The following is a 113361-nucleotide window of genomic DNA, read 5'->3' as shown; positions in this document are numbered from 1 at the left end:
CAAGACCGGCGAAAAGACCGGCATCCTCTTTGGTCGCGAGCGCTATGGTCTGACCAATGAGGAGGTGGCGCTCGCCGACGAGATCGTCACGTTTCCGGTCAACCCGGCTTTCGCGTCGCTGAACATCGCCCAGGCGGTGCTGCTGATGTCCTATGAATGGATGAAATCCGGCATCGATGATCTCGCGGAAACCGTCTTCCTGCCGATCGAGCAGCGTCCGTCCACCAAGGAACAGGTAATCGGCCTGTTCGAACATCTGGAAGAGGCGCTGGATTCCCGCAATTATTTCCATCCGCCCGCGAAAAAGCCCAGAATGGTCGACAACCTGCGCGCTGTCATCTCGCGGCGGGGGTTTACGGAACAGGAGATCAGCGTGTTCCGGGGCGTCATCAACTCGCTCGATCGCTTTCCCCGCGGATGGTCGAAAAAGACCGGGCCGAAGCCTGAAGGGGTATCTGGGGAGACGACGGGGAATGACGCAGAAGAATGACCTGAAGCCGGTGCTGATGTTCGATTCGGGCATCGGCGGCCTGACCGTGCTGCGCGAGGCGCGTGTGCTGATGCCGGAACGCGGCTTCATCTACATCGCCGACGACGCAGGGTTCCCCTATGGCGGCTGGGAAGAACCGGCGCTGAGGGAACGTATCCTCACCCTCTTCGAAAAGCTCCTAAAGGACTACGATCCGGAAATCTGCGTCATCGCTTGCAACACCGCCTTCACGCTGGCCGGTGCCGATCTTCGCGAAAAATTTCCGTTCATGACCTTCGTCGGCACCGTGCCGGCCATCAAGCCCGCCGCCGAGCGCACCCGCTCCGGCCTTGTTTCGGTTCTGGCGACCCCCGGCACCGTGAAACGCGCCTATACCCGCGACCTCATCCAGTCCTTCGCCACCCAATGTCACGTCCGTCTGGTCGGCTCGGAAAACCTCGCCCGCATGGCTGAAGCCTATATCCGTGGCGAGACGATTTCCGATGAAGCCATCATGGCAGAGGTCGCGCCGTGCTTCATCGACCGGGACAGCAAGAAGACCGACATCATCGTGCTGGCCTGTACGCATTATCCCTTCATGGCCAACGTCTTCCGCCGGTTGGCCCCTTGGCCGGTCGACTGGCTCGACCCGGCCGAGGCCATTGCCCGCCAGGCGCGTCGCAAGGTGCCGCTGGTCGAAGGCGCCGAACATCCCGACAATTACGACTTCGCCGTCTTCACCTCCGGCAACCCGGATTTCGCCACCCGGCGGCTGATGCAGGGTTTCGGGCTCAGCACCCGGTAGCAGGTTCGCCTGTTGCATTTATGCCATATGGCGCGCTTCTGAATGCAATTTTTGGATGTGGGCTTGCCCGGTGGCCGAAATGATGGCACCTTTCCGGCATCCGCAAATCGAAAGAAGGAGGCGTATCATGACCATTGCTCTTGCATCTATGCGCCTCACCGGCGGATCGATCGTGGCGACCTTCGTCACGCGAATGCGCACCGTACGAGTGTGTGTTTCCCGAGGCTGAAAGGCCTTTGATCCAAGCCTTTTGGCCATTCTCACAGTTTGATCTGAACTGATTGCCGTACTGTCTGCGTCGTCATCGCCGCAGCCGTCCGGCCCCTCTCGAAATCATGGAAAGGACTTGGCTGCCTTCGGCGCCAGGGCGGAAAACCCATGCGCGAACTGCAATTTATAATTGCGGACGACCTGCCGTCCGTGCTCGATAAACTTTACCGGCAATACGGCCTCTGGAAGATGCTGCGTGCGCTGGCAGTGGCCGGCTGGCGCCATTGGCGCTCCTATCGCTCCAGTCGTGTCTTTATCGCCAACAATCTGGAGGATCTGCCGGACCGGATGCTCCACGACATCGGCCTCGGCCGTCGCCCGAAACGGCCCGGCTTGCCCTCGGCGCCCCAATGGGAGCGCTGGCGGTGATGGCGGGTATCGGTTTGCGACGTTTGAACATCGAGGATATGCCGGCAGCGGCAATCGTGCATCGAACATCCTTCGACGCACGATTGCCTTGGCTTGCCGGCCTGCACACAGCTGAAGAGGACCGCGGCTACTGGAGCGGTCCTCTTTTCAAGAGCTGCGAGATCTGGGGCGCTGAACGCAACGGAAAGCTTCTCGGCGTCATCGCCTTCCGGCAAGGCTGGATCGATCAGCTCTACATCCTGCCCGAAGCCCAGGGGCAGGGGATCGGCTCCGCATTGCTTGAAGTCGCCAAGGCCGCCCATCCCGAACTCCGCCTGTGGACCTTCAAGTGCAACACCGAGGCACGCCGCTTTTATGAAGCCCGCGGTTTCAAGGCGATCGAGGAAACGGATGGCTCGGGCAACGAGGAGAAGGAGCCTGATGTGTTATATGGATGGGTGGGGTGACCAACAGATCGGCCAACACCATCAAGGAAGGACGCATCCTATGATGAAATCTCCCCCGCATCCCGGTGAACTGCTTCGCGAAGATGTGCTGGCTCCGCTGGAATTGTCCGTTACGGAAGCTGCTGAACGGCTCGGCATGTCGCGTGTCGCGCTTTCCCGTGTTTTGAATGGGCGTGCGGCCATCAGTCCGGATCTTGCCGTCCGGCTGGAGCGGGCAGGGGTCAACACGGCCCGGGCCTGGCTTTCCATGCAGGCGAATTACGATCTTGCGCAGGCGATGAAACGGGAACAGCCGCCTGTCCGTCCGCTCAGCACCAAGGCCGCGTGATCTTCTAAAACACCGCTTGCCAACTCAAAAAATCGGTGGCTTGCTCGCTTCCTCATTGGAGGAATTTCGCATGTCGCTTGAACACTGGCTTGCTTTCGTCGCCGCTTCGTCCGTCCTGCTTGCCATTCCCGGACCGACCATTCTGCTCGTGATTTCGTATGCGCTGAGCCATGGCCGCAAGGTAGCCTCGGCGACGGTGGCCGGCGTGGCGCTTGGCGATTTCACGGCGATGACCGCTTCGATGCTCGGCCTCGGTGCTCTACTGGCGACGTCTGCGGCGCTCTTTACGGTTCTGAAATGGGTCGGTGCCGCCTACCTCATCTATCTCGGCATCAAGCTCTGGCGCGCGCCGGTGTCGGAACGGGCCGCGGATGTCGATGAAGCGGAAACGGTCGTCATCAAGCCTTTCCGTGTTTTCCTGCATACCTATGCGGTGACGGCGCTGAACCCGAAAAGCATCGTCTTTTTCGTCGCCTTCCTGCCGCAGTTCCTGGATCTGTCGCAGCCGCTGTTCTTCCAGATGATGGTGTTCGAAGTGACGTTCCTTGTGCTCGCCACGCTGAACGCCTCGCTTTACGGCCTGCTGGCCTCCATGGCGCGCAACACGATCCGCAAGCCGAAAGTACAGCGCATCGTCAACCGCACCGGCGGCTCGCTGATGATCGGTGCCGGCCTGCTGTCGCTCACCTTCAAGCGGGCAGCCGCCTGAGCTTCAGCATGAGTTTAAGGCCTGATTCTTTGGGAGGAGAAAATCATGCTGACCGGACGCTGCCATTGTGGTGAGACGACATTCGAAGTCGATGGCGAGATGCCGCAGGCGCTGACCCGCTGCACCTGTACTTTCTGCTCCCGCCGTGGCCACCTGTTTGCCTATTACGAACCGGCTCAGGTTCGGGTGACGGCCGAGCCTGCCAGCGATCGGATCTATCGCTGGCAATCGAAAATGGTGGCCCACCATTTCTGCGGCACCTGCGGCTGCGCGACCTATAGCGACAGCCCGGATTTCCAGATGGATGGAACATGGGATGGCGAGACCCGCAAGTTTGCCATCAACGCCCGCCTGTTCGACGATTTCGATGCCGAGGCGCATCCGCACACGGTCATCGATGGCCGGAACCTCTGGTAGGAGTGGATCATGAACGAAGTCACCCTGCTTGCCTTCGCAGCCGTTGCCCTTATCGGCATCGCGACTCCGGGGCCGACCGTGCTTCTGGCGCTGACCAATGGCTCGCGTTACGGCCTAAAGCGCGCCTTGCCGGGCATGGTCGGCGCCGTGCTGTCGGATTTCGTGCTGATCGGTGCCGTGGCTCTCGGGCTCGGTGCATTGCTGGCCGCTTCGGAATTCTGGTTCTCGGTGGTCAAATGGCTGGGTGCCGGTTACCTCGCCTTTCTCGGCATCATGATGCTGCGCTCCAAGGGCTCGCTTGAGGTGAGCGAGGCTGTGGCAGGGGCGAGCTCGTCGGTTGCGATCTTCCTGAAAAGCTTCCTCGTCGCCGTGACCAACCCCAAGGGTTATCTGTTCTTCTCGGCCTTCCTGCCGCAGTTCATCACCCCGGATCTGCCGCAGGCGCCGCAATATGTCATGCTCGCCCTGGTCTTTGCGGCGATCGATTTCATGGTGATGTTTGCCTATGCGCTGCTCGGTTCGCGGGCGATGCACCTTTTGAAGAGGCGGGGCGCGCTGTGGCTCGATCGCATCTGTGGCGGTGCACTTCTGGCACTCGCGGGCTCGCTGGCCTTCTATCGCCGTGCGGCGAACTAGCTGTGCTAGAATAGCCTGTGAATTTTCGTCCTTGCCCGGCGCGCCGAATCCCTTTCTCTGTTATGGGTGAAAGCTTGTGACGTTTGGCGGCATCGCGTGCCGGGCAAAAAGTCACCGTCAAGAGACGGCATACGAGGTAAGGCATTGCAGGTCGGCATCGATATGGGAATTGTGTCCGGCGGGGACCCGGCCAAGCTCGATATCGAGGAGCTTCTGGCCACCCGTCTGCTCGTCCAGGGCAATTCCGGCTCGGGTAAATCGCATCTTCTGAGGCGCCTGTTGGAACAGTCGGCGCCCTGGGTGCAGCAGGTCGTCATCGATCCGGAAGGCGATTTCGTCACTTTGGCCGACCGGTTCGGCCATGTCGTGGTGGATGGTGAGCGCACAGAAGCCGAACTTGCCGGCATCGCCAACCGTATCCGCAAGAACCGCGTCTCCTGCGTATTGACGCTCGAAGGCCTCGATCTCGAAGAGCAGATGCGCGCCGCCGCCGCCTTCCTGAACGGCCTGTTCGATGCCGATCGCGAGTTCTGGTATCCGGTTCTGGTCGTTGTTGACGAAGCGCAGATGTTTGCGCCCTCCGTTGGCGGGGACGTTTCCGAAGACGCCAGAAAAATGTCGCTCGGGGCGATGACCAACCTGATGTGCCGCGGCCGTAAGCGCGGTCTGGCCGGTGTCATCGCCACCCAGCGCCTGGCAAAGCTTGCCAAGAACGTTGCGGCCGAAGCCTCGAACTTCCTGATGGGCCGCACCTTTCTCGATATCGACATGGCCCGCGCCGCCGACCTTTTGGGCATGGATCGTCGCCAGGCGGAAATGTTCCGGGATCTGAAGCGCGGCAATTTCGTAGCGCTTGGCCCAGCCCTGTCGCGCCGTCCGCTGCCAATCGTCATCGGCACAGTCGAGACATCGGCCCGCTCGTCGAGCCCCAAGCTGATGCCGCTGCCGGATGCGCCACAGGATGTCGAAGACCTGATCTTTACACCGGACCCGGAAGAGTTTGCCCGGCCGCTGGTTGCCCGCCGCGCGACACCTGCGCCGCGTCCCACCACCGATATTCTTGCCGAACTGTCGCGCTCCATGCCGGCCGCTGCACCCGTACAGCAGGAGCCGCGTGTAGCGCAGGTCGAGATGGCCGCTGAAGAACGCGAAGAGCGGCTTGCCGCGGTCCTGTCGGAAATCCTCGACGATCCGCAATCCGGCTACCGAACGGATGCCGTGCTTTACCAGGATTTTCTGGTACGTGCCCGCATGCGCCGGCTGACCGGTCCGCCCATGTCGCTGTCGGAATTCCGCCGCCGCACGGCGATCGCCCGTTCAGGCGTCGATGCCGATACCGCCGCGGGCGAAACCTGGGCGACGGCCTTGTCGCTGTCGGTCAATGTCTCCGACGATCTGCAGGGCGTTTTCCTGCTGATGGCAAAGGCGGCGATCGGCGGAGAGGCATGCCCTTCCGACGCGCGAATCGCCCGCGCATACGGCACCCATTCGGCCCGCCGCGCGCGTCGCCTTCTCGGTTATTTCGAAGAGCAGGGTTTGATCGTCGTTCATGCGGATTTCTCCGGCAAGCGTATCGTCGCCTTCCCGGATCTGCAGGCGGAAACCGCACCGGGAAGTGCCGATGCGCCGGATGAGGGCGAGCAGCGGGCCGCTGCGGAATAGCAGCCCGTTACTTCCAGTCGTTTTTCACTGCCGGCCGTTTACTGAATATGGAAATGCGCTTCCACAGCGGCGGCGATGAAGGCGCGTCGGGCCTCGTTCGCATCGCCTCTGCCGTGCAGTGCCGCATCGCAGACCTGTTCGGCGTGATGATGCTGGCTGCCGTGGTAGGCCGGCCAGAACCGGTCCAGGGTCGCTTTTGCTTCACGGATCGTCTTGACCGTTCGGACCACGCCGGTCTCCGGGTTCTCGATCCTGATCGGGGATTTCCAGGTTTTTGCACGCATGGCACGTTACCTCCTGTTATGAAGATGGTGTTGCTGCCGCGGCAGTCAAAACAACCTCCAAACAGCCTCACCGAAAGGTTAAGGCGCCGAATGTCGGATAGGGGCACCCTCCGCTGTTGACATTTCCATGACACCCACATAAACACCCCGCCAGCACCGGGTGGCAACGCCCGGTGTTTCATTTAACATGTCCCGTGGTTCTCTCCGATCGCATTCGTGAGAAGCCTGTCAGAACTTCTAAATCGAAGTTCAGAGGAGGGCGTGTTTCCTTGATCCGGTCTGGCAACAGGCCGGTGTAACCTGTTGAAGGAAATACGATGAGCAAGCGCGCATCATCCAAGTACAAGATCGATCGCCGTATGGGCGAAAACATCTGGGGTCGTCCGAAGTCCCCGGTGAACCGTCGCGAATACGGCCCGGGCCAGCACGGTCAGCGCCGCAAGGGCAAGCTTTCCGACTTCGGCGTGCAGCTGCGCGCCAAGCAGAAGCTCAAGGGTTACTACGGCGACCTGCGCGAAAAGCAGTTCCGCGCCACCTACGACGAAGCAAACCGTCGCAAGGGTGACACCTCGGAGAACCTGATCGGCCTGCTCGAGTCGCGTCTCGACGCGATCGTCTACCGCGCCAAGTTCGTCCCGACGGTCTTCGCTGCCCGCCAGTTCGTCAACCACGGCCACGTCACGGTCAACGGCGTTCGCGTCAACATCGGTTCCTACCGCTGCAAGGCCGGCGACGTTATCGAAGTTCGCCAGAAGTCGAAGCAGCTGGTCACGGTTCTGGAATCCGTATCGCTCGCTGAGCGTGACGTTCCGGACTATATCGAAGTCGACCACAACAAGATGGTTGCCACCTTCGCCCGCGTTCCGGGCCTGACCGACGTTCCTTACGCCGTCGTCATGGAACCGCAGCTGGTCGTCGAATTCTATTCGCGTTAATGAGCGGCCCTTCGGGGCGTTCATCGGAAATCAAGAAGCCGCGTCTTTGGACGCGGCTTTTTTGATTTGAGCGATGTAGATTGAACCGCATTGTTTTCTGCGGTGAATAGCTGCAGGGCCGATTCTAGATTCAGCCTTTCGATGCAGCTATATGCGACGGATCTGTCCATGTGCATTTGAAGCCGTTTTGCTTCAGCATGTTGACGATCTGTTCCGAACCATTCGAAAGGCCGCGCTCACGGAGTTCCGTAAAGTGAACTTCCACGAATAGAGCGCGCAGGTTCGATGCGCGAAGCATCTTTTCCATGCCTAAAATTACCTCAACCTCATATCCTTCGACATCGATTTTCACGACATTCGGGACAAGGATGTTCGTTAGGCCATCGGCACGCCTAACTTCGACCTTTTCGATTTTCGTGTCTGAAAGGTCGGCTCGTTGAAAAAGGCTGTCCACGACGCTGTTTTCGGAAACGAAGAAATCCATGATCCCTTCGCGGTCCGAGAGCGCCTTGCTTTCGATGGTCACATTCAATGTTTCGGAAAATCTGCTTCGAAGATTCTCGGCCGAGCGAGGTGACGGCTCGAAGGCGATGACGGTGCCAGTCGAGCCGACGGCGTCCGCAAACTTTTCCGTGTAATATCCAACATTTGCGCCAATATCCCACACGATATCGCCGGGGCGAATTTCGCCCATCAGCGCTGTATCAAACTTGTCTTCGTAAGCTTTTCCGGAAATCTTTCGGTAGAAGCGAACGGCCGGCCTCAATATTCCGAGCGCGCTTAAAGCGGATCTTACATTGATAAGAATTGGATTTGAATAATTGAGCACGCGACATTCTCCCCGATGAACACATTCTCGTGGTGAAAGGTTGCCCGTTAAATTTAGAAACGCAAACCAAATATTTCGATATAGTAAAATTCGCAGGGATATGATGCGTTGATACGTCTTGCGATGATTTATTCGATGACGTGCTTGCGAGGGCAAGCGTCGTTTTTAGTATGACTATTAAATAAGCGCCAAGTAATTGGCGCCGCTGTGTATTTTTAATAACACGGCGGCGCCTGTCACTGTAATCGGAATCTCGTAGCCGCTTTATTTGGAGGCGGCTTTTTTCTCTTCGCTTGCGGCGACCGCAGCGGGGGCAACGGCGGCGGCTTCCTGCTGTACGTCGAGTGGATGTGGCTCGCTGACGCCCTTGGGCGCTTCGCCCATGCGGTTCCAGGCGTCGAGGCCGGCGATCTTGTAGGCTTCGGCGAGCGTCGGATAGTTGAACGTGTTCTCGACGAAATATTCGACGGTGCCCTTGAGGTTCAGCACGGCCTGGCCGATGTGGACGAGCTCGGTCGCACCTTCGCCGACGATATGGACGCCGAGCAGGCGACGGGTCTTCAAGGAGAAGATCAGCTTCAGCAGGCCGGTATCGAGGCCCATGATGTGGCCTCGCGAGGTCTCGCGGAAACGGGCGATGCCGCACTCGTAAGGAATGTTGCGCTCCTTCATTTCCTCTTCGGTCAGGCCGCAGGTGGAGATTTCCGGCACGGCATAGATGCCGTAGGGGAAATATTTCTGCGGTTCGCCGGCGATCGCGCCGACCGCGACGCGGGCGGCGATGCGTCCCTGTTCCATCGAGGTCGAAGCGAGGCTTGGGAAGCCGACGACGTCGCCGGCCGCGAAAATGCCTTTCACGGACGTCTCGAAGGTTTCCGGATTGACCTTCAGGCGGCCGCGATTATCGGCCTCGAGGCCGGCTGCGGCGAGGTTCAGCTGGTCCGTCGCGCCCATGCGGCCGGCAGCGAAGAGAACCATGTCGGTGACGATCTTGCGGCCGGAATCGACGGTGACGGAGACCTTGCCGTCCGGCAGGCGTTCGACCTTGTCGGCCTTCTGGCCGAGCAGCAGCTTCATGTTGCGGTCGCGCAGCTGGTAGGTGAAGTCCTCGACGATTTCCTTGTCGATGAAATCGAGCATGGTCGGCTTCGGATCGATGACGGTAACGGCCGTATCGAGCGCAGAGAAGATCGTCGCATATTCGATGCCGATGACGCCTGCGCCGATGACGACCATGGAGCGCGGCAGTTGTTCGATGTCGAGCAGTTCGTCGCTGTCGAGCACCGTCTTGCCGTCGAACGGCATATAGTCCGGGCGGAAGGGCTTGGTGCCGACCGCAAGCAGGATCGACGAACCCTGGACATGCATGATCTCGCCGTCATCCTTCTGGATCGCCATCGTATCGACGGTCACGAAGCTCGCCTTGCCGCGGATATGCTGCACGCGGTTACGGGCGAACTGGTGCTCCAGTACCTCGACCTCATGGTCGAGCGTGATCAGCAGACGGCGGCGCAGGTCCTCTGCGCTGATCTCCTGCTTGACGCGGTAGGCGCGTCCGTAAAAGCCGCGCTCGCGCCAGCCGGAAAGGTTCAGCGCGGTTTCGCGCAGCGTCTTGGAGGGGATAGTGCCGGTGTGGACGGAAACACCGCCGACCCGCTTGCCCTGTTCGACGACCAGCACTTTTTTCCCGAGTTTGGCTGCCTGGATGGCGGCGCGACGCCCTGCCGGGCCGCTGCCGACGACGATGAGATCATACTGGTTCATGGGTGCCCCACTCAGGAAAATGTTCGGAAAGACTGGAGGCCGCCGCGATGCGGCAGCATTCAACGAATCCCTTTGTAGCCATTTATTCTAAAGGTTTGATTGCGACACGTCCAAGCCTCGATTTCGGTCGTGCTGCATCAATTTTGTGCAGTGCAAAATCTGCCGAAAAAATAACTTGACCTTGGTTTGTAAATGCAATCCATTGGGACCAATTAATAATTGGTACACGAAATGGTGCAGGGGAACGAGGCGGAAAGCCACGACAATTCGAACTATGCGCTGGACCGTCTGAGGGAGCTCATGCGGGCAGGAGAGTTCGGGGCGGAAGGGCGTCTGCCGACAGAGCGCGCGTTGACCGACCTTCTCGGCATCAGCCGCCGCGCGGTGCGCCGCGCGCTTGAAGTTCTGGAAGCCGAAGGGCTGATCTGGCGACGCCAAGGGTCGGGGACGTTCATTGGCGAGCGGCCGAGCGATCTGCATCCTCATCTGGATTCGATCGTTGCCGGTACGGATTTCATGGAAATCATGGAAGTGCGCCTGCGCATCGAGCCTCAGCTTGCCCAGCTTGCCGCTATGCGTGCCAAGCCGGCCGATGTCGAGCGTATGCGCGAGATCGCGGTAAAGATCATCGAAAGCGGCGATGCGGATGCGCGCGAACTCTGGGACGGTGCGTTACACCGGCTGATCGCCCAAAGTGCAGGCAACCAGCTTTTCCTGTCGATTTTCGACGTCATCAACCGCGTTCGTCAGGACGAGGCCTGGCGGGCGATCCGCGAACGGGCCCGCTCGAACGGCGAGGCGGTAAAAATGTCTTTCACGCAGCACACCGGCATTATCGAAGCCATTGCTGCCCATGATCCGGCTCGTGCCGGGGAGGCGATGCGCGAGCATCTCCTGATGCTGCAGGAGCGTCTGATCAGGGTGACCTCGATGGAGGCGTCCGACCTGGGCTCGTTCAGCGAGGCAAGCTGAAGAACCCGAACTGCCGATTACCGCGGCTCTGCCGCCACCACCAGAAGCCGGAAAACCGGCCGGGAACATAAGAGTACCCATCGTGACAACAGGTACCAGAGAACCAAAAGAGAGAGGAAGATCACAATGAAACGACTTACCAAGCTCAGCACCGCGCTGCTTGCCGGTGCCCTGTTCGCCTTTCCGGCGCTCGCCGTCGACCTGCGCATCGGCCTGCAGGAAGATGCCGACGTGCTCGACCCGGCGCAGTCCCGTACCTTCGTCGGCCGCATCGTCTACACGGCGCTGTGCGACAAGCTGGTTGACGTCTCGCCGGACCTGAAACTCGTTCCGCAGCTGGCGACCGAGTGGAAATGGTCTGCCGACGGCAAGGAACTCGTCATGAAGATCCGCGACGGCGTGAAATTCCATGACGGCACCACGATGGACGCCGCCGCTGTTGTCGCGACGATCGAGCGCAACATGACGCTGCCGGAATCGCGCCGCAAGAGCGAGCTCGCCTCCGTTGCCAAGGTCGAGGCGACCGGTCCGCTGGAAGTCAAGTTCACGCTGAAGGCTGCCGACGCCTCGCTGCTGGCGCAGCTTTCCGACCGCGCCGGCATGATCGTTTCGCCGACCGCCGCCAAGGCTCTCGGCGCCAATTTTGGTTCCAAGCCGGTCTGCGCCGGCCCGTTCAAGTTCGTCGAGCGTGTCCAGCAGGACCGTATCGTGCTCGAAAAGTTCGCCGATTACTGGGACAAGGCCAAGATCCTCGTCGACAAGGTCATCTACCTGCCGATCCCGGATACGACCGTTCGTCTTGCCAACCTGCGTTCCGGTGATCTCGACTTCATCGAGCGTGTCGCCCCGACCGATGTCGGCGCCGTCAAGGGTGACTCCAACCTGAAATACGACGCCACCGTCAATATCGGCTACATGGCGCTTTACGCTAATATCGGCAACGGCCCGAAGGCCGACAACCCGTTCGGTAAGGACAAGCGCCTGCGCCAGGCCTTCTCGCTGTCGCTCGATCGTGACGCCCTGAACCAGGTCGTCTTCGAAGGTACCGCCGTCGGCGGCAACCAGTCCTTCCCGCCGAACAGCCCGTGGTTCAACAAGTCCATTCCGGTTCCGGCCCGTGACGTTGCCAAGGCGAAGGCCTTGATGAAGGAAGCCGGCTATCCGACCTTCGATCTCGAAATCCAGCATGCCAACAGCCCGGTCGTCATCCAGATGATGCAGATCATCCAGTCGATGGCTGCGGAAGCGGGAATCAACGTCAAGCTGAAGGCTACCGAATTCGCGACGCTGCTCGACGAGCAGACCCGCGGCAACTACCAGTTCAGCCGTTCCGACTGGTCCGGCCGTGTCGACCCCGATGGCAACATCCACCAGTTCATCACCTGCAAGGGCGGCATCAACGACACCAAGTACTGCAACGCCGAAGTCGACAAGCTGCTCAACGAAGCACGCGCCTCGACCGACGATGCAGTCCGCAAGCAGAAATACGACGCGGCAGCCGTCATCCTCAACGAGGACCTGCCGATCATCTATCTCGGCCACCAGTCGTGGATCTGGGCTTACAAGAAGAGCGTCACGGGCTTTGTGCCGAATCCTGACGGCATGATCCGCCTCCAGGGCGTCAAGAAGGGTTGAGTTCATCGCATCGGCCGGAAATCCAGTTGGATTTCTGGAAACGCGATGCGTGCTTCAACAATTGAAGCGCCGCATGGAAGTGGAGATCCATGCGGCACTTTTCCCACGCACCTCTTGCATCGTCGGACGGTCGGACGCAGTCTCCGGAAGCGATGATCGCATAGAACCCATCAATGAGAGCTTTTGCGTAGGAGCCTTTCAGGCTTTCGGGATACGCGGCGCTCCGTGAGACATAAGGGGCGGTATTATGCCTGTTTATATCGGAAAGCGTCTGCTGGTCGCGATCCCGACCTTGCTGATCATATCCATTTTCGTTTTTTCATTGCAGAAGCTTCTCCCCGGCGATCCCATCCTGGCCATGGCCGGCGAAGAGCGCGATCCGGCGGTGATCGAATTCCTGCGCGACAAATATCGCCTCAACGATCCCGTCATCATGCAGTATTTCTACTGGCTCGGCGGCGTGCTGACCGGCGATTTCGGCATTTCGCTGCGCACCAATCAACCGGTTCTCGAACTGATCATGGAAAAGCTGCCGGTGACGATCCAGCTCGCCACCATGGCGATGTTCTTCGCGATGATCATCGGTATCCCGATCGGCATCATCGCCGCGGTCAAGAAGAACACTTTCGTCGATTACCTCGCCAATATCCTGGCGCTGTCCGGCCTTTCGATCCCGAACTTCTGGCTCGGTATCATGCTGATTCTATTAATTTCGGTGCAGCTCGGCTGGCTGCCGGCCTCCGGTTATGAATCGATCTTCGTCGATCCGGTACGTTCGTTGCAGACCATGATCATGCCAGCCTTCGTTCTCGGCAATGCATTGGCCGCCACCCTGATGCGCCATACGCGCTCGGCCATGGTCGGCGTGATGAGCGCCGATTACATCCGCACCGCCCGCGCCAAGGGCCTTTCGCCCAAGGAAGTCATCCTCAGCCACAGTTTCCGCAACGCACTTCTGCCGGTCGTGACGCTTTCGGCGCTGCTGTTCGGCGAACTGCTCGCCGGTGCCGTCTTGACCGAACAGATCTTCACCATTCCAGGTTTCGGCAAGCTCATCGTCGATGCCGTCTTCAACCGCGACTATGCGGTGGTCCAAGGCGTCGTACTGTGCACGGCGGTCGGCTTCATCCTGATGAACCTCATTGCCGACATTCTTTATGTCATCTTGAATCCCCGCCTGAGGGCAACGCTATGACCACGATCGATCAAGCTCCTGCCGTCGTTGCCCCGAAGAAGGAAAAGAGCCGCGCCTGGCGCAAGATGAAGCGCAACAAGTCGGCGCTGGTCGGCTGCGGCATCGTCTTCTTCTTTGCAATCCTGGCAATCGCCGCACCGCTATTGCCCATCCCCGATCCGATCGCCACCAGTTGGACGGCAATCCGCAAGGCGCCGTCCGCAGCCCACTGGCTCGGGACCGACGACCTCGGCCGCGATATCCTCTCGCGGATGATCTGGGGCGCGCAGGCCTCGCTGATGGCCGGTGTCTTCTCCGTAGTGATCGCCGTCGGCATCGGCGTACCGTTTGGCCTCGTTTCCGGTTATTTCGGCGGCTGGGTGGACATGGTGATCTCGCGTATCACCGAGGCGCTGCTTGCCATGCCCTTCCTGATCATGGCGATCGCGCTCGCGGCCTTTCTCGGACCGAGCCTGACCAATGCGATGATCGCCATCGGCCTGTCCGCCATGCCGATCTTCGTGCGCCTGACCCGCGGTCAGGTTCTGGCGGTGAAGACCGAAGACTATGTCGAGGGCGCGCGCTCCGTCGGCCTCAACCACTTCGAGATCATGACCCGCTACATCCTGCCGAACGTGTTTGCGCCGATCATCGTCCAGGCAACGCTGACGATCGCCACCGCCATCATCGCCGAAGCCAGCCTTTCGTTCCTCGGCCTCGGCCAGCAGCCGCCATCGCCGTCCTGGGGCTCGATGCTGAACGTCGCCAAGAACTTTCTCACCCAGGCGCCCTGGATGGCGATGTGGCCGGGTATCGCCATCTTCCTCGTCGTCATCGGTTTCAACATGCTGGGCGACGGCCTGCGCGACGCGCTGGATCCCCGCGAGGCCTAAGCGCGCGACGCGTAATTTTTACAAGGAATTTCGAGAATGACCGAATTCACTACAAGGCCCGAAATTTTAGGCACGTTCGGGGTCGTCACCTCCACCCACTGGATCGCGTCCTCCGTCGGCATGGCGATCCTCGAAAAAGGCGGCAACGCCTTCGACGCGGCGGTTGCCACCGGATTCGTGCTGCAGATCGTCGAGCCGCATCTCTGCGGTCCCGGCGGCGACATGCCGGCCGTCTTCTATTCGGCGAAGACGGGCAAGGTCGAAGTCATCTGCGCCCAAGGACCGGCTCCGGCCGGCGCGACGATCGAGCACTACACGTCCGAGGGCCTGAAGCTGATCCCCGGAGACGGTCTGCTCTCGACCGTCATTCCCGGCGCTTTCGACGGCTGGATGCTGATGTTGCGCGACTACGGCACGATGAGCGTCCGCGACGTTCTTGAGCCGGCTATCTATTATGCCGAGCAGGGCCATCCGGTTCTGGCCCGCGTTTCCGCCACCATCAAGGGGCTGACAAGCTTCTTCGAAAAGGAGTGGCCGACGTCCCACGCCACATGGCTGCCGGGCGGTTCGGCCCCCGAGGCGCAGAGCAATTTCAAGAACCCGGTTCTCGCCGAAACCTGGAAGCGCGTGATCACAGAGTCCGAGGCGAAGAGCGGCCGCGAAAACCAGATCGAAGCGGCGCGCGACGCCTTCTATCGCGGCTTTATCGCCGAGGCGATCGACAAATACGTCTCGACCACCGCCGTGATGGATGCCAGCGGCGTCAAGCACAAGGGCGTTCTGACCGCCGACGACATGGCCAACTGGAAAGCCGTCGTCGAAGCGCCGCAGACCTACGACTACCATGACTGGACCGTCGCCAAGACGCCGGCCTGGGGGCAGGGACCTGTCCTGCTGCAATCGCTGGCGCTGTTGAAGGGCTTCGACCTCGCCGCCATGGACCCGTCCGGCCCGGACTTCGTCCACACCGTTGTCGAAGCCATGAAGCTCGCCTTCGCCGACCGCGAAGTTTATTACGGCGACCCGGATTTCGCACAGATCCCGACCGAATACCTTCTGTCGGAAGGTTATAATTCCGAACGCCGCAAGCTGATCGGCAAGGAAGCATCGCTGGAGCTGCGCCCCGGCCGCGTGCCCGGCTATGACCACCAGTTCGACGCGACCATGGCGATGCTGGCCGAAATGAGCGGCAAGGGCACGGTTTATGAACCGACCATGTCGCATCTCTCCGAAAAGCGCGGCGACACCGTGCATATCGACGTCATCGACCGCTGGGGCAACATGGTCTCGACCACGCCGTCCGGCGGCTGGCTGCAATCCTCTCCAATCATCCCGGGCCTCGGTTTCGCGCTGAATTCGCGTGCCCAGATGTTCTGGCTGAAACCCGGCCTGCCGACCTCGCTCGCCCCCGGCAAACGCCCGCGCACTACGCTCACCCCGTCGCTCGCGCTGCATCAGGGCCGGCCGACGCTGGTGTTCGGTACACCCGGCGGCGACCAGCAGGACCAGTGGCAATTGCCCTTCTTCCTGCGTTACGTCCACCACAAGCCGAACCTGCAGGCGGCAATCGACATGCCGCTCTTCCACACCTCGCATTTCCCCGGTTCCTTCTACCCGCGCACCAGCTCGCCGGGCGAGATCATGGTTGAAAGCAATATCGGTGCGAGCGCGCTCGATGAGCTGCGCAGCCGCGGCCACAAGGTCACCGTCGCCGATCCGTGGAGCGTCGGCCGCCTGACGGCCGCGCGGCGCGATGCGGACGGATTGCTGCGTGCGGCGGCAACGCCGCGCCTGATGCAAGCCTATGCGGTAGGGAGATAGCCCATGACCTGGTCGATCGTCGCACGTGACCCTGAAACAGGACATTTCGGCATCGCCGTCGCCAGCCGCTTCTTCGCGGTCGGCGCCGCCGTGCCGCATATCAAGGGCAGGGTTGGCGCTGTCGCCACCCAGGCCTTCGTCAGCCCGCTTTACGGCACCGATGGCCTGAAGCTGCTGGAAGAAGGCAAGTCGCCGGAAGAGATCATCGAAACGCTGACCGCCCGCGATGATGGCCGCCGTCAGCGCCAGTTCCACCTGATCGACACCAGTGGCCGCAACGTCGCCTATACCGGCGAAATCTGCGTCGATTGGGCCGGTCATCTGGTGGATGACAACGTCTCCGTTGCCGGCAACATGCTGGCCGGCCCGCAGGTGATTACCGAGACGCTCCGCGTCTACAGGGAACGGACCGCGGCCGGTGCGCCGCTCGCTGAACGCCTGCTCGATGCCATGGATGCCGGCGAGGCGGCCGGCGGCGACAAGCGCGGCAAGCAGTCCGCAGCCATGGTCCTCTACCGCGATCAGGACTACCCCTGGCTGCGTATCAATGCCGACGACCACACCGATCCGCTCGCCGAATTGCGCCGGCTTTACGCGGTGGCCGGCGAACGCTTCCTGCATGTCGCCGAGACCATGCCGACCCGCGAGAACCCGCACGGCATGATCGACCGCCGCGTCATCGACCAGACGATCGCAGCACTCGAAGCCGCCCGCGAAGCGGAAGGCAGGCTATCCGCCTCCTTCGCCACGCCCTGGAAACCCATGTGAGGAACGCCGAAATGAGCCAAGCACCCGTCCTTTCGGTCAAGAACCTCACCACCTCCTTCCTCGTCGACGGCGAATGGAAAAGCGTCGTGCGCGACGTTTCCTTCGACGTCTTCCCAGGCGAAACCGTCGCGATCGTCGGCGAATCCGGTTCCGGCAAATCCGTCACCTCGCTCTCCTGCATGCGCCTTCTGGCGCCGGGCTCGAGCCGCATCGAGGGCAAGATCCTGCTGAACGGCCGCGACCTGCTGGCGCTTTCCGAAAAGGAAATGCGCGCCGTGCGCGGCAACGAAGAGTCGATGATCTTCCAGGAGCCGATGACGTCGCTCAATCCGATCTTCACCATCGGCCGGCAGATTTCCGAGGTGCTGACGCGCCACAAGGGCCTGTCGAAACAGGAAGCGCGCGCCGAAACCGTACGCCTCCTCGAAAAGGTCCGCATCCCTAACGCCGGCGCGCGTTTCGATGATTACCCGCACCAGTTCTCCGGCGGCATGCGCCAGCGCGTCATGATCGCCATGGCGCTCGCCTCTAAGCCGAAGCTGCTCATCGCAGACGAACCGACGACCGCGCTCGACGTCACCATCCAGGGACAGATTCTTGACCTGATCAAGGTCCTTCAGGAAGAGGAGGGCATGTCGGTCCTTTTCATCACCCATGACATGGGCGTCGTCGCCGAAATCGCCGACCGCACCATCGTTATGTATCGCGGCGAGGCGGTGGAAAGCGGCCCGACGGAAGAGATCTTCCATCACGGCAAGCATCCCTATACACGCGCACTCCTTTCTGCCGTTCCCAAACTCGGCTCGATGCAGGACCGCAAATGGCCGACCCGCTTTGCCGTGGTCGACATGAAGACCGGCGAAGCGCCCGAACCGCAGGAAGTCGCGGGCACCGTCGCCAGCGGCAAGACGCCCGTCCTGTCGGTGAAGAACCTCGTGACCCGGTTCGCGGTGCGCTCCGGCCTGTTCTCGCGCCAGACCGGCTCGGTGCATGCGGTGGAAAACATCTCCTTCGATCTGCATCAGGGCGAAACCCTGTCACTGGTTGGCGAGTCCGGCTGCGGCAAGTCCACGACCGGCCGTTCGATCATGCGGCTGATCGAACCGACCGGCGGCGAAGTGGCGCTCGACGGGTACGACGTGCTGAAGCTCGACTCCGTCGGCCTGCGCAACATGCGCAAGTCCGTCCAGATGATTTTCCAGGATCCGTTCTCGTCGCTCAACCCGCGCATGACGGTGGGCGCGGCAATTTCCGAACCCTTCATCAAGCACAAGCTTGGCTCGGCCAAGGACGCCAAGGAAAAGACCGCCGATCTGCTGCGCAAGGTCGGCCTGTCCCCGGACATGGCGCGGCGTTACCCGCACGAATTCTCCGGCGGCCAGCGTCAGCGTATCGCCATCGCCCGCGCCCTGTCTCTGAACCCGAAGGTGATCGTCGCCGACGAAAGCGTCTCGGCGCTTGACGTGTCGATCAAGGCGCAGGTCTGCAACCTGCTTTTAGACCTGCAGGAAAGCCTGAACCTCGCGTTCCTTTTCATCAGCCACGACATGGCGGTGGTCGAACGCGTCAGCCATCGCGTCGCCGTCATGTATCTCGGCGAAATCGTCGAAATCGGCCCCCGCGCGGCGGTCTTCGACAATCCGCAGCATGCCTATACGAAGAAGCTGATGGCGGCGGTGCCGGTGCCGGATCCTGCCCGTCGCGGCATCCGCCGCGGCATTTCCAACGACGAACTGAAGAGCCCCGTACGCCCAATGGGCTTCGTGCCGCCGAAGCGGGAATATCGCGAGGTGTCGGAGGGGCATTTGGTGCAGGTAGGGTGATGCCGCTAAGACGGGGGGCAGGTTAAAGTCTACATATCGTTCATTGGAAGGGGGCTACGGTAACAACCCCTTTAGTCCAAAATCTTGTCTATCCGAGCTTTGTACCGGCGACATGTGGACCCAACGCTCACATTGTAGACTCGGACCGCTTCTACTGCGTTTTCAAGTTTCGAGCCGATGAACTCAAATGTATTCACCGGCACAACTGGGGCCGAAAGCGCTTCTCCAATAGCAGATCGGACTTCTGCGATACTCCACGGGCCTGGAAACACGAAGATTTTCTCAAAGTCATCCCAAATATCAGCGTTGTAGGTGGTTGAAAGCTTGCCAAGAAGGTCGTTGAAGGCAGATGAATAGCGTTCATCATCCCTCGAACTAACCGCACTTTCCACGAGTTGAATATGTTCGTTGCAGTAATAGCACTGTACCGCGACGGCTTCCGCAATCTCATACTTTAGGTCTACTTGAAGTCGGACATTCTCTCGATGGTGCTTGTCTGCTCTTGATATTTGGCGGGAAATAAAAACTATAGTAAGGACAGCGGCGGGAACCGCCGCCCAGCTTCCTGTTGCGCTTATCCATTCTCGGGTACACTGTTCGTCGGCCGCTCCTGTACAAGCTATTTTGTTGGCGAACATGAAGGCAACTAATGCAGTTGTCGCTAAAAGGCCGACGATAACCGCAACAATCCAGCCCATCCAATAGCCCCAGTCGTCGTCCAAGTTCCTCAAATCAACCTCAACCCCTTGAAGCTCACATGCCCATCTTTCCCGATGATGATGTGGTCATGCACCGTGATCCCGAGTGATTTTGCGGTATCGACGATCGTCTTCGTCATGTCGATATCGGCGCGCGAGGGTGTCGGATCACCGCTCGGGTGATTGTGCACGAGGATGATCGCGGTGGATGAAAGTTCCAGCGCGCGGCGCACCACTTCGCGTGGATAGACCGGCGTGTGGTCCACCGTGCCGTGACCCTGTACTTCGTCGGCGATCAGCGCATTGCGTTTGTCGAGGAAGAGGATGCGGAACTGTTCGCGGGTCTCATAGGCCATCACCGCGTTGCAATAATCGATCACCGACGACCAGGATGACAGGACCTGCTTGTTGCGGATTTCGCTTTTCAGCATCCGCTGCCCGGCTGTGCCGATCAGTTTGAGATCGAGCGCGACGGATTCGCCGACGCCCTTTATCTCCTGCAACAGGCCGATCGGGGCACCGAAGACGCCGGCCAGCGTGCCGAAGCGTTCCAGAAGCGCTTTGGCGAGCGGCTTGGTATCCCGCTGCGGGATGGACCGGAAAAGCAGCATTTCGAGAATTTCGTAATCGGCCAGAGACGTGTCGCCATGTTCGCGATATTTGGCGCGCACCCTGTCGCGATGGCCGTGATAATGGGCGGCGGCTTCTTGTTTGGCGGGCGCCATCGCCTTCTTCGCAGGCTTCGGTTTCGAGAATGTTTCAGCAAAGAAGCCACGTTCGTCCTCGATGAAGGACGGCTGGTCGTCCAGGGGCGGGGCTGGACGTTTGGTCATGTTACCTCGAAAGCGGAGGGATGCCGGGACGGTCTAGCCCGGCGGGCGACAGTGTGAAGATCTCGCAACCGGTGGCGGTAACGCCGACCGCATGTTCGTATTGCGCCGAAAGCGAGCGGTCGCGGGTCACGGCAGTCCAGCCGTCGGACAGAACCTTCACATGCGGCTTGCCGAGATTGATCATCGGCTCGATGGTGAAGATCATGCCTTCCTTGATTTCCGGGCCTTCGTCGGCGCGGCCGTAATGCAGGATGTTCGGTGAATCATGGAACAACCGGCCGACGCCATGGCCGCAGAAATCGCGCACCACGGAGCAGCGCTCGGCCTCCGCATAGGTCTGGATCGCTTCGCCGATCGCGCCGGTGCGGGCGCCGGGTTTTACCGCTGCAATGCCGCGCAGCAGGCATTCGTAAGTGACTTCCATCAGCCGTTCGGCAGCGCGCTTCACTTGGCCCACCGGATACATGCGGCTCGAATCCCCATGCCAGCCATCGAGGATGAAGGTGACGTCGATATTGACGATATCGCCGTCGCGCAGCGGCTTGTCATCCGGCATGCCGTGGCACACAACATGGTTGATCGAGGTGCAGACGGAATATTTGTAACCGCGATAGTTCAGCGTCGCGGGAAGCGCGCCGTGATCCATGCCGAATTCGAAAACGAAGCGATCGATCGCGCTGGTGGTGATGCCCGGTTGCACGATCGAAGCGAGCTCATCCAGGCAACGTGCCGTCAACAGGCAGGCCTTGCGCATGCCGGCGAAGTCCTCGCCCGTGTTGTAGAGCCGGATCGCGCCGGTGTTCTTCATGGGGGCGGAAACCGCCTCGATGTAATTGACCATGGTTCTTCTCTCGCAATTTCTCCGTTCATAAAGCAGCAAGGCCCGGTTCGTCCATGCCTTTGCTGGGGATGTGAAGGGAAATCACGAAGTTGCCAACGGTTCCGCAAGTGCCGGCCCGTCAGCGCACGGCCTGCTGCAGGAACCGGCTCTGCGCCATCAGCATGATCGTCGCGGTGGATGAGGCCACGGTCAGCACCAAGATCAGCAATGCCATCCCATAATTGCCGGTCTCGACATAACGGTTATCGACGAAGAAGGGCGAGGCGGGCGTGGTGAACAGGTTGAAGAAGATGATGTGGACGCAGAATATGCCCGGAGACAGCCGGCCGAGCTGCGCGGCAAGCGGATGCGAAAGCGCAAGCCGCTTGAAGGTGAGAAACACCGCAACCGAAAAGAACAGGGTGCCGAGCAGGAAATCCTGCGGAGCGAAGAAGCGGCTCGTGCCGAGCCGCGAGATCGCATAGGCCTCCACAAGCTGCAGAGCGATACCGATGAGAAGCGCCGGAACCAGGAGCCGCATCCGCACATCGATCCGCGCGTAACGGATATAGGCTCCGAGCGCGAAATAGGGGAAACCGAAGAACAGTCCGTTGCGGGTTCCGATGCCGATCGGCGCAGTATCCGGCCCGGCAAGCACGCTCCACGGGCCGAGCACGAGGCCGGCCAGATAGGCAGCCGCCGCCAGCGGCAACAGCACGCGGAACCCGAACCGCCGCAGCACCGTGAAGATCACCACGGTGACGACGAGATGCGGCAGGAACCAGAGGTGATAGGCGGGGCCGGCCGAATAATAGAGAAGGTCATAGACCAGCTTGATCGACGTTGTCGGATAGTCGGCGGTGTGAAGCACAAAGAGGTTGATCGCGTTGTAGATGATCTCCCAGAACCCGAACATCACCAGCAGGCGGCGGGCACGAGGAACGATGCGGCCGATTTCGGCAGCACCCGGACGCTCGAAGAAATAGCCGCTCATCATGAAGAACACCGGCACCGCGAAACGGGTCAGGTGGTCGATGATCGAGAATGCCGTGATGTCCTTCACCGGTGACGTGATGACATGCAGCGTCGCGACCGCCAGGAACGAGACGATCCGCAGCGAATCCATCGAGGCATCGCGTCCCTCGATGCTTCGGGTGACGGCCGGCGTCAGTCTATGATCGGCTACAAATTCGGCCACTTATGGTGAACTCCGTACTAATCACCACCACCCGGCTGTCACAATACGCTCCACCTGATGCCTGCGCCATTCACCAACCCGTGCAGTTGGGGCAAGGGTTGCCGGCGGGTTAACGGAAACGTTCGAATTTGAATGAATTCGGAGAACGTCAGCCCAGGATCGGAACCAGTCCTGCGGGCTCGATGGCCATAGGCGACACCCGGCAACGCACCGCATAAGCCTCGACACCGCGGGCCTTGGCGCGTTCGAAGGCCAGGGCATAAAGCGGGTCGAGATCGGTGCAGATGCGGAAACTCTCGCAGTCATGTCGCTGGATGAGATAAATCATCACCGCTCGGTGACCGGCTTCCGCCATGTCGCCGAGTTCCTCCAGGTGCTTTGCGCCGCGCTTGGTGACCGTATCGGGAAACTCAGCCAGCTTCGGTTCGCGGCTGAAATGGACGTTCTTCACTTCTACATAAGCGTTCGGCAGGCCTTTGCCTGAAAGTAGAAAATCGATACGGGAGTTTCGGCCGTATTTCTGTTCGCGCTGGATGACCGGGTAGTTGGCAAGGCTCGGGATCAGCCCGGCGCGGATCGCTTCCTCCGCCAGCCGGTTCGGCAGACCGGTATTGATGCCGATCGTCTCGTCGCCGACTTCGATCATCTCGAACATGTGGCGGTACTTGCGGGTCGGGCTGTCGTGTTCCGAAACCCAGATTTTCGAACCCGGCGTGGTAAGCCCGCGCATAGAACCGGTATTCGGGCAGGAACCGGTAAACGGCGTGCCGTCGGGTAGCACGGCATCGAACAGGAAACGCTTGTAGCGCTGCACTAACGTGGCGGAAATAAGCGGCGGATCGAAACGCATTATCGGGTCAGACGCGTTCCAGCACGTAGGTGCCAGGTGCATCGGCAATGGCGTTCAGCGCCGAACCGCCGGGCTTGCGAGGCGGCACCTCTTCGCCGTCTTTGGCCTTGATCCATTCGTGCCAATGCGGCCACCAGGAGCCCTTGGTCTCCTCGGCCTTGTCCATCCAGTCCTCATATTCGCCCTGCGTCTTGCCGCCGGTCCAGAACTGGTACTTCATCTTGTCGGGCGGATTGACGACGCCGGCGATATGTCCCGAGCCGGTGACCACGAAATCCACCGGCCCACCGAACATGGACGAACCCATGAACACGGATTTCGGCGGGGCGATATGATCCTCGCGGGTTGCGAGATTGTAGACCGGGATCTTGATGTCCTTCAGCGCCACGACCTTGTCGCCAAGCTTCATCTCGCCCTTGGAGAGCGTGTTATTGAGATAGCAGTTGCGCAGATAGAAGGCGTGGTTGGCGGCAGCCATGCGGGTCGAGTCGGAATTCCAGTAGAGCAGGTCGAAGGGCAGGGGCTCCTGACCCTTGAGGTAGTTGTTGACCACGTAAGGCCAGATCAGTTCAGAGGCGCGCAGCATGTTGAAGGCGGTCGCCATCTTCGACCCGTCGAGATAACCGACGGTGTCCATCTGCTTCTCGATCGCGCCGAGCTGTTCTTCGTCGACAAAGACCTTGAGATCGCCCGCATGGGTGAAATCCACCTGCGTCGTCAGGAAGGTGACGGAGGCGATACGGTCATTCTTCGCCTTGGCGTGATAGGCGAGCGTTGCGGCCAGCAGCGTGCCGCCGACGCAATAACCGATCGCATTGACCTGTTTTTCGCCGGTCGCTTTCTCGACGGTTTCCAGCGCGAAATCGATGCCTTCGCGCATGTAGGATTCCCAGTCCTTCTTCGCATGCCGCTCGTCCGGGTTCACCCAGGAGATGACGAAGACCGTATGGCCCTGATCAACGCACCACTTGATGAAGCTTTTCTGCGGATTGAGGTCGAGAATGTAGAACTTGTTGATCCAGGGCGGGCAGATCAAAAGCGGCCGCTTCAGCACCGTCTTGGTGGTCGGCTCGTATTGGATGATCTCGCAGACCTCGCTCTGGGCAATCACCTTGCCCGGCGTCAGTGCCATGTTGCGACCGATGGCGAACTTACTGGCATCGGTATGGCGCAGGCGCAGGTCGCCGCGGCCGGCGGCGATATCCTCGGCCAGCATCTTCATGCCGGCGACGAAATTCGCGCCGTTGCTCGCCACCATCTCGCGATAGACTTCCGGATTGGTGACCGCGAAATTGGCCGGAGAAAGCGCCGCCGTCACCTGCTTCACATAGAAGGCGGCCTTGTGCCGTGTATGCTCGTCGAGACCATCAGCCTCGGTGACCAGCTTGTCGGCCCAGGAAGCGGTGACCTGATAGACCTGGCGCAGAAAGGCAAAGAACGGGTTCTTCACCCAGTCCTCATCGGAGAATCGCTTGTCCTTCGGCAGGTTGTCGAGTTCGGGAATGGGCGGCTGCGCACCGAACTGGTTGCCGCCGAACTGGCCCGCACCAAACTGGCTGAGTGACCGTGTCCAGATTCCCATATAGCTGGAGAACAGCAGGGTCTGCGCCTCGAGCGTCCGCTTCGGGTCGGAAATCCAGTATTCCGTCACCTTGGAAAGCGTCTTGACGAGATCGGTCAGCGGATTGGCGACCGAATCGGGGACTTCGCCGCGTTCGCGCGGCCCAAGCCATTCGGATGCCGCTCTGCCGAGGTTTTCCGCCGCACGGGCGAAGTTCATGGCAAGCGCCTGCGGATCCTTGACCATATAGGCCTCGACCGATTTGGGATCGAAGCCCGGGAACTCCTGGCCCGAACCAACTTTATCCTCGGTCTTTTCCGCCACGCGTGGCCTCCCCACTGGTTGTCGGTTGTTTTCGTTTGTACATTGTCCCAGAAAGCGAATACAAGTCCAGCGGCTGGCGCTTTCCGGCGGAACCAGCAGACGCGATAACTGGGTTATGGAAATGGAAAAACTGAGGCACGCAACTTTCGGCACACCGATTTTGGTCGGTCTGGTTGTTTTGCCTCTTCTGTCGGGCTGCAACAGCCAGAGCTTTGCGCTCGACGACGGCATTCCGAACACCCCGCCGCCGGCTGTCATCGTGCAGTCGAAGACCGCACCTGCGCCGGGCCCGTTGACCGTCAGGAATACCGGTACCTATCCGACCTTCGATCCGACGCTGACGGCCGCTGCCGAGCAGATCGAGGACGACGATTATCACAAGGCCGAGCCGCGTCTCGCAGCGCTGGCCAAAGCCCGCCGCTCCGGCTCCATCTCGGAAGCCGAATACAATCGCCGCGTCGCGGAATACCGCAAGCTTGCTGCCCAGCACGGCAGCGATGCGCTGGCCAATATCGCCAAGTAATTTTTGGGTTCGCGGGCGTTGTCGATCACGCCAACGGTCGCCCAAATAGGGCTTGCGTTTCACATCGTTTGGCCGCAAAGCACAAATCGCCTAAGATGCGCCATTATGCGTCGTGGTGACGCTTCGCATCGTCATTGAGGAGAGCCCGAGGGAGCTATGGAAGAGTTTCATAAAGTCCGGCGTCTGCCGCCCTACGTTTTCGAACAGGTCAACCGTTTGAAAGCAAGCGCGCGAGCGGGTGGCGCCGACATTATCGATCTCGGCATGGGCAATCCCGATCTCCCGACGCCGAAAGCGATCGTCGACAAGCTCTGCGAAGTGGTCCAGGACCCGCGCACGCACCGTTATTCGTCTTCCAAGGGCATTCCGGGCCTTCGTCGCGCCCAGGCCGCCTATTACGCCCGCCGTTTCGGCGTGAAGCTCAATCCCGATACCCAGGTCGTCGCGACCTTGGGTTCGAAGGAAGGCTTCGCCAACATGGCGCAGGCGATCACCGCGCCGGGCGACGTGATTCTTTGCCCGAACCCGACCTATCCGATCCATGCCTTCGGGTTCCTGATGGCTGGCGGCGTGATCCGCTCGCTGTCAGTCGAGCCGGATGAAAGCTTCTTCGGCCCGCTGGAGCGCGCCGTGAAGCATTCGATCCCGAAGCCGCTGGCGCTGATCATCAACTACCCGTCCAATCCGACGGCCTTTGTCGCGACGCTCGACTTCTACAAGGACGTCATCGCGTTCGCCAAGAAGCACGACATCATCGTGTTGTCGGATCTGGCCTATTCGGAAATCTACTTCAACGACGAACCGCCACCGTCCGTCCTGCAGGTTCCGGGCGCGATCGATGTCACCGTCGAATTCACCTCGATGTCGAAGACCTTCTCCATGCCCGGTTGGCGCATGGGCTTTGCCGTCGGCAACGAGCGCCTGATCTCGGCTTTGACCCGTGTGAAGTCCTACCTCGATTACGGCGCTTTCACGCCGATACAGGTGGCGGCGACCCATGCGCTGAACGGCGACGGCTCCGACATCGCGGAAGTCCGCAATGTCTACAAGCGTCGCCGCGACGTGATGGTCGACAGCTTCGGTAAGGCCGGTTTCGACGTGCCGCCTCCGGCCGCCACCATGTTCGCCTGGGCGAAGATCCCGGAAAAGTTCCGCCATCTCGGCTCGCTGGAATTCTCCAAGCTGCTCGTCGAAAAGGCGGACGTCGCCGTGGCGCCGGGTATCGGTTTCGGCGAAATGGGCGACGATTACGTCCGTCTGGCGCTGGTCGAGAACGAGCATCGCATCCGTCAGGCGGCGCGCAACATCAAGAAGTTCCTGTCGACGGCCGACGAGACGATGCACAACGTCATCTCGCTCAATACGCGCCGCTGATCACTGATCCCAAGCACCCGGCGGCCCCTTCTGGGCCGCCATCTCCCAAGCAAGCAGGAAAAATCACCATGGCAGATGCCCTTAAGGTCGGCATTGCGGGTCTCGGCACCGTGGGTGCCTCGCTCGTCCGGATCATTCAGAACCGTGCGAACGAACTGGCCACCACATGCGGTCGCGCGATCGAGATCACGGCCGTCACGGCCCGCGACAAGAGCCGCGACCGAGGCATCGATCTTTCCAGCATCACCTGGTTCGATACGCCGGAAAAGCTTGCTGCCGAAGCCGATATCGACGTCTTCGTCGAGCTGATCGGCAGTTCCGAAGGCGCTGCCGCAAACTCGGTTCGTGCTGCGCTCGCGCGCGGTCTCCATGTGGTGACTGCCAACAAGGCGCTGCTTGCCGCGCATGGTGTCGAACTCGCAAAGGTCGCCGAAGAAAAAGGCGCGCTCCTTAATTTCGAGGCAGCGGTCGCCGGCGGCATCCCGGTCATCAAGGCACTTCGCGAGTCACTTACCGGTAACACCGTATCGCGCGTCTACGGCATCATGAACGGCACCTGCAACTACATCCTGACCCGGATGGAGAAGGAAGGCCTGTCGTTTGCCGATTGCCTGAAGGAAGCGCAGCGCCTCGGTTATGCTGAAGCCGATCCGGCGTTCGACATCGGAGGCAATGATACGGCTCACAAGCTGGCCATCCTGACGACGCTTGCCTTCGGCACGCAGATTGCCGCCGACGAGATCTATCTCGAAGGCATCACCAATATCTCGATCGAGGACATCCATGCGGCCTCCGATCTCGGTTACCGCATCAAGCTGCTCGGCGTCGCGCAAAAGACCGACAGCGGCATCGAACAGCGCGTCCACCCGACCATGGTGCCCTACAATACCGTCATCGCGCAGGTCGATGGCGTCACCAACGCGGTCGCGATCGAATCCGACATTCTCGGCGAGCTGCTGATGGTTGGCCCCGGTGCCGGCGGCAATGCGACGGCTTCTTCGGTGCTTGGCGACATCGCCGACATCGCCAAGAGCCAGCCGGGAGCCCAGCGCGTTCCGGTCCTCGGCACCCCGGCCCTGGCGCTCGCACCGTATAAGCGCGCCCAGATGCAGAGCCACGAAGGCGGCTACTTCATCCGCCTGACGGTTGCCGACCGCGCCGGCGTATTTGCGAGCGTTGCAACCCATATGGCCGAGAACGCCATTTCGCTGGAATCGATCGTCCAGCGCCCGAAGCCGGATGCGGAAGATACGTCAAAGACGATCATCCTGGTGACGCATGCGACCGCCGAACATTCGGTGCGCAAAGCCGTCGATGCCATCAAGGGCGAGACCTATCTGGTCGGAGAGCCTCAGGTCATCCGTATCGAGCGCCCGAAGGCATTTTGATCCTTCGGCAAACAACCAAAAAAAGTCGGCTTTTGCCGGCTTTTTTTCTGGACATTTTCTTGGACTGTCAAAAAAATTTTAAGAACTGCTCGCTTGCGACTGTTCCAAGACAGGAAACCTGCGTACATTCGATTCATGTAGTCACACCGGCGAGGAGGCGCTTGCGTGATGATAATGAATTCTGGAAAAAAGCCTTTCAGGCTTGAATTGGGTCATGGCAGCGGCAAGCCCATGTCCGCCGATCTTGTACAGGCAAATGATGGTGCGGCCGGCGACGATTTTGAAGGTGGCCGTAACTGGTCGTTCATGATCGTGCTTTTTGCTGTCTTTGCCGGCGTCAGCAGTTCGGCCGTCTGGTCGCTTCTCTGAGCCGCAATTTTAAAGCCGCCTGCCGTGCCTGCAAAGAATCACAGTGGGCATCGCTGGAGCTGATTCCGCTTTGCCCGCGGATGGGCTAAAAGCGGAGGTATGAACACGTTCACCTCCGCGATCTCCACAACCACCCAGCCGGTCGATCCGGTGCCGCGTGCGTTTCTCGGCGTCGAAAAATCGGCGGGTGATCAACGGTGGATATCGCGCCTTGATCAGGCGGCGCAGAATCGCGCTCTGGCGATCACCCAAATCCACGCCATTCCCGAACTCGTCGCCCGCGTGCTTGCCGGCCGCGGCGTGACGCTCGACGATGCGCCTGCATTTCTCGATCCGACCATCCGTTCCCTCATGCCCGAACCCTATTCGCTGACGGACTGCGAAAAGGCGGTGAACCGGATCGCCGAGGCGATTGCCAAACGGCAGAAGGTGGCAATCTTCGGTGACTACGATGTGGACGGGGCAGCCTCATCGGCGCTTCTCTACCGCTTCCTCCGCCATTTCGACGTCGAGGCCGAGATTTACATCCCCGATCGCATTTTCGAAGGTTACGGCCCCAATCCCACGGCGATCCGTCAGCTGATCACCAATGGCGCCGGGCTGATCGTCACCGTCGATTGCGGCTCGACCAGCTTCGATGCGCTTGCTGCAGCCACGGAAGAGGGTTGCGACGTGGTCGTCATCGACCACCATCAGCTCGGCCAGGAATTGCCGCCCTGCCACGCGCTGGTCAACCCGAACCGGGAAGACGATCTGTCGGGGCAGGGGCATCTCTGCGCTGCAGGCGTCGTCTTCATGGTTCTGGTCGCTGCCGCGCGCCACATGCGCAAGATCGGCGATCCGCGCGCCAAATCGCTCGACCTGCTCGCCTGGCTCGATATCGTGGCGCTGGCGACCGTCTGCGACGTCGTCCCGCTAAAGGGCCTGAACCGCGCCTATGTGGTCAAGGGCCTGCTCGCTGCGCGCCACATGGGCAATGCCGGGCTGGCCGCACTGTTCCGCAAGGCTGGCCTCGGCGGTCCCGTGACCCCTTATCATTTCGGCTTCCTGATCGGCCCGCGCATCAATGCGGGCGGGCGCATAGGCGACGCGGCGCTCGGCAGCCGGCTTCTGACGATCGAGGATACGATCGAGGCAGAAGAGATCGCGGCGCGGCTGGATGATCTGAACAAGGAACGCCAGGCCATGGAGGCCGCCATGCTGGCGGAAGCCGAGGCCGAGGTTCTGGCCGAATACGGAAACGGCGAGGGCGCTTCGGTCATCGTCACCGCCCGCGAGAGCTGGCATCCGGGCATCGTTGGCCTCATCGCCGCGCGAATCAAGGAGAAGTTCAAGCGGCCGGCCTTCGCGATCGCCTTCGACCCATCCGGCAAGGGTACAGGCTCCGGTCGCTCGATCAACGGCTTCGACATGGGCCGCATGGTGCGTGCGGCCGTGGAGCAGGGCATGCTGGTCAAGGGCGGCGGCCATGCCATGGCAGCGGGCTTGACCGTCGAGCGCGCCAATCTCGGCCGCCTGCGCGCCTTCTTCGAGGAAACCGCCGAGGATAGCGTCTCGACGCTGGTCGCAAACCACGTGCTGAAGATCGACGGGGCTCTTTCCGCCTCCGGCGCCACGCTTGAACTTTACGATCAACTGGAACAGGCCGGTCCTTATGGTTCGGGTCACGCACAGCCGGTCTTTGCAATTCCCGCCCATCGCCTGAAGGATTCGCGGCTCGTCGGCACGGCTCATGTGAAGATCACATTGGAAGCAGCAGATGGCTCGCGAATCGATGGGATCGCCTTCCGCGCCGCCGACACGCCGCTCGGCAATCTTCTCCTGAATTCGCGCGGTTCGCAGCTGCATGTCGCAGGCTGTATCGGCGCCGATCATTGGCAGGGTAGCCGCCGTATCCAGCTACGCGTCTTAGACGCAGCAAAGGCGCCTTAAAATGCCTGCCGTGGTTCCTCGAGATCTCTGGTGCGATCTACCTTTGAGGCCTGAACTCTGACAAAGAGTATAAGCTGAGTTCGGCTGGAGGAGTGGAATTGCTCAAGGATACCATAACGTCCCGGCTTTTCGGCGCGATGCAGAAGAACGCGATCGGCGACCGTCTCATGAGACGAATCCGGGGATGGCTATTCGTGAACGCGTGGGGCAGGGCGAATACACAGAATATCCGGGACGCTGCGAGCCTTGAAGGCAGAATCGGCGTGAAAAACGGGACGGCCAATCATCTGGAGATTGGCGAAGGCGCGCGTTTTTCCGGAACGATCCAGGTGGAAGGCAATTCCAACCGCATTGTAATCGGCAAAGATGCGCATTTCCGCGGTGACATTCTCGTAAAGGGTGACGGGCAAACGGTTTCCTTCGGGGATCATTCGACGACCATCAGTGCCTACATCCTTTGTCAGGAGGGCTGTGAGGTTCAGATAGGCGCGTGGTGCATGCTATCGCGAAATATCGAAATCCGCACAACGGATGCTCATTCGGTCATCGATCGCGCCACCGGCAAGCGCATAAATCCGGCAGCAGGCGTGCGTATCGGCGATCATGTTTGGATCGGTGCCAATTCGATGATCAGCAAAGGCGCGAAAATACCCTCTGATTCGATCGTAGGTGCGATGTCATTCGTGAATGGGGAATTCGATGAGGAGGGCGTGGTGATTGCCGGGATACCCGCGCGGATCACCAAGCGCGGGATAACCTGGAATCGCGGTCGCAAAGGCAAGTATGACAAAAAGCAGATGGACCACTGGCAGGTGCAGATCAGCACATCCGAAACGCCCTGACATCCGGTCCGCGGCGTTCAAATATCAAGCATAGCATCAAAATGGGAGAGAGAAGTGGCACGCCCTAGGGGAGTCGAACCCCTCTTCCCAGAATGAAAATCTGGTGTCCTAACCGATAGACGAAGGGCGCCTGCGCTTCGTGGTGAGCGCCCTTATAGTGGGGTGATTTCTTTCCCGCAAGCGCTAAATTACAGTTTTTCCACAGTGCGAATGCAAAAAAAATCCGGACACGAAAATGCGCGTACCGGATGATACAAATAAAGATAAAACAATGACTTGGGGAGATAGAAGTGGCACGCCCTAGGGGAGTCGAACCCCTCTTCCCAGAATGAAAATCTGGTGTCCTAACCGATAGACGAAGGGCGCCTGCGCTTCGTTGTGGCGCCCTTATAGTGGGGTGATTTCTTTCCCGCAAGCGTCAAAATCATGTTTTTTGCAAAAAAATGACAGTCGTTTTGCGGAAGCGATTTTAGCGTGAAAAGACTGGCCGAATCAGCAGCTTAACGGATTGCCCTGCGCGTCGGTGCCGCAGGCCGCTGCCGGCGAGGGCTGTGGCGCGCTGAAGACGCTGGCGGTCATCGCGTTGAAGTTTCTGCGTGGCAGGTCGGCTGGAACCGGTCCGTTTGCGCTCGTTGCGACCGGCGGCGCCGGCGGTGCAGCCGAGAAAATCGTGCCGGCGTCGGCGCGTACGCCAGTCGGCTGGGTCGCAAGGCCTGCGATCGATGCCTGCTGCGTCGGGGCGGCAGGGGCAGGAGGGAAATTGCTCGCCGGTGCCGGTGTGGGGGCAAGCGTGCCGACCAGGGCGGCGGCCTGTTCAGGCGACAGCGTCTGCACGCCCGGGCGGACTGCAGCCTGTCTTGCCGAATCTCTCGAGGCCACTGGGTCGACATGCAGGCTGGAAGGGGTCGTGCCATTCTTGGCTAAGACGCTGCCTTTGGGCAAAACACTGTCCTTCGACAGCATGCTGTCCTTGGCCAGCATGTTTGATCGGGCCGGCAAGCCATTGGCACCGGCTGCCGGCGGAGAGGCATCGGCCACCTTCTTCGTCGTATTGCAGCCCGAGAGCGCAAGTGCGCAGATGCCTACGGCCGCCAGCGTCATGCGGACGTTCGAATGGGTGTAGGATAGGTTCTGCAAGGGAATGCCCCGTCAACTCACGTCGCGCGCGTCATGCGGCGAATCATTGGAATTGAGCATCGGGTGGAAGCGGGGCGAGGACAACCCGGCGAATGTGGCGGCACGGAGGCTCGGAAAGCCTGACACAAGCCTCGCGGCAGGCAAGAAGCACGGCGGCCGGAAAAATGGCCGCCGAGCGGTATCGCGGTTACCAGCTGCCGATGTTCGGAGCAGATGCCCAGGGCTCGGCGACCGGCAGGTTCTCGCCCTTCTGCAGGATTTCGAATGAAATCCCGTCCGGCGATTTCACGAAAGCCATGCGGCCTTCCCGCGGCGGGCGGTTGATGGTGATGCCAGCATCCGAAACGCGCTGGCAGAACTCGTAGACGTTGTCGACCTCATAGGCGAGGTGGCCGAAATTGCGCCCGCCCGTGTAATCTTCGGTATCCCAGTTGTAGGTGAGTTCGAGGGTGGGGGCGCCCACCTGTTTGGCATCGTCGAAATCTTCCGGGGCGGCAAGGAAGACCAGCGTGAAGCGGCCCTTCTCGTTGTCGATGCGGCGGGTTTCCACGAGGCCAAAAACGGTTGTATAGAAATGAAGTGAGGCATCCAGGTCTTTGACCCGGACCATGGTGTGCAGATAACGCATTATGAAGTCTCCCTCCGATGAAACACCGCAAGGATATGGCGCAGACGACAGCTTGGAGCAAGCCACTCTAAATAGAGATGAGGGTGGATAAAGCCAAGACGGGGGCTTGCGCTGGACGGTTAGCGGGATGTTAATCTATCCTCTAAGAATCAGTTAAAATCCGTCACGTCGTAACGCGTAATCGAGGGGCCGACAGGATATGGCAGACAGGATGTCATCGAAAGGCGTTGCCAGTTTCGAGGAGTTCTCGGGGGAACCGGTCGAGCTCATTGAAATTACTGGCGTCGTCAAATGGTTCGATGTGGCGAAAGGGTTCGGCTTCATCGTTCCGGACAATGGGATGCAGGATGTTCTTCTGCATGTGACCTGCCTTCGCCGCGATGGATACCAAACCATTCTGGAAGGAACGCGCATCGTCGCGATGATCCAGAAGAGGGACCGCGGCTATCAGGCCTTCCGCATTCTTTCCATGGATCAGTCGACGGCGGTTCATCCGTCGGACCTGCCACCGGTGCGCACTCACGTACAGGTGACCGCCACGAGCGGTCTCGAGCGGGCTCTGGTCAAGTGGTTCAACCGCACCAAGGGCTTCGGCTTCCTGACACGCGGTGAGGGCACGGAAGACATTTTCGTCCATATGGAAACGCTTCGACGTTTCGGTCTCACCGAGCTTCGCCCGGGACAGGTCGTACTGGTTCGTTTCGGACCTGGCGACAAGGGTCTGATGGCGGCCGAGATTCATCCCGACAATCCGAACCCGGTAAGCCGCTCGCACTGAGCTTATCGCGTTCAGAGCGTATTGTTGAAAAAGCGCCCGTTGGGCGCTTTTTCTGTATTGGCTCGATCTCGATCATCTCGCTGCGGAAGCAATCGGTGCGACCGGCACCAATTGCCACGACAGATCAATAGTCGCGCCGTGAAGAGCCCGCGAGAAGCAAGCCGACAGCTGCACCTATCGCCAGAGCACCGAGAACGGCCCCGGTCGCCGCCGAAGGATTATGGCGGGCAGCAGCCGCAAGGCCATAACCCTCATGCCGGAACTGGCGTGCGAACTGCCGCGCGCGGGGCGCGATATAGGCTGCGGCGTCATCGGCCGAATCTCCCGCCTGTCGAGCGAAGATGGCCCGCAGATCGGAAAGCTGACGGCCCAGCCGGTCGATGTCGGAAAGGTAATCTCGGTTCATATCTATCCCCTGTTGTAACGGTCGTAACGATCACGGCCGCGGTCGTAATCGCGGTCTCGATCCCGGTTTTTGTCGTCGGATGATTCGTTCGCAGATGACGCATTGGCTCGGTCGATAATCTGCAGAAGCAGGTCGGCGCATGCCTTCATCGGTTCGTCGTCTGCACATTTCAGATCGATGCGCGCATCGCCGATCCGCACATGGAAATGTGCAGCCTTCGGCGGCGGTGGTGGGCGGTCGCCGCGCGGATGCATCCGCCATTCATCCTTGCCTTCGGCGCTTTCTGGCCCTCGTGGCCCCGGCGGAGGAGGGGGTGGCGGAGGATTGTCCTTGTTGATTTCCGGCGGCGCCGGCGGAAGCGGCGAGGGCTCTGTCGGTGGAGCCTGAGCCAATGCGACAGCCGCGGTCAGCCCTAAGGCTGCTGCGGTCAGTCCTGCAAATCTGAGCATGGGAGGTTACCTCGGTTGGCGTCCGACAGTAACGAAGCGGTGAGAGGGAAGTTCCGCGTCAAACCGCTCGGCATTCCCGGCCGAAAGAGAATCGACAGGGCACCGGAAGCCAGCCATATTGGCGCCGACGACAACCGGCTTGCATATGGTTCATCTCATGTTCGAAAATTCAAAATTCTTCATTTTTAAGCGGTTGGCAGCATTCAGGAGTGCTGTGGCAGCACTTTTTCTGCTTTTGGCCGGACTTTCAGCCGGAACTGCGGTCGCGCAGCAGGAAATGACTTTCCCCCGCGACGAGCTATCGATCAAGACTGCGGCAGGGCAGACCTACAAGTTCTCGATCGAACTTGCCCTCACGGACGCGCAGCGCGAACACGGCCTGATGTATCGCAAGGAAATGGCGCCGGATCACGGAATGCTGTTCGACTTCGGCATGGCCCGGCCGGTCTCCATGTGGATGGAAAACACCATCCTGCCACTCGATATGCTGTTCATCCAGGGTGACGGCACGATTTCGCACATCGGCGAAAATGCCGTGCCGTTCTCGCGCGACGTGATTGATTCGCACGGACCGGTGAAATTCGTGCTGGAGATCAATGCCGGTCGCGCCAAGGCGCTTGGCATTAAGACCGGCGACAAGGTGGTCTCCAAGCGCATCGGCAGCCCATAACTTTCGGATTGATCCCCAGCGAATTTTCTGCAGATGGCAGAAAGGTTTATTTTGCTGTTGCGAGGTAAAAGGGAACCGTGTATCTCGCAACCAACGTAGGAACGGAGTGTAGCGCAGTCTGGTAGCGCATCTGGTTTGGGACCAGAGGGTCGGGAGTTCGAATCTCTCCACTCCGACCACGTTTTCCAGGGGCGCCGCACAGACGATCCATCCCAATGGAGCGTTTCAGGAATGGCAGCCAAGATTTTTCGTCCCGCCAAGACCGCCATGCAGTCCGGCAAAGCCAAGACCCATCTTTGGGTTCTGGAATTTGACCAGGAGCAGCCGCGTCGTATCGACCCGATCCTCGGCTACACATCTTCCGGTGACATGAAGCAGCAGCTTCGCCTGACCTTCGAAACGCTTGAACTGGCCGTTGCTTATGCCGAACGCGAAGGCATCGAGTATCGCGTCATCCAGCCGAAGGAAGCCAACCGTCAGGTCGTTTCCTATACGGATAACTTCAAATTCAACCGCATCCAGCCCTGGACGCATTGACGATCGGCGCCTGGCTTCCCCGGCGCAAAAGATCGGCCCCTTAGCTCAACTGGATAGAGCAGCTGCCTTCTAAGCAGCAGGTCGCAGGTTCGAGTCCTGCAGGGGTCGCCATTCTCGGCTGATTTTTAGTCGAATGGATAGAGAATGCGTCCCAGCTTTCTGAGGCGCGCATTCGAAAGCTCCCGAAAAAATACGATCGGATTGGTCTTGAACGCTTCGGCATCGGTTTGATCGCCGACTCGCGCGATCAGATTTGCCAGCGGCCAGGTCATGAGATGACGCCATCCAAGCAGGCCGTAAGAGCCCGTGATTGCGAAACCCGGTTTGGTGGGCGTTGGAACAGGTAGAATCTGGCTTTGCGGCATTCCGTCCCGCCGCCAGCGCGCAGTCGTGCTGAGGCATTCCTCAAACGTCGCCTCTTCACCGCTTACCGGGTCGAAATAGCGTGGGTAAAGCAGATAGGCGGCTGCGAACACCTCGTCGATACTCAATCTGCGCTTTCTTCGCGAATTGGCTTGGCGATCATCCGTCAAACCCCATCCAGCGTAGAACGGGCAGCCGAGAAGCGTCACCGGAATCCCGCGCAGCAGCGCTTCGAAGCCCCCCAGTGAGGTTATCGTGTAAACATGATCCACCGTGCGAAGCACCTCGGGCAGAGGCGCCTTGCCGATAAGGATGTGGCAGACATGCGCGACGTCGGCGGGATTGGAAAGGCGTCTGCGAACGCCGTTCAGGACATCGGGATGCGGCTTGTAGAGAATGTCGCAATCTGGGTTTTCCTGCGCTGCCAGCCGCACGACGTCGTTATTGTCGATCTTGCGGTCACAGCCGAACCGAATGGATGCGTCATCCTCGACCTGGCCGATGACGAGGATCCTGCGCCGCGGGCTCGCCGGTGTGGTTTCAGGTGGCGGTACGGTATCGTCACCCGAATTATATTTGCTCAGGCCGGAGGAAAGAAGTTCGGCAATCCCTTTGCGGGCGCGGCTCATCAGGACTTGGTCGGCCTCGAAATCGCAATTGGAAAGAATGATCTCAAGATCGGAAGACGAGCGACTGTCGAAATAGGGCGCCCGCCCGTCCAGCGTCAGTGAAAACGGCAGGCTGTGGCTCGCATTGGGCACAAGCGAGCGAATGAACCCGTCTTCCAGAAAGCACAGCGGTATCCTGTTGTCTCGAGCGAACCCGACGACCGCCGGCGAGACGTTATTCCCCCATGTCAGGAGAACCGGATTCTCTTCGTCTTCGATGGCCTGCGCCCAGTCGAGAAAAAACGCCTTGTCGCTGACATAGAGTGGCAGATAGCTGAAATTCGTCCGGGGAAAATAGGAATTGAGGATCGCCTGCTTCCATCGGCGAATCTGAAAGGCGAAGACTTTCCTGCCTGCCAGATCGACACGCTCGGCCATGCTATCAAACGGGGCGTTCTGCATCCTTGATCAATCTACTTCAGCCAATACCCATGAATGCGCAGCGCCCACGCATGGGTTCATATGCGTGGGCGCTTGTCAGGAAGGAATATCCGCCAGCTTAATTGCGGTCTCGAATATTGTAATATCCCATGACTGCGACCGACCAGATCAGCAATGTACCCAGCAGAACAAGCAGCGAGTTCAGGAAGCGATGCGGATACTGCGCCAATTCGGATAGGGTGGGGTTGATGAAGACGGCAAGGTAACGCTGCTTGGCGTTCGCATCGACGCGAGCTCTCTCAAGCGCGGCAAGCGACGATGTATAGGCGCGTTCTGCGAATTCCCGCTGCGTTTCGAGCTTGTCGTACTGCTGGAGCCGTCCGGCCACGCCGGAAGCAGAGTCCGTTGCGTTCCTGCCCTGCTTGGGAGCAATCCCGCTGCCGAGTCTTTGTCTTTCCTGGGTGAGCTGCTTTTGCAGGCTGTCGATTTGCGACCGCATAACTCGGATACGTGGTGTATCCTCGCCCATCTGGGTCAATGCAGTCGACATTTCAGTCTGCAGTTTGACCAGTTGCTGCTCCAGGGATGCCACGATTTGCGTTGCCAGCTTGGCACCCTCTACGGGATCTGCTTCCTGGGAAACGTCACGATAGCTGCGTATGGCATCGCGTGCGTCGGAAAGGCGAGCTTCGGCGAGGCTGACTTCAATCTGAGCCACCTTGAGCATTTCGTTACGACCGGTAAGCGAAAGGTCGTTGATCAGCCGTTCACTGCTCTGGATAATAAAGCCGGCAACCTTCTGAGAATCTTCTGGTGTAAATGCATTGACGGTTAGGTTCATAATGCCGGAAGCATGATCGAAATCGACCGTTATAATACTGCGCCAATAACGCAGTTTGTCTTCTATGGGGAGATCCTTGCGAATACCATAGAAAAAGTCGAAACCGCGGGGCGCGTACATGTTTTCCAGATCGAACAGTTTATCGGCAGCTTGCACCATCTTTTCACTCATGATGAAGTCAAGCAGAACGTAAGAGTCCGAAATCGTGCTTCCAGCCGAAGCCTGAGAAAACATGCCGAGAATGTCCGACGCCTGCGCGGCTGAAATGCTGCGTACGGAAAAAGAGGCAGAGCTATGATACTGATTAGCAGCGATAAACGCTAAATACAGCGACGCAAGCGTGGTTGGTAATGCCACCATGACCATGAAGGTCATAGCGATGACCGTGTGCCGAAATTTCCAACGGCTCGCCGGCTTTTCAGCTACATTCGCGCCATTGGCATCAATTTCGATCTTCTTAGCCGGAGAGGTCGCCGGACCTTTGGGGTCGACTTTCTCCCTTTGTGGATTCGGAAGCTGGACAATCTTTTTATTAAAAAGGTTGTCCAAAAGCTGCAGGTGTTTTCGCTTATGTTCGGGGTGGCCTGGAGCCTCAAATTTTCCGTCTACGCCTAAACCCGACGTTCTTGCCTGAAGTTGCTCAGCCAACCTATTAACCCCGCATATTCTGTTCGTGAATACTTATCGCATCCGAGAGTTCACTATAATACGTCAATTTGCCTTTTTCGAGAACAATACCCGATGTGCAATATTCTCTGAGAGTCCCCCCGCTATGGGATACCATAATCACATCAGAATTCGCTAAACGCTCCCTAAAGACTGTTTGCGATTTCCGTTTAAAATTTGTATCGCCGACCGCCGTAATCTCGTCAACGAGATAATAATCGAATTTGATCCCCATGCTGACCCCAAAGGCGAGCCTTGCCTTCATCCCTGAAGAATAGGTCTGGACCGGGGCGTGGAAAAACGGCCCTAATTCCGCGAAATCGGCAACGTAAGCCACCAGTTCTTCGCTTTCGACCCCATAGATTCGCGCGACGAATCGTACGTTCTGCTCTCCAGACAGGGCGCCTTGAAAGCTTCCCTGAAAGCCCAGCGGCCAAGAGATTTTACCTTGCCGAATGATGCGACCGCTGTCGAGATTCTGGGTGCCGGCAATCAATTGCAATAGCGTGGATTTGCCTGCGCCATTGCGCCCAAGCAACCCAACGCTCTTTCCGCGCGGTATGACAAAAGAGACGTCGTCGATGATTGGTTTGGACAACCCTTTCAACTTGACGTGTTTTGTCGCCCGCTCAAGCTTTATCATCGTGTCCTCGATCTGGTATTCGATACATGCAGATATCTGTCTGTCTAAAGCGAAGCTGGTCAGAGAACCGTATTTTAGTCGCGAAAACGGTAAATTTACGCTGATTATGGGCTAATTGAAAATTTATTCAAATCGACGCCGCTACACCATGGCAAGCACGAGCCACTTATCCAATCAGATGCTCATTTTATAAATCGCATTTTCGTCACGGTCCGGATTCGGAAAGGCCGCATTCCTGTATAAGTTTTCGCACCGCGCCACCACCCCGCGCTGATGTCATTCGGGCAGATTCGAACGACTTCAATTTATACGAACTTACGGGCTTTGGGGCTGGTAGTTCGCGTCGCCTCCAAGTGGACCGGTCGAATATCATGGAAAAAATTCAGTTCATCGCTGCCGCGAGTGCGCTTGCTTTATTCTTTGTCGCAACCTCAGGGTCTGCCGCCGAAAGACCTCTGATCTGGCAGCCCACCAAGAATTCGGACACCAGCTACTCTATCAGGCTCGGCATGCAATTGCCGACCCGGCTTGAAGCCGAGGCGGGCATTTCGTTCGGCATGAATGCGACGAAGGGCGGGGCACCCATCGATACGCCGATCCGCTTCTGGAGCAGTTTCGTCACGAGCAAGGTGAAAACGACAGTTTCGGAGATGCGTCGAGGTGTCGGTCTGGATTTCGACGGAAACACCGGCAGCGCGGCGATCAGCATGAACTATTATGAAAAGGAGTTTGCCACGCCGTCGCTCGATCTTGAGCGGAACAGCAGCTACACGATGCGGTATGATGGTGTCTCAGGCGAGTGGGCGGGCATCGACGCGAACCAATCCGTTCGACTGACGCATGGTTCGACCGGCACCTCATTGATGGGGCGGGCAAGCGCCAGCGATAGCTTTGCCACCATCGGCGCCGGCATCGGGCTGGAGCAGCAGATAGGCGAATACATGACTGTGACGGGCTCGCTCGACAGCAGTATGGACGCCTCGGATCCGGTTACCAGCGTCAAGGCGCGCTATTCCTTTACCTGGTAACGAAAAAGGGCGCCAATGGCGCCCTTTCAAGTATCGGTCTATTGCTGTCCTCAGTGCAGGATCTGGCTGAGGAAGAGCCTGGTGCGCTCGTGTTGCGGATTGTCGAAGAACTCGGCCGGCGAGTTCTGTTCGACGATCTGGCCTTGGTCCATGAAGATGACGCGGTTGGCAACCTGGCGCGCGAAGCCCATTTCGTGGGTGACGCAAAGCATGGTCATGCCTTCTTCGGCGAGCGATACCATCGTATCCAGGACTTCCTTGACCATTTCCGGGTCGAGAGCCGAGGTTGGCTCGTCGAACAGCATGATCTTCGGTTTCATGCAGAGCGAGCGGGCGATTGCCACGCGCTGCTGCTGACCGCCGGAAAGCTGGCCCGGATATTTGTTCGCCTGTTCCGGAATCTTGACGCGCTTCAGATAGTGCATCGCCACTTCTTCCGCTTCCTTCTTCGGCATCTTGCGCACCCAGATCGGTGCCAGCGTGCAGTTTTCCAGGATCGTCAGATGCGGGAAGAGGTTGAAGTGCTGGAATACCATGCCTACTTCGCGGCGCACTTCATCGATCTTCTTCAGGTCGTTGGTAAGCTCGATATCGTCGACGACGATCTTGCCGGCCTGATGTTCCTCGAGCCGGTTGATGCAGCGGATCATCGTCGACTTGCCGGAGCCCGACGGGCCGGCGATGACAATGCGCTCGCCCTTCATCACCTTGAGGTTAATGTCGCGCAGCACGTGGAAATCGCCATACCACTTGTTCATGCCGGTGATTTCGACGGCAACGTCGGTGGTGGAGACGGTCATTTTCTTGGGTTGGGCTTCAGCCATGTTTTTCCCCTTGTAATCTTGCTTTCAGGATCAGCGCTTGTGAGCCGTGTCGAGATGCCGTTCCATAAAAGCGGAATAGCGCGACATGCTGAAGCAGAAGATCCAGTAGATGATGCCTGCGAAGATCAGGCCGGTGATCGGCGTCACCGGCGTGATCCAGGTCGTATCGGTGAAGTTCAGGCGGATGATGTTCAAGAGGTCGAACATGCCGATGATCGACACGAGCGAAGTATCCTTGAACAGGCCGATGAACGTGTTGACGATGCCCGGAATGACCAGCTTGATTGCCTGCGGCAGGATGATCAGCCGCATCTTCTGCCAGTAGCCGAGCCCGAGCGAATCCGCACCTTCTGACTGTCCCTTGGGGATCGCCTGCAGGCCGCCGCGGATGACTTCCGCCATATAGGCGGAGGCAAACAGGGCAACGGCCACGAGCGCCCGAAGGAAGTTGTCGATCGTCCAGCCGGTCGGCAGGAAGAGCGGCAGCATCACGTTCGCCATGAACAGAACGGTAATGAGCGGCACGCCTCGAATCACCTCGATGAAGGTGACGCAGAGTGTCTTGATGACGGGCATTTTCGAGCGGCGGCCGAGCGCCAGCAGCGTTCCGAGCGGGAACGATACGGCGATGCCGACGAAGGACAGGATGAGCGTCACCATCAGGCCGCCCCAGAGCGGCGTCTCGACCTTCTGCAGGCCAAAACCACCATGCAGCAGGAAGAAGGCGACGATCGGGAAGACGATGAACAGCAACAGCGCATTCAGGCCCTTGTACGGCGCCTTCGGAATGAGCATCGGAGCCAGCAGCACGATGAACATCACGGTGACGAGGATCGGACGCCAGCGTTCGTCGAGCGGGTAGCGCCCGAACAGGAACTGAACGAACCGATCCTTGACGAAGGCCCAGCAGGCGCCCTTCCAGCCATCCGGCTGGATGCCGCCCTGGACGATCGTGGTGCAGACCGAGCGATCGCTACCGAACCAGGTCGCCTGAACCACCAGCCAGTTCAGGGCAGGTGGGATCAGCAGCGCCAACAGGATGATCGCGATGACGGTGAGAACGACATCCTTTGGTGTGGCGAGCAGGTTGGTCCTGACCCAGCCGATAATATTGCCGGCGGCAATCGGCGCCGGCTGTGCCGGCAGCATTTCGTGCCGGACGAAGGAGGGGTTTGTATCGGCCATGATCTTACCTCTCCACCAAAGCCATCCTGGCGTTGAACCAGTTCATGAACAGCGAGGTTGCGATACTGATCGTCAGATAGACGACGAGCCAGATCGAGATGACCTCCACCGCCTGACCCGTCTGGTTCATCGTCGTGCCGCCCGTCGAAACGAGTTCGGGGAAGCCGATCGCCACGCCGAGCGACGAGTTCTTGGTAAGGTTCAGATATTGGCTCGTCAGGGGCGGAATGATGATACGGGCGGCCTGCGGAATGACGACCAGCCGCGTCGTCGAGGACGGCTGCAGGCCGAGCGCGAACGAAGCCTCCGACTGCCCCTTCGGCACGCCGCGAATGCCGGCGCGGATGATTTCCGCGATGAACGCAGCCGTGTAGAAGGACAGCGCCAGATAGAGCGCCACGAATTCCGGAGCGATCACCGAACCGCCGGACAGGTTGAACCGGCCCGCGACCGGATAGTCGAAGGTCAGCGGTGCGCCGAGCATCAGGAAGGTGAGGATCGGCAGGCCGGCGATGAGGGCGATGCCGGCCCAAATCGTGTGGAACTGCTTGCCGGTGCGCATCTGCCGTTTCTTCGCCCATTTGGCGATGGCGAAGGTCACGACGATGCCGATGAGAATGGTGATGGGAATAAGGTAGGTGCCTTCGCCCCAGAGCGGCTTCGGGAAGGCAAGGCCGCGGTTGTTGAGGAACATGCTGAAGGGCAGTTTCAGCGAGTCTCGCACCTGCGGCAGCGTCGAAAGAACGCCGGAATACCAGAAGAAGATGACGAGCAGCGGCGGGATGTTACGAAACACCTCGACATAGACCGTGCAGAGCTTGGCGATCAGCCAGTTCTTGGACAGGCGGCCGATGCCGACGAGGAAGCCGATGATGGTCGCCGTGAAGATGCCGGTGACGGCAATCAGGATCGTGTTGATCAGTCCGACGACAAGCGCGTCGCCATAGGTCGAATCGCTCGAATAGGGCAGCATCGCGAAGCCGATGTCGAAACCGGAACGGCCGGCAAGGAAGCCGTAGCCGGAGGCGATGTTGGCGCGCGCGAGGTTGACGGAAACGTTGTGACTGATGAACCAGACCGCCAGCACGACGACGAGGGCAGTCATAATCTGGAAGAAGATGCTGCGCACCTTCGGATCGTTGATGGGAGAAACCTTCGGTTCTCGATGGGATGACACACGTATGGCGTGATCTGTCATGCTTGCCTTTCCCCGTTGGCCTTTTGGCCATTTTTGTTTTTGGTTTTTTTATATTTTTTGATGTACGGCAAGGCGGCGAGGGCCGCCTTGCCGGATGTCGGAAAGCGGTCGATCAGCGGACCGGCGGAGCGTACTGCAGGCCGCCCTTGGTCCACAGAGCGTTCAGGCCGCGCTGGATCTTGAGCGGGGTGCTTGCACCGATGTTGCGCTCGAAGACTTCGCCGTAGTTACCGACGCCCTTGACGATGTTGTAGGCCCAGTCGTTGGTCAGGCCAAGGTCGGTACCGATCTTGGTGTCCTTCTCGACGCCGAGGAAGCGGCGAACGTCCGGGTTGGTGGAGCCGGCCTTGATCTGGTCGACGTTTGCCTGGGTGATGCCGAATTCTTCAGCCTGAACCAGGGCGAAACCGGCCCAGGTCACGATGTCGAACCACTTGTCGTCGCCCTGGCGGACGGCCGGAGCGAGCGGCTCCTTGGAGATGATTTCCGGCAGGATGATGTGATCGTCCGGCTTTGCGAGCGACAGGCGCAGCGAATACAGGCCCGACTGGTCGGTCGTGTAGACGTCGCAACGGCCGGCCTGGTAAGCGGCATTCACTTCTTCGAGCTTTTCGAAAACGACCGGCTTGTATTCCAGCTTGTTGGCCTTGAAGTAGTCGGCGAGATTGAGTTCGGTCGTGGTGCCCGACTGGACGCAGACGGCGGCGCCGGACAGTTCCAGAGCCGACTTCACGTTCAGGCTCTTCGGAACCATGAAACCCTGGCCGTCATAGTAGTTGACGTAACGGAAGTTGAAGCCGAGCGCGGTGTCGCGGTTGACTGTCCAGGTGGTGTTACGGGCCAGAAGGTCGATTTCGCCGGACTGCAGTGCCGTGAAGCGGCTCTGAGCGGTGGTTGGCGTGTACTTGACCTTGGTGGCGTCGCCGAAGATCGCAGCAGCGACGGCCTTGCAGTAATCGACGTCGAAGCCCTTCCAGTTGCCGGCGGAATCCGGCTGTGCAAAGCCGGCAAGACCGGTGTTGACGCCGCACTGGACGAAGCCCTTCGCCTTCACATCATCGAGCGTCGCGGCAGAAGCAGCCGAAGCGAAGCCCAGTACCGCAGCGCCAATCGCGGCTGACAGAAGCGTCTTGTTCATTTTCCCAACCTTATCTCTTGTTTTGATCTGGATTGCACCGTGCCGTTCCCCTGTTTTCTTCGAATACGGCAGGTCGCCCGCCAACCCTCCCGGTGCGGGTACCCACTATCTCATTCGCAAAACAACGCAGGGTCAAGTGTCGCCTTTTCGAATTGCGTCTAAAATGAGGTAAATTTGTTAACTTGGCCCAGGAATTGGGCAAATACTCAAAAGTTAGGCGGGTTTTGATCAAAATCGATGTTGTTTAGATAAAGTCGCAGGTCGCCTGATGTCTATTTCTGCAGCGGCGGGCGGGGTTGACCGGGCAATGTTCCGGCGTCAAAACTTCACCTATTCGCTCGCAACTGAAAGCTTCTCCAGACATGAAAAAGAAGAACGACACCCTCTATGGCGGCGCCGGTTCGAACACGCGCCTGGCGCATATGGGCCACGATCCGTCCGGCTATCATGGCTTCGTCAATCCGCCGGTCGTGCATGCCTCGACCGTGTTGTTTCCCGATTCCGCGACGATGGAGAAGCGTGCGCAGAAATATACCTACGGTACGCGCGCCACGCCGACGACGGACGCTCTCTGTGCGGCCTTCGACGAGCTGGAAGGTTCGGCCGGCACCATCCTCGTACCGTCCGGCCTGGCGGCGATTTCGGTTCCTTTCCTGGCCTATCTGTCGGCCGGCGATCACGCGCTGATCGTCGATTCGGTCTATTCGCCCTGCCGCAATTTCTGCAACACGATGCTGAAGCGTCTGGGCGTCGAGATCGACTATTACGACCCGGAAATCGGCGCTGATATCGCCAAGCTGATCAAGCCGAACACGCGGCTGATCCACACCGAGGCGCCGGGCTCCAACACGATGGAAATGCAGGATATTCGCGCTATTACCACGGAAGCGCACAAGCCGTCCCATGGCCGCGATATTGTCGTCACCATGGACAATACCTGGGCGACGCCTCTCTATTTCCGGCCGCTCGATTTCGGCGTCGATGTCTCCATCCATGCGACGACCAAATATCCATCCGGCCATTCGGATATCATCATGGGTTCGGTGCATGCCAATGCCAAGCACTGGCCGGCACTGGAAGAGGCCCGCATTACGATGGGCATCTGCGGCGCGCCGGACGATTCCTACCAGATCCTGCGCGGCCTGCGCACCATGGGAATCCGCCTCGAACACCACCAGAAGAGCGCGCTCGACGTGGCGAAATGGCTCGAAGGTCGCGACGACGTCGCCCGCGTCCTGCATCCGGCGCTGCCCAGCTTCCCGGGGCACGACATCTGGAAGCGCGACTTCAAAGGTGCCAGCGGCGTCTTTTCCTTCGTGCTGAAAAGCGATGCGGCAAAGTCCAGGGAAAAGGCGCATGCCTTCCTCGACGCGCTGAGCTTCTTCGGCCTCGGTTATTCCTGGGGTGGTTATGAAAGCCTTGCCGTGCCGGTCAATCTTTCCGACCGCACGATCCGCACGGCTCCGACCGACGGCGCGCTCATCCGTCTGCAGATCGGCCTTGAGGATATCGCGGACCTGAAGAAGGATCTGGAAGCCGGCTTTGCCGCGGCTGCCGCCGTCTGATTATCGGTCCAGTGACGGGCTCAATTATCCGGCTTTGAAGCCGTAGAGCCAATCGAAATCCGCCGCGAGAGATTGCGGCGGACGCATTGAAAGAACCAGGTCGCGGCCGAGCTTCACCGGCCCGCGCGCATGATAGGCGAAGCGGTTGAACAGGCCGCGCGCCCGCACCTTGGCGACGCGCTGGGCCCGTTCTTTCTCGAAAGCGGGCAGCACCTCGGCAAGGGGGCGGGGGCCTGCTATCCGGTTTGCCAGGATGAAAGCATCCTCGATCGCCATCGACGCGCCTTGCGCCGCAAACGGCATCATCGCATGGGCGGCGTCGCCTATCAGCACACGGTCCTTGCCATTTTGCCAGCGGCCGGTCGTGACTTCGTAAAGCGGCCAGAAGGTCGGCGCATCCGCTCTTTCCAGCAGTTCCACGATCCGGCGGTCCCAGCGATGGAACTGCCCTGTCAGCAAGCGCCGCTGTGCTTCGTTCGCCTGCGCATCCCAGGTTTCTCCCGGACTGATGCCGGAAGCGATGGCGACGATGTTGAAACCGCCGATTTCCTTCAGCGGGTAGGCGACGAGATGGGTGGAGGGACCGAGAAACGCGGTGACCTGACCGGCGGCCAGCCAGCCTGGCACCGCATCGCGTGGAATAGTAAAGCGCCAGCAGACGTTTCTCGAAAAGTCCGGTTCGGGGCTGCCGGGTATCGATGAGCGGAGGTTCGACCAGACACCGTCGGCACCGACGATCAGCGGGTAGGCATGGCTTGTCACCGCGGTCAGCGCTTCTGCCGTGTCCCGGCGGATCGGCGTATCGAGATGGATGCTGCAAAGCGGATTTTGCCTGACGGCGTCGAGCAAGGCCTTCTGCAACGTTGACCGGTGCAGCACGCCATAGGGCGCACCCCAGCGCTGCCGCGCGAAGCGGCCGACGGGCACATGGGCGATCGGCCTGAGCGACGTGCCGGATACGAGGCCGATACGCTCCGGCTCGGTCCAGACGGCTTCAAGTGCGGGAAGCACGCCGAGGTCCGACAGGATTCGCGACGCATTCGGGGATATCTGCAGACCTGCGCCGACTTCCGTGAGCTCGGTCGCCTCTTCGAAAATATCGCAGGCGATGCCGTGTCGGGCAAACGAGAGCGCAGCCGCCAGCCCCGCCATTCCGGCGCCGATGATCGCTACTCTTTCGATGGTCATCAGGACGCGCCGGTCACGCCGCCTTGACGTGGAAGACGCAGCCCGGCGGGTCGGTCTGCTCGGCCTTCAGGCCCGGATTGTAACGGAACAGGGTCGAGCAATAGGAACAGACCTTCTCGTTGTCGTCGCCGAGATCGATGAAGATATGCGGATGGTCGAAGGGCACGGAAGCGCCGGTGCACATGAATTCCTTCACGCCGATCTGGATCACCGGATATCCGCCGTCGTTCTGGAAATGGGGAATGCTGTGCCCGGCCATACTGGTCTCCGAAACTTTGAAATGCGATTTGCGGCGGACATTACCGTCCTCGGCGGCGATTGTGTAGTGCAAAAACCGCCGCAGGCGCGAAAGCCACAACCGGTCTGACATAGGGCCGCGTTGATTGGATCGAAAGAAAAGGCCGCTAGACTTGGGCCTCGGTCCTTCGAAGCAGGAGACTGTAGTGGCGATATCGCGGCGGCATTTCGGCTTGCGCGGCATGAGGCGCGAAACAGCGCCCGCAAAGCCCACGGGTTTTAACACTACTTTGGCAGAATCGATTCTGCAGTTCAAATTGCCCTTTGCAGTGGGGACATCGGAATGTCGTCATCGGTCTGGCGAGTGTACTGATGACGGCTCGACGGATAGCAGGCAAGGTGGGCTCAGGCGGCCCTCTGCGTATTTGTCGCTTCTTTTTTTTCCCGCTTTGCAGTCTGCAGTCTCTGGTGCTGGAGGAAGGCATAGGCGATCATCGTCATCAGGGCGTGCCGATGTAGCCCTTGCCATGATCGGCCTTCGAAGTGGTCGAGGCCGAGTTCCTCCTTCATCTGCTGATGCGCTTGCTCGCAAACCCATCTCGCCTTGATGGCGGCCGCCAGCGCTTTCAATGTCGCATCGGCCGGCAAGTTGGACAGGTAGTATTTGCGCTCGTCGTTTGATCGCCATTCGCCAACCAACCAGGCTTCCTCCCCCGGCATGTGTTGCTGTCCTTTGTCAAGAATGCGTTGCGGCGTGCCGTCAGCGATCCGGACGCGCAATGCTGCAAAGCGTGCCGTCAGGCGGCCCTTTGTGCCACGCCGCCAACTGACCTTCTTCCAGCTTGCGAGCGTTAGGATCGTTTCTGCGGCAACCGACAGGGTATCGGGGATTGGATGCTTGCGCGGGCGACCATGACCGGCGACGGGAAAGATCAATCCGACATCATGCGGATATACTTTCTGATGCTTGGGGATGCCGACTGCCCAGGTGAGGCCGCGGCCACTCAATCCCTGGCGGAAGGCCGCCGAGAGGCCGTAGCCTGCGTCAGCCAGCACTGTACCAAACCGGACGCCAGTCACGATCAACCGGTCGATCTCGGCGAGAGCAATTTCCGGCTTGGTACGAGACGTTCGCATGCCGTCGGGAACTCCGGCCTTGGCCATCCGCTCCCTGTCGCTCGTCCAGCTCTCGGGCAAGAACAAACGCAAGCCAACTGGAACTGGAACCTCGTCTCGGGCAAGCGTCACCGACACCAGCGTCTGGCAATTTGCCCTCTTGCCCAGCATCGAGGCGTATTGCGGTGCGACTCCGACCGAGTGATCGCCCTTCTTCGGCAGGCCGGTGTCATCGATCACCAGGAACGCATCGGATGCGCCAACGATCCTGTCCGCCTGCAGCGCAAGCTCAGTCTCAAGAGGAACAGCATCCCAAAGGCCGTCGGAAATGAAATGGTGGAGGCGGTCGTAATGGCCTGGAGCAAACCGTTCCGCCATCGGCTCGATACTCTTGCGGTCACCGGGACCAATAAGCCCGGACACGTAAAGAGGGCACATCTGTCGCCGCTTCTTGTGTCCGAGCTTCTCCAGAAAAGGCTGCAAAAATGCCGAAAGCTCCGTATGCCAATCTGCCATGTCGCGCCCCCAAAGGAAGAGAGCACAAATCATCTCAAACCAGCCTTGCCCGAATCTGCCAAAGTAGTATTAAGATCGACACACAAAATCGTCCGGCGTCGCGCTTTACCCGGAAGCAGATCAGGGCCGTCCTCGTTACCGCCGGACTGGTCTTCATCGTGTCGACCAAGCTCGTCTGGTCCTATTATCAGTATCAGGTTCTGGAAAATGCTTCGCCGGACGTCCGCAAGGCTTGCGCCGGTGCCAGCCTCGGGTCGCCGTCACGCGATGCCTATTATTACTGCATTGAGCGGGTCGAGGCCGGCGGCGAGCCGTGAATATCATTGCGGCATGGGTTCAATCCGTCTTGGCGTTCCGTTATGGTCCCCCGGAAATCGACCGCCCATCGGATATTCTGCAATGAACCTCAATGCGCCTGCCTTTTCCACCTTCCAGCATGACGGCCTGAACCTCGCCTATTTCGACGAGGGCGATCCGTCCGGCGCGCCGGTTCTCATGATCCACGGCTTTGCCTCCAGCGCGCTGGTCAACTGGGTGCATCCGGGCTGGCTGAAGACACTGGGCGACGCCGGTTACCGGGTGATCGCCATGGACAATCGCGGCCATGGCGCAAGCGACAAGCCGCTCGATGCCGAAGCCTATCGCCCCTGGGTGATGGCGGAGGATTCGATTGCGCTGCTTGACCATCTGCGCATTCCGGAAGCGCATCTCTTCGGTTATTCCATGGGGGCCCGCATTTCGGTCTTTTCCGCACTTGCCCACCCGGACCGGGTGCAGTCGCTGGTGCTTGGCGGCCTCGGCATCGGCATGACTGATGGGGTAGGGGATTGGGACCCGATCGCCGATGCGCTGCTCGCTCCTTCGCTCGACGACGTTACCCATGAACGCGGCCGGATGTTCCGCGCCTTCGCCGATCAGACCAGAAGCGACAAGCCGGCACTTGCCGCCTGTATCCGCGGGTCGCGCGACCTCGTTTCCCGCTCCGACATGGGCAGGATCGAAGCGCCGACCCTGATCGGCGTCGGCACCAAGGACGATATTGCCGGTTCCGCCCAGGAGCTTGCCGACCTGATGCCGAACGCCCGTGCGCTGGATATTCCGGGCCGCGACCATATGCTCGCCGTCGGCGACCGGGTGTTCAAGAAGGCGGTTCTGGAATTCTACGCCGAGCTTTCCGCCGGCTGAGGCGAAAACCCCGCCTTGGATCAAGCCTTCGCGCGCAAGGCCGCAGGTTTCTTCATTCTAACGATCAACGGAATGCGATTTTGCGCCCGTTGGCCTTCCTGTAAAGTTATTCTATATTAGGCCTCCAAGGCAAACCGGGAGACGGCTATGGCCGCACGTACTGAAATCCGCACGAAAGACGCCGTCGCGATCGTCGATCCCATCTGGGATACGCTGCGCGAAGAGGCGCTGACGGCAGCCGGGCACGACCCGCTGCTGGCCGCATTTCTCTATTCGACGGTGCTGAACCACCGCTCGCTGGAAGAATGCGTCGTGCATCGTATCTGCGAACGCCTCGACCATCCGGATCTCCAGGCCGTGCTGCTGCGTCAGACCTTCATGGAAATGCTGGAAGACTGGCCGGAATGGGGCGCGATCCTGCGCGTCGATATCCAGGCAATCTACGACCGCGATCCCGCCTGCCTGCGGTTCCTGGAGCCGGTGCTCTATTTCAAGGGCTACCATGCGCTTCAGACACATCGGCTGGCGCACTGGCTGTTCAGCCGCGGCCGCCGCGATTTCGCGCTCTATCTGCAGAGCCGATCTTCAAGCGTCTTCCAGACGGATATCAACCCGGCAGCGCGCATCGGCAAGGGCATTTTCCTCGATCACGCCACCGGCCTGGTGGTCGGCGAAACGGCGGTCATCGGCGACAACGTCTCCATCCTGCATGGCGTCACCCTTGGCGGCACCGGCAAGGAGGGCGCCGACCGGCATCCGAAGATCGGCAATGGCGTGCTGATCGGCGCGGGTGCCAAGATCCTCGGCAATATCGAGGTCGGTTCGTGCTCGCGCGTTGCCGCGGGCTCGGTGGTGCTGAAGCCTGTGCCGCCGAAATCCACCGTGGCCGGCGTGCCGGCCCGGGTGGTAGGAGAAGCAGGGTGTTCGGAACCGGCGCGTCTCATGGACCAGATTCTCGGAGCGGATATCTGAGCTTTTGACTGCTTTCGGTCTGGGAAATAGCCGCTAGAGCACCTTCTGGCGGCTTTACTTTCGCCTTTGTCCCGTGCCAAAAGCGCCACCAATCGAACCGCTGCCAAATGAATCGCTGACTGGAGAGAAAAGTGAAACCGGACGAAATCAAGAAGCTGGACGCCTACTTCAAACGCGTGCTGAACCCGCAGGTCGTGGTCAAGGCGCGCCCGCGCAAGGACGATTCGGCCGAGGTCTATCTCGGTGAAGAATTCCTGGGTGTGGTCTATATCGACGACGAGGACGGCGACCGTTCCTACAATTTCTCGATGGCGATCCTCGACGTCGATCTCTGATCGATCTCGTGACGTCGATCTCGGTCGGCCCCAGATTCGCAAAATGTTCAGGAAGCGGGCCATGTGCCCGCTTTTTGATTCCGCACTGCCGGACACGCAAAGGTGAGGCCACATTAAATCGCCTGATCCATCTCCCTTGGGTTGTGGAGGCGTGAGCCCATTAATGGCGTAAAATCAAAAACCTGAATTCGTCTATGCATTCGCATAGGGTGATTTGCAACCCAGAGTGATTTTGCATTGCACAAATCAGCCTTGACTTTTGTCGGCTGCGACCTTTCTATTCCCTTCTCCGAATAGAACAAAGGACCAGGCGATGTTCAATTTCGATGACGCAAGCAAGCAGAGCAAGGACGCGATGGATGGAATGCTGAAGAGCTATTCCGAAGTCGCCAAGGGTTTCCAGGCAATTGCCACCGAGACCACCGATTACTCCAAGAAGTCTTTCCAGGATCTGACCTCCTATGTCGAGGCGCTGACCGCGACGCGCACCGTCGAGGCGGCCTACGATCTGCAGACCCGGTATATCAGGTCCAGCTACGAGGGCTTCATGGCCCAGTCTTCGAAGATCGGCGAGATGTATGTCGAACTCGCGAAGACGGCCTACAAGACCTATGAGCCGCCGGTCGCCCAGACGACCGCTGTCGTGGTGCCCAACGCCGCGTGAACGCGACATAGACCGTTCTGAACGACGTCTTCCATGCGAAGGCCGGCGGCGAAAAGCGCTGCCGGCCTTTTTTGATTCAGGCCCGCGCAACGTTGATTCACGACAATACGAAGACAGTGCGGAAAACTGGAGTTTTACGCACCTTGGACAGGGGCATTAGCGGAATAGTGATTGCGTGGCCGCGAAGGGGGCTTAAAATCCGTGTCCAATGAACTAAGTTAGGTGAGACTTCAGTTCGGCAGCGAACCACACATGATACCGCAGCCGGACGACCGGGGAATGAATGAAGATGATCGCACTGCCGATCTTGATGCAAGATAAAGACAAGAGTGGCGACGGAGATAACGCGGGCCGCGGGACCTCGGTCATCACGAGAACGAAACCTAAGACCAAGCGGCCCAATCTGTATCGCGTTCTCCTGCTCAATGACGACTATACCCCCATGGAGTTCGTCATCCATATTCTGGAGCGTTTCTTTCAGAAGGATCGGGAAGCCGCGACGCGCATTATGCTTCATGTTCACAATCACGGCGTGGGCGAATGCGGCATATTTACCTATGAGGTAGCGGAAACCAAGGTGTCCCAGGTTATGGACTTCGCCCGGCAACACCAGCATCCGCTACAATGTGTCATGGAAAAGAAGTGAGGAACCCGACGTGCCAACATTTTCGCCTAGCTTAGAAAAGGCGCTGCATCAGGCACTGACCTTCGCGAACGAGCGGCATCACGAATATGCCACGCTCGAACATCTGCTTCTGGCATTGATCGACGATGCCGATGCTGCGGCGGTTATGGGCGCTTGTAACGTCAATCTGGATAATCTCCGCAAGACCGTTGCCGACTATGTCGATAACGAGCTTGCCAACCTCGTCACCGGTTATGACGAGGATTCGAAGCCGACGTCCGGCTTCCAGCGCGTCATCCAGCGCGCTGTCATTCACGTACAGTCTTCCGGTCGCGAGGAAGTGACGGGCGCCAACGTGCTTGTCGCCATCTTTGCGGAGCGGGAAAGCCATGCGGCCTTCTTCCTGCAGGAGCAGGAGATGACCCGCTACGACGCGGTCAATTACATCTCTCACGGCATCGGCAAACGTCCGGGCTCCTCCCAGTCCCGCACGCCGCGTGGCTCCGAGGAATCCGATTCCGAACCCAAGCCCTCGTCGCGTGGCGGTGAGGATGAAGGTTCGGCCAAGAAGCCGCAGGATGCCCTGAAAGCCTATTGCGTCAACTTGAACGACAAGGCCCGTGATGGCCGTATCGATCCGCTGATCGGCCGCCATGCCGAAGTCAACCGGACGATCCAGGTCCTGTGCCGCCGTTCCAAGAACAACCCGCTCTATGTGGGTGATCCGGGCGTTGGCAAGACGGCGATTGCCGAAGGGCTCGCCAAGCGGATCATCGAAGGCAAGGTGCCGGAGGCTCTCGCCGACGCTACCATCTTCTCGCTCGACATGGGCACGCTGCTGGCCGGCACCCGGTATCGCGGCGACTTCGAAGAGCGCCTGAAGCAGGTCGTCAAGGAACTTGAGGATTTCCCGGGTGCAGTTCTCTTCATCGACGAGATCCATACGGTCATCGGCGCGGGCGCTACGTCCGGCGGCGCGATGGATGCCTCGAACCTCTTGAAGCCGGCTTTGTCCTCTGGACAGATTCGCTGCATCGGCTCGACCACCTACAAGGAATACCGCCAGTTCTTCGAAAAGGACCGGGCTCTGGTCCGCCGCTTCCAGAAGATCGACGTCAATGAGCCGTCGATCGACGATGCGATCGAGATCATGAAGGGCCTCAAGCCCTATTTCGAGGAGTACCACAAGCTTCGTTACACCAACGACGCGATCAAGGCGGCTGTCGAGCTTTCGGCCCGCTACATCTCCGACCGCAAGCTGCCGGACAAGGCGATCGACGTGATCGACGAGACCGGTGCGGCGCAGATGCTTGTACCCGCTTCCAAGCGCCGCAAGCTGATCACCGAGAAGGAAATCGAGGCGACGATCGCCACCATGGCCCGGATTCCGGCAAAGACCGTTTCCAAGGATGACGAGATGGTTCTCGCCAACCTGGAAAAGGAACTGCGTTCGGTCGTCTACGGTCAGGATGCGGCGATCGAGGCGCTGTCGACCGCGATCAAGCTGGCGCGTGCCGGCTTGCGCGAACCGAACAAGCCGATCGGCTCCTACATCTTCTCCGGCCCGACCGGCGTCGGCAAGACGGAAGTCGCCAAGCAGCTTGCTTCTTCGCTCGGCGTCGAGATGCTGCGCTTCGACATGTCGGAATATATGGAACGCCACACGGTCTCGCGGCTGCTCGGCGCACCTCCAGGCTATGTCGGCTTCGACCAGGGCGGTCTCCTGACCGACCAGGTGGATCAGCATCCGCACAGCGTGGTCCTGCTCGACGAAATCGAGAAGGCGCATCCGGATATCTACAATATCCTGCTGCAGGTCATGGACCATGGTTCGCTGACCGATCACAACGGCAAGAAGATCGACTTCCGTAACGTCATCCTGATCATGACGACCAATGCGGGCGCTTCGGAAATGGCAAAGGCCGCCTTCGGTTTCGGCTCATCCAAGCGCAGCGGCGAGGACGAGGAGGCTTTGAACAAGCTGTTCACGCCGGAATTCCGCAATCGTCTCGATGCGATCATCCCGTTCGCACCGCTGCCGACGACGGTCATTCATCAGGTCGTGCAGAAGTTCGTCATGCAGCTCGAGACGCAGCTCTCGGAACGCAATGTGACGTTCGACCTGCACGAAGATGCGATCGCCTGGCTGGCCGAAAAGGGTTACGACGAGAAGATGGGCGCCCGCCCGCTGTCTCGCGTCATCCAGGAGTATATCAAGAAGCCGCTGGCGAACGAGATCCTGTTCGGCGCACTTCGGAAGGGCGGCGTCGTTCGCGTCACCGTCGGCAAGGATGCGGATGGCAAGGACAAGCTGGTGCTCGATTCCATTCCGGAAGCAGTGCCGGTAAAGCCGAAGCCGGAAGCGGAAGTCGAAGAGGCTGCCGAAGAAGCGCAGGCCAAGGCCACCAAGCCCAAGGCACCGAAGAAGTCGGCGCCGAAGGACAAGGACGGCGTCAGCCCGAAGGCAAGGGCCATGGTTGAAGCGGACGTAATTGCTGAAGAGGCACCCGCCAAGACCGCACCCCGCAAGAGTGGTGCGGTGCCGCGGGTACCGAAGAGCAAATAAGGCTTGAAAATCAGAACATTGCGATGCCGGGCTTGTCCCGGCATCGTCGTTTTTGTAAGTCCGATCAGTATTGCAGCGCCGCAGGTATGTTGTGAGCGCGGGCCGATCAAATCAGGAATTGTCGGATGTCGACCGAAATCAGCAAGCTTCTCAGCCATGTGCTGCGCCATGCGCCCGAACGTCTGGGCATCGTATTGGACGCAAACGGCTGGACATCCGTCGATATCCTTATCTCGAAGGCACAAGAAAAGGGCTTTGCGATCGATCGCCCGATCCTGGAAGGTGTCGTCGCCGGCAGCGACAAGAAGCGCTTCACGCTCTCCGAAGACGGGCAACTGATCCGGGCGGCCCAGGGACATTCAGTTGCTATCGATCTCGGCCTGCAGCCGAGCGACCCCCCGGAAATCCTGTTTCACGGCACGGCAGAGGACAATCTCGAACCGATCATGGCGGAAGGTCTCAAGCCGGGCACTCGCCAGCACGTGCATCTGTCGCTGGACGAAGCAACCGCGATCAAGGTCGGTAGCCGGCATGGCAAGCCTATCGTGCTCAAGGTCAATGCCGGCGAGATGCAGCGGAACGGATTTGTATTCTTCCGTGCCGAGAACGGCGTGTGGCTGACGACCCATGTCCCGCCAGTCTATCTTTCCGGGCCTGGGAAAGACAACGAACGCCAATGACCGCTGAGTCGGAAATCAACACCGCGCTACGGCCCGGTTTTGCCGGCCTGTAGTGGACCGGATTTGGAATAGGGTCAGGCCCCCAGTTCGCCGATGATCTTTTCCGCATTGGCGGCAAGCACGCCATTGTCTTCCATCTGGCCGCTATGCGGTTTCAATGCGGCGCCTTCGTAGCGCGGCACGATGTGGAAATGCAGATGGAAAACGGTCTGGCCGGCGGCCGGTTCGTTGAACTGCGTGATGGTGATGCCGTCGGCCTCGAATGCATCCTTGGCGGCTTTGGCGAGCTTCTGCACGATGGGCATCAGCTTTGAAAGCACGGCCGGATCCGCATCCAGCACGTTGCGCGACGGCGTCTTCGGGATCACCAGCAGGTGACCCGGCGACTGCGGCATGACATCCATGAAGGCGAGCGTATCGGCATCTTCGTAGACCCGGTGGCAGGGGATTTCGCCGCGCAGGATTTTGCCGAAGATATTGTTTGAGTCGTAAGCCTGACCGCTCATGGGATGTCCTCTCCTGTTTTTTATATGCCGGGCCTCAAGCCCTAATCCTGTTCCTGCTGCCGCTCGCCCTTGCGGAATGGGCTGTGCTCGGAAAGATATTCGTTCATGTATTCCACCTCGTCCCGCTCCCGCTCCAGATAATCGGCGACGGCGCGGCGCAGGCCGGGATGGGCGATATAGTGCATGGAATGGGTGGTGACAGGCAGATAGCCGCGCGCCAGCTTGTGTTCGCCCTGCGCGCCGGCCTCGACCCGTTTCAGCCCCTTGGCGAGCGCGAAATCGATCGCCTGATGGTAACAGACCTCGAAATGCAGGAAGGGGTGATCCTCGACGCAGCCCCAATGGCGGCCGTAAAGCGTATCCCCGCCGATGAAGTTGATGGCGCCGGCAATGTATTTGCCCTCGCGCTTCGCCATCACCAGCAGCACGTCGTCGGCCATGCGTTCGCCGATCAGCGAATAGAACTTGCGGGTGAGATAGGGCTGGCCCCATTTGCGGCCGCCGGTGTCCATGTAGAATTCGTAGAACTGGTCCCAGATAGCCTCGGTCAGGTCCTTGCCGGTCAGCCAGTCGACGGTGATGCCGTTTTCGACTGCGGCGCGGCGCTCCTTTTTCAGCGCCTTGCGCTTACGCGACGCTAGCGTTTCTAGGAATGCGTCGTGGTTCGCATAACTCGCGTTCAGGAAATGGAACTGCTTGTCGGTGCGGTGCAGATATTCCGCCTCCTCGAAGGCGGCGATCTGGTCATCAGCGACGAAGGTCACATGCGCGGAAGAGACGCCGAGCTGGCGTGTCACGTCCTGGAGACCGGATGCCAGCGTCAGCTCGATCGCGTCCTTATCATAGCCGGAAGAGACGAGCAGCCGCGGCCCGGTTGCCGGCGTGAACGGCACGGAACATTGCAGCTTCGGATAATACCGCCCGCCGGCCCGTTCGAACGCATCCGCCCAGCCATGGTCGAAGACATATTCGCCTTGGCTGTGGTTCTTGAGATAACCGGGAACGGCGCCGATCAACGCGCCTTCGTCATTTTCCAGCAGGAGATGATGGCCGAGCCAGCCGGTCTTGGCGGTTGCCGATCCCGATTCTTCCATCACCGACAGGAAGGCGTGCGAGATGAAAGGGTTGTACGGCACCTCGGCAGACGATGCTTTCGAGGCGCCTGAAAGGCGCGACCAGCTTTCGGGGCTGATCGCGCGAAACGATTTTTCGATGCGGATGGTCAGGTTGCCGGACATTACTCTTTAAGACTATGCGGCGGGTTTTTCCCGCGGGTCAAAACCTTCGAACGTCATCTGTTCCGCATGACTATAGGTATGTTCGACGCCCTTTGCATCCCTCACGGTCCAGGTAATGACCGGAATTCCGGCCGCTCGCTGAGCTGTGATGAAGCTGTTGGGCAGGTGCGGCCAGTGATAGGAGATGAAATCGAGACCGAGCTGCATGGCTTCGTCATGCTTGAAGAATTCTTCCGGCTTGTCGCCCATGGCGGTGAGGCCATTGGGGTAGGGCGCCCCGGCGCGCTTCAGGTCGCGCAGGATGTGATGGTCGAAGCTCATCAGCGCCACCTTGCCCTGATAACCTTCCAGCACTTCGAGAACGGCCTCGACGAACCCGTCGTCCTCGCCTTCACCTTCGCGGCCCTTGATCTCGATGACCAGCGGCACCCTGCCGGCAACGAGGTCGAGCATCTGCTTCAGCGTCGGCACCTTGTCGTTGGTACCGCCGACGGCAAGCATGCGCAGTTCGGCCGAGGTCTTCTCGCGGATATCGCCCTTGATGCCGCAGAGCCGCTCGAGGTCATGGTCATGGAAAACCACCGGCACGCTGTCGGCCGCCAACTGCACGTCGCATTCGATCGCGAAACCGGCGTCCACCGCGCGGGAAAACGCCGAAAGCGTGTTTTCCCAGACCTGATGGTTCAGGTCGTGATAGCCGCGATGCGCGACCGGAAGTTCCTTGATCCAGGCTGCACCAGTATTATTTGGGGACGTCATGCTTTGATCTCGATGATGGCTTCGATTTCGACGGAGGCGTTGAGCGGCAGGGCGGCCATGCCGACCGCGGCACGGGCATGTTTGCCGGCTTCGCCGAGCACGTTGGCGATCAGGTTCGAAGCGCCGTTGGTGACGATATGCTGTTCGGTAAAGCCCGGTGCCGAAGCGACGAAGCTGGAAAGCTTGACGACGCGGGTGATGCGGGTCAGGTCGCCGCCAAGCGCTGCCTTTGCCTGCGAGAGGATGTTGATGGCGCAGAGTTCCGCGGCACGGGTTGCGGCTGCAACGTCGACATCGGCGCCGACGAGGCCAGTCACCGCCACTTTGCCGTTCTCGGTCGGCAGCTGGCCGGAGATGAACAGCAGGTTGCCGGTGATCACGTAGGATACGTAATTGGCAGCCGGTGCGGCTGCGACCGGCAGGGTGATGCCGAGTTCGGTGAGGCGGCTTTCGATGGCGTTCGACATTTTGGTCTCCCGTTTTGTTGTAAAATATTCAAAAATCCGGCATCAAGGCCTTAGCTTGGTCAGATGGCGTTCTTATAACACCGCGACTGAGTCCAACAGGAGAATATGAATGTTGCGGATGAGCTTCGGTTTGGTGCTTGCCGGCGGTATGAGCCTGACCGCTTTCTCGGCAGCCGGCGCGACCAGTATCGACGGTGCCGCACGGGCGCTGGTCGCCCATCGTGCCATCTACGACCTGAAGCTCAAGGACGCCTCCGACCGTTCCGGCATCGAGGGCATGGTCGGCCGCATGGTCTACGAGTTCACCGGCTCGGCCTGCACCGGCTTCACCACCAATTTCCGTCTCGTCACCAAGATCGATACCGGCGAGGATTCGCGCCTCAGCGACCAGCAGACCACGACTTTCGAGGACCTGTCGGCCAACCAGTTCCATTTCGAGACCAAGTCTTTCACGGACGAACAGCTCGACCGCCAGGTGAGCGGCGACGCCAAGATTGCCGGTGACGGCGTCAAGGTGGAGATCAAGCAGCCGGACGGCCGTGAACTCGACCTGCCGGCCAGCGCTTTCCCGACGACGCATATGCTCGACGTCATCAAGAATGCCCGCGAAGGCAAGCATTTCTTCGAGGCGCGCGTTTTCGACGGTTCGGAAAATGGCGATCAGGCGCTGCTGACGACGACCGTGATCGGCAAGCAGCAAGCGCCGGAAGCAGGCGATGTCGATGCCGACAAGGCCGGCGAGTTCTCGAAAGTGCCATACTGGCCGGTAACGATTGCCTATTTCAATGAATCGGCAGCCGGTGATCCGACTCCGGTCTACAACATGTCGTTCAAGCTTTACGACAATGGCATCACCCGCGACCTCACCATGGACTATGGCGACTTCGTTCTGTCCGGCGCGCTTGTGAAGCTGGAGCTCCTGAAGGCGCAGCAAGACGCGTGCCCGGCGGGGAAATAGCACCGGCCCTGAAGGCGCCGGTTATTTGCAAGCGAAGCTCGATCCGGTTTTAGTGCTTGTCTTCAGTTCGCAGCCCTTCAGTTTCGAGATACTGCGAATTTCCTCCGTTTTCTTCTGATCCCTATAACGGCAGATGACGTTGAGTTGCCGGCCTGCTTCGTAGACATAGGCGACACCCCAAGTCGAGCTGCTGTTCGTTTTGGTTTCCTTGAATGTATCCGGGGCCAGAATGGCATTGTCGCTGAACGGGCCGTCGTAGACTTCGACCGAAGCGAGCGGATTGCCCTTGATCTCCGGGCAGGAGAAATCCGCAGCAAGAGCGGGCTGGCAGGACAGGCCAACAAACAGAGCAAAAAAGATCTTCGGCCGCATGGAAATGATCTCCATTGTTGGAATCCCCGTCGCGCTTCAAGCCAACTGTATGTCTCTTAGCTGCCGTAGACGACGCAATCCATTGATTCCCGAAGAAGTCGCAGCGAATTCAAAAGACTTTCGTTCTGTCGTAAAACTGTCATGTCTTAGTCTCTAGTGTGTGGCGGCGTCGGGATATTTCCCGAGCCGTCGAAGAAGTGCCTGTAGTCTGGTCTTCGCCGATCCGGCTCCCTATATCCAGCGTCGACGCAACGGGCTTTGCCGGCTCGTCGGTGAAACAGAGCGCTCTAGGGGATGACACCATGGCGGACACCGAACTTGCGACCATTTCCACCACCAATCTGCCCGTCGTCTCTGCCGATCCGGCGGAGATTGCCCGTATTTCCGATAATATCGACCTCGGCGACCGTTCCGGCGTCGCCGTTTTCGGTGATCGGGCCCAGCAATCGGTGAGCAATTATGCCGACCGCATCCTTCGCGAAGTCCGCAATCGGGACATGGGCGAGGTCGGCAAGCTGCTGAACGACATCATCCTGAAATCGAAGAACCTCGATCCGGCGTCGATCAAGGAAGGCGGCTTCCTGAGCCGCATGTTCCAGTCGGCCGAGGCGCGGCTGACCCGTTTCAAGGAAGAATTCGAAGACGTCGCCGGCCAGATCGATCGTATCGGGCTGGAACTCGACCGTCACAAGGATACGCTTCGCCGCGACATCGCGCTGCTCGACGACCTGCATGAAGAGACCAAGGATTCGATCGTCAAGCTCGACGGTTATGTGCAGGCCGGCAAGGCATTTGCCGAGAATTTTCGCGCCAACGAACTGCCCAAGCTGAAGGCCGCCGCCGATGCGGCCAGGGAAAGTGCCGGCGGCGGCCTGATCGAGGCGCAGAACTATCAGGACAAGCTGCAGGCACTCGATCGCCTCGAAAAGCGGATTTTCTATCTACAGCAGGCCCGCCAGCTCGGCATCCAGCAGCTGCCGCAGATCCGCATCGTCCAGGCGGGTGACGAGACGCTGATCGAAAACCTGCAGGCGACCTCGGCGCTGACCGTGCCGGCCTGGAAACAGAAAATGGTCATCCTGCTCGGTCTCAACCGTCAGAAATCGGCGCTGGAACTGCAGAAGACCGTCACCGACGCCACCAACGACATGATCCGCCAGGCGTCTGCGATGATGAAGGACCAGGCGATCGCCATCGAGGAGCAGGCGCAGCGCGGCATCGTCGATATCGAGACGCTGGAACAGGCCAATCGCGACCTGATCGATACGATCGGCGGCGTCCTGCGCGTCCAGGAGGAAGGCCGTCAGAAGCGCGCCGATGCGGAAAAGCGCATGGAGCAGCTGACAGTCGATCTCAAGAAGGCGATGACAGAGGCCTGATGCGCCGATGAAACGGATCGCCACCTTCGCGCTCGGCCTTGCTGCGCTCCTCTCCCTTGCCGGCTGCAATTTCGGCAAGGGGCCGGATTTTTCGTTCGTTTCTGGTTCCGAAAACACGGTCATCCAGCCGATCGTCGAGGAATTCTGCAAGTCGAAGAATGCCACCTGCACCTTCAAATACGAGGGCACGCTGGATATCGGCCTGGCGCTGCAGAGCGACAATGGCGTCGAGCAGGATGCCGTCTGGCCGGCGTCCAGCGTCTGGGTCGACATGTTCGACACCAAAAGGCGGGTAAAAAATCTCACCTCGATCGCCCAGACCCCGGTCATTCTCGGCGTGCGCAAATCGAAGGCCGAGGCGCTCGGCTGGGTCGGCAAGCCGGTCTTCATGAAGGATATTCTGGCGGCGGTGCAGGCCGGCAAGCTGAAATTCCTGATGACCTCGGCGACGCAGTCGAATTCCGGCGCGTCCGCTTATCTCGCCATGCTGTCGAGCGCGCTCGGCAACAAGCCGGTCATCGAGCCAGGCGATCTCAAGGACGCCAATGTCCAGAATACGGTGAAGGCGCTGCTTTCGGGCGTCGAACGCTCGTCCGGCTCGTCCGGCTGGCTGGCCGATCTCTTCGTCGATTCCGCCAAGCGTGGCACGCTCTTCGATGCCATGTGGAACTACGAGGCAGTGCTGAAGGAAACCAACGACAAGCTTTCCGGCATGAGCCAAGAGCCGCTTTACGCCATCTATCCGGCCGACGGCGTGGCGATCGCCGATTCGCCGCTCGGCTTCGTCGATCACGGCCGCGGCGCCGAGGTGCAGACCTTCTTCAACGACCTGCTGGCGTTTCTGAAGACGCCGGATATCCAGAAGCGCATCGCCGCCACCGGCCGCCGCATTCCGCTGACGGATGTCGCCGCACCGACCGAGCCGCTCTGGAATTTCGATCCGAAAAAGCTTGTCACCGCGATCCGCATGCCGGAGCCGCAGGTGATCCGCGAAGCGCTGACGCTCTATCAGGCGGCACTCCGCAAACCCTCGCTGACGGCGCTTTGCCTCGATTTTTCCGGCTCCATGTCTGGCGCCGGGGTCGACCAGCTGAAACAGGCCATGCGTTTCCTGCTGACGCCGGAGGAATCAAGCCGCGTTCTCGTGCAATGGTCGCCCGCCGACCGCATTCTCGTCATTCCTTTCGACGGCTCGACCCGCCAGCCACGCGAAGCGAGCGGCGATCCGCTGGAGCAGGAAGGCCTGCTGAACAGCGTGCTGGGCGAACAGCCGAACGGCGGAACCGATATGTATGCCTGCGCCGACCTCGCCATGCAGCGGATCGCCCGCACGCCGAATGTCGGAAACTACCTGCCGGCCATCGTCATCATGACGGACGGCCGCTCGGACGACAGGAGCGCGCTCTTCCTCAACCGCCTCAACGCGTCCAGACTGCGCGTGCCGATCTTCGGCATCACGTTCGGTGACGCCGACAAGACGCAGCTCGACGGGCTGGCAGAAGCAACCTCGGCGCGCGTCTTTAACGGCGGTTCGGATCTGGCGGCGGCGTTCCGCACCGTCCGTGGCTACAATTGAGGCGCGGTTGTAACTGAATGCGCAAACTGTTCGGCAATGACTGGAACTGGATCGTGGCGGGCCTTGCCGCCGCGGTGGTCATTCCCGTCCTGACTTTCGTGATGATGATGCCGATCCTGATAGCTGCCGGCATCGGCGTCTTCGTGTTTGCCGGCTTGGTCTTCATGCTGGCGCCGCGCCGCATGTTCGAAGGGCTGGATGAAAAGACGATCGGCCGCGGCCGGCTGGAATTCGTACGCGAACTGATGGCGAGCGCCGTGCCCGCCGCCGAACGCCTGGAATCCGCTTCCGAACGCATAACCGACAAGGCGACCGCCAAGCGCGTCCGCCACCTTGCCGAAATCACCGCCGACGTGTTTGCCAAGGTCGAGGCCAATCCTGAAAGTGCAGGGGCGGTGCGCCGTTTCCTGAGCTACTACCTGCCACGCGCGGCGGAAGTCGCCGAAGGTTACGCCATGGTTGAGGCCAAGCGCGCTCCCGACAGCAAGCAGCTGGCGGATGTCGGCGGCGTGCTGGTAAAGCTCGAAGACGCCTTCGTGCATTATGCCGACAGCCTGGTCGACGACCAGCTCGACAGTCTCAATACCGATCTGCGCCTCATCCAGGCATCGCTCAAAGAGGATCTTCAACGCTGATGGCGATTTCCAGACGTGCCTTTGGAGTGGGATTGCTGGCGACCGGTGCTGTGGGCACCGGTGGTTATCTGGCGGTCAAGGACCGGCCGGAACTACAGGGCCTGCTCGGCAACCGCCTGAACCTGTTCGGCTTCATCGGCGGTGAAAAGGAAGCTTTCCTCGCCGATCCGGATGTCGTCCGCGCTCTCGGCAGCCGCGGCCTGACGATCCAGAGCCGGGTCGCAGGTTCGGTCGAAATGGTCCGCGAACAGGCGCTTCTGTCCCAGAAACCACAATTCCTGTGGCCGTCCTCGTCAATCATGGTCGATATCGCCCGCCAGAACGGTGTGCGGATCCGCGATGACCGCGTCGTGCTCAACACGCCGATCGTCATCTATTCCTGGCAGCCGGTGGCGGATGGGCTGATGCAGGTGGGTCTGGTGACCAGGACCGGGGCAGGGCACTACCAGCTCGACCTCAAGGCTCTGCTCGAAGCGATCGTCGCCGGCACCGATTGGTCGAAGCTCGGCGTCAACATGCTCTACGGCCGCTCGCGCATCGTCTCAACCGACCCGAACCGCTCGAACTCCGGCTTCATGTTCGCCGGGCTCGTATTGAGCCTCCTGAGCGGCAATCTCGCCACGTCGGAAGCGCTGGCGCAGTTCGGACCGAAGGCGCAGGCGATTTTCCGCAATATGGGCTTCAAGTCGCCGTCGTCCGGAAAGCTGTTCGAGCAATATCTCGCCGGCGGCATAGGCGGCGAGCCGATGATCGTCGGTTACGAGAACCAGCTTGTGGAATGGATACTGGCCGATCGCGCCCGCTGGGACCGCATCATGTCGGGTTCGGGCGCCAAGCCGGTCATGCTCTACCCGCGCCCGACCGTCTATTCCGCCCATCCGCTGATCGTCATCGACGAACAGTCGCACCGCCTGATGGACGCCCTGACGACGTCGGCGCTGCAGCAGCTCGCCTGGGAGAAGCATGGTTTTCGCGGCCCGCTCGGCACCCCGACCGGCAACCTCGATAGTGCGATCGCCGGCATGCTGCCCGCCGATATCGACGCGGTCCTGCCGATGCCGGATGCCGGCACCATGTTGCCGCTGCTCGATCTTCTGGCGAAATAGCCACGACAGTTGCAGCGGGGAGGCGAACTGCTCCCCGCCCGCACATTGCCGAAATCAGTGTGTCGGATCGACGATATCGAAGAAGAGATAGATCTCGGCGATCTTTCCGTCGCGGACGACGGCGATATCGGTTCCCGCATAGACGGGCGGTTCGCCTGGCTTGCCGGACACCCACTGGATGCGTCCGACATGATCTTGCAGCGCTTCTGCCGGGCGCGTGGCAGTGTAGCGGAATTCGGGATGGCTGGCCCGGATGGTCGCTGCGATGCGGTCGATCTCGTCACGCCCGCGATAGACGCCGTGCGGTTCATAGAAGACCGCATCCTCGGCAAAAATCTCGTCGATCGTCGCCCGGCGGCGGGCATCGTCGCCTTCGCCGAAGACGTCATGCAGGTTGCGGGTCAGCAGGGTGGTGATGTTCTGGGACATGGTCGTTCTCCGGAAGTTGGGTGAAATCAGATCTGAACCTGGCCGCCGTCGACGAACAGTTCGACGCCGTTGATGAAGCTTGCTGCGTCGGATGCCAGGAACAGGACCGCCTTGGCGATCTCCTCCGGCTGGCCGATCCGTCCTGCCGGGATCAGGCCGGCGAGATAGTCCTTCGTGCCTTCCGCCTGATCGCCACCGCCGAAAAGTTCGTTGAGGCCGGCCGTCTCGGTCACGCCGGGGCTGACGGCATTGACGCGGATACGGCGGTCCTTCAGGTCGAGGATCCAGTTCCTGGCGAAATTGCGCACGGCGGCTTTGGTCGCCGAGTAGACGCTGAGCGCCGGCGTGCCGGAAACGCTGGTGATGGAGGATGTCAGCACGATCGAGCCGCCGTCCCGCAGCAGGGGCAGAGCCTTTTGCACGGTGAACAGCACGCCCTTTACATTCGTGTCGAAGGTGCGCTGGTAGTGTTCCTCGGTGATTGCGCCGAGCGCCGCGAATTCGCCGCCCCCGGCATTGGCGAACACCACGTCGATATGGCCATGCTTCTGCTGAACCGCGTCATAGAGACGGTCGATATCGGCAAGCCGGCTCATGTCGCCCTGTACACCGGTGATCTGCCCGCCGATCTTCTTCACGGCGGCATCGAGAGCGTCCTTGCGGCGGCCGGTGATGAAGACCGATGCACCTTCTGCCGAAAAAGCCTTGGCGGTGGCGAGGCCGATGCCGCTGGTGCCGCCGGTGACCACCACGACCTTGTTTTCAAACATCTTTGTCATCGAAATTTTCCTTTGCTTCGGCTTCGTTGCCGATGCGAAGAAAGATATTTTCAGAACGATGATGCGAATAGTCAGCAAAAATGATAACCAGCGTTCCAAATGGAGAACGATGATGCGTGCCGATCTCAACGACATGGTCTATTTCGCCGAAGTGGTCACGCATGGCGGCTTTGCGGCCGCCGGCCGTGTCTTGAGGGAGCCGAAATCGAAACTGAGCCGGCGGATCGCGGGCCTCGAAGCCCGGCTCGGCGTCCGGCTGATCGAGCGATCGAGCCGCCGCTTCCGGGTGACCGATATCGGCCAGTCTTTCTACGAACGGTGCAAGGCGATGATCACCGAAGCGGAGCGAGCCGAGACATTGGTGGCCGAAGCGCAGTCGGAGCCGCATGGCGTCATCCGCATCAGCTGTCCGACGGGCATGGTGGAACCGATTTCCGGCCTCGTGACCAAATTCCTGGAGATGTATCCGAAAGTCCGCCTGCAGATCGTGGCGCTGGATCGTGCGGTGGATCTCATCGAGGAGCGGATCGACGTGGCGCTGCGCGTTCGTTCGTCACTGGACAGCGATGCGTCCCTGACGATGCGTTCGCTCGGGCATTCCGTCCGCATCCTGGTCGCAAGCCCGCAGCTGGCAAGCCGGATTGCCGATATCGGACAATTGTCCGATCTGCCGATTCTGGCGACAAGCGACGATGCGAACGAGATCGACTGGCATCTCGAAACCGATGACGGCCGGCGGCATACCCTTCGTCATCTTCCACGAATGGGCTGCGCCGACTTCGGGATCGTGCGGACGGCGGCGATCGCAGGCCTCGGTGTTGCGCTTCTGCCGGATCACTCCTGCCGCGACGCGATCGCGGCGGGCACGCTCGTGCGAGTTCTACCGGCCTGGCGGGGCGTGACGGGCGTCGTCCATCTCGTCTTCACCACGAGGAAGGGCCTTCCGCTCGCGGTGCGAAAATTCATCGATAGCCTCGCCTCCGGTTTCCCGCGTGATGCTTTGGCGCGCTGAGCAACGGTGCGCGCCTCTGGAGAAGCATGTCGGATTTTTCAGACTGCGCTTGCAATTGTGCCAGATCGCCTGTATGGGCACCGGCATTCCACACGTAAGGCATGGGATCGTCCGGGAGAAATCCGGCTTTTCCGCCCGGTGGCATCTTCGAAGAAGATGCTGTTCGCCTTGCGGAGGTTCAACCGGAAAAGGATAACAAGGCATGGCATTGCCCGATTTCTCTATGCGCCAGCTTCTCGAAGCAGGCGTTCACTTCGGCCACCAGACTCACCGCTGGAACCCGAAGATGAAGCCGTACATCTTCGGCGATCGTAACAACATCCACATCATCGACCTGGCTCAGACCGTTCCGATGCTGTCGCGCGCCCTGCAGGTCGTGTCCGACACCGTCGCCCGTGGCGGCCGCGTTCTCTTCGTCGGCACCAAGCGTCAGGCTTCCGAGTTGATCGCTGACTCGGCCAAGCGTTCTGCCCAGTACTATGTCAACTCCCGCTGGCTCGGCGGCATGATGACCAACTGGAAGACCATTTCGAACTCGATCGCCCGTCTGCGCAAGCTCGACGAGATCCTGAACTCGGAACAGTCCGGTTACTCCAAGAAGGAGCGCCTGAACCTCGAGCGCGAACGCGAGAAGCTGGACAAGGCTCTCGGCGGTATCCGCGACATGGGCGGCACTCCGGACCTGATGTTCATCATCGACACCAACAAGGAAAAGATCGCTATCGACGAAGCGAAGCGCCTGGGCATCCCGGTCGTCGCCATCATCGACTCGAACTGCGATCCGGACCTCATCGACTACCCGATCCCGGGTAACGACGACGCTTCGCGCGCCATCGCTCTCTACACCGACCTGATCGCTCGCGCCGCCATCGACGGCATCGCTCGCCAGCAGGGCGCTTCGGGTCGCGATCTCGGCGGCATGGCTGAAGCTCCGGTCGAGCCGGCGCTCGAAGGCGAAGCTGAAGCAGAAGCCCAAGCCTAAGAAGCAACCGGGAGCGGTATCCGCTCCTCTTTGCTGGAAATTCGATCGAGGCCAGAGATACCCATCCCTGGCCTCGTCGTTTAAGGCGATACGCTTCCTTGGCCTTTCGGCCGTTGTCGAGGTGGTCGCCAACGTGGTGATCTTCATCACGATGTCATATTTCCGGGTACATTCGTTCCCAAAACCTTGAGTCTGCCGACGTTTCCGGCGGTAGGCAACTAACCGACAAGAGGCACGACAATGGCTGAGATCACCGCTGCACTGGTGAAGGAACTGCGCGAAAAGTCTGGCGCAGGCATGATGGACTGCAAGAAGGCGCTTGCCGAAAACAACGGCGACATCGAAGCGGCTATCGACTGGCTGCGCGCCAAGGGCATTTCCAAGGCCGACAAGAAGTCGGGCCGTACCGCTGCCGAAGGTCTGGTTGGTATTGCCAGCGCCGGCCACAAGGCTGTCGTCGTCGAGCTCAACTCCGAAACCGACTTCGTTGCCCGTAACGATGCCTTCCAGGACCTCGTTCGCGGCATTGCAAACGTTGCTCTTTCCACCGACGGCACCGTCGATGCGATCGCTGCTGCGACCTATCCGGCCTCCGGCAAGCCGGTTGCCGACACCATCAAGGACGCGATCGCCACGATCGGCGAAAACATGACGCTGCGTCGTTCGGCCAAGCTCGAAGTCGAGCACGGCGTTGTCGCGACCTACGTGCATAACGCTGCCGGCGACGGCATCGGCAAGCTCGGCGTTCTCGTTGCCCTGAAGTCGGTCGGCGACAAGGAAGTCCTGACCTCGCTCGGCCGTCAGATCGCCATGCACATTGCCGCCACGAACCCGCTCGCCATCCGCTCGGAAGAAGTCGATGCTGCTGTCGCTGAACGCGAACGCAATGTCTTCATCGAGCAGTCGCGCGAATCCGGCAAGCCGGAAGCCATCATCGAAAAGATGGTCGAAGGCCGCATGCGCAAGTTCTTCGAAGAAGTCGCTCTTCTGTCGCAGGCTTTCGTCATCAACCCGGACGTGACCGTTGGTCAGGCCGTCAAGGATGCTGAAAAGCTCGCCGGCGCTCATATCGAAGTCACCGGCATGGCCCGCCTCCTGCTCGGCGACGGCGTCGAAAAGGAAGCTTCGGATTTTGCGGCTGAAGTCGCAGCCGTCGCCAAGGGCTGATATCGTCTCGATGCGCTCGCCGGGGCCGGATGTTCGGCCTCGGGGCATCAGCACGAGATGGGCATGGACCGTTCACCAATCCACGGAAAAGGTGAGCGTCGCCATCTAAAGCGATTAAAAAGCCGAAGGGCACCGGGTGACAAGCCGGTGCCCTTCGTGTATCCGCAAGCCGTTTGGCGTCCGTAAGCCGTATTGAATTCAAGGAGCTCCCATGTCGCCTCAGCCTCTCTACAAGCGCGTTCTGCTCAAGGCCTCCGGTGAAGCTCTGATGGGCAGCCAGGGTTTCGGCATCGACGTCACCGTCGCTGACCGGATCGCCTCCGACATTGCCGAAGCGCGCTCCATGGGCGTTGACGTTGGCGTGGTCGTCGGCGGCGGCAACATTTTCCGCGGCGTCGCAGTGGCCTCCAAGGGCGGCGACCGCGTCACCGGCGACCATATGGGCATGCTCGGCACCGTCATCAACGCACTGGCGCTGGCGACCTCGTTGCGCAAGCTCAGCATCGATACGGTCGTCCTCTCGGCCATCTCCATGCCGGAAATCTGCGAAAGCTTCTCGCAGCGCCAGGCGCTGCATCATCTGGCGCAGGGCAGGGTGGTGATCTTCGCTGGCGGCACCGGCAATCCGTTCTTCACCACCGATTCGGCTGCAGCACTGCGCGCTGCCGAAATCGGCGCCGAGGCGATCTTCAAGGGCACCCAGGTGGACGGCATCTACTCCGCCGACCCGAAGAAGGAACCGAACGCCACCCGTTTCGACACGCTCACCCATAGCGAAGTGCTGGAAAAAGGCCTTGCCGTCATGGACGTGGCCGCCGTTGCGCTCGCCCGCGAAAACACCATTCCGATCATCGTTTTCTCGATCCACGAGAAGGGCGGTTTCGCGCAAATCTTGACCGGCGGCGGTCGCAAGACCATCGTAACGGACAATTGAGACGCGACCTGGATCGCAGCGAAACGCGATTACGATGGCAGTGAAACGCGAGCACGATCGCAAGAACAACAATACGGGAGTTTTCCGATGAGCAGCAAAGCACCAGATCTCAACGACATCAAGCGCCGCATGGAAGGCGCTGTCTCCGCCTTCAAGAGCGACATTGCATCGCTGCGCACCGGCCGCGCTTCTGCAAACGTCCTCGACCCGGTCATGGTCGAAGCCTATGGTTCGCGCGTACCACTGAACCAGGTTGCCAACATCACCGTTCCCGAGCCGCGCATGCTGTCGGTTTCCGTCTGGGACAAGGCGATGGTGCGTGCCGTCGATACGGGCATTCGCGAATCGAATCTCGGCCTCAATCCGATCATGGACGGCCAGAACCTGCGCATCCCGCTGCCTGAGCTCAACGAGGAGCGCCGCAAGTCGCTGGTCAAGGTTGCGCATGATTATGCCGAAAAAGCCAAGGTTGCCGCCCGCCACGTGCGTCGTGACGCCATGGACGGCCTGAAAAAAGCCGAAAAAGACGGCGTAATCGGTCAGGACGAGAGCCGCTCGCAATCGGACAAAGTGCAGAAGATGACGGATGATACGATTTCCGAAGTCGACCGCTTGCTTGCGGACAAAGAAAAGGAAATCATGCAGGTCTAATACGACGCATTTGCTTGCGTTTGATTTGGCCGCCAAAGGAACTGCATAAAATATGGCGAACCCCGAACTTGCGATCATCCCTCAACACGTTGCGATCATTATGGATGGCAACGGACGCTGGGCTAACAAGCGCGGGCTCCCCCGTACGATCGGCCATACAAAGGGTGTCGAAGCGGTTCGCGAGACTGTGAAGGCTGCAGGTGATGCCGGCGTCAGGTATCTGACGCTGTTTGCTTTTTCCTCGGAGAACTGGACGCGTCCGGAAGCGGAAGTCCACGATCTCCTTGGTCTTCTGCGCCGCTTCATCCGCCGCGACCTGGCTGAACTTCACCGCGAGAACATCCGCATCCGGGTGATCGGCGAGCGCGAAAACCTGCGCGGCGATATCCTGCCGCTTCTGCTCGAAGCAGAGGATACGACAAGACACAATACCGGCCTGACGCTGGTCATCGCCTTCAATTACGGCGCCCGCAACGAGATCGCCCGCGCTTTTGCCAAGCTTGCCCGCGATATCGAATCGGGGGCGCTGAAGGCGTCGGATATCGACGTGGACAGCATCAGCCGCAGCCTGGACACGGCCGGCATTCCCGATCCCGACCTCATCATCCGCACCAGCGGCGAAGAGCGGCTGTCGAACTTCCTGCTCTGGCAGGCAGCCTATTCCGAGCTCGTTTTCCTGCCGGATTACTGGCCGGATTTCGACCGTAATCTCTTCTTCGAAGCGCTGAAGATCTTTGCCTCGCGTGATCGCCGGTTTGGTGGCCTGTCGAACAAGACCGCTGCGGTGGGCGGCTGATGAGCCCGGAGCTCAAACGGCGCATCCTCTCAGCCATCGTGCTCGCCATCGTCGTGCTGGCCGCAACCTGGTATGGCGGTTTCTGGTTCGAGGTCGTTGCCGCCCTGATGGGCGTTTTGATCTATTACGAATGGTCAACGATTACCCGTCTCGCGGAGCGGAATTTCCGCTCCAATGCCTTCGGCTGGCTGACCGTTGTTCTGATCGCCGCCGATATCGCTTTCGGTGACGGTACCTATGCCATTCCCCTGCTGGGTGGAGCTACGATCACCGCGATCTTGTTCGCTCTGTTGGGCTGGGCCAACTGGTGGCTGCCCGGCGGGATCTTTTATGCCGGCCTCAGCGCCACCTCGCTTGCCGCGATCCGCGGTGAGGATCAGGCCGGTTTCGTCGCCACGCTTTTCATCTTCGCGGTGGTGTGGGCGACGGACATCCTTGCCTATTTCGTCGGCCGCGCCCTGAAAGGGCCAAAACTTGCGCCGAGAATCTCTCCCGGCAAGACATGGTCGGGCGCGATCGGCGGTACGGTCTCCGGCGTGATAGCGAGTTCGCTGCTGACATTGGGCGTGTTTTCGCGGTTGTCGATCTGGACCGTGGCAATCGCTTTTGTGCTGTCGGTTGCAAGCCAGATCGGCGATCTTTTCGAATCCTTCATCAAGCGCCGGTTCGGCGTGAAGGATTCAAGCCGTCTCATTCCGGGACATGGCGGCGTGATGGACCGTGTCGACGGCCTCGTTTTTGCCTGTTTCGCGGCGTTTTTGCTGACGCTTGCCTATACGGCCTCCACAGGCCATGCTGAGATTTCGGTTGCACGCTTCCTGTTCGGATTCTGAGGCCCTTGCGACCGAGCGAATTTTGAAACGGAAACCTTGATGGCCATAATCAGCTTCTTAACGGGCTACATCATCCCCTTCATCCTTGTCCTGTCGCTGCTCGTCTTCGTGCACGAGATGGGACATTACCTCGTCGGTCGCTGGAGCGGTATTCGCGTCACCGCCTTTTCGGTCGGCTTCGGTCCCGAACTAGTGGGGGTGACGGATAGCCACGGCACGCGCTGGAAACTCTCCGCGATCCCGCTCGGCGGCTATGTAAAGTTCTACGGCGACGACGACGTGGCCAGCATGCCGGATGCGAGCGGCCTGCAAGGCATGAGCGAAGATGAGAAGGCGCAGACACTGGCCGGTGCCAAGCTCTGGAAGCGGGCAGCCACCGTCGCGGCCGGGCCGATCGCCAACTTCATCCTCGCCATCGCTATCTTTGCCGTGCTTTTCAGCGTCTACGGTAAGGTCGTGGCTGATCCGGTCGTTGCCGAGGTGCAGCCGAACAGCGCTGCCCAGGCAGCCGGCGTGCAGCCGGGCGACCGGCTGGTCGCCCTCGACGGCTCGAAGATCTACACCTTCGACGATGTTCGCCGTTACGTCAGCATCCGGCCCGAAACGCAGATCATCGTGACCGTCGAGCGCGACGGCAAGGATCTCGATCTGCCCATGGTTCCGAAGCGTACCGAGATCACCGACCAGTTCGGCAACAAGGTCGAACTCGGCCTGATCGGCATCGTCACCAACGAACAGCGCGGCAATTTCCGGGTCGAAACCTTCTCGCCGGTCCAGGCCGTCGGGCAGGGCGTCATCGAGACCGGCCATATCATCACCGGCACGTTCCGCTATATCGGCAACCTCGTGACGGGCCGCATGAAGGCCGATCAGCTGGGTGGACCGGTGCGCGTCGCGCAGGCGTCTGGCCAGATGGCATCGCTCGGTTTTGCCGCGGTGGTACAGCTTGCAGCCGTTCTATCTGTTTCTATTGGACTTCTTAATTTAATGCCGGTTCCGGTGCTGGACGGCGGCCATCTTGTGTTTTATGCAATCGAGGCCGTTCGCGGCAAACCACTGGGGGCAGGGGCGCAGGAAATCGCTTTCCGGATCGGTCTGGCCATGGTGTTAAGCTTGATGGTTTTCGCGACCTTCAATGACATAAGCAATCTGATCGGGTAACGGGGCTCAAGTGCCGGAATAAACTGTTTATTCACCATAATTCGAAGAGTGCGTGGCGATTGGGCCACGCCTTCAAAGGAAGTAAACAGAAATTAACGCGATCGCTTGCTTGTAGGGCAAAAGAAGGTAAAACGACACACGTGGCCGGAGTCGGGGGCTACCCGCCGAGGGACAACGGGAAAAGGTAAGAATTGAAATGAAGGCTGGTTCAAAGTTTTTGAACGCAGTGTCGGCGTTTGCGCTGTCTGCTAGTGTTGTGACTTCAGGCGCAGGTGTACTGGTACTTGCTTCCGCCCTTTCTGCCGAAGCTGCGGTTATCCGCAGCGTGCAGGTCCGCGGCGCTCAGCGGACCGGCGATGCAGCCGTTCGTTCCAACCTGACGATTCGTCCAGGTGTCAATTTTTCCAATGGCGACATCGACGAGTCCGTCCGTAAGCTTTATGCCACGGGCTATTTCTCGGACGTCAAGATTGCCGTTTCCGGCAGCACGCTCGTCGTAACGGTCAATGAAAACCAGCTGGTCAACCAGGTCGTTTTCAACGGCAACCGCAAGATTACCGACGACAAGCTCGAGCAGGCCGTTCAGACGCAGCCGCTCAGCCCTTACAGCCAGAATACGATCAATTCCGATATCGAGCGTATCCGCCAGGCCTATTCTGCGATTGGCCGTAGCGACGTGCAGGTCACGACGCAGACTGCGCCGGTCGGCCAGGGTCGCGTGAACCTCGCTTTCGTTATCAATGAAGGCGACCGCACCAAGATCGCCGATATCACCTTCACGGGTAACAAGGCCTATGGCGAAGGTCGCCTCAAGGCTGTCATCCTCACCAAGGAATCCGGCCCGCTGTCCTTCCTGACCCGCAAGGACATCTACAGCGACGCCAAGCTGCGCGCCGACGAAGAAGCGCTGCGCCAGTTCTACTACAATCACGGCTATCCGGATTTCCGCGTCATCTCTTCGAATGCGGTTCTGGACGAGGCAAGCAACCAGTACAATATCACGTTCACTGTCGAAGAAGGCCAGCGCTACGAATACGGCGCCGTTAACGTCGATTCGACGATCCAGGGTGTCAGTGGCGCCGATCTTCAGGGTCTGGTTCAGACTCGCCAGGGCAATACCTACGATTCGCGTGAAATCCAGAAGAGCATGGAGGCGATCTCCAAGCGCGTTGCTGCTGCCGGTTATCCTTTTGCTCGCGTAACGCCGCGCGGCGACCGTAACATGGGCAACAATACGATCGGCGTTTCCTACGTGGTCGATCAGGGCGAACGCGCTTATGTCGAGCGCATCGAAGTGCGCGGCAACACCCGCACGCGCGACTACGTCATTCGCCGCGAATTCGATTTCAGCGAAGGCGACGCCTTCAACCAGGAAATGATCTCGCGCGCCAAGCGTCGCCTTGAGGCTCTCGGTTATTTCACGACCGTCAATATCTCGACAGCGCAGGGTTCGTCACCGGACCGTGTCGTCGTTGTTGTTGACGTCGAAGACCAGTCGACCGGTTCGTTTGGTATCGGTGCCGGTTACTCGCCGGGCGATAACGGCAACGGTCTGATGCTCGAAGCGTCGATCGAAGAAAAGAACTTCCTCGGCCGCGGCCAGTACATCCGTGTTGCCGTCGGTGGTGGTCTGGACGATTCGCGCACCTACAACATCTCGTTCACCGAGCCTTATTTCCTCGGCTATCGTCTCGCAGCCGGTTTCGACCTCTTCAAGAGCCAGACCTCTTCGAACGACTATTACAAGTATGAGGAACAGGGTGTCACGCTGCGCGTCACCGCGCCGATCACCGACAATCTGGCGACCACGTTCCGCTACACCTACAAGCAGATCAAGTACAAGAACGATGGGGCATTCGGTGCCGATAGTCTTCCGTTTACGGCAGACGACCGGCTGTCCTATCCTTACATTGACATGATCAACCAGGAAGACTTCGTATCTTCGTCGGTATCGCAGACGCTGACCTACAACACGCTCGACAGCCAGACGCTGCCGCGTGACGGTATCTATGCGACAGTTACGCACGAATACGCGGGCCTCGGTGGCGATTCCGATTTCTACAAGATTTCCGGTCGTGCCCGTTACTTCCACACGCTCTCGACCGAAGCCGATCTGATCGGTTCGCTGGCTGTTGGTGCAGGCCATGTCGTTTCGACGGGCGATGATCTGCACGTCTACGATCAGTTCATTATCGGTGGCCGTCAGATTCGCGGCTTCAAGAACAACGGTATCGGCCCGCGCGCCGTCAAGTCTGGTTCGGCGCAGGAAGGTGATGGTCTCGGCGGTACGACCTACTTCACTGCTTCGGCTGAAGTATCGATGCCGATGCCGGCTTTCCCGGAAGACTTCGGTCTTCGTCTGGCAGCCTTTGCCGATGCCGGCACGCTTTACGGCAACGACGTGAATATGGGCACTTCGACCGCTCAGGGCACCGGCATGTCGTGGCGCGCGTCTGTCGGCGCGGGCATTATGTGGGCCTCGCCGTTCGGCAACCTTCGCGTCGACTACGCCAAGCCTATCCTCAAGGAAGACTTCGACGAGGTTCAGGAATTCCGGTTCAGCATGGCGAACCAGTTCTGATCGTTTCAGCCCGCTTCGGCGGGCTGAAATTTATGCCGGAGTTGTGGCCTGATGGACGCCAACGAATTTTTTCCGCCCCATCACGGTGTGAGCCTGCGTGAGCTGGCCATCCGTCTTGGGGCCGAACTACTTGATGAAAGCGCCGGCGACCGGTCGATCCGTTCGATCGCTCCGGTCGGTCGCGCCGTCGAAGGACAGATCTGCTATATCATGTCCCGCAAGAGCCGGGATGAGCTGGAAACCTGTCGCGCTTCCGCAATTCTTTGCGATGCGTCGATCCGTTCGATCGTTCCGGATCATATCCCCGTTCTGCTTTGCAAGGCGCCGATGACGGCGTTTGCGGTCGCGGGCGCCATTCTGCATCCCAAGGCAATGCGTCCGACGCCGGTTACCTCGGCACCACCCGGTATTTCTCCTGCAGCCTATGTCGATCCAACCGCGAAGCTTGAGCCCGGCGTGGAGGTCGAACCCATGGCGGTTGTCGGGGCACGCGTCGAGATCGGCGCCGGCACCCGGATTGGCGCTGGCAGCGTGATCGGTGCGGACGTCAAGATTGGCCGCGACTGCACCGTGGCCTCGGGCGCCAGCGTGATTGCGGCCCTGATCGGCAACAATGTCATTATCCATAATGGCGCGCGGATCGGCCAGGATGGTTTCGGCAATGCGCCGGGTCCAAAAGGCATGCTGAAACTCGTCCAGATCGGCCGGGTGATCATCCAGGATAATGTCGAGATCGGTGCCAATACCACGATCGATCGTGGTGCGATGGATGATACGGTCATCGGCGAAGGCACCAAGATCGACAACCAGGTGCAAGTCGCGCACAATGTCCGCATCGGCCGCCATTGCGGCATCGCTGCGGGTGTGGGTATTGCCGGCTCGACCAGGATCGGTGATGGGGTGCTGATCGGCGGCGCGGCTGCGATCAACGGGCATATTTCGATCGGCGACGGGGTGCAACTCGCAGCCTTCAGTGGCGTTGTCGGTTCGGTGCCCGCCGGTGCTGTCTATGGAGGCATTCCGGCTCGGCCGATCAAGGATTTCCTCCGCGAGATGGCAGAAAAAATGGCACAATCGGATGAGCGGGCAAAGCGTAAAGGAGAGAAGAACAATGACTGATGAGACCAAGCCGGAGCTCGGCGCGGCCGACATTCAGGAAATCATGAAGCTGCTGCCTCATCGTTATCCGTTTCTTCTGGTCGACAAGATCATCGAGATCAATGGCGACCAGTCGGCGATCGGCATCAAGAACGTGACTGCCAGCGAACCACATTTTGCCGGCCATTTTCCGGAACGGCCGATCATGCCGGGTGTTCTGCTGGTCGAGGGGATGGCCCAGACGGCTGGTGCGATCTGTGCCCGCAAGGAAGGCGAAGGCGGTTATCTCGTCTATTTCATGACGATCGACAACGCCCGTTTCCGCAAGCCGGTCGTGCCGGGAGATCGCGTTGAATATCACGTGGTCAAGCAGAAGCAGCGCGGCAATATCTGGAAATTCCATTGCGACGCCAAGGTGGATGGCGTTCTTGTCGCCGAAGCCGATATCGGCGCGATGATGCGTAAGGGCGAGGAATGAGCAGGATCGCTGCCACAGCACGCATCCACCCGATGGCCGTGGTGGAAGATGGCGCCGTAATCGGTGAGAACGTGGTCGTTGGCCCGTTCTCGCATGTCGGCCCGCATGTCGTGCTGAAGGACGGCGTTGAACTCGTGTCCCATGCCGTCGTAACCGGCAATACCGAGATCGGCCGCAATAGCCGGATCTTCCCAATGGCGGTTATTGGCGGTGCCTCGCAGAGCCTTCACGAGGCTGGCGCTGGCTCGTCTCTGACGGTTGGCGACAATTGCACGATGCGCGAAGGCGTGACGATGAATTGCGGCACGGTCGGCGGCGGCGGCAAGACGGTGGTCGGCGACAACTGCCTCTTCCTGGCCAATTCGCATGTCGCACACGATTGCCAGCTCGGCAGCGATATCATCATGTCGAACAATGTCATGCTGGCCGGCCATGTGCATGTCGCCGATCGCGCCATTTTGGGCGGCGGCTGCGCGGTGCACCAGTTCACCCGCATCGGCCGGCAGGCATTTATCGGCGGTCTGACGGCCGTCAACTACGACGTGATCCCGTATGGCATGCTGAACGGCAATCCGGGCGTCCTCGGCGGCCTCAATGTCGTCGGCATGACCCGCGCCGGTATCGAGCGCTCGACCATCCACATCGTTCGCCGCGCCTTCAAGGCGATCTTCGAAGGCGAAGGCAATGTCCGCAACAACGCCGCCGCCGTTCGCGACGAATATGCCGATTGCAAGGAAGCGATGGAAATCCTCGATTTCATCGCTGCCGACAGCGATCGCGCGCTTTCGTCGCCTTTCCGCGGCAAGGGTTGATCTGCATGTCCGGCTCTTCGCCCGGTCACCGTGACGCGCTGAAGGGCCGGCTGGCGATCATCGCGGGAAGAGGTTTCCTCCCCCGACATCTGGCCGAGGCGGCGCGGGCGGCCGGTGAAAATCCGCTGGTCATATTGCTCCGCAACGAGGCGGAAGAGCGTTTCGAGAGTTTCGACGCAGTTCCTATGGGCATCGCCGACATGGCGGCGTTCAGCAATATCCTGAAGACCTACGGCATAGACCGGGTTGTGTTATCCGGTGGCGTCAAACGCCGGCCGGATTGGCGCGACATTCGTCCCACATGGAAGACGTTGCGTACCGTCCCGAAGATCGTTCGGGCACTGGTCGCGGGCGGCGACGATGCGTTGCTGCAAGTGGCGATCGGCGTCATGGAAGCGCAAGGCTGCCGCGTCATCGGCGCGCATGAGATCGCACCGGGGCTGCTCGCAAAGGCCGGGTCGCTCGGCGCGCACGCCGCTTCCGATGACGACCTGCGCGACATCGCCAAAGCCTCCGAAGCCGCGCGCCGGCTCGGCGAACTCGATATTGGCCAGGGCGCCGTCAGCGTCGGTGGACGGGTCGTGGCTCTGGAAGGCGTCGAAGGCACGGACAGCATGCTGGAACGTGTCGCCGCCCTGCGCGCCGAAGGCCGCATTTCGCAGCGCCGCAAGGGTGTGATCGTCAAGTTATGCAAACCGCAGCAGGATATGCGCGCGGATCTGCCGACAATCGGTCCTTCCACGGTCGAGAATGCCGTCAGAGCCGGGCTCGCGGGGATTGCTGTCGAGGCAGGTCGCGCGCTTGTACTGGAAGAAGAGAAGGTCGTTGCTGCAGCGAATGCGGCCGGCATCTTCGTCTATGGCATTGATCCGGGCTTGAAAGACGGCCTGCGGCAGGAGGAGAGTTCATGGGCAAGTCTCTGACCATCGGTGTCATCGCGGGTGAAGTCTCCGGCGATCTCCTGGGCGGCGATCTGGTTGCCGCGCTCAAGGCGGCTCATGACGGCCCGGTGACGCTGGTCGGCGTCGGCGGCGATGCGCTGGAAAGCCAGGGCTTGGTTTCGCTGTTCGATTTCTCGGAATTGTCGATCATGGGTCTGACCCAGGTTCTGGCGCGCCTGCCGAACCTGATCCGCCGCATCAACCAGACCGCGGCCGCTATCATTGCCGCCAAGCCCGATGTGCTGATCATCATCGACAGCCCGGATTTCACCCATCGGGTGGCGAAGAAGGTGCGCGCCGCGCTGCCGGATCTGCCGATCGTCAACTACGTCTGCCCCAGTGTCTGGGCCTGGAAGGAATATCGCGCCAAGGCGATGCTCCCTTATGTTGATCACGTCCTTGCCGTCCTGCCATTTGAGCCGGAGGTCATGAAACGGCTGGGAGGGCCGGAAACGACCTTTGTCGGTCATCGACTGACCGACGATCGCGCGCTTTTGAAGGTACGCGGCATCCGCGCCGAGCGGCCGGTCAAAACGGCCGGCGACAAAAAGACGATCCTGCTCCTGCCGGGTTCGCGCGCTGCGGAGATCAAGTCGCTGTTGCCGGTCTTCGGCGAAGCAGCCCGGGAGTTCGTGGAGCGCAACGGCGAAACCCGTTTCCTGCTGCCGACCGTGCCCCGCCGCGAAAAACTGGTCCGTGAACTTGCGGCATCCCTGCCGATCACGCCGGAAATCACCATCGACGCGGACGGCAAATGGGCCGCCTTCGCTGAGGCGGATGCAGCGCTTGCGGCCTCCGGCACGGTGATTCTCGAACTGGCGCTGGCAACCGTGCCGGTCGTTTCCGCCTACAAAACCGATTGGCTGATCAAGCTTCTCGCCGGCCGTATCAAGACATGGACCGGCGCGCTGCCGAACCTGATCGCCGACTACGCGATCGTTCCGGAATATGTCAATGACGTGGTACGGCCGGGCAGCCTCTGCCGTTGGGCAGAGCGGCTGTCTACCGATACTGCGCAGCGGCGGGCGATGTTGGAAGGTTTCGATCTGACCTGGCAGCGGCTGCAGGTGCCCGTGCCTCCCGGTGAGGCGGCTGCGGGCGTGGTTTTAGGCCGGATTGCCGGTGGGCGCGGCTGAGGGAAAATCCCGTTCGATGAAGTCGAGAACCGGCTTGTCGTCCCATACCTGAACTTCGATGAAGCGATCCGTATCCACGTTCCGATCGGGGAACCCGAATTCCCGCACCACATCGACGATCTCCCGGAGCGTGAAGACACGGCCGTGATACGGCCTGCGCTCATGGGCATGTTTGTCCAGCGTTCCGAACGCGAAGCTCGCCATGCTATCGGGAAAGGTGAAGGTCAGGACGTCCGGCGGAAAGGCGTCGAGCGGCATGACCAGCGAGCAGGGCCGCTCGGGATCAGAATTGTCTGTGAAATCACCCAGAAAGAAGTAGATCGGCCTATGCCTCGGCGTTGGTCCGAGGAGATGTTTGCGCGCGTCGATCAGCCAGGCTTCGGTCTCGAATCTTCGCTGGAGGTAGTTCGCCTTGAGCGGCCGGCCGGTCGCGGCTCTTTGGCGTGACATCACCTTTTCGGCGTCGGCCAAGGGCAGATCGCAGACATTGGCGAGAAGGACGCCATCGGGATGGTGGTTATGCGTGATGATCTTCGGAAGCTCGAATACTGGCATGCCGTTGCTCCCGCTTTCGACGCCACCTATGGCTATTCCCAAACCAGCATAAACAAAAACCCGGCCATCGCTGACCGGGTTTCGGTGTTGATCGCGTTCGAAGCGGCTTAGCGCTTGGAAACCGGAACGTAATCGCGCTGAGCTTCGCCCGTGTAGAGCTGACGCGGGCGGCCGATACGCTGCTGCGGATCTTCGATCATTTCGGCCCACTGGGCGATCCAGCCGACGGTGCGGGCGAGGGCGAAGAGCACGGTGAACATGGTGGTGGGGAAACCCATCGCCTTCAGCGTGATGCCCGAATAGAAGTCGATGTTCGGGTAGAGCTTCTTTTCGATGAAGTATTCGTCGGTGAGCGCGATACGCTCCAACTCCATGGCGACCTGCAGAAGCGGATCGTCCTTGTGGCCGAGTTCGCCGAGAACTTCATGCGTGGTCTTCTGCATGATCTTGGCGCGCGGATCGTAGTTCTTGTAGACGCGGTGACCGAAGCCCATCAGACGGAACGGGTCGTTCTTGTCCTTGGCGCGGGCAATGTATTCCGGGATCTTATCGACTGTGCCGATTTCCTGCAGCATGTTGAGCGCTGCTTCGTTGGCGCCGCCATGGGCCGGGCCCCAGAGGCAGGCAATGCCGGCCGCGATGCAGGCAAACGGGTTGGCGCCCGAAGAGCCGGCCAGACGAACGGTCGAGGTCGAGGCGTTCTGCTCGTGGTCGGCATGCAGCGTGAAGATACGGTCCATTGCGCGGGCGAGAACCGGGTTCACCACATAGTCTTCGCACGGTACGGCAAAGCACATGCGCAGGAAGTTCGACGCGTAGTCGAGATTGTTCTGCGGGTAAACGAAGGGCTGGCCGATATGGTACTTGTAGGCCATGGCGGCGAGCGTCGGCATCTTGGCGATCATGCGCAGCGAAGCGACCATGCGCTGGTGCGGATCGGTGATGTCGGTCGAGTCGTGATAGAAGGCCGACAGCGCGCCGACGCAGCCGCACATGACGGCCATCGGATGGGCGTCGCGGCGGAAGCCGGTAAAGAAGCGGCTCATCTGCTCATGCACCATCGTGTGCATGGTGACGCGATGATCGAAGTCCTTCTTCTGCGCAGCGGTCGGCAGTTCGCCGTACAGCAGCAGATAGCAGGTTTCCAGGAAGTCGCCCTGTTCGGCAAGCTGCTCGATCGGATAACCGCGGTGCAGAAGAATGCCTTCGTCGCCGTCGATATAGGTGATCTTGGACTCGCAAGACGCCGTGGAGGTGAAGCCCGGGTCGTAGGTGAAGGTACCGGTATGCTTGTAGAGGGCACCGATGTCGACCACATCAGGGCCGATCGTGCCGGACTTGATAGCCAGGTCGACTTTCTTGTCACCGATTACCAGATTTGCGCTTTTATCCGTCATGCTGATCCTCCAACCTTTTGGCGGCGTGGCGCCCTAAAAGCGCCACAAGAATTAAGCGTCCCACACTTTGCTATATGATCCGTATGCTGATGCCAAGCTGTCGTGATGGCATTTTGTGCAGCGCGAAAAAAGTTTGGGCAGCCCTTGATGGTTTGATGTCCAACTTGCTGTTGCAAGCCTGGTTGACACTCATAGATTACTGAGTGTTCAGAAAGAGTTGACGCCGCATACAGAAGCGCGCAGGTTGCATTGCGGCGTGGGATCGCCGCAGGGCGGAGCGGGCATTTTCATGCGGGAGGATGATGCTTTTTCCGGAAGGGGGGAGGAAGGCGGGCTGATATCTGATCGGCCCGTATCGTCGCGCGACCGTTTAATATCCGACTCAGGCTCGAATCAAGATTTCGGCCAAATTTTGCCCGGACGGATTCCGCCTGCGGGGCGCCGCACGGAAGGCGGCATGTGCCGTCGGCTAGTGAGACGCGCCACGCGCTTGCGGCAAGGCATTCCGTCGATGCTGGCGGAAGAGGTCGCCTATGGGCACGGTTTTCTTTTTGTGCCGGTTTTGATCGGATCAGGAGCGACGTGCTGGTTCACGCTCGCCAAAGATCCGCCGTTCTGGCCTTATCTTGTTGCTTTTCTGGTCCTTTCGCTGACGGCGTTGATCAATCGCCACCACGCTGGCGTCCCGCGTCTTTTACCCTTCGGCATGGCGCTCTTCCTCGGCGGCATGATGCTTGCGGAATTCGAGACCTGGCGGCGCGGCACCGTGCTGATCGACTCTGCCGTGACGACCAATGTCACAGGCGTGGTCGAGCGCCGCGAAGTCGACGCGCGCGGCCGCTGGCGTTACCTGGTGCGGGTCGAAGGCACGACCGATCCGGAAATCCGCCGCCAGCCGCAGAAGGTGAGCCTGCTTGCGGCGGCCCGCCACGTTCCGGCGGAGCTCGGCGAGCGGCTGACGGGCAGGGCGCGGCTGTCGCCCCCCTCCGGACCGGCATTGCCGGGTCTGAACGATTTCGGGTTCTCGGCCTTTTACGACGGCATCGGCGCCGTCGGCTTCTTTTATGGGGCGCCCAAGAAAGAGACCGGTCCGGTCTCGTCTACAGGCCTGATTGCAGCGATCGAAAGGCAGCTTTTCGCTCTGCGAAGCGAGATCGGCAATCGCATCCGCGCGACCGTACCGGGTGACGCGGGCGCTTTCGCGGCGGCGATCGTCACCGATGAGAGACGCGCCATTTCCGAAGAAACGACGGAGGCGCTTCGGCTGGCCGGCCTTGCCCATATCATCGCCATTTCCGGGCTGAACATGGCGCTTGCCGCAGGCATCTTCTTTGTCGGCGTCCGCACCGTCCTATCGCTGTTTACCGGCTTTGCCCAGGCTTATCCGATCAAGAAGATCGCTGCCTTCGGCGCACTCCTGATGGTGACCGCCTATTATCTGATTTCGGGTTTCGGCGTGTCTGCCGAACGCGCCTATATCATGATGGCCGTGCTGCTCGTCGCGGTCTTGTTCGACCGGCCATCAATCAGCCTGCGCAACGTCGCAATCTCCGCGCTGATCATCATCGCCATGGCGCCGTCGGAAATCCTGGGGCCGAGCTTCCAGATGTCGTTCTCCGCCACCGTGGCGCTGGTGGCAGGGTATGCGCTCTGGAAAAGGCGGTCGGAGGGGCGCGATCCCGAGAAGCCTCTCTTTCGTCACCCTGCAGTGACGCCGGTATTGAGTTCATGGAACTTCGTTGCCGGCATCTTCGTAACGTCGCTGATCGGCGGCATCTCGACCGCGATGTTCTCCGTCGAGCATTTTCATCGTATCGCGACTTACGGGCTTGCCGCCAATCTGGCCGCCATGCCGGTCATCTCGTTCATCGTCATGCCGGCCGGGCTGGTGGGCATGTTGCTGATGCCTTTCGGTCTTGAAGGCCCTTTCCTCCAGCTGATGGGTTTCGGCCTCGAACTTGTCATCGATATCGCCAAGCACGTCGCCGGCTGGGGAGGCGATGTCGGCGTCGGCCGCCAGCATGCCTGGTTCCTGGTCCTCGCTGCTGCAGGCTTCCTGCTGCTGACGCTTCTCAGAACGAAACTCAGATTGGCGGGTGCCCCGTTCATCGCTCTGGCGTTTGTCCTGTCGTGGCAGGAACGCGATCGGCCTCTGCCGGAGCTTCTGATCTCCGAGGACGGTACGACCCTGGCACTGCTTGAAGGTGAGCGCGTACTGACCAACCGGACCAAGCCGCCGGATTTCATCTACGATCAGTGGCGAAGGGCGCTGATGATTGGCGATGCAGCCGGGCCGCAACTTGTGTCCACCGGGGCAGATCCTCTCCGGGTCAAACAGGATCGGCGTGCACCATTGACGCCGGCGGCGTTGAACGCCGCACGCGCGCAGATGGAAAAGATTTCGCCTGAGAAGTTCACCTGCCAGCCGCGCACCTGGTGCGCCATCGTTACGGAGAACGGTATCGTCGTCGCTGTCGTCGAAGATGGACGGTATGCGGGAATGGCCTGCGATGTCGCCCATCTGGTAGTCGCGCCGCGTGCCAGGTTCGACACCTGCCGTTCGGATGCGCTGATGGTCAACGGCAACATGCTTCGCCAGACGGGCGCACTCGAAATCACGCTTGGCGATACGTCCGACTTCCGCAAATGGCTGGTCCGGACAGCTCTCGCAGGCGAAGACCGCCCCTGGAACCGGCACCGTCATTACGACTGGCGAAGCCGGGCTTTCGATTCGGAACTACCCGAGGCCTTTAGGCTGATCCTCAGTGATAACGGCGGATAAGGCCGACCAGCTTGCCCTGGATCTTCACCCGGTCCGGCGGGAAGATGCGCGTTTCATAAGCCGGGTTTGCCGCTTCGAGAGCGATTGACGCACCGCGGCGGCGGAAGCGCTTCAGCGTAGCTTCCTCGTCATCGACCAGCGCCACGACGATATCGCCCGGATTGGCCGTGGTGCCGTTGCGGATCACCACCGTATCGCCGTCCAGAATGCCGGCCTCGATCATCGAATCGCCCTTGACCTCGAGCGCATAATGCTCACCGGAGCCGAGCATTTCGGCTGGTACAGCGATGTCATGTGTATTGTTCTGGATTGCCGAGATCGGCACGCCAGCGGCGATGCGGCCCATCACCGGGACGGTGGAGGAATTCGAATTCTCGGCAACGATCGGTGCCGGCTTCGGCGCAGGGGCCGGCTGCGGTTTGCCGAGGCCGCCCTCGATGACGCCCGGGGAGAAGCCACGGCGCGGCTGCAGGCTCGGTGTATAGGCTTCCGGCAGCTTGATGACTTCGAGTGCGCGCGCCCTGTTCGGCAGGCGGCGAATGAAGCCGCGTTCTTCGAGTGCGGTGATCAGGCGATGGATGCCGGACTTGGATGCGAGGTCCAGCGCATCCTTCATTTCGTCGAAGGAAGGCGGCACGCCGGATTCCTTCATGCGTTCGTGAATGAACAGAAGCAATTCCTGCTGTTTGCGCGTGAGCATGTTCGGCACCCTTGAGAGTCGGAAAACAAAATCCCGAGTCGGAAACAAATCCAGAACGGACCCTATATGTTCCATATGTGTTCCACAAGTCCCTAAATTTTCGTGAAGTATGATGATTTTTTCTTCATAGATCACTGTCAGATATCTTGCATCGCACCACTTGCGCGGCGCTCAGCTGCTGCCAATGTACTTTCGCGATTCCGCACAGTGGGGGCTTCCGCGTGAATGCAAGAACGATCGACCATCTCGTGCTGCCGGTGAAGGAACTGGCGGCGGCGCGTTCGCGGCTGTCCGACCTTGGTTTTACTGTCGCGCCGGATGCTTTCCATCCTTTCGGTACCGCCAATGCTTGCGTGTTCTTTGCCGATGGCAGCTACCTGGAGCCGCTGGCGGTGGCCAATCGCCGCCTTGCGGGACTGACCGCGAAACGCGGCAATGTTTTCACCACACGCGACATCGCGTTCCGCAAGGCGCGCAACCGGCAAGGCCTGTCGGCGATCGTTGCATCTTCCATCGACGCGACGGCCGATCATGCGCGATTCAGGATGCGCGGCATGTCAGCCGGTGAAATGCTGGAATTCTCGCGCAGCGTACCCATGCCGGACGGGTCGCAAACCGAGGCAAGCTTCCGCCTGGCCTTCGCAGGCGATGATCGCGCGCCCGACTTCTTCATGTTCGCCGTCGAACGGGTCAATCCGCTGCCGGCGGACCGCAGCGAGCTCGAGCGGCACGCCAATATGGTGACCGGCTTGAGTGAAATCATTCTGTCCGCCGAAGCACCGTCCGATTTTTCGCCGCTGGTCGAGCAGGTCATGCTCGGCAAGGCGGATCTCCTGCCGACCGGGCTGGAGCTTGTAGCCGGCAATGTTCGCATCCGCGTCCTGAACAATGACGAGCTGCAGACCGAGTTTACGCTCGGCTCTGCAATCGCCGATGTCGGGCTTATCGGCCGTGCGGTGATCTTCAAGACCGCTGATCTTGCCGTGACAGAGATAACCCTTGCTGCTAATGACGTCGCATTCGTCCGCAGGGAAGGCCGCGTTCTCGTGTCCGCCGCTGCCGGACAAGGTGTGTTGTTCGGCTTCGAGGAGTAGTCTTATGGAAGTTACTGCCAATTCGCGCGTCGTCGTGGGTGAGGGCGCTGGTCAGGTCGTGTTCGCGCAGAATGCCAAGCTGTCGCTGATCGCCGGCCCCTGCCAGATGGAAAGCCGCGACCATGCCTTCATGATGGCCGGTGCGCTCAAGGAACTGTGCGGAAAGCTCGGCATCGGGCTCGTCTACAAGTCCTCGTTCGACAAGGCGAACCGCACGTCGATTTCCGGCAAGCGCGGCATCGGCCTCGATCAGACCATGGAAATCTTCGCCGATCTCAAGAAGGAATTCGGTTTCCCGGTCCTGACCGACATCCACACGGAAGAGCAGTGCGCGATCGTCGCCGAAACGGTCGATATCCTGCAGATTCCGGCCTTCCTGTCCCGCCAGACCGACCTGCTTGTCGCCGCCGCCAATACGGGGCGCGTGATCAATGTCAAGAAGGGCCAGTTCCTGGCGCCTTGGGACATGAAGAACGTGCTCAGCAAGATCACCCAGAGCGGCAATCCGAATGTGCTCCTGTGCGAGCGAGGTGCTTCCTTCGGTTACAACACGCTCGTTTCCGACATGCGTTCGCTGCCGATCATGGCCTCCACCGGGGCGCCGGTGATCTTTGATGCCACCCATTCCGTGCAGCAGCCGGGCGGGCAGGGCGCGTCTTCAGGCGGTGACCGCACCATGGTGCCGGTTCTCGCCCGCGCGGCCGTCGCCGTCGGCGTCGCCGGCGTCTTCGTGGAAACCCATGAGGATCCGGACAACGCCCCGTCCGATGGCCCGAACATGGTTTATCTGAAGGACATGCCGCAGCTGCTTGAGAAGCTGCTGGCGCTGGATGCCATCGCGAAGGCCGCCTGATCGGTCTTCGGAAGCCGCGAAACGCGACTTGTGCCTGAAAATGGCTTGGATGTAATTCTCGTGTCACTGATTATGAGACATTTTCAGTGGCACATGCCGCCCACCTTATAGCAACCCAGGGAGAGACCCTTGACCGCCATCACCGATATCATCGCCCGCGAAATCCTCGACAGCCGCGGCAATCCGACCGTTGAGGTGGATGTCTATCTTGAAGACGGTTCCATGGGCCGCGCGGCCGTCCCGTCGGGCGCCTCCACCGGCGCACACGAAGCCGTCGAACTGCGTGACGGCGGCAAGCGTTACCTCGGCAAGGGCGTCGAGAAGGCCGTCGAAGCCGTCAACACAGAAATCTTCGATGCGATCGGCGGTTTCGATGCCGAAAGCCAGATCCATATCGACAAGACGATGATCGCGCTCGACGGCACGCCGAACAAGTCGCGCCTCGGCGCCAACGCCATCCTCGGCGTGTCGCTCGCCGTCGCCAAGGCTGCAGCCGAATCGGCCGGCCTGCCGCTTTATCGTTACGTCGGCGGCGCCGGCGCCCACGTCCTGCCAGTTCCGATGATGAACATCATCAACGGCGGCGCCCATGCCGACAACCCGATCGACTTCCAGGAGTTCATGATTCTCCCGGTCGGCGCCGAAACGCTGCGCGACGCCGTCCGCATCGGCTCGGAAATTTTCCATACGCTGAAGAAGGAACTGCATAACGGCGGTCACAACACCAACGTTGGCGACGAAGGCGGTTTTGCACCGAACCTCAAGAGCGCCCCGGAAGCCCTCGATTTCATCATGAAGTCGATCGAAAAGGCCGGCTACAAGCCGGGCGGCGACGTCTTCCTCGGTCTCGATTGCGCTTCGACCGAATTCTTCAAGGACGGCAAATACGTCATGGAAGGCGAAGGCCGCACGCTGGAGCCGGAAGCCATGGCTGAATACCTGGCCGAACTCGCTGCGAAATACCCGATCGCTTCGATCGAAGACGGCATGGCCGAAGACGATTGGGCCGGCTGGAAGTCGCTGACCGACAAGATCGGCGCCAAGGTTCAGCTCGTCGGCGACGACCTGTTCGTCACCAACTCGGCACGCCTGCGCGACGGCATCAAGCAGGGTGTCGCCAACTCCATCCTCGTCAAGGTCAACCAGATCGGCTCGCTGACGGAAACGCTCGACGCCGTCGAGACCGCCCACAAGGCTGCCTACACCGCCGTCATGTCGCACCGTTCGGGCGAAACCGAAGACTCGACGATCGCCGATCTCGCGGTCGCCACCAACTGCGGCCAGATCAAGACCGGCTCGCTGTCGCGCTCCGACCGCATGGCCAAGTACAACCAGCTGATCCGCATCGAAGAGATGCTGGGTCCGCAGGCGGCCTATGCCGGGACTTCGATCCTGAAGATCTGAGCTGCTTTGCCCCTCACCCTAACCCTCTCCCGTTTTGACGGGGAGAGGGGACGTGCCCCACGCAAAGTCGAGGTAGTCACAGGCGGTGCGGCATATGTCCTTCTCCCCGTCAGAACGGGGAGAAGGTGGCGGCAGCCGGATGAGGGGCAGTCGCAACATCAGTTGTACAATCAAAGCCCGCGCTCAAAAGCGCGGGCTTTTTACATCCCGACCTCGGTCAACGATTGCTTAAGCAAGTTCTGCGATTTTGAACGTCTGTTCCGGATCCGCCGTGTGCGATCCGTCAAGCGTGACAAGGCGTTGAAGCGGCATGTGGACCAAACATCACAAACAGAGAAAATTCGGCCGTTTCGTTCTTCCTGCCATCACCGTCGCCTTTCTCTCGTATTTCGGCTATCATTCCGTGCATGGCGATCTGGGATTGATCGCCACGGAGGAATTCGAACGTCAGCGCGTGGCGCGCGCAGAGGAACTTGCCAAGCTGACCGCCAAGCGCGAATCTCTGGAGCGGCAGGTTCAGCTCATGAGCGATGGTTCTCTCGAGAAGGACATGCTCGACGAGATCGCCCGTTATCAGCTGAATGTCTCAAGAAGCGACGAAATCGTCATCTTCAACAACTACTTCAAGAATTAACCACATTTCGGTTAATTTCATATTCTGCTAAGCATTTCATTGCGTTACGCGGAATGTGAGCCATGCATTTATGGCATTGCTGTGGCACATTTTCTTGCCTATGGTGTTCCGCGACATGGGGGAGATGTCCCGGAATGACATTGAATGGCATTTTGGCGCGCTCGCCCTATCTATGGTTTTTATAAACGCAGAATTCTAAAGGGAGGGATGAATGGCGCCGACCAAGACCGCGTCTGTATCCGGCCGCAAGCCCGCGGCAAAGTCTGCAAGCAGGACTGCCGCCAAGGCCGTATCCAAGGAATTCACCGGCAAGAATACGCCGGATTTCGGCAAGGATGAGGACATTCACGCCTATCGTGAAATGCTCCTGATCCGCCGTTTCGAGGAAAAGGCCGGCCAGCTTTACGGCATGGGCTTCATCGGCGGCTTCTGTCACCTCTATATCGGTCAGGAAGCTGTCGTTGTCGGCATGCAGATGGCCCAGCAGGAAGGCGACCAGGTCATCACTGCCTATCGTGACCACGGTCACATGCTGGCGACCGGCATGAGCGCTCGTGGCGTCATGGCGGAACTGACCGGACGCAAGGGCGGCTATTCCCGAGGGAAGGGCGGCTCCATGCACATGTTCTCCAAGGAAAAGCATTTCTACGGCGGCCATGGCATCGTCGGCGCCCAGGTGTCGCTTGGCACGGGTCTCGCCTTCGCCAACAAGTACCGCAACAACGATAGCGTCTCGGTCGCCTATTTCGGCGACGGCGCGGCCAATCAGGGCCAGGTCTACGAGAGCTTCAACATGGCGGCCCTCTGGAAACTGCCGATCGTCTATATCGTCGAGAACAACCGTTACGCCATGGGCACCTCCACCGCCCGCGCCACCGCCCAGTCGAACTACTCGCTGCGCGGTTCCGGCTTCGGTATCCCGGGCATCCAGGTCGACGGCATGGATGTGCGCGCCGTCAAGGCTGCGGCTGACGAGGCGCTCGAGCATTGCCGTTCCGGCAAGGGCCCGATCATTCTCGAAATGCTGACCTACCGTTATCGCGGTCACTCGATGTCCGATCCGGCGAAATATCGCTCCAAGGACGAAGTGCAGAAGATGCGGTCCGAGCACGACCCGATCGAACAGGTGCGTCTGCGCCTCGTCGAAAAGGGCTGGGCCACCGAGGACGAGCTGAAAGCGATCGACAAGGACATCCGCGACATCGTCTCGGATTCGGCCGATTTCGCCCAGGCCGATCCGGAGCCGGATGCGTCCGAGCTCTACACCGACATTCTGCTCTGATCGCGGGGAGGGAACCCAATGCCAATCGATATCCTGATGCCCGCCCTTTCTCCGACCATGGAAGAAGGCACGCTCTCAAAGTGGCTGAAAAAAGAAGGTGACAAGGTCACCTCCGGCGACGTGATCGCTGAAATCGAGACAGACAAGGCGACCATGGAAGTGGAAGCCGTCGATGAAGGCGTGATCGGCAAGCTGCTGGTCGAAGCCGGCACCGAAAACGTCAAGGTCAATACCAAGATCGCCGTGCTTCTGCAGGATGGCGAAAGCGCTGATGCAATCGGCTCTGCTGCCCCGGCGCCTGCCGCTGAGGCTCCAAAGGCCGAAGAAGCACCGAAGGCTGCTGACCCGGCCGTTGCCGCAGCTGTCCCGGCCCAGCCGATCGCCCAGGCGGCCGCCGATCCGGATATTCCGGCCGGCACCGAAATGGTGATGACCACCGTTCGCGAAGCACTGCGCGACGCGATGGCCGAAGAAATGCGCCGCGACGAAAACGTCTTCGTCATGGGTGAGGAAGTCGCCGAATACCAGGGCGCCTACAAGATCACCCAGGGGTTGCTGCAGGAATTCGGTGCCCGTCGCGTCGTCGACACCCCGATCACCGAACACGGCTTTGCCGGCGTCGGCGTCGGTGCTGCGATGGCCGGCCTGAAGCCGATCGTCGAATTCATGACCTTCAACTTCGCCATGCAGGCGATCGACCAGATCATCAACTCGGCTGCCAAGACGCTCTACATGTCCGGCGGCCAGATGGGCGCTCCGATCGTCTTCCGCGGCCCGAACGGTGCTGCTGCCCGCGTCGGCGCGCAACACAGCCAGGATTACGCCTCCTGGTACAGCCAGATCCCGGGCCTCAAGGTCGTCATGCCGTACACGGCTGCCGACGCCAAGGGCCTGCTGAAGGCTGCGATCCGCGATCCGAACCCGGTCGTTTTCCTCGAAAACGAAATCCTCTACGGCCAGCAGTTCGAAGTGCCGAAGCTCGATGATTTCGTCCTGCCGATCGGCAAGGCGCGCATCCACCGCAAGGGCAAGGACGTGACCGTCGTTTCCTTCGGTATCGGCATGTCCTATGCGACCAAGGCGGTAGCCGAACTCGAGAAGGAAGGCATCGATGTCGAGCTGATCGATCTGCGCACGCTGCGTCCGATGGATCTTCCGACCGTCATCGAATCCGTCAAGAAGACCGGCCGCCTCGTCACCGTCGAGGAAGGTTACCCGCAGAACTCGGTCGGTACCGAAATCGCCACCCGCGTCATGCAGCAGGCCTTCGATTACCTCGACGCGCCGATCCTGACGATCGCCGGCAAGGACGTTCCGATGCCTTACGCGGCGAACCTTGAGAAGCTCGCTCTGCCGAATGTCGGCGAAGTGGTCCAGGCGGTGAAGACCGTCTGCTACAAGTAAGGGGCTGGCTCATGCCGAAAGCCTCTGTGAAGCAGATTCTTCCCGTTTCGGGTTCGTGGTTCAGAGTGATCGGATCGCAAGATAAGCCGGTTCTTGAAAGAATCGTGTTTTGGGCCTTGATCAAGACCGAGGACACCGAAGTGATAGTCGGTGTTCCGAGGGAAGAGATCGGTGTGATCGGTGCGGTGGACGGTTGGCTCGAAGACGTGGCTGGATATATCGAAGTGCCTCCTGAGCAAGCTACCCGGATCATGGAAAGTCCCGAAGAACTTGCCCAGTTTGAACTTGTTTGGGCGGAGGATTAATATGCCGATCAACATCACCATGCCCGCCCTGTCACCGACCATGGAAGAGGGCAACCTCTCCAAGTGGCTGGTCAAGGAAGGCGACAAGGTCAAGTCCGGCGACGTGATCGCCGAGATCGAAACCGACAAGGCGACCATGGAAGTGGAAGCCGTCGATGAGGGTACCGTTGCCAAGCTCGTCGTGCCGGCCGGCACGGAAGCGGTCAAGGTCAATGCCCTGATCGCCATCCTCGCCGCCGATGGCGAAGATGTTTCGGCCGCTGCTGCCGGCGCCGGTTCCGCACCAAATGCCGAAGCTGCTCCTGCTCCCAAGGCCGAAGCCGCACCGGCTCCGAAGGCTGCCGAGCCCGCTCCGGCGCCAGCTGCCGCTGCACCTGCGCCGGCTGCTGCCCCGGCAGCATCGTCGGGTGGCGCGAAGACCTTCTCGTCTCCGCTCGCCCGTCGCCTCGCCAAGGAAGCCGGTCTCGATCTTTCCGCAGTTTCCGGCTCCGGCCCGCATGGCCGCGTCGTCAAGGCTGATATCGAGAAGGCCGTTGCTTCCGGTGGTGCCAAGGCTGCCCCGGCTGCCGCTCCGCAGGCTGCATCCGCCGGCGCTGCCCCGGCTCTCGCCAAGGGTCCGTCGGACGACAACGTGCTCAAGCTGTTCGCAGAAGGCTCCTACGAGCTTCTGCCGCATGACGGCATGCGCAAGACGATCGCCGCGCGCCTCACCGAGTCGACTCAGACCGTTCCGGCCTACACGATCTCGATGGATTGCGAACTCGACGCGCTGATGAAGCTTCGCGCCGAAATCAACGCTTCGGCGCCGGTGAAGAAGACGGAGAAGGGCGAGGTCCCGGCCTTCAAGCTTTCCGTCAACGACTTCATCATCAAGGCCATGGCGCTGGCTCTGCGCGAAGTCCCGATGGCGAACGCCTCCTGGACCTCGACCGCCCGTGTGCTGCACAAGCATTCGGACGTCGGCGTTGCCGTGTCGATCCCGGACGGTCTGATTACCCCGATCGTCCGCAAGGCCGAAACCAAGACCCTGTCGGTCATCTCCAACGAGGTGAAGGACATGGCCAAGCGCGCCCGCGACAAGAAGCTGAAGCCGGATGAATACCAGGGCGGCACCACCTCGGTGTCCAACCTCGGCATGTTCGGCGTCTCGAGCTTCACCTCGATCGTCAATCTGCCGCAGGCCTCGATCGTCTCGATCGGCGCCGGCGTCGAAAAGCCGGTCGTTCGTGGCGGCAAGATCGAAGTCGGCACGGTCATGACCGCCACTTTCGCCTTCGACCATCGCGTCATTGACGGCGCGCTCGGTGCGGAACTTGCGTCCGCCTTCAAGCGCTACATCGAAAACCCGATGGCGATGCTGGTTTAGCACCGGTCTCTCCCTCCCCCTTGCGGGGAGGGTGTCCGCGTCGTTAGCGGTTTCCGCACATCGTGACATTTGGCCGCCTGGTCTCCATATTATGGAGAGAGCGCAACGATCGGCGGCCGTGAGGGAGGGTATTTGATGGCTAAAGAACCAGACAACATGATCCTACCTTTGCTCCGTGAAATGCGAAGCGAGATGCAGGAGCAGTTCACCGAAATTCGTCAGCGTCTGGATAAACTCGAAAGCGGTCAGAAAACCATTCGTCAGGCACTGACGGCTGATACGATGATGTCGAAATTCGTTACCGGCGATTTTGAAGAACGGATATTCGAACTTGAGCGTAAGGTTGAATCGCTGGCCAAAGGCAAGTGATTAAACTCGGCCTGCATGATGGGCTTGCAAGGGTTTCGCAGGGAATAATCGCCACATGAGCCAAATGAAAACCGTCCTCTGCTACGGCGATAGTCTCACCTGGGGCACCGATGCCGCCTCCGGCGACCGGCACGCTTTCGAAGACCGCTGGCCAAGCGTCCTGCAGGCCGCACTCGGTCCATCTGTTCAGGTGATCGCCGAAGGACTCGGCGGCCGCACAACGGCCTATGACGACGGGCTCGCCGATTGCGACCGTAATGGTGCCCGCCTGTTGCCGACCGTGCTGCATACCCACGGCCCGCTCGATCTCGTCATTATCCTGCTCGGCACCAATGACATGAAGCCGATGATCCATGGCACGGCGATCGGCGCCCGGCAGGGCGTCAAGAAGCTCGTCAGCCTCATCCGCTTCCATGACTGGGGCCGCGATTACGAGACGCCGGAAATCCTCATCGTCGCGCCGCCGTCGCTGTGCGAGACGGCCAATGTGATTGCCGGGGCGACTTTCCGCGGCGGGATACCGGAATCGGAAATGCTGGCCTCGCTGTATCGCGATCTGGCTGATGAAGTGGAATGCGGTTTCTTTGACGCCGGCTCGGTTGCCCGAGCGACGCCGGTCGATGGCATTCATCTCGATGCCGAAAATACCCGTGCCATCGGACGGGGCCTCGAGCCCATCGTCCGGATGATGCTCGGTCTCTAGTTAGGTTCCAGCGGCGGTCCTGAACGTTGACCGCCCCATGAAAGAAGGCAGGACAAGCAATGGCTCAATCCTACGACCTCATCGTTATCGGTTCCGGCCCGGGCGGTTATATCGCGGCCATCCGCGCGGCTCAGCTCGGCATGAAGGTTGCCGTCGTCGAGCGCGAACATCTGGCCGGTATCTGCTCCAACTGGGGCTGCATCCCGACCAAGGCGCTGCTGCGCACCGCCGACGTCATGCATTCGGCCCAGCACGCCAAGGATTACGGCCTCGTGCTGGAAGGTTCGATCAAGCCGGATATCAAGGCGATCGTCGCCCGCTCGCGCGGCATTGCCGCACGCATGAACAACGGCGTCGGCTTCCTGTTCAAGAAGAACAAGGTCGATATCATCTGGGGTGAAGCCAAGATCACCAAACCGGGTGAGATCGTTGTCGGCAAGTCGACCAAGCCGGTTGTCGAGCCGCAGGGTCCCGTGCCGAAGAATACGCTGGGCGAGGGCACCTACACCGCCAAGCATATCATCGTCGCCACCGGCGCCCGTCCGCGCGCGCTGCCGGGGATTGAGCCGGACGGCAAGCTGATCTGGACCTATTTCGAGGCGATGAAGCCGGAAGAAATGCCGAAGTCTCTGCTGGTCATGGGCTCCGGCGCCATCGGCATCGAATTCGCCTCATTCTACCGCACCATGGGTGTCGATGTGACCGTCGTCGAGATCATGACGCAGGTCATGCCGGTCGAGGACGCGGAAATCTCCGCCTTCGCCAAGAAGCAGTTCGACAAGCAGGGCATGAAGATCCTGCTCGAAGCCAAGGTCGCCAAGGTCGAGAAGGGCGCCAATTCGGTGACCGCGACGATCGAAAAGAAGGACGGCTCGAAGGAAACCATCACCGCCGACCGGATGATCTCGGCCGTTGGCGTGCAGGCGAATGTCGAAGGCATCGGCCTCGAAGCCGTCGGCGTGAAGACCGATCGCGGTTTCATCGTGATCGACGGTTACGGCAAGACCAACGTACCCGGTATCTACGCGATCGGCGACGTCGCCGGCCCGCCGCTGCTCGCTCACAAGGCCGAGCATGAGGCGGTCATCTGCGTCGAGAAGATCGCCGGCCTGCCGAACGTCCACCCGATGGACAAGCTGAAGATTCCGGGCTGCACCTATTGCAACCCGCAGGTCGCTTCGGTCGGCCTGACGGAAGCGAAAGCCAAGGAACAGGGTCGCGACATCCGCGTCGGCCGTTTTTCCTTTGCGGCCAACGGCAAGGCCGTGGCGCTCGGCGAAGACCAGGGCATGGTCAAGACCATCTTCGACAAGAAGACCGGCGAACTCTTGGGCGCCCATATGGTCGGTGCCGAAGTTACCGAACTCATCCAGGGCTTCGTCGTCGCCATGAACCTGGAGACGACCGAGGAAGACCTGATGCACACCATCTTCCCGCATCCGACCATTTCGGAAACGATGAAGGAAAGCGTGCTGGATGCCTATGGGCGTGTGCTGAACGCTTGATCTGAAGTCTGCTTTTAGTGGGTTGGCATTGCGTGTGGAGCTTTGCCCCTCACTCTAACCCTCTCCCCGCAGGCGGGGAGAGGGAACGTGCCCAACCTGACGTTCAAGAGTTTGGTAAACGGCGCGGCATATCCCTTCTCCCCGTCAGACGGGGAGAAGGTGGCGGCAGCCGGATGAGGGGCATCTCGACATATTGCGATTGCCTGGGCGACCGCCCATATCATTCGCAGAGATTTTAAACGGGGTATCACATGGGCGTGGGTTGGATTGCAGCAATCATCATTGGCGGCCTCGCGGGCTGGCTGGCCGGCAAGCTGATGGATATCCGCTTCGGCATTTTCATGAATATCGTGATCGGCATCGTCGGCGCGGTTCTTGCCAATGCGATCTTCTCCCGCGCCGGCATCTATGTCGCCAGCGGATGGCTGGGTTACCTGGTGACGGGTTTCATCGGCTCGTGCATTTTGCTATTCGTCGCCAAACTCGTCAGGCGTTGACGAAATCCCGCGGGATTCGCGGTTGAAGGCAGGTTTTTGATGGTCAACATTCTCGACAGGACGGTGCTCTCGGATGAAAAGCGCGTCCGCCATCCGGAAAAGGCGCATCGCCCCGACCAGGAAGTGATGCGCAAGCCGGAATGGATCCGCGTGCGTGCGCCGGTTTCCAAGGGTTATCAGGAAACCCGGTCGATCGTGAAGGAACACAAGCTGGTAACGGTCTGCGAGGAAGCGGGCTGCCCCAATATCGGCGAGTGCTGGGACAAGAAACACGCCACCTTCATGATCATGGGCGAGATCTGTACCCGCGCCTGCGCCTTCTGCAATGTCGCGACCGGCAAGCCGAATGCGCTCGATATGGCCGAACCGGAAAACGTCGCCAAGGCCGTCAAGCAGATGGGTCTCGAACACGTCGTCATCACTTCCGTCGACCGTGACGACCTCGAGGACGGCGGCGCAGAACATTTCGAAAAGGTGATCTGGGCGATCCGCGCCGCTTCGCCGAATACGACGATCGAAATCCTGACGCCGGACTTCCTGAAGAAGCCCGGTGCGCTGGAACGTGTTGTCGCCGCCAAGCCGGACGTCTTCAACCACAATATGGAAACCGTTCCCGGCAATTACCTGACGGTTCGTCCCGGCGCACGCTATTTCCACTCCATCCGCCTGCTGCAGCGGGTGAAGGAACTCGATCCGACCATGTTCACCAAGTCCGGCATCATGGTCGGCCTTGGCGAAGAGCGGAATGAAGTCCTGCAGCTGATGGACGACCTGCGCACCGCCGATGTCGACTTCCTGACCATCGGCCAGTATCTGCAGCCGACAAAGAAGCACCATAAGGTGGAAGCCTTCGTCACCCCGGAGGAGTTCAAGTCCTACGAGACGGTCGCTTATACCAAGGGGTTCCTGATGGTGTCGTCGAGCCCGCTGACCCGTTCGTCGCATCATGCCGGCGACGATTTCGCGCGCCTCAAGGCCAATCGCGAAAAGAAGCTGCTGGCTGCCGCCGAATAAGCGGCAGCCCTTATCCCAAATCCTTATTCCGCCGCCTGGACCTTCTCGGGCTTGTCCTGGCCGCGCCGTCTTTCCCGCAGCGTGAAGCGGTGTCCGCGCGCTTCTCCCTTTGCCATTTCAATGAGATAGGCAAGCATGGGGAGCTGGTTCATATCGGCAAGCTGCCTTGCAGATTCGAGCAGCTTGATCATCTGTGCAAAGTCGTCCATCGATGCTTCTTTCCGGTGAGACCGGTCTGCTGGTGGTTGAATTGAGTCCCTTATACGCGCGATTGCGTGCATGGATCATTACAACCACATGAATCCAACATTAAATTTTATTAATCTCGAATGCTATCCAACATCGACAAACGGCCAGCGGCTTTGCGAGTCGTCGGCCGCAATGCGGCATAACATTATCGGTCTTCTATAATACCCTCTGCGCGAGAATGAAATCCTCCTGTCATCGGTTGTAGATAGTGGCGTTCACGATCGTGGGAACCTTTGAAGTCGGGGAAACGAAGATGAACACCGGATCCGGCGACGGCCAGGTGAATTACATGAGGGTAGAGGAGGCTGCCGACAAGGTGCGGCAGGCAGATCGGATCCTCGTCATCGGCTGTTCCGGCGGCGGCAAGTCGACGCTGTCGCGACGAATCGCAAGCCGTTTCGGCCTCGACCATATTTCTCTCGACCGTGACGTCATCTGGCTTCCGGGCTGGGTGCTGCGGCCCAAGGCGGAGCAACTGGAGCTTACCCGCATCCTGACGGCCGGCGAGCGTTGGATCATGGACGGCACCAACACCTCGACTTTCGATATTCGCGTGCCGCGCAGCGATATTGTCCTCTGGGTCAGGATGCCGCGCTGGCTTTGCATCTGGGGTGTCGTCGGGCGTTGGCTGAAACACAGGGGCGATACCCGTCCGGAGATGGCGCCCGGTTGCCCGGAAAAGATCGATCTGGATTTCCTGCGATTCGTCTGGACCTGGGAGAAGGTCTATGGACCACGCGTAGTGTCAGGTCTCGAAATCCATGCCAGGCACACCCCGGTTCTCGTCATCAAATCGCGCGGCGAAATGCGCCACCTCTTGACCCTTCTCGGGGCTTGATCTTCGCGGCATCGGCGCTTAACTGCGGAACATGCCCAAGTTCGAAATCCGCCGCCCCGTCAAGCACAGCGCCGAACAGATGTACGCGCTGGTTGCCGACATCGAGAAATATCCGCAATTCCTGCCGCTCTGCGAAGCGTTGAGCATCCGTTCCCGCAAGGAGCGCGACGGCAAGGCGCTGCTGATGGCCGATATGACCGTGGGTTACAAGGCGATCCGCGAGACCTTCACCACCCAGGTCCTGCTCAATCCGGCAGAACAGGCGATCGATGTGAAATATATCGAGGGCCCGTTCAAATACCTCGAAAACCGCTGGCGTTTCGAGCCGGCGGCCGATGGATCGCCGGATGCCTGCGTGGTGCATTTCTTCATCGACTACGAATTCAAGAGCATGATCCTCGGCGCGCTGATGGGCTCGATGTTCGACCGCGCCTTCCGCATGTTCACCGACGCTTTCGAGAAACGGGCCGACAAGATCTACGCCTGAGCCCAACCCTTGCCGCCAAGGCCGTTCTGGAGGATAGTCCTGCCGAACGGGAGAGATCGGCATGAGCAGGCATCTCTGGCTGGCGGCATGGTTTTTTGCCGCATGCGTTCTGGGCGCCGTGCCCGCATCGGCCGAACCGGCCAAGATCGGTGAGGCGGGCGACTATGTCCTGTTCCTCGACAAAAATAAGAAGCCGGTTGCCGGCACCTATTGGGTTTCACCTGATGTGCGCGCCGTTGCTCATGCATCCATGCCCGGCGGTTCTCCGAGCAATTTGATCTTCGTCGATCGCGAGTTTTTCCCAACGCGTGTCGCGGCGCCGGTCTATTTCCTCAATTACGAATACAGCTATTCCACCGATCCGCTCGCGCTCGATGTCGGGCAGTCGCGGGACATGGTCGAAAACCGGCGGCAGGTCGGCCTGCTTGCCGATCAGGTCAAACCGCGCGACACGCCGTTCAAGCTGACGATCCGCGCCAAGATCGCCTCCACGATCAACGGCTATAATCTCACGAGCCTGGTTTACTTCAAAGAGACGGATGTGAAGGACCCGCCGGGACAATGGGGTCGACGGATTTATGTGCAGCCTTTCGGCATCGATCTGTCCTCGGAACTCGCCGCGCGCGTCGACAGTCTTACGGTGGGCAAGGCCGATAGCGCCGGCGACTTCCACGTGATCTTTACCGAGATGGCGGACGTCATCCCGAGCTTGACCCAATGCATCCGCGAGAAGCGCAAGACGGAAGAATACAAGGCCGCAATACGCAGCGATCATGAGAAGGTCGACACCGTCATGGCGAGGGATTTCCTGAACGAGGATATCGGCTGGTGGGAGAGGGTGGACATGCCCCGCACAATCGAGTTCCTGATGTTCGACATGTGCCCGCCGAGCAAATAGCGCCCACGCTTGCGAAGCGTCTCGCCCCGACGGATAGTTTTCCGATCGTCGGGAGGGCGCAGGGAGGTTCACATGGTAAGACATCTCATGTGCATGATATCGGCGGCTGCGCTTTCGCTCTCCGGTGACATGACGGCTGCAGCGGATGCCGATCTTTCAAAAATCCGCAAGGCCGGGTCATACGTCATTCTCTCCGACAAGGGCGGCAAGGCGATCACCGGCGGTTACTGGCTTTCGCCGGACCTGAAGATTGTCATTCATTCGGAAGACGATGCATCGCCCGCCCTTGTGACCTATGTCGATCGGGAACTGTTTCCGCGCCGGATGGCGCAGTTCGACATGTTCATCAATGTGCAATTTGCCTATGAGCCGGACCCCGTCTCGCTGCCGGTCGGCAAGGTCGCCCAGATCAGGCAGACCAGCCGTTTCTCCTCGTCGCAGGAGACGAAGCCGTTCGCCTTCACGACGATCAGCGTCGTTCAGTCCAAACTGCAGGACATCGATATCGTCAGTCGTCATTATGGCGTCGATGGCGACTGGTTCGGCATTCCCGACCGCGACGCCGGGCAGCGGGTCTATATCGAGACCCTCGATGCCGACCTGTCGGCTGCCGATGCGGCGGAAGTCGCGGCCATCGAGACGGGCGAGGCGCGCAGCACAGCCGATTTCCAGGCGCTGTATTTTACGCGCGCCGTGCCTCACCTGCCCATGGTGGTGAAGTGTTTTGAGGAGATGCGCGCGAAACCCGACTTTCAGGCGGCCGCCAAAAAGCAGCGCGAAACCGGAGACCAGTGGATGGCGACGATCTATGCCACGGGCGGCAAAACCTGGACGGAGCGTGACGGTTTTACCCGAGCCGATTTCGGGCCGGATCTCTCGGCCTGCCCCGATCCCGGTTAATCAGCCGCCTCTACCAGCATGTCCAGTGCGGTCCTGATCGTCGCGAGCCGGACTTCCGTTCGGCCGATGTCGCCGTAATGCATTTCACGATGAATGATCTTCCCGGACCGGCTTTTCGCAGCCAGATGCACCAGACCGACCGGCTTGTCCGTCGACCCGCCGCCGGGACCTGCAATGCCCGTCACGGCGACCGCTACGGCTGCCTGCGAGCGGTACAGGGCGCCATGTACCATCTGCAGCGCCGTTTCCCTCGATACGGCACCGTGCGCGATCAGCGTCGCTGTGGTTACGCCGATCATGTCCATCTTTGCGTCGTTCGTATAGGTGACGAAACCGCGATCGACGACGGCGGAGGAGCCGGAAATCTCCGTCAGCGCGCCGGCGATCAATCCGCCGGTGCAGGATTCGGCGGTCGAGACCATCAGCCCGCGTGCCGAAAAATCGGTGATGATGCGCTGCGTCTGTTCGATGATATCGGCAGGGAAAAACGTCATGCCACGCTCCCGCGATAGATGACGGTAGCGGTAGCGATCGCGGCAATCCCTTCGCCGCGCCCGACAAAGCCCATCTTCTCGTTGGTGGTCGCCTTCACCGAGCAGCGGTCGACAGTGATCCCGAGAATCTCGGCGAGGTTCTGACGCATGGCGTCGCGATGCGGCGCCACTTTCGGCGCCTCGGCGATCAGCGAAATGTCCGCATTGGTGATGATCCCGCCGCGCTCGCGAACGATCTTCGCCGCATGCGCCAGGAAGATTTTTGACGCAGCACCGCGCCACTGCATGTCCGATGGCGGAAAATGATCGCCGATATCACCTGCGCCACAGGTGGCGAGCAGGGCGTCCGTCAGCGCATGGATCGCCACATCCGCGTCCGAATGACCGGAAAGCTTGAAATCATGCGGAATGAATACGCCGCACAGCGTCACCCCATCGCCGGGCTCCAGCTGGTGTACGTCGTAACCGTTGCCGGTCCGCACATCGGGGAAGGACATTTGCGAGAGCTTTTCGTCGGCCATGGCGATATCCCGCTTCACGGTGAGCTTGACGTTGTCGACCGAACCTTCGACCAGCGCGACCGGCAATCCGGCCCATTCGGCGATCGAGGCGTCGTCGGTGAAATCCTCGCGGCGCAGCGCCGCCGCCTTTTCATGCGCGGTGCGGATCGAGGATAGCAAAAAGGTCTGCGGCGTCTGTGCGGCATAAAGCCCGGCGCGCGGCACGGTCTCGTGTACCAGCCCGTCCGAGCCGCCGCGCTTCAGCGTGTCGGTCACCGGCATGGCCGGCAGCACGCCGTCATGACCGGCATCAAGTGCGGCCGCCACGCGATCCAGCATGTCGTGATCGACGAACGGGCGGGCGGCGTCATGGATCATAACATGCGTGGCCCCGGTGCCGGAGAGCGCCGTCAGCCCCTCATAGACGGAGCGCTGCCGCGTCTCGCCGCCGAACGTGGTGATGACATCGGCGGCACCGTCTACATCCGCTACGGCTGCGGCATAAAGCGCCGCGTCGTCCGGATGGATGACGACCACCACCGGCCCGCTGCGCGGCCAGGATAAAAACCGCTCCAGCGTGCGGGCGATCACCGGCCTGCCGCCGATTCGGCGGTATTGCTTCGGACCCTCTTCAGGCGAACCCGCCCGTTCGCCTCTGCCCGCCGCGACGATAACAACACCGATTGTCATGGATTTGTCGTTCCTAGCGCTTAACTCGACCGCGTTCGCCGATTGACAGGCGGAGAACTATAGAATGAAAAGCCCCGTTTCCAGCAGCCCGCTTAAAAATAACGCAGTTCCGGAATTGCTCTTGGCAAATGCCCGAGACCTGAATAAAAATAGTGCAACAAACTCATGTGCCCGAAAGATCATCATTTGCAATTCCCAGATCTTGCATCGCCATTCCAGATCGGGCCAGTCGCCATCCGCAACCGCGTCGTGCTCGCGCCGATGTCCGGCGTCACCGATCTGCCCTTCCGCACGCTTGCCTGGCGTTATGGCGCTGGGCTCGTCGTCACGGAAATGGTGGCGAGCGGCGAACTCATCCTGAACCGCGGCGAATCCTGGGCGCGGCTGAGGGGCACCGGCATTACGCCGCATATGGTGCAGCTCGCCGGACGTGAAGCAGGCGCCATGGCCGAGGCGGCGAAGATCGCTGAAGCCAATGGCGCCGATATCATCGACATCAACATGGGTTGTCCGGCCAAGAAGGTCACCGGCGGTTATTCCGGCTCGGCGCTGATGCGCGATCCCGATCATGCGCTGACAATGATCGAAGCGACCGTCAATGCGGTGAAGGTACCGGTGACGCTGAAGATGCGGCTCGGCTGGGATCATGATTCCCTCAACGCCCCGGAGATCGCCCGCCGCGCCGAACAGGCCGGTATCCAGCTGGTGACCATCCACGGCCGCACCCGCATGCAGTTCTACGAGGGCAAGGCGGATTGGGATGCCATCCGTCCGGTCCGCGAAGCCATTTCCATTCCGCTGATCGCCAATGGCGATGTCGAGACACCGGAAGATGCCGCCGAAATCCTGAAGCGCTCCGGCGCCGATGCCGTCATGGTCGGCCGTGGCGCGCAGGGGCGTCCCTGGCATGTCGGCTGGCTTGGCGGCCATGCGGGGCCGGCACCCGAAGAAATCCCCGGCCTCGCTGTCGAACATTACGAGGCGATGCTGGAACTTTATGGCCGCGAGGCCGGCTTGCGCCACGCCCGCAAACAACTCGGCTGGTATCTCGACCGGTATGCGCCGGACCTGCCGACCGATGAAAAGGCAACCATCATGATATCGAAAGACCCGGCGGATGTGTCCCGCCGGATGACGGACGCGCTTTCCGGCGAGTTCGCTCCAAGGAGGCACGCCGCATGAGCAAGGCTCCAAGGGTAAACAACGGCGAGGACGCCACCAGCAACGCGCTCGCCATGGCCGTGCTCAACTCTGTCCAGAACCCGGTCGTGCTGGTCGATGCCGCCGGCAAGGTCGCATTCGCCAACTGGGAGGCGGAAGCCTTTTTCGGCTCCAGCGCCGCCTATCTCGCCAAGAACAAGATCTCGACCTTCATTCCCTTCGGCAGCCCGCTTCTGGCGCTGATCGATCAGGTGCGGGAGCGCAAGGCGCCCGTCAACGAATACCGTGTCGACCTGTCATCACCGCGTCTCGGCTCCGACAAACTGGTCGATCTCTATGTCGCGCCCGTCGTCAGCGAGCCGGGCTCGGTCGTCATCGTCTTCCAGGAACGGTCGATGGCGGACAAGATCGACCGCCAGCTCACCCACCGCGCCGCCGCTCGCTCGGTGACCGGTCTTGCCTCGATGCTGGCGCATGAGATCAAGAACCCGCTGTCGGGCATCCGTGGTGCTGCCCAGTTGCTCGAAACCGTGGTGCCGGACGACGACCGTCCGCTGACGCAGCTGATCTGCGACGAGACCGACCGTATCGTTTCGCTGGTCGACCGCATGGAAGTCTTCTCCGACGAACGGCCGGTCGATCGGCTGCCGATCAACATCCATTCGGTCCTCGACCATGTGAAAGCGGTTGCCCGGGCCGGTTTTGCCCGCAATATCAAGATCACCGAGCTTTACGACCCGTCGCTGCCGCCGGTCTATGCCAATCGCGACCAGCTGGTGCAGGTCTTCCTGAACCTCATCAAGAACGCGGCCGAAGCGGTCCACGATCAACCGGATGCAGAAATCGTCCTGACGACGGCCTATCGTCCCGGCATCAAGCTCTCGGTTTCCGGCACGCGCGAAAAGATTTCGCTGCCGCTGGAATTCTGCGTCATCGACAACGGGCCGGGCGTGCCGTCCGATCTCGTGCCGCATCTCTTCGATCCCTTCATCACCACCAAGACCAATGGTTCCGGCCTCGGCCTGGCGCTGGTCGCAAAGATCATCGGTGCCCATGGCGGCATCGTCGAATGCGACAGCCAGGCGCGCCGTACCATTTTCCGCGTTCTTATGCCCATGCACAAGGAAGAGGCGTCCGACGGCCGTTCCTTGCATTCCACAGGAAGTGAACAATGACTGCCACGATCCTTGTCGCCGACGACGACGCGGCCATCCGCACCGTTCTGAACCAGGCTTTGACCAGGGCAGGCTACGACGTGCGCATCACCTCGAATGCGGCGACCCTCTGGCGCTGGATTTCGGCCGGCGAGGGCGATCTCGTGGTGACCGACGTCATCATGCCCGATGAGAACGCCTTCGATCTCTTGCCGCGCATCAAGAAGTCCCGGCCGGAGCTGCCGGTTCTGGTGATGAGCGCCCAGAACACCTTCATGACGGCCATCAAGGCGTCGGAAAAGGGCGCCTACGACTATCTGCCGAAGCCCTTCGACCTGACCGAGCTGATCGCCATCATCGGCCGCGCGCTGTCCGAGCCGAAGCGCAAGCCGCCGCGCCTCGAAGACGACATGCAGGACGGCATGCCGCTGGTCGGCCGTTCCGCCGCCATGCAGGAAATCTATCGCGTTCTCGCCCGCCTGATGCAGACGGACCTGACGCTGATGATCACTGGCGAGTCTGGTACCGGCAAGGAACTCGTCGCTCGTGCGCTGCATGACTACGGCAAACGCCGCAACGGACCCTTTGTGGCGATCAATATGGCCGCCATCCCGCGCGACCTGATCGAGTCGGAACTGTTCGGTCACGAAAAGGGTGCCTTCACCGGCGCCCAGAACCGCTCCACCGGCCGTTTCGAACAGGCGGAAGGCGGCACGCTCTTCCTCGACGAAATCGGCGACATGCCGATGGATGCCCAGACGCGGCTTCTGCGCGTCCTGCAGCAGGGCGAATATACGACCGTCGGCGGCCGCACCCCCATTCGCACCGATGTCCGCATCGTCGCCGCCACCAACAAGGACCTGAAGCAGCTCATCAATCAGGGCCTGTTCCGCGAAGACCTCTATTACCGTCTCAACGTCGTGCCGCTGCGCCTGCCGCCGCTCCGCGACCGCGCCGAGGATATTCCGGATCTCGTCCGCCACTTCATGCAGATGGCGGAAAAGGAAGGCCTCGATTCGAAGCGTTTCGACAATGAAGCGCTGGACCTGATGAAGGGTTACGCCTGGCCGGGCAACGTCCGCGAGCTGGAAAACCTCATCCGCCGCCTGACCGCGCTTTATCCGCAGGATGTCATCACCCGCGAGATCATCGATTCGGAGCTGCGCTCCGACGTGCCGGACAGCCCGATCGACAAGATGGGCGCCCGTTCCGGTTCGCTGACCATCGCACAGGCGGTGGAAGAAAACATGCGCACCTATTTCGCGAGCTTTGGCGACAACCTGCCGCCACCCGGCCTATACGACCGGGTCCTGACCGAGCTGGAATACCCGCTGATTCTCGCGGCCCTGACCGCCACCCGCGGCAACCAGATCAAGGCCGCCGATCTGCTCGGCCTCAACCGCAATACGCTGCGCAAGAAAATCCGCGAACTCGGCGTTTCCGTCTATCGCAGCTCCCGCGGCGCCTGACGCGGGTTCAAGAGTGCGGGACAATGTTCCCGGCTTCTTGACACCTGCCATGCATCGTTGCATTTTCGCCACAAAGCGTTGCTTAAAGGTCACGCAGGTGTCAGTGAAACAGTCGACGGAGTGGCGGCCGTCGAAGGGGTGCGCTGAGGCCTGTTCCGGGAAACTTGCTATCGCTTCGCTCGGGCCGCGGTGCCCCGGTTGAAACGATCTCCCGCGAGGAATTGGGGATCGGAGTGGATCAGATGACGGAAGGCGTGACAGCGCCGGTCGCCGATAATCGGCGGTCCGGTGATGAACTGCCCGGCCAGGAGCTGTCCGACATTGAATCGTCAGGCCATGAGCCGGCGGTTTCGGTGCAGGATCGGCGTGCGTCGTTCGCGCTTCCGGGCCTTCTGCTCGCCGGCGGAGCGCTTGTCTGCGCCACGCTGACACTGTTCATCCTTCTGGGCGTCACGCCGATTGCGCCGACGACCAATGTCGTCATCACATCCGCCGTCCTGAACTCGCTCTTCATCCTCGGCCTGATGTATCTCATCTGCCGTGAGGTCCTGCGGCTGGTGAAGGCGCGCAATCGTGGCCGTGCCGCGGCCCGCCTGCATGTGCGCATCGTCGTGCTGTTTTCCATCGTGGCAATCACACCGGCGGTTCTGGTGGCGATCTTCGCCAGTCTGACACTGAATGTCGGTCTCGACCGCTGGTTCTCGCTGCGCACCCAGTCGATCGTCCAGTCGTCGCAGGATGTCGCTCGAGCCTATATGCTGGAGAACGCCAGCTATCTGCAGGGCCAGACGGTGTCGATGGCGAACGACCTCGAGCGCAACCGCGCGATGTTCTATCTCGATCGCACCGGTTTCGTCGATCTGATGACCCGTCAGGCCCGTGGCCGCGGCATGCTCGGCGCCTTCCTCGTCAAGGAGGACGGGCAGGCGATGGTTCAGGCTGAGATCAAGACGGAAAAGCCGCTACCGGCCATTCCCGCCGACGCTTTGAAGACGGCGGCCGCCGGCCAGCCGACGCTGATCCCGCCGGGCGTCACAAACCTCGTCGGTGCCGTCATCAAGCTCGACGGCATTTCCGGCGCCTTCCTCTACACGATCCGTGCCGTTGATCCGAAGGTCATCGGCGCGATGCACCTGATGGAAGAGAACTCCGCCGAATACAAGGCGATGGAGGCGGGGCGCAGTTCGCTGCAATTCGCCTTCGCGGTTCTTTATCTCGGCTTCGCGTTGATCGTGCTGCTCGCGGCGATCTGGACAGCGATCGCCGTCGCCGACCGTATCGTCCGGCCAATCCGGCTGCTGATCAGCGCAGCCGACAGCGTCGGTACCGGCAATCTCAACGTCGTGGTTCCGGTGCGCGCCGCCGATGGCGACGTCGGCAACCTGTCGCGCACCTTCAACCGGATGATTTCCGAAATCCGCAGCCAGCGCGACGAGATCCTCGAAGCCAAGGACGAAGTGGATGATCGCCGCCGCTTCATCGAGGCGGTGCTGTCGGGTGTGACGGCCGCCGTCATCGGCGTCGAGGAAGACCGGCGCATCACCATCGTCAATCCGTCTGCCGAACATTTCCTCGGCATTCCGGCCGACAAGCTGATGGGCGAGAAGCTGCAGGATGTGGCGCCGGAGATCGAGCAGGTCCTGACCGAGGCGAGGGCGCGTGCCCGCAGCGACTTCCGCAAGGAAGTGAACCTGATGCGCGGCGGCAAGGAGCGGACGCTGTCGGTTCAGGTCACCCGCGAGGAGCAGCGTGCAGCGCAGGATTCCTACGTCATCACGCTCGACGACATCACCGATCTCGTCATCGCCCAGCGCTCGACCGCCTGGGCCGATGTCGCCCGCCGTATCGCCCACGAGATCAAGAACCCGCTGACCCCGATCCAGCTGTCAGCCGAGCGCCTGAAGCGCCGCTACGGCAAGCAGATCGCCGAGGACGACCGGGCCGTCTTCGACCAATGCACCGATACGATCGTCCGCCAGGTCGGTGATATCGGCCGCATGGTCGACGAGTTCTCGTCATTCGCCCGCATGCCGAAACCGGCCAAGGAGCAGGCCGACCTGCGCGATATCCTGCGCGACGCCATCTTCCTGCGCGAAATGGGCACGACGCATGTGGATTTCACCCGCGAGTTCGGCGACGAGCCGCAAAAGGGCATGTTCGATGCGCGCATGCTCGGCCAGGCCTTCGGCAATCTCGTCAAGAACGCCGTAGAGGCGATCGAGGCGGTGCCGAGCGATCAGGAGCGGGACGGCCGCAAGGTGAAGGTTCGTTCGAGTTTTGATGCGGTACGCGACGCTTTCGTCGTGGACGTCATGGACAACGGCATCGGCCTGCCGGTCGAGAACCGTCATCGCATTCTCGAACCCTATATGACGATGCGCGAGAAGGGCACTGGCCTTGGTCTCGCGATCGTCAAGAAGATCATTGAAGAACACGGCGGGCAGCTCGAATTGCACGATGCGCCTGCCGATTTCGATCATGGCAAGGGCGCCATGATCAGGGTGGTATTGCCGCATCAGCAGCAGGCCTTGCCCGGAACCGATAATAACAAGGAATTGGCTTATGGCGTCTGATATTCTGGTCGTGGATGACGAGGCGGATATTCGCGAGATCGTTTCGGGCATCCTCTCCGATGAAGGCCACGAGACCCGCACCGCCCATGACAGCGACAGCGCACTGGCGGCGATTTCCGATCGCGTGCCGCGCCTGGTCTTCCTGGATATCTGGATGCAGGGATCGAAGCTCGACGGCCTGGCGCTGCTGGATGAGGTCAAGACCCGCCATCCGGATCTGCCCGTCGTGATGATCTCCGGCCACGGCAATGTCGAGACGGCGGTTTCCGCCATCAAGCGCGGCGCCTTCGACTTCATCGAAAAGCCGTTCAAGGCCGACCGTCTGATCCTGATCGCCGAGCGTGCGCTGGAAAATTCCAAGCTGAAGCGCGAAGTGACCGAACTGAAGAAGCGCACCGGCGACGCCGCCGAACTGGTCGGCACCTCGGTCGCCGTCTCGCAGCTTCGCCAGAACATCGAAAAGGTCTCGCCTACCAATAGCCGCATCATGATCCTCGGCCCCTCCGGTTCCGGCAAGGAACTGGTGGCGCGGATGATCCACAAGCGTTCGACCCGCGTCACCGGCCCGTTCGTGGCGCTGAATGCCGCAACGATCACGCCGGACCGTATGGAAGTCGCGTTGTTCGGCACCGAAGGCGGCCCGGGCCAGCCGCGCAAGATCGGCGCGCTGGAAGAGGCGCATCGCGGCATCCTCTATCTCGACGAAGTCGGTGAAATGCCGCGCGAGACGCAGAACAAGATCCTGCGCGTGCTGGTCGATCAGCAGTTCGAACGCGTCGGCGGTTCCAAGCGCGTCAAGGTCGATGTCCGCATCATCTCCTCGACGGCCTATAATCTCGAGAGCCTGATCTCGGAAGGCTCGTTCCGCGAAGATCTCTATCACCGTCTGGCCGTGGTGCCGGTCAAGGTGCCGGCGCTCGCCGAACGTCGCGAGGACATTCCGTTCCTGGTCGACATGTTCATGCGCCAGATATCCGAACAGGCCGGCATCAAGACCCGCCGGATCGGCGAGGACGCCATGGCGGTTCTGCAGGCGCATGACTGGCCGGGCAATATCCGCCAGTTGCGCAACAATATCGAGCGGCTGATGATCCTTGCCCGCACCGATGGCCCGGACACGCCGATTTCCGCCGACATGCTGCCGACCGATCTTGGCGACATGCTGCCGAAGGTTTCCGCCAAGGGCGATTACCACATCATGACGCTGCCGTTGCGCGAAGCTCGCGAAATGTTCGAACGCGATTACCTGATCGCCCAGATCAACCGTTTCGGCGGCAACATTTCCCGCACGGCGGAGTTTGTCGGCATGGAGCGTTCCGCTCTGCACCGCAAGCTGAAGTCGCTCGGCGTCTGACCCGAAAGTCCTGACCGATGCCCGAAAGTCTTGATAGATGAAAGTGATCATTTGCGGCGCGGGGCAGGTGGGCTACGGCATCGCCGAACGGCTGTCGCAGGAAGACAATGACGTCTCGGTCATCGATACTTCGGCATCGCTGATCGCCGCGATGACGGAGACGCTGGACGTCAAGGGTTACGTCGGCCACGGCGCCCATCCGGACATGCTGGAAAAGGCCGGTGCCGAAGACGCCGACATGATCATCGCCGTGACGCTTTACGACGAGGTCAATATCGTTGCCTGCGAAGTGGCGCATGCGCTCTTCTCGGTGCCCACCAAGGTCGCCCGCATCCGTGCCCAGAACTATCTGAAGCCGGAATATGCCGATCTCTTCAGCCGCCAGAACATGTCGATCGACGTGACGATTTCGCCGGAAGTCGAGGTCGGCAAGATGGTGCTGCGGCGCATCTCGTTTCCCGGCGCCAACGATGTCGTCAAATTCGCCGATGACCATATCGCCATGGTGGCGATCGAGTGCATGGAGGATTGCCCGGTCGTCTCGACGCCGCTGAACCAGCTGTCCGAACTTTTTCCGGACCTGATGGCGACGGTGGTCGGCATCGTCCGCAACAATCTGCTGATCGTCGCCCGCTCCGCCGACCAGTTGCAGGTCGGCGACCTTGCCTATGTCATCTGCCAGCGCGAACACATCCGCCGCACGCTCGGCCTGTTCGGTCATGAGGAGCAGGAGGCGCGTCGCATCATCATCGCCGGTGGCGGCAATATCGGCTATTACGTCGCCAAGACGATTGAGGAACAGCAGCCGCGCATGCGGCTGAAGATCATCGAAAGCGACCGCGAAAGGGCGATCGCGATTTCCGAAAAACTGCGCAACACGATCGTGCTGCATGGTTCGGCGCTCGACCAGAATATCCTCACCCAGGCCGATATTCAGGATACCGATCTGATGATCACGCTGACCAACAGCGACCAGATCAACATCCTGGGCGCGGTGCTGGCCAAGTCGCTCGGCTGCAAGTCCAACCTCGTGC

Annotated in this window: 114 protein-coding genes, 4 tRNA genes and 1 pseudogene (2 of these 119 running past the window's edge); 81 read left to right on the top strand and 38 right to left on the bottom strand. The window is 60.3% G+C overall.

Features of this window, described 5'->3' with window-relative positions:
* The 9 genes from KX729_RS01650 to KX729_RS01610 all read left to right on the top strand — a co-directional run.
* On the top strand, positions 1-490 hold the 3' portion of the coding sequence (locus tag KX729_RS01650) for an RNA methyltransferase (protein ID WP_219740698.1). 344 nt of this gene lie to the left of the window's left edge; the window shows 490 of its 834 coding nt (coding positions 345-834); its start codon lies beyond the left edge, outside the window; its stop codon occupies positions 488-490.
* Complete coding sequence (murI, locus tag KX729_RS01645; RefSeq protein WP_219740697.1) at positions 474-1274, top strand: glutamate racemase; 801 nt, start codon at positions 474-476, stop codon at positions 1272-1274. Before KX729_RS01650 ends, murI begins: the two co-directional genes overlap by 17 nt.
* A gap of 378 nt (positions 1275-1652) precedes the next feature.
* Positions 1653-1913 (top strand): DUF1127 domain-containing protein, encoded by a 261-nt coding sequence (locus tag KX729_RS01640; RefSeq protein ID WP_219740696.1) that lies wholly within the window; start codon positions 1653-1655, stop codon positions 1911-1913.
* Positions 1913-2359 carry a GNAT family N-acetyltransferase gene (locus KX729_RS01635; protein ID WP_219741194.1) on the top strand — a complete coding sequence of 149 codons (447 nt, stop codon included), beginning with the start codon at positions 1913-1915 and terminating at the stop codon, positions 2357-2359. The genes KX729_RS01640 and KX729_RS01635 overlap by 1 nt, the downstream gene beginning before the upstream one ends.
* Before the next feature lie 40 nt (positions 2360-2399).
* A complete protein-coding gene (locus tag KX729_RS01630; RefSeq protein ID WP_219740695.1) occupies positions 2400-2687 on the top strand; it encodes a HigA family addiction module antitoxin in 288 nt (95 codons plus the stop codon).
* A 70-nt stretch (positions 2688-2757) separates the two neighbouring features.
* Positions 2758-3396, top strand: a complete 639-nt coding sequence (locus KX729_RS01625) for a LysE family translocator (protein WP_219740694.1) — start codon at positions 2758-2760, stop codon at positions 3394-3396.
* A 45-nt stretch (positions 3397-3441) separates the two neighbouring features.
* Complete coding sequence (locus tag KX729_RS01620) at positions 3442-3813, top strand: GFA family protein (protein ID WP_219740693.1); 372 nt, start codon at positions 3442-3444, stop codon at positions 3811-3813.
* A gap of 9 nt (positions 3814-3822) precedes the next feature.
* Positions 3823-4449, top strand: coding sequence for a LysE family translocator (locus KX729_RS01615; RefSeq protein WP_219740692.1), 627 nt, complete (start codon positions 3823-3825; stop codon positions 4447-4449).
* A 144-nt stretch (positions 4450-4593) separates the two neighbouring features.
* Positions 4594-6111 (top strand): helicase HerA domain-containing protein, encoded by a 1518-nt coding sequence (locus KX729_RS01610; protein ID WP_219740691.1) that lies wholly within the window; start codon positions 4594-4596, stop codon positions 6109-6111.
* 38 nt (positions 6112-6149) lie between these two features.
* Here the strand turns inward: KX729_RS01610 and KX729_RS01605 are convergent, their stop codons facing one another.
* Positions 6150-6395: a DUF982 domain-containing protein gene (locus tag KX729_RS01605; RefSeq protein ID WP_219740690.1), complete on the bottom strand. Its 246-nt coding sequence runs from the start codon at positions 6393-6395 to the stop codon at positions 6150-6152.
* A 317-nt stretch (positions 6396-6712) separates the two neighbouring features.
* Here KX729_RS01605 and rpsD point away from each other — a divergent pair, with 317 nt between their 5' ends.
* A complete protein-coding gene (gene rpsD, locus KX729_RS01600; protein WP_219740689.1) occupies positions 6713-7330 on the top strand; it encodes a 30S ribosomal protein S4 in 618 nt (205 codons plus the stop codon).
* 130 nt (positions 7331-7460) lie between these two features.
* Here rpsD and KX729_RS01595 read toward each other — a convergent pair whose 3' ends face one another.
* A complete protein-coding gene (locus KX729_RS01595) occupies positions 7461-8159 on the bottom strand; it encodes an FkbM family methyltransferase (protein ID WP_219740688.1) in 699 nt (232 codons plus the stop codon).
* A gap of 264 nt (positions 8160-8423) precedes the next feature.
* Positions 8424-9923, bottom strand: coding sequence for a Si-specific NAD(P)(+) transhydrogenase (gene sthA / locus KX729_RS01590; protein WP_246617346.1), 1500 nt, complete (start codon positions 9921-9923; stop codon positions 8424-8426).
* 231 nt (positions 9924-10154) lie between these two features.
* Here sthA and KX729_RS01585 point away from each other — a divergent pair, with 231 nt between their 5' ends.
* The 7 genes from KX729_RS01585 (at position 10155) to KX729_RS01555 (ending at position 19009) form a co-directional block, all read left to right on the top strand.
* A complete protein-coding gene (locus KX729_RS01585) occupies positions 10155-10895 on the top strand; it encodes a FadR/GntR family transcriptional regulator (protein WP_219740687.1) in 741 nt (246 codons plus the stop codon).
* 126 nt (positions 10896-11021) lie between these two features.
* Positions 11022-12530 (top strand): ABC transporter substrate-binding protein, encoded by a 1509-nt coding sequence (locus KX729_RS01580; RefSeq protein WP_219740686.1) that lies wholly within the window; start codon positions 11022-11024, stop codon positions 12528-12530.
* Between the two features lie 247 nt (positions 12531-12777).
* A complete protein-coding gene (locus tag KX729_RS01575) occupies positions 12778-13725 on the top strand; it encodes an ABC transporter permease (protein ID WP_219740685.1) in 948 nt (315 codons plus the stop codon).
* The gene (locus tag KX729_RS01570) at positions 13722-14597 is read left to right on the top strand and encodes an ABC transporter permease (RefSeq protein WP_219740684.1); all 876 of its coding nucleotides are present in this window, start codon (positions 13722-13724) and stop codon (positions 14595-14597) included. Before KX729_RS01575 ends, KX729_RS01570 begins: the two co-directional genes overlap by 4 nt.
* A 36-nt stretch (positions 14598-14633) precedes the next feature.
* On the top strand, positions 14634-16418 hold the full coding sequence (locus KX729_RS01565; RefSeq protein WP_219740683.1) for a gamma-glutamyltransferase family protein: 1785 nt from the start codon (positions 14634-14636) through the stop codon (positions 16416-16418).
* A 3-nt stretch (positions 16419-16421) separates the two neighbouring features.
* Positions 16422-17186 (top strand): DUF1028 domain-containing protein, encoded by a 765-nt coding sequence (locus tag KX729_RS01560; protein ID WP_219740682.1) that lies wholly within the window; start codon positions 16422-16424, stop codon positions 17184-17186.
* An 11-nt stretch (positions 17187-17197) separates the two neighbouring features.
* On the top strand, positions 17198-19009 hold the full coding sequence (locus KX729_RS01555; protein ID WP_219740681.1) for an ABC transporter ATP-binding protein: 1812 nt from the start codon (positions 17198-17200) through the stop codon (positions 19007-19009).
* 71 nt (positions 19010-19080) lie between these two features.
* Here KX729_RS01555 and KX729_RS01550 read toward each other — a convergent pair whose 3' ends face one another.
* The 6 genes from KX729_RS01550 to KX729_RS01525 all read right to left on the bottom strand — a co-directional run bounded on the left by KX729_RS01550 (position 19081) and on the right by KX729_RS01525 (position 25215).
* Entirely contained in the window at positions 19081-19731 is a 651-nt protein-coding gene (locus tag KX729_RS01550) for a hypothetical protein (RefSeq protein ID WP_219740680.1), read from the bottom strand.
* A gap of 5 nt (positions 19732-19736) precedes the next feature.
* A complete protein-coding gene (gene radC / locus KX729_RS01545; protein ID WP_219740679.1) occupies positions 19737-20540 on the bottom strand; it encodes a RadC family protein in 804 nt (267 codons plus the stop codon).
* A gap of 1 nt (position 20541) precedes the next feature.
* The gene (gene map / locus KX729_RS01540; protein ID WP_219740678.1) at positions 20542-21381 is read right to left on the bottom strand and encodes a type I methionyl aminopeptidase; all 840 of its coding nucleotides are present in this window, start codon (positions 21379-21381) and stop codon (positions 20542-20544) included.
* A 118-nt stretch (positions 21382-21499) separates the two neighbouring features.
* A complete protein-coding gene (locus tag KX729_RS01535; RefSeq protein WP_219740677.1) occupies positions 21500-22558 on the bottom strand; it encodes an acyltransferase in 1059 nt (352 codons plus the stop codon).
* Between the two features lie 148 nt (positions 22559-22706).
* Complete coding sequence (gene sfsA / locus KX729_RS01530) at positions 22707-23408, bottom strand: DNA/RNA nuclease SfsA (RefSeq protein ID WP_219740676.1); 702 nt, start codon at positions 23406-23408, stop codon at positions 22707-22709.
* A gap of 7 nt (positions 23409-23415) precedes the next feature.
* The gene (locus KX729_RS01525; protein WP_219741193.1) at positions 23416-25215 is read right to left on the bottom strand and encodes a PHA/PHB synthase family protein; all 1800 of its coding nucleotides are present in this window, start codon (positions 25213-25215) and stop codon (positions 23416-23418) included.
* A 199-nt stretch (positions 25216-25414) separates the two neighbouring features.
* Here KX729_RS01525 and KX729_RS01520 point away from each other — a divergent pair, with 199 nt between their 5' ends.
* From KX729_RS01520 to KX729_RS01495, 6 genes are all read left to right on the top strand, one after another.
* On the top strand, positions 25415-25816 hold the full coding sequence (locus KX729_RS01520; RefSeq protein WP_219740675.1) for a hypothetical protein: 402 nt from the start codon (positions 25415-25417) through the stop codon (positions 25814-25816).
* 156 nt (positions 25817-25972) lie between these two features.
* The gene (locus KX729_RS01515; protein WP_219740674.1) at positions 25973-27190 is read left to right on the top strand and encodes an LL-diaminopimelate aminotransferase; all 1218 of its coding nucleotides are present in this window, start codon (positions 25973-25975) and stop codon (positions 27188-27190) included.
* A 68-nt stretch (positions 27191-27258) separates the two neighbouring features.
* The gene (locus KX729_RS01510; protein WP_219740673.1) at positions 27259-28578 is read left to right on the top strand and encodes a homoserine dehydrogenase; all 1320 of its coding nucleotides are present in this window, start codon (positions 27259-27261) and stop codon (positions 28576-28578) included.
* A gap of 231 nt (positions 28579-28809) precedes the next feature.
* On the top strand, positions 28810-28947 hold the full coding sequence (locus KX729_RS01505; RefSeq protein ID WP_219740672.1) for a hypothetical protein: 138 nt from the start codon (positions 28810-28812) through the stop codon (positions 28945-28947).
* 99 nt (positions 28948-29046) lie between these two features.
* Positions 29047-30879, top strand: a complete 1833-nt coding sequence (recJ, locus tag KX729_RS01500) for a single-stranded-DNA-specific exonuclease RecJ (protein ID WP_219740671.1) — start codon at positions 29047-29049, stop codon at positions 30877-30879.
* A gap of 98 nt (positions 30880-30977) precedes the next feature.
* A complete protein-coding gene (locus KX729_RS01495; protein WP_219740670.1) occupies positions 30978-31721 on the top strand; it encodes an acyltransferase in 744 nt (247 codons plus the stop codon).
* A 55-nt stretch (positions 31722-31776) separates the two neighbouring features.
* Here KX729_RS01495 and KX729_RS01490 read toward each other — a convergent pair.
* The 4 genes from KX729_RS01490 to KX729_RS01475 form a co-directional block, all read right to left on the bottom strand.
* Positions 31777-31851, bottom strand: a tRNA-Glu gene (locus KX729_RS01490).
* A 161-nt stretch (positions 31852-32012) separates the two neighbouring features.
* Positions 32013-32087 (bottom strand) — tRNA-Glu (locus tag KX729_RS01485).
* Positions 32088-32213: 126 nt separating this feature from the next.
* Positions 32214-32858 (bottom strand): hypothetical protein, encoded by a 645-nt coding sequence (locus tag KX729_RS01480; protein ID WP_219740669.1) that lies wholly within the window; start codon positions 32856-32858, stop codon positions 32214-32216.
* Between the two features lie 187 nt (positions 32859-33045).
* Entirely contained in the window at positions 33046-33486 is a 441-nt protein-coding gene (locus KX729_RS01475) for a VOC family protein (RefSeq protein ID WP_219740668.1), read from the bottom strand.
* Between the two features lie 199 nt (positions 33487-33685).
* Between KX729_RS01475 and KX729_RS01470 the strand changes: the two genes are divergently transcribed.
* Complete coding sequence (locus KX729_RS01470) at positions 33686-34264, top strand: cold-shock protein (RefSeq protein WP_219740667.1); 579 nt, start codon at positions 33686-33688, stop codon at positions 34262-34264.
* 124 nt (positions 34265-34388) lie between these two features.
* On the opposite strand, the gene KX729_RS01465 is transcribed toward KX729_RS01470, so the two are convergent.
* Both KX729_RS01465 and KX729_RS01460 read right to left on the bottom strand, forming a co-directional pair.
* Positions 34389-34670: a hypothetical protein gene (locus tag KX729_RS01465; RefSeq protein ID WP_219740666.1), complete on the bottom strand. Its 282-nt coding sequence runs from the start codon at positions 34668-34670 to the stop codon at positions 34389-34391.
* Positions 34671-34672: 2 nt separating this feature from the next.
* Complete coding sequence (locus tag KX729_RS01460; protein ID WP_246617345.1) at positions 34673-35119, bottom strand: hypothetical protein; 447 nt, start codon at positions 35117-35119, stop codon at positions 34673-34675.
* 157 nt (positions 35120-35276) lie between these two features.
* Here KX729_RS01460 and KX729_RS01455 point away from each other — a divergent pair, with 157 nt between their 5' ends.
* The 4 genes from KX729_RS01455 (at position 35277) to KX729_RS01440 (ending at position 36437) form a co-directional block, all read left to right on the top strand.
* Positions 35277-35789, top strand: a complete 513-nt coding sequence (locus KX729_RS01455; RefSeq protein ID WP_219740665.1) for a DUF192 domain-containing protein — start codon at positions 35277-35279, stop codon at positions 35787-35789.
* A 102-nt stretch (positions 35790-35891) separates the two neighbouring features.
* A tRNA-Pro gene (locus KX729_RS01450) sits at positions 35892-35968 on the top strand.
* A gap of 52 nt (positions 35969-36020) precedes the next feature.
* A complete protein-coding gene (locus KX729_RS01445) occupies positions 36021-36326 on the top strand; it encodes an ETC complex I subunit (RefSeq protein ID WP_219740664.1) in 306 nt (101 codons plus the stop codon).
* Between the two features lie 34 nt (positions 36327-36360).
* Positions 36361-36437 (top strand) — tRNA-Arg (locus tag KX729_RS01440).
* 14 nt (positions 36438-36451) lie between these two features.
* On the opposite strand, the gene KX729_RS01435 is transcribed toward KX729_RS01440, so the two are convergent.
* The 3 genes from KX729_RS01435 to KX729_RS01425 form a co-directional block, all read right to left on the bottom strand.
* Positions 36452-37759, bottom strand: a complete 1308-nt coding sequence (locus KX729_RS01435; protein ID WP_246617344.1) for a capsular polysaccharide export protein, LipB/KpsS family — start codon at positions 37757-37759, stop codon at positions 36452-36454.
* A 97-nt stretch (positions 37760-37856) separates the two neighbouring features.
* Positions 37857-39227 (bottom strand): KpsE/RkpR family capsule polysaccharide export protein, encoded by a 1371-nt coding sequence (locus KX729_RS01430; RefSeq protein ID WP_219740663.1) that lies wholly within the window; start codon positions 39225-39227, stop codon positions 37857-37859.
* Positions 39228-39231: 4 nt separating this feature from the next.
* Positions 39232-39888, bottom strand: a complete 657-nt coding sequence (locus tag KX729_RS01425; RefSeq protein WP_219740662.1) for an ABC transporter ATP-binding protein — start codon at positions 39886-39888, stop codon at positions 39232-39234.
* Between the two features lie 371 nt (positions 39889-40259).
* Between KX729_RS01425 and KX729_RS01420 the strand changes: the two genes are divergently transcribed.
* Positions 40260-40916: a hypothetical protein gene (locus KX729_RS01420; protein WP_219740661.1), complete on the top strand. Its 657-nt coding sequence runs from the start codon at positions 40260-40262 to the stop codon at positions 40914-40916.
* 50 nt (positions 40917-40966) lie between these two features.
* Here the strand turns inward: KX729_RS01420 and KX729_RS01415 are convergent, their stop codons facing one another.
* The 4 genes from KX729_RS01415 to KX729_RS01400 form a co-directional block, all read right to left on the bottom strand.
* Entirely contained in the window at positions 40967-41740 is a 774-nt protein-coding gene (locus KX729_RS01415; protein ID WP_219740660.1) for an amino acid ABC transporter ATP-binding protein, read from the bottom strand.
* A 30-nt stretch (positions 41741-41770) separates the two neighbouring features.
* Positions 41771-42925: an amino acid ABC transporter permease gene (locus tag KX729_RS01410; RefSeq protein WP_219740659.1), complete on the bottom strand. Its 1155-nt coding sequence runs from the start codon at positions 42923-42925 to the stop codon at positions 41771-41773.
* Positions 42926-42929: 4 nt separating this feature from the next.
* Complete coding sequence (locus KX729_RS01405) at positions 42930-44123, bottom strand: amino acid ABC transporter permease (RefSeq protein ID WP_219740658.1); 1194 nt, start codon at positions 44121-44123, stop codon at positions 42930-42932.
* A gap of 112 nt (positions 44124-44235) precedes the next feature.
* Positions 44236-45261, bottom strand: a complete 1026-nt coding sequence (locus tag KX729_RS01400; RefSeq protein ID WP_219740657.1) for an amino acid ABC transporter substrate-binding protein — start codon at positions 45259-45261, stop codon at positions 44236-44238.
* 362 nt (positions 45262-45623) lie between these two features.
* Here KX729_RS01400 and KX729_RS01395 point away from each other — a divergent pair, with 362 nt between their 5' ends.
* Positions 45624-46826, top strand: coding sequence for a cystathionine beta-lyase (locus tag KX729_RS01395; protein WP_219740656.1), 1203 nt, complete (start codon positions 45624-45626; stop codon positions 46824-46826).
* A 24-nt stretch (positions 46827-46850) separates the two neighbouring features.
* Here the strand turns inward: KX729_RS01395 and KX729_RS01390 are convergent, their stop codons facing one another.
* The 3 genes and pseudogenes from KX729_RS01390 to KX729_RS01380 form a co-directional block, all read right to left on the bottom strand.
* Entirely contained in the window at positions 46851-48014 is a 1164-nt protein-coding gene (locus tag KX729_RS01390) for an FAD-dependent monooxygenase (protein WP_219740655.1), read from the bottom strand.
* Between the two features lie 13 nt (positions 48015-48027).
* Entirely contained in the window at positions 48028-48273 is a 246-nt protein-coding gene (locus KX729_RS01385; protein WP_025603238.1) for a zinc-finger domain-containing protein, read from the bottom strand.
* Between the two features lie 290 nt (positions 48274-48563).
* Positions 48564-49883: pseudogene (locus tag KX729_RS01380) on the bottom strand (IS701 family transposase).
* A gap of 158 nt (positions 49884-50041) precedes the next feature.
* On the opposite strand from KX729_RS01380, the gene KX729_RS01375 reads away from it, so the two are divergent.
* The 8 genes from KX729_RS01375 to KX729_RS01340 all read left to right on the top strand — a co-directional run bounded on the left by KX729_RS01375 (position 50042) and on the right by KX729_RS01340 (position 56910).
* Complete coding sequence (locus KX729_RS01375) at positions 50042-50200, top strand: hypothetical protein (protein ID WP_219740653.1); 159 nt, start codon at positions 50042-50044, stop codon at positions 50198-50200.
* 82 nt (positions 50201-50282) lie between these two features.
* Positions 50283-51068 (top strand): alpha/beta fold hydrolase, encoded by a 786-nt coding sequence (locus KX729_RS01370; protein ID WP_219740652.1) that lies wholly within the window; start codon positions 50283-50285, stop codon positions 51066-51068.
* A 147-nt stretch (positions 51069-51215) separates the two neighbouring features.
* Positions 51216-52040: a serine O-acetyltransferase gene (cysE, locus tag KX729_RS01365; RefSeq protein ID WP_219740651.1), complete on the top strand. Its 825-nt coding sequence runs from the start codon at positions 51216-51218 to the stop codon at positions 52038-52040.
* Between the two features lie 131 nt (positions 52041-52171).
* The gene (locus KX729_RS01360; protein ID WP_219740650.1) at positions 52172-52375 is read left to right on the top strand and encodes a DUF3126 family protein; all 204 of its coding nucleotides are present in this window, start codon (positions 52172-52174) and stop codon (positions 52373-52375) included.
* Positions 52376-52688: 313 nt separating this feature from the next.
* The gene (locus tag KX729_RS01355; protein WP_219740649.1) at positions 52689-53039 is read left to right on the top strand and encodes a phasin family protein; all 351 of its coding nucleotides are present in this window, start codon (positions 52689-52691) and stop codon (positions 53037-53039) included.
* Positions 53040-53328: 289 nt separating this feature from the next.
* Positions 53329-53685: an ATP-dependent Clp protease adapter ClpS gene (gene clpS, locus KX729_RS01350; RefSeq protein WP_219741191.1), complete on the top strand. Its 357-nt coding sequence runs from the start codon at positions 53329-53331 to the stop codon at positions 53683-53685.
* Between the two features lie 10 nt (positions 53686-53695).
* On the top strand, positions 53696-56230 hold the full coding sequence (gene clpA, locus KX729_RS01345; RefSeq protein ID WP_219740648.1) for an ATP-dependent Clp protease ATP-binding subunit ClpA: 2535 nt from the start codon (positions 53696-53698) through the stop codon (positions 56228-56230).
* A 125-nt stretch (positions 56231-56355) separates the two neighbouring features.
* Positions 56356-56910, top strand: a complete 555-nt coding sequence (locus KX729_RS01340; RefSeq protein WP_219740647.1) for an RNA 2'-phosphotransferase — start codon at positions 56356-56358, stop codon at positions 56908-56910.
* 74 nt (positions 56911-56984) lie between these two features.
* Here KX729_RS01340 and KX729_RS01335 read toward each other — a convergent pair whose 3' ends face one another.
* The 4 genes from KX729_RS01335 to KX729_RS01320 are packed head-to-tail and all read right to left on the bottom strand — an operon-like array spanning position 56985 to position 59880.
* On the bottom strand, positions 56985-57416 hold the full coding sequence (locus tag KX729_RS01335; protein ID WP_219740646.1) for an HIT family protein: 432 nt from the start codon (positions 57414-57416) through the stop codon (positions 56985-56987).
* A 41-nt stretch (positions 57417-57457) separates the two neighbouring features.
* A complete protein-coding gene (locus tag KX729_RS01330) occupies positions 57458-58654 on the bottom strand; it encodes a GNAT family N-acetyltransferase (protein ID WP_219740645.1) in 1197 nt (398 codons plus the stop codon).
* A 12-nt stretch (positions 58655-58666) separates the two neighbouring features.
* Entirely contained in the window at positions 58667-59413 is a 747-nt protein-coding gene (locus tag KX729_RS01325) for a glycerophosphodiester phosphodiesterase (RefSeq protein WP_219740644.1), read from the bottom strand.
* Positions 59410-59880 (bottom strand): RidA family protein, encoded by a 471-nt coding sequence (locus KX729_RS01320; protein ID WP_219740643.1) that lies wholly within the window; start codon positions 59878-59880, stop codon positions 59410-59412. The genes KX729_RS01325 and KX729_RS01320 overlap by 4 nt, the downstream gene beginning before the upstream one ends.
* 109 nt (positions 59881-59989) lie before the next feature.
* Between KX729_RS01320 and KX729_RS01315 the strand changes: the two genes are divergently transcribed.
* Positions 59990-60838, top strand: a complete 849-nt coding sequence (locus tag KX729_RS01315; protein ID WP_219740642.1) for a cell envelope integrity EipB family protein — start codon at positions 59990-59992, stop codon at positions 60836-60838.
* 21 nt (positions 60839-60859) lie between these two features.
* On the opposite strand, the gene KX729_RS01310 is transcribed toward KX729_RS01315, so the two are convergent.
* Entirely contained in the window at positions 60860-61225 is a 366-nt protein-coding gene (locus tag KX729_RS01310) for an STY0301 family protein (RefSeq protein ID WP_219740641.1), read from the bottom strand.
* A gap of 287 nt (positions 61226-61512) precedes the next feature.
* On the opposite strand from KX729_RS01310, the gene KX729_RS01305 reads away from it, so the two are divergent.
* The 4 genes from KX729_RS01305 to KX729_RS01290 are packed head-to-tail and all read left to right on the top strand — an operon-like array spanning position 61513 to position 65906.
* A complete protein-coding gene (locus tag KX729_RS01305) occupies positions 61513-62589 on the top strand; it encodes a toxic anion resistance protein (protein WP_219740640.1) in 1077 nt (358 codons plus the stop codon).
* A 7-nt stretch (positions 62590-62596) separates the two neighbouring features.
* On the top strand, positions 62597-64165 hold the full coding sequence (locus KX729_RS01300) for a substrate-binding domain-containing protein (RefSeq protein WP_219740639.1): 1569 nt from the start codon (positions 62597-62599) through the stop codon (positions 64163-64165).
* A gap of 17 nt (positions 64166-64182) precedes the next feature.
* Complete coding sequence (locus KX729_RS01295; protein ID WP_219740638.1) at positions 64183-64800, top strand: 5-bromo-4-chloroindolyl phosphate hydrolysis family protein; 618 nt, start codon at positions 64183-64185, stop codon at positions 64798-64800.
* The gene (locus KX729_RS01290; protein WP_219740637.1) at positions 64800-65906 is read left to right on the top strand and encodes a substrate-binding domain-containing protein; all 1107 of its coding nucleotides are present in this window, start codon (positions 64800-64802) and stop codon (positions 65904-65906) included. Before KX729_RS01295 ends, KX729_RS01290 begins: the two co-directional genes overlap by 1 nt.
* Positions 65907-65960: 54 nt before the next feature.
* On the opposite strand, the gene KX729_RS01285 is transcribed toward KX729_RS01290, so the two are convergent.
* Entirely contained in the window at positions 65961-66335 is a 375-nt protein-coding gene (locus tag KX729_RS01285) for a nuclear transport factor 2 family protein (RefSeq protein WP_219740636.1), read from the bottom strand.
* A 26-nt stretch (positions 66336-66361) separates the two neighbouring features.
* Positions 66362-67114 (bottom strand): SDR family NAD(P)-dependent oxidoreductase, encoded by a 753-nt coding sequence (locus KX729_RS01280; protein WP_219740635.1) that lies wholly within the window; start codon positions 67112-67114, stop codon positions 66362-66364.
* Positions 67115-67223: 109 nt separating this feature from the next.
* Here KX729_RS01280 and KX729_RS01275 point away from each other — a divergent pair, with 109 nt between their 5' ends.
* From KX729_RS01275 to lpxB, 14 genes are all read left to right on the top strand, one after another.
* Entirely contained in the window at positions 67224-68126 is a 903-nt protein-coding gene (locus KX729_RS01275) for a LysR family transcriptional regulator (RefSeq protein ID WP_219740634.1), read from the top strand.
* Between the two features lie 202 nt (positions 68127-68328).
* Complete coding sequence (gene rpsB, locus KX729_RS01270; protein WP_219740633.1) at positions 68329-69108, top strand: 30S ribosomal protein S2; 780 nt, start codon at positions 68329-68331, stop codon at positions 69106-69108.
* A 240-nt stretch (positions 69109-69348) separates the two neighbouring features.
* A complete protein-coding gene (gene tsf / locus KX729_RS01265) occupies positions 69349-70275 on the top strand; it encodes a translation elongation factor Ts (protein WP_219740632.1) in 927 nt (308 codons plus the stop codon).
* 211 nt (positions 70276-70486) lie between these two features.
* Positions 70487-71209 (top strand): UMP kinase, encoded by a 723-nt coding sequence (pyrH, locus tag KX729_RS01260; protein ID WP_219740631.1) that lies wholly within the window; start codon positions 70487-70489, stop codon positions 71207-71209.
* Positions 71210-71296: 87 nt separating this feature from the next.
* Complete coding sequence (gene frr, locus KX729_RS01255; RefSeq protein ID WP_219740630.1) at positions 71297-71860, top strand: ribosome recycling factor; 564 nt, start codon at positions 71297-71299, stop codon at positions 71858-71860.
* A 52-nt stretch (positions 71861-71912) separates the two neighbouring features.
* Positions 71913-72656 (top strand): isoprenyl transferase, encoded by a 744-nt coding sequence (locus tag KX729_RS01250; RefSeq protein WP_219740629.1) that lies wholly within the window; start codon positions 71913-71915, stop codon positions 72654-72656.
* Positions 72656-73489, top strand: coding sequence for a phosphatidate cytidylyltransferase (locus KX729_RS01245; RefSeq protein ID WP_219740628.1), 834 nt, complete (start codon positions 72656-72658; stop codon positions 73487-73489). Before KX729_RS01250 ends, KX729_RS01245 begins: the two co-directional genes overlap by 1 nt.
* 39 nt (positions 73490-73528) lie before the next feature.
* Positions 73529-74650, top strand: coding sequence for an RIP metalloprotease RseP (gene rseP / locus KX729_RS01240; protein ID WP_219740627.1), 1122 nt, complete (start codon positions 73529-73531; stop codon positions 74648-74650).
* A gap of 196 nt (positions 74651-74846) precedes the next feature.
* The gene (gene bamA / locus KX729_RS01235; protein ID WP_219740626.1) at positions 74847-77231 is read left to right on the top strand and encodes an outer membrane protein assembly factor BamA; all 2385 of its coding nucleotides are present in this window, start codon (positions 74847-74849) and stop codon (positions 77229-77231) included.
* A gap of 51 nt (positions 77232-77282) precedes the next feature.
* The gene (lpxD, locus tag KX729_RS01230; protein ID WP_219740625.1) at positions 77283-78350 is read left to right on the top strand and encodes a UDP-3-O-(3-hydroxymyristoyl)glucosamine N-acyltransferase; all 1068 of its coding nucleotides are present in this window, start codon (positions 77283-77285) and stop codon (positions 78348-78350) included.
* Entirely contained in the window at positions 78343-78807 is a 465-nt protein-coding gene (fabZ, locus tag KX729_RS01225) for a 3-hydroxyacyl-ACP dehydratase FabZ (RefSeq protein WP_219740624.1), read from the top strand. Before lpxD ends, fabZ begins: the two co-directional genes overlap by 8 nt.
* On the top strand, positions 78804-79619 hold the full coding sequence (gene lpxA, locus KX729_RS01220; RefSeq protein WP_219740623.1) for an acyl-ACP--UDP-N-acetylglucosamine O-acyltransferase: 816 nt from the start codon (positions 78804-78806) through the stop codon (positions 79617-79619). Before fabZ ends, lpxA begins: the two co-directional genes overlap by 4 nt.
* A 5-nt stretch (positions 79620-79624) precedes the next feature.
* Positions 79625-80542: an LpxI family protein gene (locus KX729_RS01215; protein WP_219740622.1), complete on the top strand. Its 918-nt coding sequence runs from the start codon at positions 79625-79627 to the stop codon at positions 80540-80542.
* A complete protein-coding gene (gene lpxB / locus KX729_RS01210; RefSeq protein ID WP_219740621.1) occupies positions 80527-81696 on the top strand; it encodes a lipid-A-disaccharide synthase in 1170 nt (389 codons plus the stop codon). Before KX729_RS01215 ends, lpxB begins: the two co-directional genes overlap by 16 nt.
* Here the strand turns inward: lpxB and KX729_RS01205 are convergent.
* Both KX729_RS01205 and gltA read right to left on the bottom strand, forming a co-directional pair.
* Entirely contained in the window at positions 81667-82251 is a 585-nt protein-coding gene (locus tag KX729_RS01205; RefSeq protein WP_219740620.1) for a hypothetical protein, read from the bottom strand. The two genes, lpxB and KX729_RS01205, sit on opposite strands and share 30 nt — an antisense overlap.
* 107 nt (positions 82252-82358) lie before the next feature.
* Positions 82359-83648 carry a citrate synthase gene (gltA, locus tag KX729_RS01200; RefSeq protein WP_219740619.1) on the bottom strand — a complete coding sequence of 430 codons (1290 nt, stop codon included), beginning with the start codon at positions 83646-83648 and terminating at the stop codon, positions 82359-82361.
* A 457-nt stretch (positions 83649-84105) separates the two neighbouring features.
* Between gltA and KX729_RS01195 the strand changes: the two genes are divergently transcribed.
* Positions 84106-86430: a ComEC/Rec2 family competence protein gene (locus KX729_RS01195; protein ID WP_246617343.1), complete on the top strand. Its 2325-nt coding sequence runs from the start codon at positions 84106-84108 to the stop codon at positions 86428-86430.
* Here KX729_RS01195 and lexA read toward each other — a convergent pair.
* Complete coding sequence (gene lexA, locus KX729_RS01190) at positions 86411-87130, bottom strand: transcriptional repressor LexA (RefSeq protein ID WP_219740617.1); 720 nt, start codon at positions 87128-87130, stop codon at positions 86411-86413. The genes KX729_RS01195 and lexA overlap by 20 nt on opposite strands.
* Before the next feature lie 221 nt (positions 87131-87351).
* On the opposite strand from lexA, the gene KX729_RS01185 reads away from it, so the two are divergent.
* The 13 genes from KX729_RS01185 (at position 87352) to lipA (ending at position 99560) form a co-directional block, all read left to right on the top strand.
* A complete protein-coding gene (locus KX729_RS01185; RefSeq protein ID WP_219740616.1) occupies positions 87352-88224 on the top strand; it encodes a VOC family protein in 873 nt (290 codons plus the stop codon).
* A gap of 4 nt (positions 88225-88228) precedes the next feature.
* Positions 88229-89077, top strand: coding sequence for a 3-deoxy-8-phosphooctulonate synthase (gene kdsA, locus KX729_RS01180; protein WP_219740615.1), 849 nt, complete (start codon positions 88229-88231; stop codon positions 89075-89077).
* A 129-nt stretch (positions 89078-89206) separates the two neighbouring features.
* A complete protein-coding gene (gene eno, locus KX729_RS01175; protein WP_219740614.1) occupies positions 89207-90481 on the top strand; it encodes a phosphopyruvate hydratase in 1275 nt (424 codons plus the stop codon).
* A gap of 310 nt (positions 90482-90791) precedes the next feature.
* A complete protein-coding gene (locus KX729_RS01170) occupies positions 90792-91115 on the top strand; it encodes an FtsB family cell division protein (RefSeq protein ID WP_025602927.1) in 324 nt (107 codons plus the stop codon).
* A 211-nt stretch (positions 91116-91326) separates the two neighbouring features.
* Positions 91327-92397 (top strand): pyruvate dehydrogenase (acetyl-transferring) E1 component subunit alpha, encoded by a 1071-nt coding sequence (gene pdhA, locus KX729_RS01165; RefSeq protein ID WP_025602929.1) that lies wholly within the window; start codon positions 91327-91329, stop codon positions 92395-92397.
* A gap of 18 nt (positions 92398-92415) precedes the next feature.
* Complete coding sequence (locus KX729_RS01160; protein WP_219740613.1) at positions 92416-93801, top strand: pyruvate dehydrogenase complex E1 component subunit beta; 1386 nt, start codon at positions 92416-92418, stop codon at positions 93799-93801.
* Between the two features lie 11 nt (positions 93802-93812).
* On the top strand, positions 93813-94106 hold the full coding sequence (locus tag KX729_RS01155; protein WP_219740612.1) for a hypothetical protein: 294 nt from the start codon (positions 93813-93815) through the stop codon (positions 94104-94106).
* A gap of 1 nt (position 94107) precedes the next feature.
* On the top strand, positions 94108-95472 hold the full coding sequence (locus KX729_RS01150; protein ID WP_219740611.1) for a pyruvate dehydrogenase complex dihydrolipoamide acetyltransferase: 1365 nt from the start codon (positions 94108-94110) through the stop codon (positions 95470-95472).
* Positions 95473-95607: 135 nt separating this feature from the next.
* Positions 95608-95841, top strand: a complete 234-nt coding sequence (locus tag KX729_RS01145; RefSeq protein WP_219740610.1) for a hypothetical protein — start codon at positions 95608-95610, stop codon at positions 95839-95841.
* 64 nt (positions 95842-95905) lie between these two features.
* Entirely contained in the window at positions 95906-96544 is a 639-nt protein-coding gene (locus KX729_RS01140) for an SGNH/GDSL hydrolase family protein (protein ID WP_219741190.1), read from the top strand.
* A 59-nt stretch (positions 96545-96603) separates the two neighbouring features.
* Positions 96604-98049, top strand: coding sequence for a dihydrolipoyl dehydrogenase (gene lpdA / locus KX729_RS01135; protein ID WP_219740609.1), 1446 nt, complete (start codon positions 96604-96606; stop codon positions 98047-98049).
* A 251-nt stretch (positions 98050-98300) separates the two neighbouring features.
* On the top strand, positions 98301-98546 hold the full coding sequence (locus KX729_RS01130) for a GlsB/YeaQ/YmgE family stress response membrane protein (RefSeq protein WP_025602941.1): 246 nt from the start codon (positions 98301-98303) through the stop codon (positions 98544-98546).
* A 39-nt stretch (positions 98547-98585) separates the two neighbouring features.
* Positions 98586-99560, top strand: coding sequence for a lipoyl synthase (gene lipA, locus KX729_RS01125; protein ID WP_025602943.1), 975 nt, complete (start codon positions 98586-98588; stop codon positions 99558-99560).
* A 23-nt stretch (positions 99561-99583) separates the two neighbouring features.
* On the opposite strand, the gene KX729_RS01120 is transcribed toward lipA, so the two are convergent.
* Positions 99584-99769 (bottom strand): hypothetical protein, encoded by a 186-nt coding sequence (locus KX729_RS01120; protein WP_025602944.1) that lies wholly within the window; start codon positions 99767-99769, stop codon positions 99584-99586.
* A gap of 293 nt (positions 99770-100062) precedes the next feature.
* Here KX729_RS01120 and KX729_RS01115 point away from each other — a divergent pair, with 293 nt between their 5' ends.
* From KX729_RS01115 to KX729_RS01100, 4 genes are all read left to right on the top strand, one after another.
* Positions 100063-100647: a P-loop NTPase family protein gene (locus KX729_RS01115; RefSeq protein WP_219740608.1), complete on the top strand. Its 585-nt coding sequence runs from the start codon at positions 100063-100065 to the stop codon at positions 100645-100647.
* 31 nt (positions 100648-100678) lie between these two features.
* A complete protein-coding gene (locus KX729_RS01110; RefSeq protein ID WP_025603479.1) occupies positions 100679-101134 on the top strand; it encodes a type II toxin-antitoxin system RatA family toxin in 456 nt (151 codons plus the stop codon).
* Between the two features lie 61 nt (positions 101135-101195).
* Positions 101196-102032, top strand: coding sequence for a hypothetical protein (locus tag KX729_RS01105; RefSeq protein ID WP_219740607.1), 837 nt, complete (start codon positions 101196-101198; stop codon positions 102030-102032).
* 72 nt (positions 102033-102104) lie between these two features.
* Positions 102105-102932 (top strand): hypothetical protein, encoded by an 828-nt coding sequence (locus tag KX729_RS01100; RefSeq protein ID WP_219740606.1) that lies wholly within the window; start codon positions 102105-102107, stop codon positions 102930-102932.
* On the opposite strand, the gene KX729_RS01095 is transcribed toward KX729_RS01100, so the two are convergent.
* Complete coding sequence (locus KX729_RS01095) at positions 102929-103426, bottom strand: CinA family protein (RefSeq protein WP_219740605.1); 498 nt, start codon at positions 103424-103426, stop codon at positions 102929-102931. The two genes, KX729_RS01100 and KX729_RS01095, sit on opposite strands and share 4 nt — an antisense overlap.
* Complete coding sequence (locus KX729_RS01090) at positions 103423-104616, bottom strand: bifunctional 2-C-methyl-D-erythritol 4-phosphate cytidylyltransferase/2-C-methyl-D-erythritol 2,4-cyclodiphosphate synthase (RefSeq protein ID WP_219740604.1); 1194 nt, start codon at positions 104614-104616, stop codon at positions 103423-103425. Before KX729_RS01090 ends, KX729_RS01095 begins: the two co-directional genes overlap by 4 nt.
* Positions 104617-104781: 165 nt before the next feature.
* On the opposite strand from KX729_RS01090, the gene dusB reads away from it, so the two are divergent.
* The 6 genes from dusB to trkA form a co-directional block, all read left to right on the top strand.
* Positions 104782-105798 carry a tRNA dihydrouridine synthase DusB gene (dusB, locus tag KX729_RS01085; protein ID WP_219740603.1) on the top strand — a complete coding sequence of 339 codons (1017 nt, stop codon included), beginning with the start codon at positions 104782-104784 and terminating at the stop codon, positions 105796-105798.
* The gene (locus KX729_RS01080; protein ID WP_246617342.1) at positions 105795-106952 is read left to right on the top strand and encodes a two-component system sensor histidine kinase NtrB; all 1158 of its coding nucleotides are present in this window, start codon (positions 105795-105797) and stop codon (positions 106950-106952) included. The genes dusB and KX729_RS01080 overlap by 4 nt, the downstream gene beginning before the upstream one ends.
* Positions 106949-108400, top strand: a complete 1452-nt coding sequence (ntrC, locus tag KX729_RS01075) for a nitrogen regulation protein NR(I) (protein ID WP_219740602.1) — start codon at positions 106949-106951, stop codon at positions 108398-108400. The genes KX729_RS01080 and ntrC overlap by 4 nt, the downstream gene beginning before the upstream one ends.
* Before the next feature lie 242 nt (positions 108401-108642).
* Positions 108643-110973, top strand: coding sequence for a sensor histidine kinase NtrY-like (locus KX729_RS01070; protein ID WP_219741188.1), 2331 nt, complete (start codon positions 108643-108645; stop codon positions 110971-110973).
* The gene (gene ntrX, locus KX729_RS01065; RefSeq protein ID WP_219740601.1) at positions 110963-112327 is read left to right on the top strand and encodes a nitrogen assimilation response regulator NtrX; all 1365 of its coding nucleotides are present in this window, start codon (positions 110963-110965) and stop codon (positions 112325-112327) included. Before KX729_RS01070 ends, ntrX begins: the two co-directional genes overlap by 11 nt.
* Before the next feature lie 37 nt (positions 112328-112364).
* Positions 112365-113361, top strand: partial view of a Trk system potassium transporter TrkA gene (gene trkA, locus KX729_RS01060; RefSeq protein WP_219740600.1) — the 5' portion only. The gene runs 380 nt beyond the window's last position; only the first 997 of its 1377 coding nucleotides appear in the window; its start codon is at positions 112365-112367; the stop codon falls past the right edge of the window.

It is taken from the genome of Neorhizobium populisoli (assembly GCF_019430945.1).
Classification (GTDB): Bacteria; Pseudomonadota; Alphaproteobacteria; order Rhizobiales; family Rhizobiaceae; genus Neorhizobium; species Neorhizobium populisoli.
This window is presented reverse-complemented; position numbering and strand designations above follow the sequence as displayed.

Bases quoted from the DNA above. Each gene is read 5' to 3' on its own strand.
- KX729_RS01370 (WP_219740652.1), top strand. From the start codon at position 50,283: ATGAACCTCAATGCGCCTGCCTTTTCCACCTTCCAGCATGACGGCCTG.
- KX729_RS01195 (WP_246617343.1), top strand. From the start codon at position 84,106: ATGTGCCGTCGGCTAGTGAGACGCGCCACGCGCTTGCGGCAAGGCATT.
- KX729_RS01415 (WP_219740660.1), bottom strand. From the start codon at position 41,740: ATGGCTGAAGCCCAACCCAAGAAAATGACCGTCTCCACCACCGACGTT.
- KX729_RS01160 (WP_219740613.1), top strand. From the start codon at position 92,416: ATGCCAATCGATATCCTGATGCCCGCCCTTTCTCCGACCATGGAAGAA.
- KX729_RS01170 (WP_025602927.1), top strand. From the start codon at position 90,792: ATGTGGACCAAACATCACAAACAGAGAAAATTCGGCCGTTTCGTTCTT.
- KX729_RS01615 (WP_219740692.1), top strand. From the start codon at position 3,823: ATGAACGAAGTCACCCTGCTTGCCTTCGCAGCCGTTGCCCTTATCGGC.
- KX729_RS01140 (WP_219741190.1), top strand. From the start codon at position 95,906: ATGAAAACCGTCCTCTGCTACGGCGATAGTCTCACCTGGGGCACCGAT.
- KX729_RS01620 (WP_219740693.1), top strand. From the start codon at position 3,442: ATGCTGACCGGACGCTGCCATTGTGGTGAGACGACATTCGAAGTCGAT.
- KX729_RS01390 (WP_219740655.1), bottom strand. From the start codon at position 48,014: ATGACCATCGAAAGAGTAGCGATCATCGGCGCCGGAATGGCGGGGCTG.
- KX729_RS01640 (WP_219740696.1), top strand. From the start codon at position 1,653: ATGCGCGAACTGCAATTTATAATTGCGGACGACCTGCCGTCCGTGCTC.
- KX729_RS01300 (WP_219740639.1), top strand. From the start codon at position 62,597: ATGAAACGGATCGCCACCTTCGCGCTCGGCCTTGCTGCGCTCCTCTCC.
- KX729_RS01315 (WP_219740642.1), top strand. From the start codon at position 59,990: ATGTTGCGGATGAGCTTCGGTTTGGTGCTTGCCGGCGGTATGAGCCTG.
- lpdA (WP_219740609.1), top strand. From the start codon at position 96,604: ATGGCTCAATCCTACGACCTCATCGTTATCGGTTCCGGCCCGGGCGGT.
- rseP (WP_219740627.1), top strand. From the start codon at position 73,529: ATGGCCATAATCAGCTTCTTAACGGGCTACATCATCCCCTTCATCCTT.
- murI (WP_219740697.1), top strand. From the start codon at position 474: ATGACGCAGAAGAATGACCTGAAGCCGGTGCTGATGTTCGATTCGGGC.
- map (WP_219740678.1), bottom strand. From the start codon at position 21,381: ATGGTCAATTACATCGAGGCGGTTTCCGCCCCCATGAAGAACACCGGC.
- KX729_RS01635 (WP_219741194.1), top strand. From the start codon at position 1,913: ATGGCGGGTATCGGTTTGCGACGTTTGAACATCGAGGATATGCCGGCA.
- KX729_RS01150 (WP_219740611.1), top strand. From the start codon at position 94,108: ATGCCGATCAACATCACCATGCCCGCCCTGTCACCGACCATGGAAGAG.
- KX729_RS01565 (WP_219740683.1), top strand. From the start codon at position 14,634: ATGACCGAATTCACTACAAGGCCCGAAATTTTAGGCACGTTCGGGGTC.
- KX729_RS01155 (WP_219740612.1), top strand. From the start codon at position 93,813: ATGCCGAAAGCCTCTGTGAAGCAGATTCTTCCCGTTTCGGGTTCGTGG.
- KX729_RS01310 (WP_219740641.1), bottom strand. From the start codon at position 61,225: ATGGAGATCATTTCCATGCGGCCGAAGATCTTTTTTGCTCTGTTTGTT.
- KX729_RS01340 (WP_219740647.1), top strand. From the start codon at position 56,356: ATGTCGACCGAAATCAGCAAGCTTCTCAGCCATGTGCTGCGCCATGCG.
- radC (WP_219740679.1), bottom strand. From the start codon at position 20,540: ATGACCAAACGTCCAGCCCCGCCCCTGGACGACCAGCCGTCCTTCATC.
- KX729_RS01095 (WP_219740605.1), bottom strand. From the start codon at position 103,426: ATGACGTTTTTCCCTGCCGATATCATCGAACAGACGCAGCGCATCATC.
- ntrC (WP_219740602.1), top strand. From the start codon at position 106,949: ATGACTGCCACGATCCTTGTCGCCGACGACGACGCGGCCATCCGCACC.
- KX729_RS01525 (WP_219741193.1), bottom strand. From the start codon at position 25,215: ATGGTCAAGGATCCGCAGGCGCTTGCCATGAACTTCGCCCGTGCGGCG.
- KX729_RS01070 (WP_219741188.1), top strand. From the start codon at position 108,643: ATGACGGAAGGCGTGACAGCGCCGGTCGCCGATAATCGGCGGTCCGGT.
- kdsA (WP_219740615.1), top strand. From the start codon at position 88,229: ATGGAAGTTACTGCCAATTCGCGCGTCGTCGTGGGTGAGGGCGCTGGT.
- gltA (WP_219740619.1), bottom strand. From the start codon at position 83,648: ATGACGGATAAAAGCGCAAATCTGGTAATCGGTGACAAGAAAGTCGAC.
- KX729_RS01290 (WP_219740637.1), top strand. From the start codon at position 64,800: ATGGCGATTTCCAGACGTGCCTTTGGAGTGGGATTGCTGGCGACCGGT.
- KX729_RS01470 (WP_219740667.1), top strand. From the start codon at position 33,686: ATGGCAGACAGGATGTCATCGAAAGGCGTTGCCAGTTTCGAGGAGTTC.
- KX729_RS01090 (WP_219740604.1), bottom strand. From the start codon at position 104,616: ATGACAATCGGTGTTGTTATCGTCGCGGCGGGCAGAGGCGAACGGGCG.
- KX729_RS01385 (WP_025603238.1), bottom strand. From the start codon at position 48,273: ATGGCCGGGCACAGCATTCCCCATTTCCAGAACGACGGCGGATATCCG.
- KX729_RS01280 (WP_219740635.1), bottom strand. From the start codon at position 67,114: ATGACAAAGATGTTTGAAAACAAGGTCGTGGTGGTCACCGGCGGCACC.
- KX729_RS01435 (WP_246617344.1), bottom strand. From the start codon at position 37,759: ATGCAGAACGCCCCGTTTGATAGCATGGCCGAGCGTGTCGATCTGGCA.
- KX729_RS01520 (WP_219740675.1), top strand. From the start codon at position 25,415: ATGGAAAAACTGAGGCACGCAACTTTCGGCACACCGATTTTGGTCGGT.
- KX729_RS01330 (WP_219740645.1), bottom strand. From the start codon at position 58,654: ATGTCCGGCAACCTGACCATCCGCATCGAAAAATCGTTTCGCGCGATC.
- clpS (WP_219741191.1), top strand. From the start codon at position 53,329: ATGATCGCACTGCCGATCTTGATGCAAGATAAAGACAAGAGTGGCGAC.
- KX729_RS01570 (WP_219740684.1), top strand. From the start codon at position 13,722: ATGACCACGATCGATCAAGCTCCTGCCGTCGTTGCCCCGAAGAAGGAA.
- KX729_RS01245 (WP_219740628.1), top strand. From the start codon at position 72,656: ATGAGCCCGGAGCTCAAACGGCGCATCCTCTCAGCCATCGTGCTCGCC.
- lpxA (WP_219740623.1), top strand. From the start codon at position 78,804: ATGAGCAGGATCGCTGCCACAGCACGCATCCACCCGATGGCCGTGGTG.
- lpxB (WP_219740621.1), top strand. From the start codon at position 80,527: ATGGGCAAGTCTCTGACCATCGGTGTCATCGCGGGTGAAGTCTCCGGC.
- KX729_RS01560 (WP_219740682.1), top strand. From the start codon at position 16,422: ATGACCTGGTCGATCGTCGCACGTGACCCTGAAACAGGACATTTCGGC.
- KX729_RS01250 (WP_219740629.1), top strand. From the start codon at position 71,913: ATGGCGAACCCCGAACTTGCGATCATCCCTCAACACGTTGCGATCATT.
- KX729_RS01585 (WP_219740687.1), top strand. From the start codon at position 10,155: ATGGTGCAGGGGAACGAGGCGGAAAGCCACGACAATTCGAACTATGCG.
- KX729_RS01080 (WP_246617342.1), top strand. From the start codon at position 105,795: ATGAGCAAGGCTCCAAGGGTAAACAACGGCGAGGACGCCACCAGCAAC.
- bamA (WP_219740626.1), top strand. From the start codon at position 74,847: ATGAAGGCTGGTTCAAAGTTTTTGAACGCAGTGTCGGCGTTTGCGCTG.
- lipA (WP_025602943.1), top strand. From the start codon at position 98,586: ATGGTCAACATTCTCGACAGGACGGTGCTCTCGGATGAAAAGCGCGTC.
- KX729_RS01275 (WP_219740634.1), top strand. From the start codon at position 67,224: ATGATGCGTGCCGATCTCAACGACATGGTCTATTTCGCCGAAGTGGTC.
- lexA (WP_219740617.1), bottom strand. From the start codon at position 87,130: ATGCTCACGCGCAAACAGCAGGAATTGCTTCTGTTCATTCACGAACGC.
- KX729_RS01115 (WP_219740608.1), top strand. From the start codon at position 100,063: ATGAACACCGGATCCGGCGACGGCCAGGTGAATTACATGAGGGTAGAG.
- rpsB (WP_219740633.1), top strand. From the start codon at position 68,329: ATGGCATTGCCCGATTTCTCTATGCGCCAGCTTCTCGAAGCAGGCGTT.
- KX729_RS01285 (WP_219740636.1), bottom strand. From the start codon at position 66,335: ATGTCCCAGAACATCACCACCCTGCTGACCCGCAACCTGCATGACGTC.
- KX729_RS01605 (WP_219740690.1), bottom strand. From the start codon at position 6,395: ATGCGTGCAAAAACCTGGAAATCCCCGATCAGGATCGAGAACCCGGAG.
- KX729_RS01325 (WP_219740644.1), bottom strand. From the start codon at position 59,413: ATGACGTCCCCAAATAATACTGGTGCAGCCTGGATCAAGGAACTTCCG.
- KX729_RS01515 (WP_219740674.1), top strand. From the start codon at position 25,973: ATGGAAGAGTTTCATAAAGTCCGGCGTCTGCCGCCCTACGTTTTCGAA.
- KX729_RS01100 (WP_219740606.1), top strand. From the start codon at position 102,105: ATGGTAAGACATCTCATGTGCATGATATCGGCGGCTGCGCTTTCGCTC.
- KX729_RS01105 (WP_219740607.1), top strand. From the start codon at position 101,196: ATGAGCAGGCATCTCTGGCTGGCGGCATGGTTTTTTGCCGCATGCGTT.
- KX729_RS01445 (WP_219740664.1), top strand. From the start codon at position 36,021: ATGGCAGCCAAGATTTTTCGTCCCGCCAAGACCGCCATGCAGTCCGGC.
- KX729_RS01575 (WP_219740685.1), top strand. From the start codon at position 12,778: ATGCCTGTTTATATCGGAAAGCGTCTGCTGGTCGCGATCCCGACCTTG.
- pyrH (WP_219740631.1), top strand. From the start codon at position 70,487: ATGTCGCCTCAGCCTCTCTACAAGCGCGTTCTGCTCAAGGCCTCCGGT.
- KX729_RS01420 (WP_219740661.1), top strand. From the start codon at position 40,260: ATGGAAAAAATTCAGTTCATCGCTGCCGCGAGTGCGCTTGCTTTATTC.
- KX729_RS01455 (WP_219740665.1), top strand. From the start codon at position 35,277: ATGTTCGAAAATTCAAAATTCTTCATTTTTAAGCGGTTGGCAGCATTC.
- KX729_RS01475 (WP_219740668.1), bottom strand. From the start codon at position 33,486: ATGCGTTATCTGCACACCATGGTCCGGGTCAAAGACCTGGATGCCTCA.
- fabZ (WP_219740624.1), top strand. From the start codon at position 78,343: ATGACTGATGAGACCAAGCCGGAGCTCGGCGCGGCCGACATTCAGGAA.
- KX729_RS01395 (WP_219740656.1), top strand. From the start codon at position 45,624: ATGAAAAAGAAGAACGACACCCTCTATGGCGGCGCCGGTTCGAACACG.
- KX729_RS01465 (WP_219740666.1), bottom strand. From the start codon at position 34,670: ATGAACCGAGATTACCTTTCCGACATCGACCGGCTGGGCCGTCAGCTT.
- KX729_RS01580 (WP_219740686.1), top strand. From the start codon at position 11,022: ATGAAACGACTTACCAAGCTCAGCACCGCGCTGCTTGCCGGTGCCCTG.
- KX729_RS01410 (WP_219740659.1), bottom strand. From the start codon at position 42,925: ATGGCCGATACAAACCCCTCCTTCGTCCGGCACGAAATGCTGCCGGCA.
- KX729_RS01120 (WP_025602944.1), bottom strand. From the start codon at position 99,769: ATGGACGACTTTGCACAGATGATCAAGCTGCTCGAATCTGCAAGGCAG.
- cysE (WP_219740651.1), top strand. From the start codon at position 51,216: ATGGCCGCACGTACTGAAATCCGCACGAAAGACGCCGTCGCGATCGTC.
- KX729_RS01405 (WP_219740658.1), bottom strand. From the start codon at position 44,123: ATGACAGATCACGCCATACGTGTGTCATCCCATCGAGAACCGAAGGTT.
- KX729_RS01130 (WP_025602941.1), top strand. From the start codon at position 98,301: ATGGGCGTGGGTTGGATTGCAGCAATCATCATTGGCGGCCTCGCGGGC.
- KX729_RS01630 (WP_219740695.1), top strand. From the start codon at position 2,400: ATGATGAAATCTCCCCCGCATCCCGGTGAACTGCTTCGCGAAGATGTG.
- sfsA (WP_219740676.1), bottom strand. From the start codon at position 23,408: ATGCGTTTCGATCCGCCGCTTATTTCCGCCACGTTAGTGCAGCGCTAC.
- KX729_RS01505 (WP_219740672.1), top strand. From the start codon at position 28,810: ATGTCCGCCGATCTTGTACAGGCAAATGATGGTGCGGCCGGCGACGAT.
- frr (WP_219740630.1), top strand. From the start codon at position 71,297: ATGAGCAGCAAAGCACCAGATCTCAACGACATCAAGCGCCGCATGGAA.
- KX729_RS01555 (WP_219740681.1), top strand. From the start codon at position 17,198: ATGAGCCAAGCACCCGTCCTTTCGGTCAAGAACCTCACCACCTCCTTC.
- sthA (WP_246617346.1), bottom strand. From the start codon at position 9,923: ATGAACCAGTATGATCTCATCGTCGTCGGCAGCGGCCCGGCAGGGCGT.
- KX729_RS01460 (WP_246617345.1), bottom strand. From the start codon at position 35,119: ATGCTCAGATTTGCAGGACTGACCGCAGCAGCCTTAGGGCTGACCGCG.
- KX729_RS01625 (WP_219740694.1), top strand. From the start codon at position 2,758: ATGTCGCTTGAACACTGGCTTGCTTTCGTCGCCGCTTCGTCCGTCCTG.
- ntrX (WP_219740601.1), top strand. From the start codon at position 110,963: ATGGCGTCTGATATTCTGGTCGTGGATGACGAGGCGGATATTCGCGAG.
- KX729_RS01400 (WP_219740657.1), bottom strand. From the start codon at position 45,261: ATGAACAAGACGCTTCTGTCAGCCGCGATTGGCGCTGCGGTACTGGGC.
- KX729_RS01335 (WP_219740646.1), bottom strand. From the start codon at position 57,416: ATGAGCGGTCAGGCTTACGACTCAAACAATATCTTCGGCAAAATCCTG.
- lpxD (WP_219740625.1), top strand. From the start codon at position 77,283: ATGGACGCCAACGAATTTTTTCCGCCCCATCACGGTGTGAGCCTGCGT.
- KX729_RS01215 (WP_219740622.1), top strand. From the start codon at position 79,625: ATGTCCGGCTCTTCGCCCGGTCACCGTGACGCGCTGAAGGGCCGGCTG.
- tsf (WP_219740632.1), top strand. From the start codon at position 69,349: ATGGCTGAGATCACCGCTGCACTGGTGAAGGAACTGCGCGAAAAGTCT.
- KX729_RS01205 (WP_219740620.1), bottom strand. From the start codon at position 82,251: ATGCCAGTATTCGAGCTTCCGAAGATCATCACGCATAACCACCATCCC.
- pdhA (WP_025602929.1), top strand. From the start codon at position 91,327: ATGGCGCCGACCAAGACCGCGTCTGTATCCGGCCGCAAGCCCGCGGCA.
- KX729_RS01145 (WP_219740610.1), top strand. From the start codon at position 95,608: ATGGCTAAAGAACCAGACAACATGATCCTACCTTTGCTCCGTGAAATG.
- KX729_RS01305 (WP_219740640.1), top strand. From the start codon at position 61,513: ATGGCGGACACCGAACTTGCGACCATTTCCACCACCAATCTGCCCGTC.
- KX729_RS01110 (WP_025603479.1), top strand. From the start codon at position 100,679: ATGCCCAAGTTCGAAATCCGCCGCCCCGTCAAGCACAGCGCCGAACAG.
- KX729_RS01320 (WP_219740643.1), bottom strand. From the start codon at position 59,880: ATGTCGAACGCCATCGAAAGCCGCCTCACCGAACTCGGCATCACCCTG.
- KX729_RS01425 (WP_219740662.1), bottom strand. From the start codon at position 39,888: ATGATAAAGCTTGAGCGGGCGACAAAACACGTCAAGTTGAAAGGGTTG.
- dusB (WP_219740603.1), top strand. From the start codon at position 104,782: ATGTGCCCGAAAGATCATCATTTGCAATTCCCAGATCTTGCATCGCCA.
- KX729_RS01355 (WP_219740649.1), top strand. From the start codon at position 52,689: ATGTTCAATTTCGATGACGCAAGCAAGCAGAGCAAGGACGCGATGGAT.
- KX729_RS01510 (WP_219740673.1), top strand. From the start codon at position 27,259: ATGGCAGATGCCCTTAAGGTCGGCATTGCGGGTCTCGGCACCGTGGGT.
- recJ (WP_219740671.1), top strand. From the start codon at position 29,047: ATGAACACGTTCACCTCCGCGATCTCCACAACCACCCAGCCGGTCGAT.
- rpsD (WP_219740689.1), top strand. From the start codon at position 6,713: ATGAGCAAGCGCGCATCATCCAAGTACAAGATCGATCGCCGTATGGGC.
- KX729_RS01295 (WP_219740638.1), top strand. From the start codon at position 64,183: ATGCGCAAACTGTTCGGCAATGACTGGAACTGGATCGTGGCGGGCCTT.